Source organism: Nocardiopsis rhodophaea, assembly GCF_039530945.1.
Lineage (GTDB): Bacteria > Actinomycetota > Actinomycetes > Streptosporangiales > Streptosporangiaceae > Nocardiopsis_C > Nocardiopsis_C rhodophaea.
Genome location: NZ_BAAAPC010000007.1, coordinates 1 through 115,343 on the forward strand (window position 1 = coordinate 1; position 115,343 = coordinate 115,343).

99 protein-coding genes, 3 tRNA genes, 1 rRNA gene and 1 pseudogene (1 of these 104 running past the window's edge) are annotated in these 115,343 nt (G+C 69.7%); 16 read left to right on the forward strand and 88 right to left on the reverse strand.

Annotation, left to right across the window (positions count from 1 at the left end; genetic code table 11):
* Together ABD259_RS09260 and ABD259_RS09265 are read right to left on the reverse strand one after the other, a co-directional pair.
* Positions 1–110: ribosomal RNA gene (locus ABD259_RS09260) — 16S ribosomal RNA — on the reverse strand; the annotation flags it as partial.
* A 552-nt stretch (positions 111–662) separates the two neighbouring features.
* Positions 663–3,008 (reverse strand): UvrD-helicase domain-containing protein, encoded by a 2,346-nt coding sequence (locus ABD259_RS09265; RefSeq protein WP_344161522.1) that lies wholly within the window; start codon positions 3,006–3,008, stop codon positions 663–665.
* Between the two features lie 268 nt (positions 3,009–3,276).
* Here ABD259_RS09265 and ABD259_RS09270 point away from each other — a divergent pair, with 268 nt between their 5' ends.
* The gene (locus ABD259_RS09270) at positions 3,277–4,212 is read left to right on the forward strand and encodes a nucleoside hydrolase (protein WP_344100293.1); all 936 of its coding nucleotides are present in this window, start codon (positions 3,277–3,279) and stop codon (positions 4,210–4,212) included.
* A gap of 115 nt (positions 4,213–4,327) precedes the next feature.
* Here the strand turns inward: ABD259_RS09270 and ABD259_RS09275 are convergent, their stop codons facing one another.
* Both ABD259_RS09275 and ABD259_RS09280 read right to left on the reverse strand, forming a co-directional pair.
* Positions 4,328–4,999: a response regulator gene (locus ABD259_RS09275; RefSeq protein WP_344100295.1), complete on the reverse strand. Its 672-nt coding sequence runs from the start codon at positions 4,997–4,999 to the stop codon at positions 4,328–4,330.
* 84 nt (positions 5,000–5,083) lie between these two features.
* Complete coding sequence (locus ABD259_RS09280; RefSeq protein WP_344100297.1) at positions 5,084–6,310, reverse strand: ATP-binding protein; 1,227 nt, start codon at positions 6,308–6,310, stop codon at positions 5,084–5,086.
* A gap of 279 nt (positions 6,311–6,589) precedes the next feature.
* On the opposite strand from ABD259_RS09280, the gene ABD259_RS09285 reads away from it, so the two are divergent.
* Both ABD259_RS09285 and ABD259_RS09290 read left to right on the forward strand, forming a co-directional pair.
* Entirely contained in the window at positions 6,590–7,990 is a 1,401-nt protein-coding gene (locus ABD259_RS09285; protein WP_344161525.1) for a PspC domain-containing protein, read from the forward strand.
* Positions 7,977–8,195, forward strand: coding sequence for a hypothetical protein (locus tag ABD259_RS09290; RefSeq protein ID WP_344100301.1), 219 nt, complete (start codon positions 7,977–7,979; stop codon positions 8,193–8,195). Before ABD259_RS09285 ends, ABD259_RS09290 begins: the two co-directional genes overlap by 14 nt.
* Before the next feature lie 125 nt (positions 8,196–8,320).
* On the opposite strand, the gene guaA is transcribed toward ABD259_RS09290, so the two are convergent.
* The 4 genes from guaA to ABD259_RS09310 all read right to left on the reverse strand — a co-directional run bounded on the left by guaA (position 8,321) and on the right by ABD259_RS09310 (position 13,659).
* Positions 8,321–9,907 carry a glutamine-hydrolyzing GMP synthase gene (gene guaA, locus ABD259_RS09295; protein ID WP_344161529.1) on the reverse strand — a complete coding sequence of 529 codons (1,587 nt, stop codon included), beginning with the start codon at positions 9,905–9,907 and terminating at the stop codon, positions 8,321–8,323.
* A gap of 171 nt (positions 9,908–10,078) precedes the next feature.
* On the reverse strand, positions 10,079–11,203 hold the full coding sequence (locus ABD259_RS09300; protein ID WP_344161532.1) for a PP2C family protein-serine/threonine phosphatase: 1,125 nt from the start codon (positions 11,201–11,203) through the stop codon (positions 10,079–10,081).
* Positions 11,190–11,771, reverse strand: a complete 582-nt coding sequence (locus tag ABD259_RS09305; protein ID WP_344161535.1) for a methanogen output domain 1-containing protein — start codon at positions 11,769–11,771, stop codon at positions 11,190–11,192. Before ABD259_RS09305 ends, ABD259_RS09300 begins: the two co-directional genes overlap by 14 nt.
* Before the next feature lie 316 nt (positions 11,772–12,087).
* The gene (locus ABD259_RS09310; protein ID WP_344161538.1) at positions 12,088–13,659 is read right to left on the reverse strand and encodes a succinic semialdehyde dehydrogenase; all 1,572 of its coding nucleotides are present in this window, start codon (positions 13,657–13,659) and stop codon (positions 12,088–12,090) included.
* A gap of 240 nt (positions 13,660–13,899) precedes the next feature.
* Here ABD259_RS09310 and ABD259_RS09315 point away from each other — a divergent pair, with 240 nt between their 5' ends.
* Complete coding sequence (locus ABD259_RS09315; protein WP_344161541.1) at positions 13,900–15,168, forward strand: FAD-dependent oxidoreductase; 1,269 nt, start codon at positions 13,900–13,902, stop codon at positions 15,166–15,168.
* 124 nt (positions 15,169–15,292) lie between these two features.
* Here ABD259_RS09315 and galE read toward each other — a convergent pair whose 3' ends face one another.
* The 10 genes from galE to groES form a co-directional block, all read right to left on the reverse strand.
* Positions 15,293–16,309 carry a UDP-glucose 4-epimerase GalE gene (gene galE / locus ABD259_RS09320; protein WP_344100313.1) on the reverse strand — a complete coding sequence of 339 codons (1,017 nt, stop codon included), beginning with the start codon at positions 16,307–16,309 and terminating at the stop codon, positions 15,293–15,295.
* Between the two features lie 240 nt (positions 16,310–16,549).
* Positions 16,550–19,204 carry a polynucleotide kinase-phosphatase gene (locus ABD259_RS09325; RefSeq protein WP_344100315.1) on the reverse strand — a complete coding sequence of 885 codons (2,655 nt, stop codon included), beginning with the start codon at positions 19,202–19,204 and terminating at the stop codon, positions 16,550–16,552.
* Complete coding sequence (locus ABD259_RS09330; protein ID WP_344100317.1) at positions 19,201–20,676, reverse strand: 3' terminal RNA ribose 2'-O-methyltransferase Hen1; 1,476 nt, start codon at positions 20,674–20,676, stop codon at positions 19,201–19,203. The genes ABD259_RS09325 and ABD259_RS09330 overlap by 4 nt, the downstream gene beginning before the upstream one ends.
* Positions 20,677–20,969: 293 nt before the next feature.
* Positions 20,970–22,703: a glycerol-3-phosphate dehydrogenase/oxidase gene (locus ABD259_RS09335; protein ID WP_344100319.1), complete on the reverse strand. Its 1,734-nt coding sequence runs from the start codon at positions 22,701–22,703 to the stop codon at positions 20,970–20,972.
* Between the two features lie 215 nt (positions 22,704–22,918).
* Positions 22,919–23,791 (reverse strand): lytic transglycosylase domain-containing protein, encoded by an 873-nt coding sequence (locus ABD259_RS09340; protein ID WP_344100321.1) that lies wholly within the window; start codon positions 23,789–23,791, stop codon positions 22,919–22,921.
* 374 nt (positions 23,792–24,165) lie between these two features.
* Positions 24,166–25,281, reverse strand: coding sequence for a GuaB3 family IMP dehydrogenase-related protein (locus ABD259_RS09345; RefSeq protein WP_344100323.1), 1,116 nt, complete (start codon positions 25,279–25,281; stop codon positions 24,166–24,168).
* Between the two features lie 187 nt (positions 25,282–25,468).
* Positions 25,469–26,959, reverse strand: a complete 1,491-nt coding sequence (gene guaB, locus ABD259_RS09350) for an IMP dehydrogenase (protein WP_344100325.1) — start codon at positions 26,957–26,959, stop codon at positions 25,469–25,471.
* 284 nt (positions 26,960–27,243) lie between these two features.
* Complete coding sequence (locus tag ABD259_RS09355) at positions 27,244–27,831, reverse strand: sigma-70 family RNA polymerase sigma factor (protein ID WP_344100810.1); 588 nt, start codon at positions 27,829–27,831, stop codon at positions 27,244–27,246.
* A gap of 214 nt (positions 27,832–28,045) precedes the next feature.
* Positions 28,046–29,665: a chaperonin GroEL gene (gene groL, locus ABD259_RS09360; RefSeq protein WP_344100327.1), complete on the reverse strand. Its 1,620-nt coding sequence runs from the start codon at positions 29,663–29,665 to the stop codon at positions 28,046–28,048.
* Between the two features lie 114 nt (positions 29,666–29,779).
* The gene (groES, locus tag ABD259_RS09365) at positions 29,780–30,088 is read right to left on the reverse strand and encodes a co-chaperone GroES (protein WP_425573500.1); all 309 of its coding nucleotides are present in this window, start codon (positions 30,086–30,088) and stop codon (positions 29,780–29,782) included.
* A 192-nt stretch (positions 30,089–30,280) separates the two neighbouring features.
* Here groES and ABD259_RS09370 point away from each other — a divergent pair, with 192 nt between their 5' ends.
* From ABD259_RS09370 to ABD259_RS09380, 3 genes are all read left to right on the forward strand, one after another.
* The gene (locus tag ABD259_RS09370; RefSeq protein WP_344161543.1) at positions 30,281–31,534 is read left to right on the forward strand and encodes a class I SAM-dependent methyltransferase; all 1,254 of its coding nucleotides are present in this window, start codon (positions 30,281–30,283) and stop codon (positions 31,532–31,534) included.
* 391 nt (positions 31,535–31,925) lie between these two features.
* Positions 31,926–34,178 carry an apolipoprotein A-IV repeat region-like domain-containing protein gene (locus ABD259_RS09375; RefSeq protein WP_344161546.1) on the forward strand — a complete coding sequence of 751 codons (2,253 nt, stop codon included), beginning with the start codon at positions 31,926–31,928 and terminating at the stop codon, positions 34,176–34,178.
* 137 nt (positions 34,179–34,315) lie between these two features.
* Positions 34,316–34,894 (forward strand): Uma2 family endonuclease, encoded by a 579-nt coding sequence (locus ABD259_RS09380; RefSeq protein ID WP_344161549.1) that lies wholly within the window; start codon positions 34,316–34,318, stop codon positions 34,892–34,894.
* Between the two features lie 63 nt (positions 34,895–34,957).
* Here the strand turns inward: ABD259_RS09380 and tsaD are convergent, their stop codons facing one another.
* The 8 genes and pseudogenes from tsaD to ABD259_RS09420 all read right to left on the reverse strand — a co-directional run bounded on the left by tsaD (position 34,958) and on the right by ABD259_RS09420 (position 44,359).
* Complete coding sequence (gene tsaD / locus ABD259_RS09385) at positions 34,958–35,998, reverse strand: tRNA (adenosine(37)-N6)-threonylcarbamoyltransferase complex transferase subunit TsaD (RefSeq protein WP_344161552.1); 1,041 nt, start codon at positions 35,996–35,998, stop codon at positions 34,958–34,960.
* Positions 35,999–36,120: 122 nt separating this feature from the next.
* Positions 36,121–36,597 (reverse strand): annotated as a pseudogene (gene rimI / locus ABD259_RS09390) (ribosomal protein S18-alanine N-acetyltransferase); the annotation flags it as partial.
* Entirely contained in the window at positions 36,585–37,259 is a 675-nt protein-coding gene (gene tsaB / locus ABD259_RS09395) for a tRNA (adenosine(37)-N6)-threonylcarbamoyltransferase complex dimerization subunit type 1 TsaB (protein ID WP_344161555.1), read from the reverse strand. The pseudogene rimI and the gene tsaB, both read right to left, overlap by 13 nt.
* Positions 37,260–37,270: 11 nt before the next feature.
* The gene (tsaE, locus tag ABD259_RS09400; RefSeq protein WP_344161558.1) at positions 37,271–37,765 is read right to left on the reverse strand and encodes a tRNA (adenosine(37)-N6)-threonylcarbamoyltransferase complex ATPase subunit type 1 TsaE; all 495 of its coding nucleotides are present in this window, start codon (positions 37,763–37,765) and stop codon (positions 37,271–37,273) included.
* 161 nt (positions 37,766–37,926) lie between these two features.
* Positions 37,927–39,069, reverse strand: coding sequence for an alanine racemase (gene alr, locus ABD259_RS09405; RefSeq protein ID WP_344161561.1), 1,143 nt, complete (start codon positions 39,067–39,069; stop codon positions 37,927–37,929).
* Between the two features lie 486 nt (positions 39,070–39,555).
* Complete coding sequence (locus tag ABD259_RS09410; protein ID WP_344161564.1) at positions 39,556–41,739, reverse strand: PrsW family intramembrane metalloprotease; 2,184 nt, start codon at positions 41,737–41,739, stop codon at positions 39,556–39,558.
* Between the two features lie 170 nt (positions 41,740–41,909).
* The gene (locus ABD259_RS09415; protein ID WP_425573503.1) at positions 41,910–43,220 is read right to left on the reverse strand and encodes a methyltransferase family protein; all 1,311 of its coding nucleotides are present in this window, start codon (positions 43,218–43,220) and stop codon (positions 41,910–41,912) included.
* 32 nt (positions 43,221–43,252) lie between these two features.
* Positions 43,253–44,359 carry a hypothetical protein gene (locus ABD259_RS09420; protein ID WP_344100348.1) on the reverse strand — a complete coding sequence of 369 codons (1,107 nt, stop codon included), beginning with the start codon at positions 44,357–44,359 and terminating at the stop codon, positions 43,253–43,255.
* A gap of 80 nt (positions 44,360–44,439) precedes the next feature.
* On the opposite strand from ABD259_RS09420, the gene ABD259_RS09425 reads away from it, so the two are divergent.
* Together ABD259_RS09425 and ABD259_RS09430 are read left to right on the forward strand one after the other, a co-directional pair.
* Entirely contained in the window at positions 44,440–45,117 is a 678-nt protein-coding gene (locus ABD259_RS09425) for a TetR/AcrR family transcriptional regulator (protein WP_344161570.1), read from the forward strand.
* A gap of 79 nt (positions 45,118–45,196) precedes the next feature.
* Entirely contained in the window at positions 45,197–45,724 is a 528-nt protein-coding gene (locus ABD259_RS09430; RefSeq protein ID WP_412759347.1) for an NUDIX domain-containing protein, read from the forward strand.
* Here ABD259_RS09430 and ABD259_RS09435 read toward each other — a convergent pair.
* Positions 45,666–47,270 carry an NAD(P)H-hydrate dehydratase gene (locus ABD259_RS09435; RefSeq protein ID WP_344100352.1) on the reverse strand — a complete coding sequence of 535 codons (1,605 nt, stop codon included), beginning with the start codon at positions 47,268–47,270 and terminating at the stop codon, positions 45,666–45,668. The two genes, ABD259_RS09430 and ABD259_RS09435, sit on opposite strands and share 59 nt — an antisense overlap.
* A gap of 261 nt (positions 47,271–47,531) precedes the next feature.
* Between ABD259_RS09435 and ABD259_RS09440 the strand changes: the two genes are divergently transcribed.
* Positions 47,532–48,044, forward strand: coding sequence for a DUF4913 domain-containing protein (locus ABD259_RS09440; RefSeq protein ID WP_344100354.1), 513 nt, complete (start codon positions 47,532–47,534; stop codon positions 48,042–48,044).
* A 138-nt stretch (positions 48,045–48,182) separates the two neighbouring features.
* Here the strand turns inward: ABD259_RS09440 and ABD259_RS09445 are convergent, their stop codons facing one another.
* The 3 genes from ABD259_RS09445 to coaA all read right to left on the reverse strand — a co-directional run bounded on the left by ABD259_RS09445 (position 48,183) and on the right by coaA (position 50,885).
* Positions 48,183–49,349 (reverse strand): glutathionylspermidine synthase family protein, encoded by a 1,167-nt coding sequence (locus tag ABD259_RS09445; RefSeq protein ID WP_344100356.1) that lies wholly within the window; start codon positions 49,347–49,349, stop codon positions 48,183–48,185.
* A gap of 7 nt (positions 49,350–49,356) precedes the next feature.
* A complete protein-coding gene (locus tag ABD259_RS09450) occupies positions 49,357–49,770 on the reverse strand; it encodes a hypothetical protein (RefSeq protein WP_344100358.1) in 414 nt (137 codons plus the stop codon).
* Between the two features lie 170 nt (positions 49,771–49,940).
* The gene (gene coaA, locus ABD259_RS09455; RefSeq protein WP_344100360.1) at positions 49,941–50,885 is read right to left on the reverse strand and encodes a type I pantothenate kinase; all 945 of its coding nucleotides are present in this window, start codon (positions 50,883–50,885) and stop codon (positions 49,941–49,943) included.
* A gap of 297 nt (positions 50,886–51,182) precedes the next feature.
* Between coaA and glmS the strand changes: the two genes are divergently transcribed.
* Together glmS and ABD259_RS09465 are read left to right on the forward strand one after the other, a co-directional pair.
* Positions 51,183–53,036, forward strand: coding sequence for a glutamine--fructose-6-phosphate transaminase (isomerizing) (gene glmS / locus ABD259_RS09460; RefSeq protein WP_344100362.1), 1,854 nt, complete (start codon positions 51,183–51,185; stop codon positions 53,034–53,036).
* 424 nt (positions 53,037–53,460) lie between these two features.
* Positions 53,461–55,023, forward strand: coding sequence for a M1 family metallopeptidase (locus tag ABD259_RS09465; protein WP_344100364.1), 1,563 nt, complete (start codon positions 53,461–53,463; stop codon positions 55,021–55,023).
* Between the two features lie 206 nt (positions 55,024–55,229).
* Here the strand turns inward: ABD259_RS09465 and glmM are convergent, their stop codons facing one another.
* From glmM to rplM, 3 genes are all read right to left on the reverse strand, one after another.
* Positions 55,230–56,576, reverse strand: coding sequence for a phosphoglucosamine mutase (glmM, locus tag ABD259_RS09470; protein ID WP_344100366.1), 1,347 nt, complete (start codon positions 56,574–56,576; stop codon positions 55,230–55,232).
* 332 nt (positions 56,577–56,908) lie between these two features.
* Entirely contained in the window at positions 56,909–57,424 is a 516-nt protein-coding gene (gene rpsI / locus ABD259_RS09475) for a 30S ribosomal protein S9 (RefSeq protein WP_344100368.1), read from the reverse strand.
* Between the two features lie 35 nt (positions 57,425–57,459).
* A complete protein-coding gene (gene rplM / locus ABD259_RS09480) occupies positions 57,460–57,909 on the reverse strand; it encodes a 50S ribosomal protein L13 (protein ID WP_344100370.1) in 450 nt (149 codons plus the stop codon).
* A 1,752-nt stretch (positions 57,910–59,661) separates the two neighbouring features.
* Between rplM and ABD259_RS09485 the strand changes: the two genes are divergently transcribed.
* Positions 59,662–60,675: a hypothetical protein gene (locus tag ABD259_RS09485; RefSeq protein WP_344100372.1), complete on the forward strand. Its 1,014-nt coding sequence runs from the start codon at positions 59,662–59,664 to the stop codon at positions 60,673–60,675.
* Between the two features lie 579 nt (positions 60,676–61,254).
* On the opposite strand, the gene truA is transcribed toward ABD259_RS09485, so the two are convergent.
* The 41 genes from truA to rplJ all read right to left on the reverse strand — a co-directional run bounded on the left by truA (position 61,255) and on the right by rplJ (position 97,503).
* Entirely contained in the window at positions 61,255–62,109 is an 855-nt protein-coding gene (gene truA / locus ABD259_RS09490; protein ID WP_344100374.1) for a tRNA pseudouridine(38-40) synthase TruA, read from the reverse strand.
* A 235-nt stretch (positions 62,110–62,344) separates the two neighbouring features.
* Positions 62,345–62,848 carry a 50S ribosomal protein L17 gene (rplQ, locus tag ABD259_RS09495; RefSeq protein WP_344100376.1) on the reverse strand — a complete coding sequence of 168 codons (504 nt, stop codon included), beginning with the start codon at positions 62,846–62,848 and terminating at the stop codon, positions 62,345–62,347.
* A 67-nt stretch (positions 62,849–62,915) separates the two neighbouring features.
* Positions 62,916–63,935: a DNA-directed RNA polymerase subunit alpha gene (locus tag ABD259_RS09500; RefSeq protein WP_344100378.1), complete on the reverse strand. Its 1,020-nt coding sequence runs from the start codon at positions 63,933–63,935 to the stop codon at positions 62,916–62,918.
* A 140-nt stretch (positions 63,936–64,075) separates the two neighbouring features.
* Positions 64,076–64,483, reverse strand: coding sequence for a 30S ribosomal protein S11 (gene rpsK, locus ABD259_RS09505; RefSeq protein ID WP_017621562.1), 408 nt, complete (start codon positions 64,481–64,483; stop codon positions 64,076–64,078).
* Between the two features lie 73 nt (positions 64,484–64,556).
* Positions 64,557–64,937 carry a 30S ribosomal protein S13 gene (gene rpsM / locus ABD259_RS09510; RefSeq protein WP_344100381.1) on the reverse strand — a complete coding sequence of 127 codons (381 nt, stop codon included), beginning with the start codon at positions 64,935–64,937 and terminating at the stop codon, positions 64,557–64,559.
* A 220-nt stretch (positions 64,938–65,157) separates the two neighbouring features.
* The gene (rpmJ, locus tag ABD259_RS09515; RefSeq protein WP_344100383.1) at positions 65,158–65,271 is read right to left on the reverse strand and encodes a 50S ribosomal protein L36; all 114 of its coding nucleotides are present in this window, start codon (positions 65,269–65,271) and stop codon (positions 65,158–65,160) included.
* A gap of 68 nt (positions 65,272–65,339) precedes the next feature.
* Positions 65,340–65,561 (reverse strand): translation initiation factor IF-1, encoded by a 222-nt coding sequence (infA, locus tag ABD259_RS09520; protein WP_017593374.1) that lies wholly within the window; start codon positions 65,559–65,561, stop codon positions 65,340–65,342.
* A 318-nt stretch (positions 65,562–65,879) separates the two neighbouring features.
* Complete coding sequence (locus tag ABD259_RS09525) at positions 65,880–66,380, reverse strand: DUF1707 SHOCT-like domain-containing protein (RefSeq protein ID WP_344100385.1); 501 nt, start codon at positions 66,378–66,380, stop codon at positions 65,880–65,882.
* 88 nt (positions 66,381–66,468) lie between these two features.
* On the reverse strand, positions 66,469–67,293 hold the full coding sequence (gene map, locus ABD259_RS09530; protein WP_344100387.1) for a type I methionyl aminopeptidase: 825 nt from the start codon (positions 67,291–67,293) through the stop codon (positions 66,469–66,471).
* Positions 67,293–67,943, reverse strand: coding sequence for an adenylate kinase (locus ABD259_RS09535; RefSeq protein WP_344100389.1), 651 nt, complete (start codon positions 67,941–67,943; stop codon positions 67,293–67,295). The genes map and ABD259_RS09535 overlap by 1 nt, the downstream gene beginning before the upstream one ends.
* Positions 67,943–69,256 (reverse strand): preprotein translocase subunit SecY, encoded by a 1,314-nt coding sequence (gene secY / locus ABD259_RS09540; RefSeq protein ID WP_344100391.1) that lies wholly within the window; start codon positions 69,254–69,256, stop codon positions 67,943–67,945. Before secY ends, ABD259_RS09535 begins: the two co-directional genes overlap by 1 nt.
* A 396-nt stretch (positions 69,257–69,652) precedes the next feature.
* Complete coding sequence (gene rplO, locus ABD259_RS09545) at positions 69,653–70,111, reverse strand: 50S ribosomal protein L15 (protein WP_344100393.1); 459 nt, start codon at positions 70,109–70,111, stop codon at positions 69,653–69,655.
* Positions 70,108–70,293 carry a 50S ribosomal protein L30 gene (gene rpmD / locus ABD259_RS09550; protein ID WP_344100395.1) on the reverse strand — a complete coding sequence of 62 codons (186 nt, stop codon included), beginning with the start codon at positions 70,291–70,293 and terminating at the stop codon, positions 70,108–70,110. The genes rplO and rpmD overlap by 4 nt, the downstream gene beginning before the upstream one ends.
* Positions 70,294–70,295: 2 nt before the next feature.
* Positions 70,296–70,898 carry a 30S ribosomal protein S5 gene (gene rpsE, locus ABD259_RS09555; protein ID WP_017621554.1) on the reverse strand — a complete coding sequence of 201 codons (603 nt, stop codon included), beginning with the start codon at positions 70,896–70,898 and terminating at the stop codon, positions 70,296–70,298.
* Positions 70,899–70,946: 48 nt separating this feature from the next.
* The gene (rplR, locus tag ABD259_RS09560) at positions 70,947–71,333 is read right to left on the reverse strand and encodes a 50S ribosomal protein L18 (RefSeq protein WP_344100398.1); all 387 of its coding nucleotides are present in this window, start codon (positions 71,331–71,333) and stop codon (positions 70,947–70,949) included.
* 2 nt (positions 71,334–71,335) lie between these two features.
* Positions 71,336–71,872 (reverse strand): 50S ribosomal protein L6, encoded by a 537-nt coding sequence (gene rplF, locus ABD259_RS09565; RefSeq protein ID WP_344100400.1) that lies wholly within the window; start codon positions 71,870–71,872, stop codon positions 71,336–71,338.
* A gap of 16 nt (positions 71,873–71,888) precedes the next feature.
* Positions 71,889–72,287, reverse strand: a complete 399-nt coding sequence (gene rpsH / locus ABD259_RS09570) for a 30S ribosomal protein S8 (protein ID WP_344100402.1) — start codon at positions 72,285–72,287, stop codon at positions 71,889–71,891.
* A gap of 438 nt (positions 72,288–72,725) precedes the next feature.
* Complete coding sequence (locus ABD259_RS09575; RefSeq protein WP_344100404.1) at positions 72,726–72,911, reverse strand: type Z 30S ribosomal protein S14; 186 nt, start codon at positions 72,909–72,911, stop codon at positions 72,726–72,728.
* A gap of 11 nt (positions 72,912–72,922) precedes the next feature.
* Positions 72,923–73,513 (reverse strand): 50S ribosomal protein L5, encoded by a 591-nt coding sequence (rplE, locus tag ABD259_RS09580; protein ID WP_344100406.1) that lies wholly within the window; start codon positions 73,511–73,513, stop codon positions 72,923–72,925.
* On the reverse strand, positions 73,513–73,818 hold the full coding sequence (gene rplX / locus ABD259_RS09585) for a 50S ribosomal protein L24 (RefSeq protein ID WP_184079634.1): 306 nt from the start codon (positions 73,816–73,818) through the stop codon (positions 73,513–73,515). Before rplX ends, rplE begins: the two co-directional genes overlap by 1 nt.
* A gap of 3 nt (positions 73,819–73,821) precedes the next feature.
* Positions 73,822–74,190 carry a 50S ribosomal protein L14 gene (rplN, locus tag ABD259_RS09590; protein ID WP_344100409.1) on the reverse strand — a complete coding sequence of 123 codons (369 nt, stop codon included), beginning with the start codon at positions 74,188–74,190 and terminating at the stop codon, positions 73,822–73,824.
* A gap of 100 nt (positions 74,191–74,290) precedes the next feature.
* A complete protein-coding gene (rpsQ, locus tag ABD259_RS09595; protein WP_344100411.1) occupies positions 74,291–74,581 on the reverse strand; it encodes a 30S ribosomal protein S17 in 291 nt (96 codons plus the stop codon).
* On the reverse strand, positions 74,578–74,832 hold the full coding sequence (rpmC, locus tag ABD259_RS09600; RefSeq protein WP_017621545.1) for a 50S ribosomal protein L29: 255 nt from the start codon (positions 74,830–74,832) through the stop codon (positions 74,578–74,580). Before rpmC ends, rpsQ begins: the two co-directional genes overlap by 4 nt.
* Positions 74,832–75,248, reverse strand: a complete 417-nt coding sequence (rplP, locus tag ABD259_RS09605; protein ID WP_017621544.1) for a 50S ribosomal protein L16 — start codon at positions 75,246–75,248, stop codon at positions 74,832–74,834. The genes rpmC and rplP overlap by 1 nt, the downstream gene beginning before the upstream one ends.
* 3 nt (positions 75,249–75,251) lie before the next feature.
* Positions 75,252–76,082: a 30S ribosomal protein S3 gene (gene rpsC / locus ABD259_RS09610; protein ID WP_344100414.1), complete on the reverse strand. Its 831-nt coding sequence runs from the start codon at positions 76,080–76,082 to the stop codon at positions 75,252–75,254.
* Positions 76,082–76,456, reverse strand: a complete 375-nt coding sequence (rplV, locus tag ABD259_RS09615; protein ID WP_344100814.1) for a 50S ribosomal protein L22 — start codon at positions 76,454–76,456, stop codon at positions 76,082–76,084. The genes rpsC and rplV overlap by 1 nt, the downstream gene beginning before the upstream one ends.
* An 87-nt stretch (positions 76,457–76,543) precedes the next feature.
* Positions 76,544–76,822 (reverse strand): 30S ribosomal protein S19, encoded by a 279-nt coding sequence (gene rpsS, locus ABD259_RS09620; protein WP_344100416.1) that lies wholly within the window; start codon positions 76,820–76,822, stop codon positions 76,544–76,546.
* 12 nt (positions 76,823–76,834) lie between these two features.
* Positions 76,835–77,668, reverse strand: coding sequence for a 50S ribosomal protein L2 (rplB, locus tag ABD259_RS09625; protein WP_017621540.1), 834 nt, complete (start codon positions 77,666–77,668; stop codon positions 76,835–76,837).
* Between the two features lie 56 nt (positions 77,669–77,724).
* Positions 77,725–78,015 carry a 50S ribosomal protein L23 gene (rplW, locus tag ABD259_RS09630; RefSeq protein WP_344100419.1) on the reverse strand — a complete coding sequence of 97 codons (291 nt, stop codon included), beginning with the start codon at positions 78,013–78,015 and terminating at the stop codon, positions 77,725–77,727.
* Positions 78,012–78,683, reverse strand: a complete 672-nt coding sequence (rplD, locus tag ABD259_RS09635) for a 50S ribosomal protein L4 (protein WP_344100421.1) — start codon at positions 78,681–78,683, stop codon at positions 78,012–78,014. The genes rplW and rplD overlap by 4 nt, the downstream gene beginning before the upstream one ends.
* Before the next feature lie 3 nt (positions 78,684–78,686).
* Positions 78,687–79,337, reverse strand: a complete 651-nt coding sequence (rplC, locus tag ABD259_RS09640; protein WP_344100423.1) for a 50S ribosomal protein L3 — start codon at positions 79,335–79,337, stop codon at positions 78,687–78,689.
* Positions 79,338–79,350: 13 nt separating this feature from the next.
* A complete protein-coding gene (rpsJ, locus tag ABD259_RS09645) occupies positions 79,351–79,659 on the reverse strand; it encodes a 30S ribosomal protein S10 (protein ID WP_017621536.1) in 309 nt (102 codons plus the stop codon).
* Positions 79,660–79,934: 275 nt separating this feature from the next.
* A complete protein-coding gene (gene tuf / locus ABD259_RS09650) occupies positions 79,935–81,128 on the reverse strand; it encodes an elongation factor Tu (protein WP_344100425.1) in 1,194 nt (397 codons plus the stop codon).
* 53 nt (positions 81,129–81,181) lie between these two features.
* The gene (gene fusA, locus ABD259_RS09655) at positions 81,182–83,296 is read right to left on the reverse strand and encodes an elongation factor G (protein ID WP_344100427.1); all 2,115 of its coding nucleotides are present in this window, start codon (positions 83,294–83,296) and stop codon (positions 81,182–81,184) included.
* A gap of 46 nt (positions 83,297–83,342) precedes the next feature.
* Positions 83,343–83,813 carry a 30S ribosomal protein S7 gene (gene rpsG / locus ABD259_RS09660; RefSeq protein ID WP_344100429.1) on the reverse strand — a complete coding sequence of 157 codons (471 nt, stop codon included), beginning with the start codon at positions 83,811–83,813 and terminating at the stop codon, positions 83,343–83,345.
* 2 nt (positions 83,814–83,815) lie between these two features.
* Positions 83,816–84,187 carry a 30S ribosomal protein S12 gene (gene rpsL / locus ABD259_RS09665; RefSeq protein ID WP_017621532.1) on the reverse strand — a complete coding sequence of 124 codons (372 nt, stop codon included), beginning with the start codon at positions 84,185–84,187 and terminating at the stop codon, positions 83,816–83,818.
* A gap of 595 nt (positions 84,188–84,782) precedes the next feature.
* Positions 84,783–88,160 carry a hypothetical protein gene (locus ABD259_RS09670; RefSeq protein WP_344161573.1) on the reverse strand — a complete coding sequence of 1,126 codons (3,378 nt, stop codon included), beginning with the start codon at positions 88,158–88,160 and terminating at the stop codon, positions 84,783–84,785.
* A gap of 157 nt (positions 88,161–88,317) precedes the next feature.
* Positions 88,318–92,193, reverse strand: coding sequence for a DNA-directed RNA polymerase subunit beta' (locus ABD259_RS09675; protein WP_344100433.1), 3,876 nt, complete (start codon positions 92,191–92,193; stop codon positions 88,318–88,320).
* Positions 92,194–92,227: 34 nt separating this feature from the next.
* Positions 92,228–95,695 carry a DNA-directed RNA polymerase subunit beta gene (gene rpoB, locus ABD259_RS09680; protein ID WP_344161575.1) on the reverse strand — a complete coding sequence of 1,156 codons (3,468 nt, stop codon included), beginning with the start codon at positions 95,693–95,695 and terminating at the stop codon, positions 92,228–92,230.
* A gap of 794 nt (positions 95,696–96,489) precedes the next feature.
* The gene (gene rplL / locus ABD259_RS09685; protein ID WP_017621527.1) at positions 96,490–96,879 is read right to left on the reverse strand and encodes a 50S ribosomal protein L7/L12; all 390 of its coding nucleotides are present in this window, start codon (positions 96,877–96,879) and stop codon (positions 96,490–96,492) included.
* A gap of 99 nt (positions 96,880–96,978) precedes the next feature.
* A complete protein-coding gene (gene rplJ / locus ABD259_RS09690) occupies positions 96,979–97,503 on the reverse strand; it encodes a 50S ribosomal protein L10 (RefSeq protein WP_344100437.1) in 525 nt (174 codons plus the stop codon).
* 492 nt (positions 97,504–97,995) lie between these two features.
* On the opposite strand from rplJ, the gene ABD259_RS09695 reads away from it, so the two are divergent.
* Positions 97,996–98,844, forward strand: a complete 849-nt coding sequence (locus ABD259_RS09695; RefSeq protein WP_344100439.1) for an SCO4651 family lipoprotein — start codon at positions 97,996–97,998, stop codon at positions 98,842–98,844.
* A 163-nt stretch (positions 98,845–99,007) separates the two neighbouring features.
* Here ABD259_RS09695 and rplA read toward each other — a convergent pair whose 3' ends face one another.
* The 5 genes from rplA to ABD259_RS09720 all read right to left on the reverse strand — a co-directional run bounded on the left by rplA (position 99,008) and on the right by ABD259_RS09720 (position 101,918).
* Entirely contained in the window at positions 99,008–99,685 is a 678-nt protein-coding gene (gene rplA, locus ABD259_RS09700) for a 50S ribosomal protein L1 (protein WP_344100441.1), read from the reverse strand.
* A gap of 76 nt (positions 99,686–99,761) precedes the next feature.
* Complete coding sequence (rplK, locus tag ABD259_RS09705) at positions 99,762–100,190, reverse strand: 50S ribosomal protein L11 (RefSeq protein WP_344100442.1); 429 nt, start codon at positions 100,188–100,190, stop codon at positions 99,762–99,764.
* 308 nt (positions 100,191–100,498) lie between these two features.
* A complete protein-coding gene (gene nusG, locus ABD259_RS09710) occupies positions 100,499–101,314 on the reverse strand; it encodes a transcription termination/antitermination protein NusG (protein WP_017618629.1) in 816 nt (271 codons plus the stop codon).
* A gap of 164 nt (positions 101,315–101,478) precedes the next feature.
* Positions 101,479–101,730, reverse strand: a complete 252-nt coding sequence (gene secE / locus ABD259_RS09715; RefSeq protein WP_344100447.1) for a preprotein translocase subunit SecE — start codon at positions 101,728–101,730, stop codon at positions 101,479–101,481.
* 115 nt (positions 101,731–101,845) lie between these two features.
* Positions 101,846–101,918: transfer RNA gene (locus tag ABD259_RS09720), tRNA-Trp, on the reverse strand.
* 227 nt (positions 101,919–102,145) lie between these two features.
* On the opposite strand from ABD259_RS09720, the gene ABD259_RS09725 reads away from it, so the two are divergent.
* Together ABD259_RS09725 and ABD259_RS09730 are read left to right on the forward strand one after the other, a co-directional pair.
* A complete protein-coding gene (locus ABD259_RS09725; RefSeq protein ID WP_344161577.1) occupies positions 102,146–103,354 on the forward strand; it encodes a pyridoxal phosphate-dependent aminotransferase in 1,209 nt (402 codons plus the stop codon).
* Between the two features lie 165 nt (positions 103,355–103,519).
* Complete coding sequence (locus ABD259_RS09730) at positions 103,520–104,545, forward strand: adenosine deaminase (RefSeq protein ID WP_344161580.1); 1,026 nt, start codon at positions 103,520–103,522, stop codon at positions 104,543–104,545.
* A 78-nt stretch (positions 104,546–104,623) separates the two neighbouring features.
* Here the strand turns inward: ABD259_RS09730 and ABD259_RS09735 are convergent, their stop codons facing one another.
* From ABD259_RS09735 to ABD259_RS09775, 9 genes are all read right to left on the reverse strand, one after another.
* Positions 104,624–105,214 carry a TMEM165/GDT1 family protein gene (locus ABD259_RS09735; protein WP_344100453.1) on the reverse strand — a complete coding sequence of 197 codons (591 nt, stop codon included), beginning with the start codon at positions 105,212–105,214 and terminating at the stop codon, positions 104,624–104,626.
* Positions 105,215–105,524: 310 nt separating this feature from the next.
* Positions 105,525–106,598, reverse strand: a complete 1,074-nt coding sequence (locus ABD259_RS09740; RefSeq protein ID WP_344100455.1) for a UDP-N-acetylmuramate dehydrogenase — start codon at positions 106,596–106,598, stop codon at positions 105,525–105,527.
* A gap of 127 nt (positions 106,599–106,725) precedes the next feature.
* Complete coding sequence (locus ABD259_RS09745; protein ID WP_344100457.1) at positions 106,726–107,154, reverse strand: MaoC/PaaZ C-terminal domain-containing protein; 429 nt, start codon at positions 107,152–107,154, stop codon at positions 106,726–106,728.
* A gap of 18 nt (positions 107,155–107,172) precedes the next feature.
* The gene (locus ABD259_RS09750) at positions 107,173–107,634 is read right to left on the reverse strand and encodes a MaoC family dehydratase N-terminal domain-containing protein (protein ID WP_344100459.1); all 462 of its coding nucleotides are present in this window, start codon (positions 107,632–107,634) and stop codon (positions 107,173–107,175) included.
* Between the two features lie 241 nt (positions 107,635–107,875).
* On the reverse strand, positions 107,876–108,043 hold the full coding sequence (gene rpmG / locus ABD259_RS09755; RefSeq protein WP_017618621.1) for a 50S ribosomal protein L33: 168 nt from the start codon (positions 108,041–108,043) through the stop codon (positions 107,876–107,878).
* A 107-nt stretch (positions 108,044–108,150) separates the two neighbouring features.
* Positions 108,151–108,226, reverse strand: a tRNA-Met gene (locus ABD259_RS09760).
* A gap of 114 nt (positions 108,227–108,340) precedes the next feature.
* A tRNA-Thr gene (locus ABD259_RS09765) sits at positions 108,341–108,416 on the reverse strand.
* Positions 108,417–108,534: 118 nt separating this feature from the next.
* The gene (locus tag ABD259_RS09770; protein WP_344100461.1) at positions 108,535–110,631 is read right to left on the reverse strand and encodes an AAA family ATPase; all 2,097 of its coding nucleotides are present in this window, start codon (positions 110,629–110,631) and stop codon (positions 108,535–108,537) included.
* A 148-nt stretch (positions 110,632–110,779) separates the two neighbouring features.
* Positions 110,780–115,343: the 3' portion of a TIGR02680 family protein gene (locus tag ABD259_RS09775; protein ID WP_344161791.1), read on the reverse strand. 266 nt of this gene lie beyond the right edge of the window; only the last 4,564 of its 4,830 coding nucleotides appear in the window; the start codon falls outside the window, past its right edge; its stop codon occupies positions 110,780–110,782.

Genomic DNA, 115,343 nt, shown 5'->3' on the forward strand with positions numbered 1-115,343 from the left:
ACTCACCCGTTCGCCGCTCGTGTACCCCCGAAGGGGCCTTACCGCTCGACTTGCATGTGTTAAGCACGCCGCCAGCGTTCGTCCTGAGCCAGGATCAAACTCTCCATCAAAGGCCAAACACCCAACCCCACCCAGCGGGTGCGGCGGGTAAACCTGGAAGAGCAAACCCTGACCGACCGGGAACCCCGGTCAATCAAAGGAACCCCGAGCACCCCGCAACCCCCAAGGGTTCCGTGTGCTCACAAGGGGCCAAAACAAACTTGGCTGAAAGAAAAACAAACACGCGCTGTTGAGTTCTCAAGAAACAACCGCTCATCCCATACAAACCAACCCGGCCATCAGCCCGGTCCGGCTCTTCTGCAGAGGCGGTGCGTTCCGCTAAGTTATTGGGATTTTCCCACTCGGATCTTATCAGAAGACCCGGAGTGAGGCCAACCCTTGGATCTTACTCCCGAATTCGTCCCAGTCAAGAACTGCGGCGTTTCCCGGAGTGATTCCACTCTAGCGTGTCGGTCCGAGTGCTCGGACCAGTCCGTCAGAGTGGGGAGAACCGGCTCGCCCACGGGCTGGGCCCGTGTTCGGTTCGCTCGGTGCTCCCCAAGACTACAAGCCTTGCGACGGTGCTCTGGACGGTTTCACTGAGTTGTGAGCAACCGTCCAGGTCACAGCTTCTCGATCGGTGCGAACTTCACGAGGAAGTCCTTCTCCCCGATGTCCGCGCCGAAGTCGATGCGGGCCTTGGTCTTGTCCCCGACACCATCGACGAGCTGCACCGTCCCTAGGCCGAAGGAGTCGTGGTTCACCTTGTCACCGGGACTCAGCGTCGGCACGTTCTTCGCTGCCTTCCGCGAGGACGGCTCGCTGCGAAGACGTGTCGTTGGTGCGCTCGCCCCGAACGACGATTCGGCGCGCCGCCACTCGACGAGTTCCTTCGGGATCTCATCGATGAACCGCGACGGGGGGTTGTACGACGGGGTGCCCCAAGCGCTCCGTACCGCCGAACGGCTCAGGTACAGGCGCTTTTGGGCACGGGTGATCCCCACGTACGCCAGTCGCCGCTCCTCCTCCAGTTCGGCCTTCTCCCCCAGCGTGCGCATGTGCGGGAAGACGCCGTCCTCCATACCGGTGAGGAACACGACGGGGAACTCTAGGCCCTTGGCCGAGTGCAGGGTCATCAGTGTGACGACGCCACCGTGTTCGTCCGTGTCCGGGATCTGATCGGTGTCGGCCACGAGGGAGATCTGCTCCAGGAAGTCCACCAGCGTTGGCTCCGGGACGGATTCCTTACGGGACGGTTCCTCCTCACCGTCCGCGTGCTGCGGTCGCTCCGCGGGTTCTGTGCCCTGTGCCGCCGCATCGTCCGCTTCCTCCAGCTCGTCGTCCTCTGGGTAGAGCGACCCGGTGAACGACGCTTCGAATTCGCGGGCCACTCCCACGAACTCCTCAAGGTTCTCCACCCGGCTCTCGTCCTGGATGTCCTTGGAGTTGGTGAGCTCCGACAGGTACCCCGTTCGCTGTAGCACCGCCTCGACGATTTCCGCCGGGGAACTGTCGGGAACCAGGCCCTCCAGCTCCTCCAGCAGCGCCACGAACTCGCGGATGGCCTTCAGCGAGCGCGTGGCCAGCCCGGGCGCCTCCTCTGCCCTGCGCAGGGCCCGCGAGAACGAGATCCGCTCGCGCGCCGCGAAGAGCTCGATGGTCTCCTCTGCGCGGTCGCCGATCCCCCGCTTGGGAACGTTCAGGATCCGGCGCAGGCTGACGGTGTCCTCCGGGTTAGCCAGTACCCGCAGGTAGGCGAGGATGTCCCGGATCTCCTTGCGCTCGTAGAAGCGCACGGCGCCGACGATCTTGTACGGGAGGCCGGTCCGGATGAACACGTCCTCGAATACACGCGACTGCGCGTTGGTCCGGTAGAAGACCGCGACCTCGCCGGGGTTGCACGCGCCCTCGTCGGTGAGACGGTCGATCTCGCCGACGACGAACGAGGCCTCGTCGTGCTCGTTGTCGGCCACATAACCCGTGATCGACGGTCCGATGCCCTGCTCCGACCACAGCTTCTTGACCGGGCGCCCCGGGTTCCGGTCGATGAGCGCGTTGGCCGCGTTCAGGATGTTCTGTGTGGAGCGGTAGTTCTGCTCCAGCAGGATCGTGCGCGCCTCGGGATAGTCGCGCTCGAACTCCAGGATGTTGCGGATGGTCGCGCCACGGAACGCGTAGATCGACTGGTCGGCGTCACCCACCACGCACAGCTCGGACTGCGGCACGACAGCGTCCGCACCGCCCTCGCCCACCAGCAGGCGCACCAGCTCATACTGGGCGTGGTTGGTGTCCTGGTACTCGTCGACGAGTACGTGCCGGAACCGCCGCCGGTAGTGCTCAGCGACCTCCGGGAACATCTGCAGCAGGTTGACCGTGAGCATGATCAGGTCGTCGAAGTCCATGGCGCCGGCTTCGTGCAGCCGCCGCTGGTAGAGCGTGTAGGCCTCCGCGAGCTTCTTTTCCTGCTCGGTCTGTGCCTGCTCGGTGAAGGTGTCGTAGTCGATGAGCTCGTTCTTGAGGTTCGACACCTGCGCGGAGAACGACTTGGGCGGGAACCGCTTGGGGTCGAGGTCCATCTCCTTGCAGACCAGCTGCATGAGCCGTTTGGAGTCGGCCGCGTCGTAGATCGTGAAGCTGCTCGGGTACCCCAAGCGCCCGGCCTCGCGGCGGAGGATGCGCACACACGCGGAGTGGAACGTCATGATCCACATGGCGTTGGCGACGCGCCCGCCCAGGAGGTCCTCGATGCGCTCCCTCATCTCGGCGGCGGCCTTGTTGGTGAAGGTGATCGCGAGGACCTCGCCCGGGCGCACGCCCCGCTCGGCCAATAGGTAGGCGATGCGGTGGGTGAGCACCCGGGTCTTGCCGGACCCGGCGCCGGCCACGATCAGGAGCGGACCGCCGGAGTGTGTCACGGCGTCGCGCTGAGGAACGTTCAGACCTTCGAGAAGCTGCTCTTGGGAGGACACATGACCAAGACTACGAGCCTTCGCGAGGGGACATCTCCCTCTCCCGGCCCATCCCCCGCATCGTCGGCGATCCCTGCGGGGGAGCTGCGGTCTGATGTGGGATAAGGAGGTGCGATAAGGAGGTGGGAATGGAGGCGAGGAGGCCGGCGCTGTGCGCGGCGCTGAGGGACGGACCACGGACGGCGCTGACGAGTGACGGTCCGGCGCACTTACCCTGGATAGGCACTTCAGTGATCATCTTGAACAGATAAGACAACGTGGGGGAAACGTGCGGGTCTTTGTCGATTGCGACCCTGGTATCGACGACGCGCTGGCGCTGGCCTACCTGACCGCGCGGCCCAATGTGGAGATCGTCGGCATCGGCGCGGTGTTCGGTAACAACAGCGTCGACGTCACCACCGACAACGCGCTGCGGCTGATGGAGCTCTACGGTCGCTCCGGTGTCCCGGTGGCGCGCGGTGCGTCGCGGCCGCTGGTCCAGCCGCCGCATCTCGCCGAGTTGGTGCACGGCGCCAACGGCCTCGGGGACGTCGAGACCCCCGCTCCCGCGAGCGCTCCGGTTGAGGAGTCCGCCGCCGAGCTGCTGGTCCGGCTGGCGCGTTCGGCTCCCGGCGAGATCGACGTGCTGGCGGTCGGCCCGCTGACCAACCTTGCGGTGGCGCTGTCCCTGGAGCCGGAGCTGCCGAAGCTGGTCCGCCGGGTGGTGGTCATGGGCGGCGCGGTGCGGGCACCGGGCAACGTGACCCCGTGGGCCGAAGCCAACACATCCAACGACCCCGAGGCGGCTGAGGTGGTGTTCGCCGCCGGCTTCGACCTGACGCTGGTCGCGCTGGACATCACCATGAAGACCGTGGCCACCGGCGCGTGGCTGGACGAGCTGAAGACGGTCGAGGGCGAGCGCGCGCAGACGACCTCGGCGTTCTTGGACTTCTATGTCGGCTGGTACAGCAACGTCTTCGGGGTCCGCCAGTGTGCGATGCACGACCCGCTGGCCGCCGCGATTCTGCTCGACCCGGAGATCGTGACCACGTCCGTCGACGTACCGATCCGGGTGGAGCTGAAGGGCGAGCACACCCGCGGGTTGACCATCGCGGACATGCGCCCGGACGCCGCCAGCCACGCCGATGACCGTCCGAAGATCACGCTGGTCCAGGAGGTCGACGGCGAGGCGTTCCTCAAGCGGATGATGGACGCGCTGCGCTGATGGCCCCATGACCCATCGCGTGGCGATCCACCCGCGGTGAGGGGCGTGGCTTTGTGTGGACCCTCGAACGGCGGTGCCGGTCACGGCGCCGCCGTTGTCGCGTCCGCCCGAGGGGTCAGACCAGCTTGCGCGCCGTCGCCCAGCGGCTCAGCTCGTGGCGGTTGGACAGCTGGAGCTTGCGCAGCACCGAGGACACGTGGGTCTCCACCGTCTTCACCGAGATGAAGAGTTCCTTGGCCACTTCCTTGTAAGCGTAGCCGCGCGCGATGAGCCGCAGGACCTCGCGTTCGCGCTGGGTGAGCCGGTCGAGCTCGGGGTCCATTGGCGGTGCGTCGGTGGCCGCGAAAGCGTCCAGCACGAATCCGGCCAGGCGCGGGGAGAACACCGCGTCGCCGTCGGCGACCCGGACGATGGCGTTGGCGAGTTCCTTGCCGGAGATCGTCTTGGTCACGTACCCGCGTGCACCGCCGCGAACGACGCCGATCACGTCCTCGGCGGCGTCGGACACCGACAGCGCCAGGAACCGGATGTCGGGGTGCGAGCCGAGGACCTGCCGGAGCACCTCCACCCCGCCGCCTCCGGGCAGGTGGACATCGAGCAGGACGAGGTCGGGCCGCTGCTCACCGATGACACGCACGGCGCTGTCGACGTCCCCGGCCTCTCCGACGACCTCGACGGCGTCCCCGAGCTCCCCGCGGACGCCGCTGCGGAAGAGCCGGTGGTCGTCCACGATCACGACGCGCGGGACCGCGGCGCCGCTGGCAAAAGTGCTCTTGTCGTCTCCCACATGTCGGACTCTACCCAGAGCGTCCCCCTCAATGGGCATTCCTCGGGCGGAGGGGCCGACAGCGGCCAGCTGCCCGCCGCCCTCCTAGTCGGTCTCGGAGGCGCGCGGGACGCGCAGCTGCACCTCGGTTCCCTCGCCGGGGGCGGTGCGGATGCGGGCGCTGCCGCCGTGCCGCTCCATGCGCCCGACGATCGAGCCGCGCACGCCCATGCGGTCCTCGGGGATGGCGTCGAGGTCGAACCCCGCCCCCCGGTCGCGCACGAAGATCAGCACCTCGTCCGGGTCAACCTCGCCGAACACCGAGATGGAGTCGGCCCCGGCGTACTTGGAGGCGTTGACCATGGCTTCGCGGGCCGCGCGCAACGCGGCCTGGATGTTGTCGTCGATCTCGCAGTCACCGACGCACACCACCTCGATCGGCACCCCGTGGACCTCTTCGACCTCGGCCGCCACCCGTTCCAAGGCCGGGGTCACGGTGGCCTCGGCGTCGGCCGGCCGCTGGTAGAGCCAACTGCGCAGCGCCCGCTCCTGGACGCGGGCAAGGCGCTGCACCTCGCGCGGGTCGTCGGCGCGGCGTTGGATGAGGGTCAGGGTGTGCAGCACGGAATCGTGGATGTGCGCGGCCAGCTCGGCCCGTTCCTGGTTGCGGATGCGCTCGCGGCGTTCGCGGTCGCGTTCGCGCACCAGGCCGATGATCCACGGTGCCGCGATGAGCGAGATTCCGGCGAGCATGGTGATGGCGAACGTCAGCCCGGCGCGCGCGTCCTGCAGCTGCTGCTGGAATCCGAGGAAGCCGATGACACCGATGATGACGAGCAGCACGCCCAGCCCGCTGCGCACCCAGCTCTTCCGGCTGTGCAGAACGGTGGCCGACATCCACTCGTCGCGTACCGCCGGGTTGGCCTGCTGCCAGAGGATCGCGGCGCCGAGGGCCCCGAAGACGAGGAACCACAGCAGTGGGTCGAAGACGCCCCCGAAGATGAGGAACAGCACGCCCAAACCGCTGGCGAGGGCGAGGTAGGCCAGCAGCTGGCTGACGTCGCGCCCCTTCTGGCGCGCGCGTTCGTGTGTAGCCTTGCCCGGGCCGTCGCCCGCGTCCGCCGCCTCGGACACGGGTTCCAGCGGGACGAAGAAGAACAGGACCAGGTAGACGGCGATACCGATGCCGCCGATGCCCAGCGCGATGAAGGCGAGCCGCGTCACGGCGGGGTCGATACCGAGGTGCCGGGCGAGGCCCGCCGCGACGCCCCCGGCCAGCCGCCCGTCGCGGACCCGGTACAGCCGCGGGATCTCGGTCGCCGTCTCCGTCACTGTCGCGGTGTCCTCGTCTTCATCGTCGTCATCGTCTGGGTCGCCATGCCCGTCTTCGGCGGTGGTCGGTTGGTACCGGGCGATGGTTCCGGGTGTGCTCTACGTGTGCTCCGCGTGTCCTCAGTTCCAGGATGCCCCTTTCCCGGCTCTCCGGCATCAGGGGCCCGCCCCCACCCGCTCCGGAGGGGTTCAGGGTGTGGTCAGGGTCCTCCCCGATGGGAATCTGTGCACGTAACCGGCGACGATGGAGGGTGTGAGGGAGACGCGTGGTGACCGACCATGAGTGACGGGCGAGGTCCGACGAACGACGCCGGGGACCCGGCGCGGGCCGCCGGCGACTCCGCGTTCGCACCCGAGGAGCGGGAGCTGCGCCGCCACAGCGAGACCGGTGTCGTCACGGGGGTGTGCGCCGGGCTCGGCGAGTACACGCGGGTCGACCCGGTGGTCTGGCGGGTCGCGTTCTCGCTGACCGCGTTGAGCGGCCTGGTCGGCGTGCTGCTCTACATCCTGGCGTGGTTGGTGATGCGGGACCAGCAGGGCGGTCCCGCCATGGCCGAGCAGCTGCTGAACCGGCGGATCTGCGCGCGGGCGGTCCCGGCCCTGCTCGGCGCGGGGCTGGCGGTGGCGACCGCGCTCAGCCTCGTCGGCGGGTTCGGCTGGGGCACTCTGGTCCTGGCCACGCCCCTCATCCTGGGCGTTCTGGTGGCCCACAACCGCGGGGTCGATCTTCGCCGGGCCTACCGTGAGCTGCCATCCCTGCTTCGATCGGGGGAGCCGCCGCCGAGCGCTCCGGCCCCCGCTCCCGCACCCGCCTACTACAACCCGGCTCAGCCGTGGGCGCAGGCGCCGAGCGGACCGATCGACCTGGCGGTGGTCGCCGGGCGGAAGTCCGGGCAGCCCGAGCCGGGCGAGAACGATGGGGGCGGCCGTTCGGGTTGCGCGTCGGAGGCGCGCGAGCGGCACCGAGAGGCGCGCCGACGCCGGCGGGAGGCGCGCGAGCGTCGTCGGGAGGCCCTCGGGCATGGGGGCGTGCGCCTGTACACCCTCGTCTTCTGGATCCTCCTCGTGGCTACCGGCCTGACGCTCATGCTCACCGGGGGGTCCCCGTTGTCGGCCCTGGTGGGGCCCGAGACCGGTCCCGTCTATCTGGGAAGCGTCGTCGTGATCATCGGCTTGGCCCTCCTCGTGGGCGCCTGGGTCGGCGACCCGCGCGGGCTGATGGCACTGGGGCTCGTGGGGACGCTGCTCCTCGTGGCCGTGTCGACGGTGGACGTGACGTCGCTGCGGTTCGGGGCCGCGGAGTGGCGGCCGCAGACCGCGGCCGAGGCGGAGCACCCATTCGGCCTCACCCTCGGCGGGGCGTCGCTCGACCTGACAGGGCTCGATCTGGAGCCGGGTCAGCGCGTGGAGGTCTCCGCGAGCGTGGCGGCCGGGGAACTGGACGTGGCGGTCCCGGACACGGCGCGGGTGGACGTGCACGCTACCTCGAAACTCGGCAGGATCTCCGTGGACAACACGCAGCGCGCCGGGACCCGGTTGGACGTGCGCACGACGCTGGAGCCGTCGGCCGCGGAGGCGCGGGCGCCCGAGGGGAAGGAGGCGTCCGGCGAACCGCCCAGGGTGGTCCTGCACCTGGCGTCCTACGTGGCCGATGTGGAGGTGTGGCGTGCGACGCCGTAAGACTGATTGGGGCTCGCTGATCGCCGGGCTGCTGTTCGTGGGCCTGGGGGTCGCCTTTGTGGTGGGCCACCAGACGGATTGGGGGTTCGACCCGATCTGGGTGCTGCCGATTCTCACCATCGGCCTCGGGGTCGCCGGGCTCGCCCGTGCGCTATCGCGGCCCGGCGAGCCGGGCGAGGCGCGCGACGACCGCGCGGACACCTAGCCGGGGGCGCTGCCGGGAGCAAAATACGGGAGCACAGTACGGGGGAACAGCAGGGGGCGAACGACGACGGCCCCGGCGGGCGATGCTGCCCGTCCGGGGCCGTGCGGCGGTCAGGCGACCGCCGACTACTCCCACTCGATGGTGCCCGGCGGCTTGCTGGTGACGTCCAGGGTGACGCGGTTGATCTCCCGTACCTCGTTGGTGATGCGGTTGGAGATCGTGGCGAGCACGTCGTAGGGAAGCCGCGACCAGTCGGCGGTCATGGCGTCCTCACTGCTCACCGGGCGCAGCACCACAGGGTGGCCGTAGGTGCGGCCATCGCCCTGCACGCCCACCGAGCGCACGTTGGCGAGCAGCACGACGGGGCACTGCCAGATGTCGCGGTCCAGCCCCGCGCGGGTCAGCTCCTGGCGGGCGATGGCGTCGGCCTCGCGCAGCACGTCCAAGCGCTCGCGGGTGACCTCGCCGATGATCCGGATGCCCAGGCCGGGGCCGGGGAACGGCTGCCGCCACACCATCTCGGAGGGCAGGCCCAGCTCCTCGCCGACGCGCCGCACCTCGTCCTTGAACAGCTCGCGCAGCGGCTCGACCAGCGTGAACTGGAGGTCCTCGGGCAGCCCGCCGACATTGTGGTGCGACTTGATGTTGGCGGTGCCCGTCCCGCCGCCGGACTCGACCACGTCGGGGTAGAGCGTCCCCTGGACCAGGAACTCGACCTCGTCCCCGGCGGCTCCGCCTTCGGCGACGACCTCGCGGGCCGCCTGTTCGAAGACGCGGATGAACTCGCGCCCGATGATCTTGCGCTTCTCCTCCGGGTCGCTCACCCCCGCGAGCGCCGACAGGAAGCGCTCCTGGGCGTCGACGACCTTGAGGGAGACACCGGTCGCGGCCACGAAGTCCTTTTCGACCTGTTCGGCCTCGCCCTTGCGCAGCAGGCCGTGGTCGACGAAGACGCAGGTGAGCTGGTTTCCCACGGCGCGCTGGACGAGGGCGCCCGCGACGGCGGAGTCGACGCCGCCGCTCAGCCCGCAGATGACGCGCTTGGTGCCGACCTGGGCGCGGATCCGTTCGACCTGCTCGTCGACGATGTTCACCATCGTCCAGGTGGGGCGGCATCCGGCGCCTTCGTAGAGGAAGTGGCGCAGGACGGCCTGGCCGTGCTCGCTGTGCATGACCTCGGGGTGGAACTGCACACCGTAGAGCCCGCGCTCGGGGTTCTCGAATGCGGCGACGGGCGCGCCCGGGGTGGTGCCGGTGGCGCGGAATCCGTCGGGGGCCTTGCTCACGGAGTCGCCGTGCGACATCCACACCTGCTGTACGGCGGGCAGGCCGTCGAACAGCACGGTGTCGGTGCCGACCTCGATCTCGGTGCGGCCGAACTCACTGAGTCCGGTCTCTTCGACGGTGCCGCCCAGCGCCTGGGTCATCGCCTGGAAGCCGTAGCAGATGCCGAAGGTCGGCACGCCGGTCTCGAACAGCTCGACCGGTGCCTGCGGGGCACCCTCGGCGTAAACGGACGAGGGACCGCCGGAGAGGATGATGGCCTTGGGGTTCTTGGCGAGCATCTCCTCGACCGGCATGGTCGAGGGCACGATCTCGCTGTAGACGTGGCATTCGCGGACCCGTCGGGCGATCAGCTGTGCGTATTGCGCGCCGAAATCCACGACGAGAACGGTGTCGAACGTGCTATCGGAAGCACCGGCAAGGGACACGTAACGGCCTTCCCGCAGGTAGATATGGATTACGTCCAGTCTAAGGCGCCGCGCGGACCGGGTGGCGAGTCAGCGGGCGGGGTGTGCGTCACGGCGGATCCGTGATGTCCGCAATCCAGTAGTCAATCCAGTAGTCGGGCGGGAACGTGGGGCGGTGCTGCGCGCCCGCCCCTAAAACCCGGCGACGAGCACGGCGCGGTCGTCGGCGTGGCCGGTACCGGAGGACCACTCCATGATCGCGGAGCACGCCTCCGCGGGCCCGGCGTCGCTGAGACCGCCGAGGAGATCGGCGAGTTTCCCCAGGCCGATGTCGAGAGACTCGCCGCGTCGCTCGACCACCCCGTCGGTGTAGAGGACGAGCAGGTCGCCGGGGCCGACCGCGGTCTGGTCGCGGTTGCGTCGGGCGCCCAGCGAGCAGCCCAGAGGCGGGTCGACGACCGCGTCGAGCGGCGCGCAGCGCCCGTCGGCACGCAGCAGCAGCGGCGGGACGTGCCCGGCGTTGGCGTAGGTGAGGAGGCCCTCCTCCGGTTCGTAGACGAGGTAGCAGGCCGTGGCCATGCTGGTGGGGAGGTAGGTGTCGACGTAGTGGTCCACGCGGGACACAACGTGGTCGGCGCCGGCCCCTTCCTCCAGTGCGGCGGCGCGCAGCACGCTGCGGAGCTCCGCCATGATCATGGCCTCGGACAGCCGGTGCCCGGCGACGTCGCCAATGGCCAGGGCGACGCGCTCGGTGTGGGGCACGCCGAAGACGTCGTACCAGTCGCCGCCGACCTCGGCCCCGAAGACGGTGGGGCGGTAATCCACCGCGACCTTCAACGGCGTGCCGTCGATGCGGTCCGGAAGAAAGCTGCGCTGCACTTCGGCGGCGACTTCCTGCTCGCGTTCCAGGCGGGCGCGGAGGTGCCGTTCGCGCTCGGTCAGGACCGACCGGCGCGGGAGGTTCCCGCCGTGCGGCGAAGGCACGAGGCGGACCTGCACCACGGGCTCATCAGCGGCGTCGGCCACCCAGGCGGCCCGCGCACCCAAGCAGTGGCAGTGCCGGGATCCGCCGTCGGCGTCGCGCAGGGCGAGGGCGCCGACGAGCGGGGCGCCGCACCGGGCCCAGCGCCATAGCGTCTCGGCGGTGTCGTCGGCGTCGTCGGTGGTCAGGTCGTAGAGGTTCGAGCCGGTACCGGCCCCGGGGAAGGTGTGGTGCATGGCGGCGTTGGCCCCGAGGATTGTTCCGGAGATGCTCACGAGCAGCATCGGTTCGCTCACGGTGCGGGTGATCGCACCGAACAGCTCACCCGCGCTCACGGCTGTCTTCGGTGTCGCCGCGAACGGACGGTGGCAGGGTGCGGGGAAGCCCGGCGCATTCGCCGTAGTACTCATGGCCGGGCGCTTGGTCGGCGCCCGGGCCCGGGCGCAGGTGGATCACCACCGTGCAGCGCGGGTGGCGGCGCGCGATGGTCTCGGCCAGGTCGACCTTGGCATAACCGGGATAGCGCGCCGTGAGGTGGCCGGACACACTGGGCGTCATCATGCGCGGCGCCTCGTTGCCCCGGACCGGAGCGCCGAAGGGGCAGGCCCTGTTGGCGAGGACGGTGCGGTGCTCGTTGTCGGAAATGATGGAGAAGTCCCCCTGGATTCGCCGATAGAGGTCGACCAGTAGCTCCGCTATCTGGCGGCGGTCGAGGTTCCCCAGATCCAGCTCCCTTGTGTAGAGGTGGCCGAGCGCATCCCCCATGCGCTGTCCCGCCAGAGCGACGTAGCCAGACGCTTCTTCGAGTCCGACGACGGCTTCCAGCAAGGCACCGAGTCCGGTGAGGAGGCGGCGCATGAAGTCGTCTCGTTCCAGCGAGACAGCGGCATCTATTACTCGCAATAGTGCCTCCGTAAAACCCGTACGGGCCGCGTCCGCCGCGTGCGTGGGGAGCTGAGCGGTGGCGGCGCGGTCTCCGTACACGGAACGTTACGCCGGGACGGGAAGGGCACGCAGGGCTTTTCCTCTTTTTTGCCGGGGAGGGAGCGGAACGCGGAGATTCCGACGTGTCATCGGTCGCTGGGCCATCGGGCTACCCGTCACCGGGTCACCCGATCCGCGGCGCCGGGCGCCCCGCGCCGCCGTCGCGGCGGCGCGGAACCGCGACAGCGGGCGGGGCGGGAGCCGCGTCGGGCCGGGTCGTTCCGGTCGGGGCCGCTCAGCGGATGTGGAAGCGCTTCATCAGCCGGGCGCCGCGGGTGAGCAGCGCGGCGAACGTCGCGCCGTCCATGCCCGGGGTGCCACCGAAACCGACGAAGTGCTGGCTGGCGACGGTCTGCGCCTCGGTGTAGCGCAGCAGCCCCTCGGCGCCGTGGCGGCGCCCCAGCCCCGACCTCTTCATGCCGCCCATTGGGCCGCCGTAGCTGGCCCACGTGGCGCCGTACCCCTCGTTGATGTTGACGGTGCCCGCGCTGACGCGTTCGGCGATGCGGCGTCCGCGCGCGGTGTCGCGCGTCCACACGCTGGCGTTGAGCCCGTAGTCGGTCGCGTTGGCGAGGTCGATGGCCTCGCTCTCGTCGGTGAACCGGTACAGGGAGACGAGCGGGCCGAAGGTCTCCTCCGAACACGCCGTCATGGTCGGTTCGACGCCGGTCATGACGGTGGGCTCATAGAACAGCGGGCCGATGTCGGGGCGCGGCCGTCCCCCGGACAGGATCGTCGCCCCTTTCTCGCGCGCCTGGTCGACGTGCTCGGTGACACGGTCGAGCTGGCGCGGGTAGGTCAGCGACCCCATGTCGGCGGAGAAGTCGTAGCGGGTGTTGAGCTCCATGCCCCGCGCCGCCTCGGCGAAGCGCTCGGTGAACTCGTCGAAGATCGCGTCGTGGACGTAGACGCGCTCCATGGAGATGCACAGCTGCCCGGCGTTGCTGAAGCAGGCGCGCAGCGCGCCCTCGATGGTCCAGTCCAGGTCGGCGTCCTCGCAGATGATCGCCGGGTTCTTGCCTCCGAGTTCGGCGGAGCAGCCGACCAGCCGGCCCGCGGCGCGCTGGGCGATCTTCGCCCCGGCGGCCGACGAGCCGGTGAAGGCGACGTAGTCGGCGTGGTCGATCAGCGGGTCGCCGATCTCCGCGGGTTCGCCGAGAACGGGGATCCACAGGTCTTCGGGCAGGCCCGCCTCGATGAGCAGGTCGATCGCCCACAGGGCGCTGAGGGCGGTCTGGGTATCGGGCTTGGCGACGACGGCGTTGCCCGCTATCAGCGCCGGGACGGCGTCACCGACCGGGAGGGCCAGGGGGTAGTTCCACGGTGAGATGACGCTGACGGCGCCCTTGGCGTGCTGGTTCACATACGCCCGGGTCGCACCGGGCATCGCGCCGGGCACGCGCCTGCGACGTAGCAGCCGGGGCGCCTGGCGCGCGTAGTAGAGGGTGCCCGCCGCGGCGTCGTAGACCTCTTCGAAGGCGTGCCGCCGCGCCTTACCCGTCTCGGCCTGGAGGATGTCGAGGATCTCGTGCTGACGGTCCAGCACAAGGTCGTGGAAGCGGAGGAAGGGCGCGACCCGGTCGCGCGGTGACACCGCCGCCCAGGCCCGCTGGGCCGTGCGGGCGCGCTGGAACGCGTCGGCCACGTCGCCGGCCGTCGATTGCGGGAGCTCGGCCAGGGGCTTGCCGGTGAACGGTGCGGTGATCGTGCTGCTGCGCCCGGACGTGCTCGCGACGCGGCGCGTCAGGCGCTCGACCATCGCGGAGTCCACTGTCGGGGGCTCGGTGGAACCTGTGGCGATACCCATGTTGGGAGCGTAGTCCGCTGCTCGCGGCTTGACTACCTGTTGGTAACCACGGATGTGGCGCGGGCGCGCGGAATAGCGCGAAGCGGGCCGGGCGGGAGCGGGGGCTTGGGGGCGTAGCGCGCGTCACATTCCCCGCGCCGCTGGAGAATCCGGCGTCCGCGAGGTTTTATTTCATCATACGTTGAATTAGGATCGAATCTGATCGGCCAGCGAACCAGCACACTCCCCCCGGAGGTCGCGATGACGCGCACCGGAACCACCACCGTCGCCATCTCCGGCGGCGGCCCCGCCGGGATCATGCTCGGCCTACTCCTCGCACGCGCCGGGATCGACGTCACCGTCGTGGAAAAGCACGGCGACTTCCTGCGGGACTTCCGTGGCGACACGGTCCACCCCTCGACACTGCGGCTCCTCGACGAACTGGGCTTGGCCGGGGCGATCGAGCAGCTGCCCCACCGCAAGGTCCGCGCGTTCGAACTCGGCACCGCCGAGGGCCCCCTCGTCCAAGCCGACCTCGGCCACCTGCCGGGCCGGTACCAGTACGTCGCGATGGTCCCGCAGTGGGACTTCCTCACCCTGCTCGTCGACCACGCCAAGCGGTACCCCGGCTTCCAGCTGCTCATGAACGCCGAGGCGACCGAAACGATCGAGGAGAACGGGGCGGTACGCGGGATCCGCTACACCGACCAGGAGGGCGAACACGAGCTGCGCGCCGTGCTGACCGTCTCCGCTGACGGCCGCCACTCCCGGCTGCGCGAGGCCGCGGGAATGGTCCCCACCGAACGCCACGTGCCCATGGACGTCCTGTGGATGCGCGTCGAGCGCCACTCGGACGACGAGACCGGACTCTACGGGCGGGTCGGCAACGGCTCGATGCTCGTGGCGTTCGACCGCGGCTCCTACTGGCAGGTGGCCTACCTCATCCCCAAGGGCGGGTTGGAGGAGATCCGCTCCCAGCCCATCTCCGTGCTGCAGGACCGGATGCTCGCGCTCCTGCCCGAGCTCGGTGAAACGGCGGTCCGATCGCTCGACGGCTGGGACCGGGTCGCGTTCCTGCGGGTCGCGCTGAACCGGCTGGACCGCTGGTACCGGCCGGGCTACCTGTGCATCGGCGACGCCGCGCACGCGATGACGCCGGTCGGCGGGGTGGGCATCAACCTGGCGGTCCAGGACGCGGTGGCCACCGCGAACCTGCTGGCCGACGCGCTGTATCGGGCACAGGCCGACCCCGACCGGTTCGGCAAGACCCTCAACCCCGAGCTGCTGGCCCGGGTCCAGCGACGCCGGTGGATGCCGACGGTGGGAACACAGCGGCTGCAGCAGGTGCTGCAGGACCGGGTCATCAGCAGGGTGCTGGCCGCCTCGCCGGACACGCCGCTGGACCTCCCGCTCATGCTTCGAGTGGTCGCCGGTGCCCCGATCGTCCCACGCCTCGTCATCCGCACGCTGATGCTGGGGCTGCGCCCGGAGCACGTCCACACGCCGGAGCGCCCGACAGCCGCCCACTGAGCTCTTCGCGCGCGACATTGCTTTTCCACCCCCGCCCCTTCCCGAGACCATCGGGAGGGTGTGGCTAACAGCGGGTGACTGGCAGCGGGTCGCGGCAGAGGGCGGCGCCGGCGTTGGCGGGCGGTCAGCCGCCGGCGAACCCGCGGGGGTTAGCGGACTGCCAGCGCCAGGCGTCGGCGCAGGCCTCGTCGATGCTCCTGGTGGTCTGCCAGCCGAGGTCGCGCCGGGCCGCGCTGGGATCGGCGTAGCAGGTCGCGATGTCGCCGGGTCGGCGGCCCACGACCTCGTAGGGGATGCGCCGGCCGCAGGCCCGCTCGAACGCGGCGATCGACTCCAGCACCGAGGTGCCCGTTCCGGTCCCGAGGTTGTACACGCGGTGGCCCGGGGTCCCGGCAAGGTGCTCTAGGGCCGCGAGGTGGCCCAGGGCGAGGTCGGTGACGTGCAGGTAGTCGCGCACTCCGGTGCCGTCGGGGGTGTCGTAGTCGTCCCCGAAGACCCGCACCTTGTCGCGGCGTCCGGCCGCGACCTGCGCGATGTAGGGGAACAGGTTGTTGGGGACGCCGTGGGGGTCTTCGCCGATGAGGCCGCTCTCGTGCGCGCCGATGGGGTTGAAGTAGCGCAGAGAGATGATCTCCCAGCGCGCGTCGGCCGCCGCCAGGTCGCGCAGGATCTGCTCGATGAAAAGCTTGGTGGCGCCGTACGGATTGGACACCGACAGCGGCATGTCCTCGGTGATGGGAACGTGCGCGGGATCGCCGTACACGGTGGCCGAGGAGCTGAACACCATCCGCCGCACGCCGTGGGCCTGCATGGCCTCGCAGACGGTGAGCAGGGCGTCGAGGTTGTTGCGGTAGTAGCGCAGTGGCTGCTCGGTGGACTCCCCCACGGCCTTGAGCCCCGCGCAGTGGATGACGGCGTCGATGGGGTGGTCGGTGAGGATCTTCTCCATGACGACCGGGTCGGAGCAGTCCTCCGGGTAGAAGGGGACGGCGTGGCCGGTGATGCGCTCGACGCGGCGGATGGCCTCCGCGTTGCCGTTGCTGAGCGCGTCTACCACCACGACGTCGTGGCCGGCGCTGATGAGCTCGACCGCGGTGTGCGTGCCGATGTACCCGGCGCCACCGGTCAGCAATACGTTCATCAGCGTTCCTGCTTCCTGGGAGACGGCCGCACGGTTCCCCGGCCACCTGCGGCGCTCCACTCAGGATATGCAGGCCATGGACGCGGTGAACCGGCAGCCCGGATCATGACGCGAGGCCGACCGAAAACGCCTGTTCCGGTCACGGGGGCCGTCGCGGCCCACCAGGGACGATCCCGGCGCGGCGTCCGTGTCGCGGACGTGGGGGACCGGCCGCCCGTGCGGCCGGTCCCCCACGCGGCGTCACAGCCGCGGGTCCACCGGTTCGGACTCCAGGGCCAGCACACCGAACACCGCCTGGTGCACGCGCCACAGCGGCTCCCCGCGGGCGTGCCGTGCCAGGGCCTCCAGGCCGAGCTTGTGTTCGCGCATGGCCAGTCCGTTCTTGCGGCCCAGGCGGCGGTCGCGCAGCACCTCCATGCGGTCGGGCTCGGTGTAGTCCGGGCCGTAGATGATCCGGAGGTACTCCGGGCCGCGCACCTTCAGCCCCGGCTGGGCCAGGCCCTGCCGTCCGCGCGCGAGCGCCCCGGTGAGGGGCTTCACGACCATGCCCTCGCCCCCGGCATCGACCAGGTCGCGCCACCACGCGGCCGCGGCGGCGGTGGCGTCGGGGTCAGTGACGTCCACGACCAGGTAGCGCGTTGTGCGCACCAGGTCGCAGGCGTCGGCGAGCCGCTCGGCCACCGCCATGTGCCACAGATGGTCGGCGTCGGCGAACGCCCGGCCTTCGGCGGCCAGCACCATGAACGGGGCGTAGCGCAGCCCGGCCGCCCCCTCGGTGGGCCAGCTGTAGCGCCGGTAGACCCGGCTGAACGCCTCGATCTCCTCAGCCCGCCGGGTGACCCGGTCGGCGAGGCCGCCGACGTCCAGGCCGCGCTCGGCCGCGGCGGCGAGCGCGGCCTCGGCCGCCGGGAGCGCCGCGCGTGCCGCGGCCCCCACCGAGGCGTACTGGTCGCGGATGAGCCCCTCGGCCTTGGCCGACCACGGCAGCATCTCGCCGTCGAGTGCCACCCAGTCGGTGTCGAGCCGCTCCCACAGTCCGGCCGCCCCGATCCCGGCGCGCAGGTCGGCCAGCACCTCCGACTCCACCTTCGGGTCGGAGAAGAAGGGGCGCCCGGTGCGGGTGTACACCGCGCCGAGGGAGCCGGGCACGAAGCGGCGCTCGGCGGCGGCCGTGTCGCGGCACACGACCGCGACCGCCCGCGACCCCATGTGCTTCTCCTGGCAGATGACCGTGTCGACGCCGTTGCCCCGGTAGTGCGCGAACGCCTCGGCCGGGTGCTCCAGCAGCGCGGGGTCGGCCGCGGTCGGGGCGGGGGCCATGGTCGGCGGCAGGTAGAGCAGCCAGTGCGGGGCGACCGCGAAGCGGCTCATCACCTCCAGTGCGGCCAGGGCGTTCTCCCGGGCGATCCTGATCCGCCCGTGCGCGGTCTCGACGCCTCCCCCGGAGACGTCGTCGCCGGTGAGCACGTCGCCGATGTCGAGGGCACCGGACTCGCGGGACTCAGCCCCAGCTGCGGTCGCCGCGGCGGCGCTGTCGAGGAACGGCGTGGCCGACGCGTACCAGGTGCGATGCGCCGGGACGTCGGCGAGCTGGCGTTCCGGGTAGCGCAGCGCGGTCAGCCTGCCCCCGAAGACGCACCCGGAGTCCAGGCAGATGGTGTTATTCACCCACTGCGGCTCGGGCGTGGGCACGTGGCCGTAGACGACCGCGGCCTTGCCCCGGTAGTCGCGCGCCCACGGGAGGCGGACCGGCATACCGAACTCGTCGGTCTCACCGGTGGTGTCGCCGTACAGGGCGAAGGACCGCACGCGCCCCGAGGCACGGCCGTGGTACTCCTCCTTGAGCCCGGCGTGCGCGACCACGAGGTTGCCGCCGTCGAGCACGTAGTGGCTGATCAGGCCGTCGCAGAAGTCCCGCACCCGGGCACGGAAGTCCGCGTCCTCGGCGTCGAGCTGCTGCAGCGACTCGGCCAGCCCGTGCGAGGGGGTGACCTTGCGCCCCTTGAGCGCCCGCACCAGCTTGTTCTCGTGGTTCCCCGCGACGCACAGGGCGTCGCCGTCGGCGACCATGCCCATGGCCAGCCGCAGCACGCCGGGGGTGTCGGGTCCGCGGTCGACGAGGTCGCCGACGAACACGGCGGTGCGTCCCGCGGGGTGCCGCGCGCCGGTGGCGCGGCCCAGCTCGTCGCGGGTGATGGCGTAGCCGAGTTCCTCCAGCAGCTCCTCCAGCTCGGCGCGGCAGCCGTGGACGTCGCCGATGATGTCGAAGGGGCCGGTCAGCTCGCGCTTGTCGGTCCAGGACTTCTCGTAGGAGACGACGGCGGAGTCGATCTCCTCGACGCCGCGCAGGATGTGGACCTTGCGGAACCCCTCCGCGGACAGCCGATTGAGGCCGCGCCGCAGATCGCGCCGCTGCCGGGAGATCACGTGGTCGCCGAAGCCGCGGTCGGGCCGGTTCCGGTTGCGCTCCCGGGCGACCCCTTCGGGCACGTCGAGCACGATGGCCGTGCACAGCACGTCGTTGTCCTTGGCGACCCGGACCAGCTGCTGGCGGGCTTTCTGCTGCACGTTCGTGGCGTCGACGACGGTGAGCAGGCCGCGCCGCAGCCGCTTGTTCACGATGAAGTGGAGCAGGTCGAAGGCGTCGGAGGTGGCCGACTGGTCGTTCTCGTCGTCGCTGACCAGCGCACGGCAGTAGTCGGAGGTGATCACCTGGGTCGGGGCGAAGTGCCGACGGGCGAACGTGGATTTGCCTGAACCGGAGACCCCGACGAGCAGCACGAGCCCCACCTCGGGCACGCTGAGCACCCGGGATTCCGCAGGCGTGACCGGTGCGTCCGACGCGCCCGCCTCGGCGGGCTCGACCGGCTCGGGTTCCGGGCTGTTCTCGCTCATCTGGTGAAGACTCCCATCTGCGTCGGCGCCCCCACCTCGGGGTCGTCCCACCCCACGGGCAGGTACCGCACCCGGTAGCCGTGGGTGCGGGCGACGTTGTCCGCCCACGCGCGGAACTCGGCGCGGGTCCATTCGAATCTGTGGTCGGCGTGCCGGAAGCCGCCCTCGGCCAGGCCCGGGTAGCGGACGTTGTGCTCCGCGTTGGGCGTGGTCACGACGACGGCGCGCGGGGCCGCTCCGCCGAAGACGACCTGTTCCAGCGCGGGCAGCCGGGCGGCGTCGATGTGCTCGATGACCTCCATGAGCACGATCGCGTCGTGGCCGGAGAACCGCCGGTCGCGGTAGAGGGCCGAGCCGACGATCAGGTCCAGCCGCTCGCGCTGCCGCTCAGGCATGCGCTCGACGCGCAGCCTGCGCTGGGCGTAGCTGATGTTGTCGGCGCTCACGTCCACGCCGGTGACCGTGGTGAACGCGGGGTCGTTGAGCAGCCGCCCGACGAGCTTGCCGGTGCCGCAGCCGAGGTCGAGCACCCGTTGTGCCCCTTCGGCCTTGAGCACGGAGAGCACCGCTCCGGCCCGCTGGTCGGCGAGCGAGGGTTCCGGGGGTTCACCGCTCTCGGTCTCCGGCCGCCCGGACCGCGGTGCCGCGCCGGCCGGAGCGTCCACCTCGGCAGTGTCGGTTCCCGGCGCCTCCTCCTGGGCGGGATCGGCAGCCTCGTCCGGTCCGGTCAGGTCGTCGACCTCGGCCAGCCGCGCGATCGCCTGGCGGAACAGGTGCTGCTTGCGCGACAGGTATCGGCGGGTGATCCACGCCCGTTCAGGGTGTCCGGAAAGCCACCCCGCTCCCGCTCGCAGCAGCTTGTCGACCTCGTCGGCGGTGACCCAGTAGTGCTTGGTGCCGTCCAGGACGGGCAGCAGCACGTACAGGTGGCTGAGCGCGTCGGCCAGCCGCATCTCGCCGGTCAGCGTCAGGCTCACGTACCGGGAGTCGCCCCACCCGGGCAGGCCGGGGTCGAGGGGAACCGGGACGGCCGCCACCTGCCAGCCCAGCGGCTCGAACAGCGCCCGCGCCCGCTCGGCTCCGCCCCGGCAGGGCACCGCCGGAAGGGAGAGGGTGAGCGGGATGGGCGTCGCGGCCAGGTCGGGGCGGGCCGCGCAGCGCGCCTTGAGGGCGGAGGAGAATACGTCGCCGAGCGCCACGGCGAACAGCGACGACGCGGCATACGGCCGGTCGTTGACGTACTGCGCGAGCGCGAAGTCCGGACTCGCCACCGACGTGCGGGAGCGCAGCAGCTCCCGCGGGTCGACCTCCAGCATCAGCGCCGCCGTGCAGCGGTCCGGCTCGGCCTCCGGATAGAAGACGTGCGCCGCCCCGAAGGACTGGCTGAAGTGCTGCACGCGGTCGGGATGCTTGTGCAGCAGGTAGCCCAGGTCGGTGGCGGGCCGATGCGTGGTCGTGATCGTCAGTAGCACGCCCCTAGTGTGCGGGATGCCGACGCCCGGTATCGAGGGATTTTCCCGCTGGGCACCGCCCGCGGGCCGCCGGGATCCTTGCCTGGAGCGCGCCGAACCGGCTGCGGGGACGGCGCGGCAGTGCCAGGGAGCAGTGCCACGGAACAGTGCTAAGGGAAAGTCAGAAAGATGCGGGTGGAGCCGTCGGGCCCCACCCGGACACACCGATCGCCCGGGGCCGCTGAGCTGGGTGGGCCTTCCGCCGATCGTCGTCCCGGCAGGGCCGTGTCAGCCCGTTAGGGCCGCACGTGTGCTCAGGACTTCACCTGGGGAAGCTTGGGCGTGGCCTCCGGGACGATGTCCGGCGCGCCGTGCTGGACGGCGTCGGCCTCGTGGTCGTTCTCCTGCTCCTGCGCCGCGCGTTCCGCCTCGATGCGCTTGCGGTAGTACTCCACCTCTCGCTTGATCTGCTCCTCGTTCCAGCCCAGCGGCTCGGCGATGAGCTCGGCGGCCTCCTCGGCCGCGGCGATACCGCGGTCCCAGGTCTCGAAGGAGATACGGGTGCGCCGCGACAGCACGTCGTCGAGGTGGCGGGCGCCCTCGGAGGTGGCCGCGTACACGATCTCGGCGCGCAGGTAGTCGCCGGACCCAGTCACCGGCTCCTTGAGGTCGGGCCGCTCACGCATCAGCTCCAGCAGGTCGTCGATCAGCGACCCGTACCTGCGCAGCAGGTGGACGACGCGGGAAACGTGCAGTCCGGCGTCGCGGGCGATGGTGTGGCGCTGGTTCCACAGCGCCGCGAACCCGTCGGCCCCTACCAGCGGCACCCGGTCGGTGACCGACTCGGGGATCTTGCCGTCGAGGCCGTGGACGACCGCGTCCACCGCGTCCTTGGCCATGACGCGGTAGGTGGTGTACTTGCCCCCGGCGATCAGCACCAGGCCCGGTACCGGGTGGGCGACGGTGTGCTCCCGGGACAGCTTGGAGGTCTCGTCGGACTCGCCGGACAGCAGCGGGCGCAGACCGGCGTAGACGCCCTCGACGTCGTCCCGGGTCAGTGGGACGCGCAGGACGGCGTTGATGTGGTCGAGGACGTAGTCGATGTCGGCGCGGCTCGCCGCCGGGTGCGCCTTGTCCAGGTTCCACGGGGTGTCGGTGGTCCCGATGATCCAGTGGCGCCCCCAGGGGATCACGAAGAGCACACTTTTCTCGGTGCGCAGGATCATCCCCGACGACGCCTGGATCCGGTCCCTCGGGACGACGAGGTGGATGCCCTTGGACGCGCTGACGTGGATCTGCCCGCGGCCGCCCACCATCTCCTGAATGTCGTCGGTCCACACACCGGCGGCGTTGACCACCTGCTGGGCGCGGACGTCGATCTCGTGTCCGGTCTCCAGGTCCTGCACCCGGGCCCCGGTGACGTGCTCGCCCTCGCGCAGGAAGCCCACGGCCTGGGCGCGCGAGGCGATCCGCGCGCCGTAGGTGGCGGCGGTGCGCAGCACCATGAGGACATAGCGGGCGTCGTCGACCTGGGCGTCCCAGTACTGGATGGCACCGGCGAACGCGTCGCGGCGCAGCGCCGGGAAGACGCGCAGGGCGCCCGAGCGGCTGAGGTGCCGGTGCGCGGGCAGGCCGCGAGTGCTGCGGCCGGTCAGCGCCAGGATGTCGTAGAGCGTGACGCCGGCCCCGATGTAGCCGCGCTCCCAGTGCTTCTGGAACGGGAACAGGAACGGCACCGGCCGGACGAGGTGCGGGGCGAGGCGGCCGAGCAGCAGCCCGCGCTCGGTCAGCGCTTCGCGGACCAGCTCGAAGTCGAGCTGTTCGAGATAGCGCAGCCCGCCGTGGATCAGTTTGCTGGACCGGCTGGAGGTGCCGGCGGCGAAGTCGCGCGCCTCGATCAGGCCGACCGACAGGCCGCGGGACACCGCGTCCAGCGCCACGCCCGCGCCCACGATGCCACCCCCGACGACCAGAACATCGAGCTCGTTGTCGGCCATGTGCGCGAGCGCCTCGGCCCGCTCGTCCGGCCCCATGCGCGCTGCCGTCATGTCACGCCCTCCCGACACATGCCCACCTGGCACTACTCGGAACATCCGCGGACATCCAGGCTAACCCGCCACTCTCCGGGACGGCCGTCGGTGGGGTCGGCGCGTCGGGAGTCACCGGTGCCGTGGCTGGTACCGGAGACATCGACCGGATGTGCGCCATGGTGTGGTCGAAGGCTGCGAGACCACCGCCAGTTTCGGGAGGACGGGCGCGCGGGTCAGGTGGCGCGTGCGGCGTCGGCCGCGTAGCGGTTGGCGATGTCGAGGATGTCGCGGGCGTAGGACTCGGACTGGTTATAGGAGAGCACCGCCCGCCACCAGTCCTCCTGGTCGGTCAGGTCGCGTCCCTCCGCGCACAGGTAGCGGGCGGCGCTCAGCGCGGTGTCGTCGATGTCGTGCGGGTTGGCGCGGCCGTCGCCGTCGGCGTCGGCGCCCCACTGCTCCCAGGTGGTGGGGATGAACTGCATCGGCCCGACCGCGCGGTCCCATCGGGTGTCGCCGTCGAGGTCGCCGCCGTCGGTGTCGCCAATGGCCACGGTGTTGTTGGAGCCGTCGAGGGGGATTCCGATGATGTCGACGGTGGTGCGCCCGTCGGGCCCGACCTTCCCGCCCGCGTACGTCCCGTGCTTGGACTCCACCTCACCGATGGCGGCCAGAGTGGGCCAGGAGATCCGGCACCGCGGCTGCTCCTCCATCAGCCGCAGCTGCGCGTTGGCGTAGGCCAGCAGGGCGCGGCGCGGCACGCCGGATGCCGCGGAAATGTTGTCGAGCCACTCGGGGAGGGGGTCCGCCGACGCGGTCTCCCGGGAGGCGGGCGACGGGCGTTCGTCGGCGTGGAGGTCGGCCTGTTCCGCCGCTTCCGCGCCGTCGGCGGGGACGGTGTCGATCACGCCGCCGGCCTCCTGCGGGCCGGGTGGGGGCTGCGGGGGGACCGCTGAAGGGTGAAGACCGCCGACGACGGCCACGATCCCGGCGGTCAGTCCCGCCGCGGAGAGGACGGCCGCGGCGGCGACCACGGCGGGTTTCCGATGAGGGAGGGGTTTGGCTGTGGACGCTTCCGCGTCCTGCCCGACCGGGGGGGAAACTGTCACGGACTACCTCACTCGCTCACCGAGGGCACGCCGGGGCGAATCGGTCGCCCTCAGCACACCCTCATGTACGCAACGGCCTACGCCGAGAGAACAACCTACGCGACTTCGCGGATCACGGGCAGGGGCCGAACGAAAAAAGGAAGGACACCGCTCGATTGCGCGCGAGCGGCGCGCCGGTCGATGGTAATGCGGGACCGGCGTGACCCGCCCGCCCAGACGAGCGAGCGTGTCCTCGGCGGTTCGCGCCCGTTCGCGCCTGCGCCGGGGAGGGCTCCCCGCCAGGGGCGCCGGACGCGCGCCTCGCCCGCGTCCGGCGCTACCCGCGGATGTGCGCTACGGCGCGCCCCGAGGGGCGGGGCGCGCCCGAGCGTCGGTCAGCGGTGCGGGTTGACCACGACCTCGACCCGCTGGAACTCCTTGAGGTCGGTGTACCCGGCGGTGGCCATGGTCCGGCGGAGCGCACCCATCATGTTCATCGAGCCGTCGCTGGTCGACGCGGGGCCGTGCAGGATCGATTGGAGGTCGCCGATGGTGCCGACGTGCACCCGCTCGCCCCGCGGCAGCTCGCTGTGGTGGGCCTCGCTGCCCCAGTGGTAGCCGTGGCCGGGCGCCTCGGCGGCACGCGCCAGCGGCGATCCGACCATGACGGCGTCGGAGCCGCAGGCCAGCGCCTTGGCGATGTCGCCGCTGCTGGTCATCCCACCGTCGGCGATGACGTGCACGTAGCGGCCACCGGACTCGTCGAGGTAGTCGCGGCGGGCCGCGGCCACATCGCCGATGGCGCTCGCCATCGGCACGGCCACGCCCAGCACGGAGCGGGTGGTGTGCCCGGAGCCGCCGCCGAAGCCGACCAGCACACCGGCCGCACCGGTGCGCATCAGGTGCAGCGCCGCAGTGTAGGTGGCGCAGCCGCCGACGACGACCGGGACGTCCAGGTCGTAGATGAACTGCTTGAGGTTGAGCGGTTCGGCGCGCCCGGAGACGTGCTCGGCGGAGACCGTGGTTCCGCGGATGACGAAGATGTCGACACCGGCGTCGATCACGGCCTTGTGGTATTGGGCGGTGCGCTGCGGCGAAAGCCGGGCTGCGGTGACGACTCCGGACGCGCGGATCTCCTCGATGCGGCGGCCGATCAGCTCCTCCTTGATGGGGGCGGAGTAGATCTCCTGCAGCCGCAGGGTCGCGGCCTCGTCATCGAGTTCGTGGATCTCGGCCAGCAGCGGCTCGGGGTCTTCGTAGCGCGTCCACAGCCCTTCGAGGTCGAGAACGCCCAGCCCGCCGAGCTCGCCGACGGAGACGATCGTCTTCGGCGAGGCGACGCTGTCCATCGGGCTGACGACCAGCGGTGTTTCAAACCGGTACGCGTCGATCTGCCACGCGATGGACACTTCCTCGGGGTCGCGGGTCCGTCGGGCGGGAACGATCCCGATCTCGTCGAGCTCGTAGGCGCGGCGCCCGTTCTTGCCCAGCCCGATCTCAACCTGAGCCAACGCTTAGATCCCCTCTTGCGTGCTTCACCGGAACCATCCCCGGCGGATACTGCCGCCGCGAGTTTACCGCCGGGCCGGGTGGCGACGGCCCGCCTCGTCCCGGGACGCCCGTCCCGGGACGAGGCGAACGGCCTGGCCGACCGGGATCCTGGCGGACCCGCCGATTCCGCGACCCTTCGAAACGCTTCTAGCGCCGGGAGTAGTTCGGCGCCTCGACGGTCATCTGGATGTCGTGCGGGTGGCTCTCCTTGAGACCGGCCGAGGTGATCCGCATGAGCTGGCCCTTCTCCCGCAGCTCGGCGACGGTGCGTGTGCCCGCGTACCACATGGACTGCCGCAGGCCACCGGTGAGCTGGTGCGAGACCGCCCGCAGCGGTCCGCGGTAGGGCACCTGGCCCTCGACGCCCTCGGGGATGAGCTTCTCCTCGGAGGCGACATCGGCCTGGGAGTAGCGGTCCTTGGAGAAGGAGCGCCCGCGCATCGCGCCGAGCGACCCCATGCCGCGGTAGGTCTTGTACTGCTTGCCGTTGATGAAGATGAGCTCGCCCGGGCTCTCCTCCACGCCCGCCAGCAGGCTGCCGAGCATGACGGTGCTCGCACCGGCCACGAGGGCCTTGGCGATGTCGCCGGAGTACTGCAGGCCGCCGTCGGCGATCACCGGGACGTTGGCGGGTCCGGCCGCTTTGGAGGCCTCCAGGACGGCGGTGACCTGGGGTGCGCCCACACCGGCGACAACGCGGGTGGTGCAGATGGAGCCGGGGCCCACCCCGACCTTGACGGCGTCGGCACCGGCGTCGATGAGGGCCTGTGCGGCGGCGCGGGTGGAGATGTTGCCGCCGATGATGTCGGCGCGGGAATTGGCCTTGAGCTTGGCGATCATCTCCATCACCCCGGCGGAGTGGCCGTGGGCGGTGTCGACGACGATGAAGTCGGCGCCGGCGTCCATGAGGGCCTTGGCCCGCTGCTCGGCGTCCGGACCCACGCCCACGGCGGCGCCGACGACGAGGCGGCCGTCGGCGTCCTTGGTGGCGTCGGGGAACTGCTCGCTCTTGATGAAGTCCTTGACGGTGATCAGGCCGCGCAGCCGCCCGTCGCCGTCGACCAGCGGAAGCTTCTCGACCTTGTTCTCGCGCAGCAGCCGGTAGGCCTCGTCGCGGCTCACCCCGACGGGCGCGGTGACCAGCGGCATCGGGGTCATGACGTCGCGCACCCGGCGGCTGCGGTCGTCCTCGAAGCGCATGTCGCGGTTGGTGACGATGCCGACCAGGCGCCCGTCGTCGTCGGTGACCGGGGCGCCGGAGATTCGGTAGTGCGCGCTGAGCGCCTCGACGTCGGCGAGCGTGTCGTCGGGGCCGCAGGTCACCGGGTCGGTGACCATGCCCGCCTCCGACCGCTTCACCAGGTCGACCTGGGCGGCCTGGTCCTCGATCGACAGGTTGCGGTGCAGTACCCCGGCGCCGCCTTGGCGGGCCATGGCCACGGCCATGCGCGCCTCGGTCACGGTGTCCATGGCGGCCGACAGCAGCGGGATGCGCAGGCTGATGTTGCGGGAGAGCCGGGTGCCGGTGTCGGTCTCTCCCGGCTGCAGATCCGAGTAGCCCGGAACCAGCAGCACGTCGTCGTAGGTGAGTCCCGGCGGCAGAATCTTGTCGCCGTCCCCCGTGTTCATGTACGTCATGACGCCCTCCGCCCTCTTGCGACCACTCCCGCGTGTCTTTTTCATCCTAGGGCGCTGACCGGCGCGCATCTTGCGTCTGGGGTGACGACCCACGTCACACCGGGCACCCGGTGGGACGGATCACACCCGTGCGGGCGCGGCGTCGCGTGCGGCACGGGTGGTCACCGGAAGGACGCCCCTGTCAGCGGAGGCCGCGGCCGTAGGCGCAGTGGTCGCGGGTGCGGATCCGGGAGGGGCAGCGACGGCCGCGGGGACCGGGACGGAGCGGGGCGTGGTGGGTACGGCTAGATGAGGCGGTTCGCCACGGCCACCTTCCGAAGCCGAGCAAGAGCTCGGTGCTGGGCAACCCGAACCGCTCCGGCCGACATTCCCAGAACATGTCCCGTCTCATCAGCAGATAGACCCGCAATCACGCGCATGACCAGCAGCCGACGCTGCTGCTCGGGGAGTTCACTGAGCAGTGCCCGGGCCCGTTCCGCCTCGACGGTGCGCACCGCGGCCTCCTCCGGCCCCGGACCGTCGTCGGGACAGTCCGGTACCGCGTCGGTGGGAACATCGCGGGTGGAGCCGCGCAGGGCGTCGGCCACCTTGTGCGCGGCGATCCCGAACACGAACGACGCGAAGGGCCGACCCATGTCCTCGTAGCGGGGGAGCGCGGCCAGGAGTGCGATGCACACCTCTTGCGCGACGTCATCGGAATAGTGTACGTAACCCGAGACGCGGGCCAGGCGCGCCCGGCAGTACCGGACGACCATGGGGCGCACCTCCCGAATAAGGGAGTCGACCGCCCCATGATCACCTTGGACCGCCAGCGTGGTTAGCTGGCTCAATTCTGAGTCGTGCCGTCGGGCACCTGATCGTTCCGCGAGCATGCCCCCCGCACCGCGTGGATCCGTCACGTATCGAATGATGCCCCCGCCGGTGGACCCGCCAGTCACGAACCGCGGCTACAGAATGATCACATTTAAGGGAAATGCCGGGTAATGGCACGCGTGCCCCGAGTGGGAACCCAGGGCACGCGTGGTACGGCAGACGCCCGCGTCGGCGGGCCGCCTCACCGCCCCGAGGGGCGGAGATCAGCGGAGATCAGTGGCCGTGACCGTGGCCGTGACCGCCGGCCGCGTTCGCGTCCTCTTCCTCCGGCTTGTCGACGACCAGCGCCTCGGTCGTCAGCAGCATGCCGGCGATGGAGGCGGCGTTCTGCACCGCGGAGCGGGTCACCTTGACCGGGTCGATGATGCCCTGGGCCATGAGGTCACCGTACTCGCCGGTGGCGGCGTTGTAGCCGTGGCCGCTCTCCTGCTCGGCGATCTTGTAGGTGACCACGTAGCCCTCGGCGCCCGCGTTCTCGGCGATCCAGCGGGCCGGCTCGTTGAGCGCCCTGCGGACGATCGACACGCCGGTGGCCTCGTCGCCGCTCAGGTTGAGGCCGTCCAGGGCCGCGGCGGCGTGCACCAGGGAGGCGCCGCCGCCGGGGACGATGCCCTCCTCGATCGCGGCGCGGGTGGCCGAGATGGCGTCCTCCAGGCGGTGCTTCTTCTCCTTGAGCTCCACCTCGGTGGCCGCGCCGACACGCAGCACGGAGACGCCGCCGGCCAGCTTGGCCAGGCGCTCCTGCAGCTTCTCGCGGTCCCAGTCGGAGTCGCTGGCCTCGATCTCCTTGCGGATCTGCCGGACCCGGTCGTCGACCGCCGACTGCTCACCGCCACCGTCGACGATGGTGGTGGCGTCCTTGGTGATGGTGATGCGACGGGCGGAGCCCAGGACGTCGAGCTCGGCGTTCTCCAGGGTGAGGCCGACCTCCTCGGCGATGACCTGGCCGCCGGTGAGGGTGGCGATGTCCTGCAGCATCGCCTTGCGACGCTCGCCGAAGCCGGGGGCCTTGACCGCGGCGACGTTGAGCGCGCCCCGGATCTTGTTGAGGACCAGCGCGCCGAGCGCGTCGCCCTCGATGTCCTCGGCGATGATCAGCAGCGGCTTCTTGTTCTGGACAACTTTCTCCAGCAGCGGAAGCAGCTCGTTGAGGCTGGAGATCTTGCCCTGGTTGATCAGGATCTGCGCGTCCTCCAGCACCGCCTCCTGGCGGTCGCCGTCGGTCACGAAGTAGGGCGAGATGTACCCCTTGTCGAACTGCATGCCCTCGGTGAAGTCGAGGTCGAGGCCGAAGGTCGGGGCCTCCTCGACGGTGATGACACCGTCCTTGCCGACCTTGTCGAAGGCCTCGGCGATCATGTCGCCGATCTGCTCGTCCTGAGCGGAGTTGGTCGCGACGTAGGCGATGTCCTCGCGCTCGCCGACCTCGCGAGCGCGCTCCACGAGCGCTTCGGAGACGCGGGCCGCGGCGGCGTCGATGCCCTTCTTCAGCGACATCGGGGACGCACCGGCGGCCACGCTGCGCAGGCCCTCGCGCACGAGCGCCTGGGCGAGCACGGTGGCGGTGGTGGTGCCGTCGCCCGCGGTGTCGTTGGTCTTGGTGGCGACCTCCTTGACGAGCTGGGCGCCCAGGTCCTCGTAGGGGTCCTCCAGCTCGATCTCACGGGCGACGGTCACACCGTCGTTGGTGATGGTCGGAGCGCCGAACTTCTTGTCGATGACGACGTTGCGGCCACGCGGGCCCAGCGTCACCTTCACGGCGTTGGCGAGGCTGTCGACGCCCCGCTCGAGGGCGCGGCGAGCCTCGTCCTCGAACTCCAGGATCTTCGGCATGGTGAGCTTTCCTCAATCCGTGCAAGTACGTCGGAAAATAAGAGAACCGCCCCGCCCGGCTGCGAGCCGGCCGGGGCGGGATGTCACATGGGTGACCTCAGTGGATGCCGAGACCTACTTCTCGACGACCGCGAGCAGGTCGCGGGCGGAGAGAACGAGGTACTCCTCGTTGTTGTACTTGACCTCGGTGCCGCCGTACTTGCTGTACAGAACGACGTCGCCCACGTTGACGTCGAGGGCGACACGGTTGCCCTTCTCGTCGAGGCGGCCCGGGCCCACCGCGAGGACCTCGCCCTCCTGCGGCTTCTCCTTGGCGGTGTCCGGGATGACCAGGCCGGACGCCGTGGTCTGCTCGGCCTCCAGCGTCTTGACGACGACGCGGTCCTCAAGCGGCTTGAGCACGGTCTTGGTGGCGGTCGACACGGTTGTGACCTCCCCCTTCATTCGATGGTTCGAGACGTCATGCTTGGTAAAAGGGGCGACCACGGCGGCCTGCCGTCGCGGGTGCCAGACCGGCCTCGTCGCGATTAGCACTCTACCCTTGAGAGTGCCAGTATGGAACATTAGTCGTGCCCGTGAGGCTCGTCAAACAACAGGTCACAGGGGGAAAAGAGCGTGCAGGGCAACGGGCAGGTCACGGCTCATATCGCGGCTTTCGAAGCGCTGCTCACGCCCGCCGGACAGCGCCTACTGGAGGCGCTGGACCCTGCCGAGGTCGAGGCCGACCCGCTGGGTGTCGCCACGCGGCTGCGCCGCGCGCCGGTGGAGGGCACCGACGCCCTCGGGGTGGACCTGTCCGAACTGGTCGGCGCGGCCCTCACACAGGCGCGCCTCCGCGGGCGCGCGCGTGGGAAGTTCGGCGAGCTGGCCGAGCGCATGTACTTCACCCCCAACGGGCTGGAGCAGTCCACCCGGCGCCCGGTCGCCGCCCTCCGCGCCCGCCGTTTCGCCGCCGCCGTGCCGAGGGAAGCGCTCGTCGGCGACCTGGGCTGCGGGATCGGCGCCGATTTGCTGAGCCTGGCCGAGGCCGGGCTGCGTGTCGAGGGTGTCGACGCCGATCCGTTCACGGTGGCCGTCGCCAACGCCAACATCGCGGCCCGGGGGCTGGGCGAGCGCGCCCATGCGCGGGAGGGCGACGTCACCGCCACCCCGCCCGGCGCCTATGACGCGGTGTTCTGCGACCCGGCGCGGCGGGGCAGGCGCGGCCGTGTCTTCGACCCGGACGCCTACTCCCCGCCGTGGAGCCAGGTTATGGCGCTCGCCCAGGGCGTGTCGGCCGCGTGCGTGAAGGCGGCCCCGGGCATCCCGCACGATCTCGTCCCCGAGGGATGCGCGGCGGAGTGGATCTCGGTGGGCGGCGAGGTGAAGGAGGCCGCGCTGTGGTTCGGGGGGCTGAGCGACGGCGGCCGCCGGGCCACGCTCCTGCGCGAGGGCGCGGAACCGGCCATGCTGACCGCCGACCCTACGCTGGGCGCTCCGCCGGTGGCGGAGCCCGGCCGCTACCTGTACGAGCCGGACGGGGCGGTGATCCGCGCCCATCTGGTCGCCGAGGCGGCGGCGGAGATCGACGGCGCCCTGCTCGACCCGCACATCGCCTACATCACGTCCGACCGGCTCGCCGCCACGCCGTTCTCGCGCGCCTACGAAGTGAGAGACGTCCTGCCCTTTTCCCTGAAACGGCTGCGCTCCGCACTCCGAGAACGCCGCGTCGGCACCGTAACGATTAAGAAACGCGGGTCGGCCGTCGACGTCGAAAAGCTGCGACGGGATCTCCGGCCGTCCGGGCCGGAGTCGGCCGTGGTGGTGCTCACCAGGATCGGCGAGCGCCCCTTCGCCCTCCTGTGTTCCGAGGTCACGGCCTTCCCGTAAAGACAGTTTCCGACAACTCCACAAAAAGGGCGGGGGTGACTGACGGGACAGACGGTACTAATGTGACGAACGCCGGTGTTCCATCCGGAACCGATGTCTTTTCCACTCGATCACGGTGAACGCTGTCCATGTCGTTAGACTGAGCCCCACTGCATCCATTCCCCCTACTCCCGGATTCTCTGTCGGCCGTGCAGACGGAGAGTGAACCCCTAACGAACTCTGGTTCACCACGCCTCGCAGGCTTACGGCGAGTAGGCGTCGGACATCCGAATGTGAACGCAATACGTCGGCAGGTCCCGCCCCGTTACTTCCGTGCCGGCGATTCTCTCCACAACACCCCCGTCCTCCCGTCGGAGCAGGACTGGGGCGCCAGAGCCAAAGGAGCACCTCGGTGGAACAGTCGAATCACAACTTCCTCAATGGAGGAGGTCAGACCGGGATCTCCGACCGAATGCGGGACCTCCTCTCACGGGCCGCGCAGGACCAGGTCTCGGAACAGAAGACGCAGGGCGCGATCTCCGAGGAGATGCGCCAGCGCCTTGAGGGCATGGAGTGGCTGCTACGTGAGTTCCGTGAGCGGGAGTTCGCCACGCTGGCGGAGGGCCTCGCGACGGTGCAGAGCCGCGTCGACGAGCTCAGCACGCGCCCGCCGGAGTGGGCCGAGACCCTCGCCGAGCACATCGCGTTGGTCGGCGAACGGGTCAAGCCGCTGGCGGAAATGGCCACGCTGCGCACCGACGTCCGCCAGATCGGCGGCAACGTCGACACCGCGCTGACCCGCCTACAGGGAGTCATCGAGACGGGCTCCCGCACCGCCGCCCAGGTCGACGCGGTGAGCGAGCGCCTGGAGGAGCTGGCCTCCACCATCGAGGCGCGCTTCAGCCGCGCCGATGAGGCCATCGAGTCGCTGGCCACCCGCGCCGAGGCCCTGGAGGCCGCGATCGCGGGCGTCGGCGAGCGCGTGGACGGCCAGCACGAGGCCGCCATGAGCTCGGCGGCCGAGCAGCACGAGGCCCTGACCGCCGCCGTCGCCGAGGGCCGCGCCGCCCTGGAGCAGGCGGTCACCGAGGGGCGGGAGGCGCTGGCCGAGGCCTTCAGCGAGCGGCACGATGCCCTGCGAACCACGCTGCTCGAACAGCACGAGGCGGTCACCGCCAAGCTCGACGACAGTGTCCAGACCCTGACCGACACGTCCCAGGAGCACCACAGCACCGTCGCCACGAAGCTGGAGACCACCGCTGAGGACCTGGGCGGCAGGCTCGACGGCGCGACCGAGACCCTGAGCGGCAAGCTCGACAGCTCCACCGAGCAGCTGAGCGGCAAGCTGGACGGCGCCGCCGAGGAGCTGCGGACCAAGGTCGACGCCAGCACCGAGGAGCTGCGCGGCACCGCCGAGACGCACCACACCGCCCTCACCGCCAAGCTCGACGACGGTGTCCAGACGCTGACCGGCACCGCCCAGGAGCAGCACGAGGCGCTGACCACCGCCCTGCGCGAGAGCGTGGCCAACCTCAGCACGCAGGCCGACGAGAACCACGCCGAGGCCACCGCCGCGGTCGCCGATACCAACAGCGCGGTCGTGAAACTGGCCGAGGCGACCGACGAGAAGCTCGGTTCCTTCGGCACCCACCTGCGTGAGCGCCTCGGCGAGCTGAACGACCAGCTCGAACTGCAGCGCGCCGAACTTCGCGAGCGCGACGACCAGCAGCGCGAGAGCATCCTCGCCCGGCTCGCGGAGACCACCGAGACCCTCCGCGCCAAGGCCGAGGAGGACCTGGCGACAGCCACGTCCGCCCTGGCCGAGATGCGCGCCTCCCTGGACCGCAACGTCCGCGAACTCAACGAGAAGGTCGACGAGCGGCACACCGCCCTGACCGAGCTGAGCGAACAGCACCGGTCGGCTGTCGCCGAGCACTTGGAGCAGCACAGCGCCTCGGTGGACGAACGGCTGGAGGAGTACCGCGCGTCCGTCGACGAGCGCCTCGACCAGCAGCACCGGGAGCTGAGCGGCAAGGTCGAGACGCACCTCAGCACCATCACCGGCAAGTACGAACACGGGCTGGGCCGGCTCTCCGACCGCTTCGACACCTTCGAAGGCCACTTCGAGGGCAGCTTCGAAGGCATCGACGGCAAGATCGACGGTGTCGACGGTCGCCTCGACGGCCTCAACGGCCGCCTCGACGGAATCGAAGGCCGAGTCACCGGCGTGGAAGGCCAGTTCGAGGGCGTCAACGGCCACATCAGCGGGGTCGACGGCCGCCTGGAGGCCGTGGACGACCGCCTCGAAGCCCTCAACCAGCGCCTCGGCCAGCTGCCCGCCTCGATGGAGGTCAGCGAACTCCACCGCCGCCTCACCGAACTGGCCGACCGTCCGGTCATCGACCACTCCGACCGCTTCGACGCCGTCGACCGCGCCCTGATCGAGTCCCTGGAACCGATCCTCCGCGAACTCCAGAACCGCCCCGACCGGCACGAGTTCGAAGAGACCATCAACGAGGCCGTGGAGACGTCCCACGACGACGTCACCAAGCGCCTGGCGTCCCTCGAAGAGACCATGCTCGCCCTCGCCGAGGCGCTGCTGCGCCCCGGACGCGACGGCAAGAAGAAGCGCCGCCGCGACGAGGACGACGAAGACGACGAGTAACTCGGGCGTCGTCACCCGCGCGGCACCAAGGGCCGGTCCGTACGGGCCGGCCCTTTTTCCTCAGCCTGTGGAAGGTCTCGCCGCTCTGGAGATGCCCCGCCTATCATGCGGTCGCAGACGATGTCAGAGGAGTGACCATGGCGATCAGCCTGCCGGATCGACACACCACGGCCGGTTCGTTACGCCGACAGGTGGAGGAAGCTCCGACTCCCAGAGGCTTCCGTGTCGAGATCATCAAGGGACGCATCGTGATGTCACCGACTCCCTCGTTCAAACACGGGGGCATCGTCCGGCGGATCGAGCAGCAGCTCCTCGCCCAGCTCGACGAGGGTCGGATCGCACAGCAGATGTACTCCATCGCGTCCCCGATCGACGCGGACGACTACACCTCACCCGCCCTGGTCGTCGTTCCCGCCGCGGTGGAGGACGACGATGGCTGGCTGCTGGACTCCGATGTCGTGGATCTGACGGTCGAGGTCGCGTCCCCGGGCAACGCGAACTCCGATTTCACGGACAAGCTTGAGGAATACGCGTCCTGGCACATTCCCGTCTATCTCCTCGTGGATCCCCGCAAGGGTGACATCTTCGTCTACTCGGATCCGGGCAATGGCAGGTACCGCACCACGCACGAAGCGCGCTTCGGTGAAGCCATTGAACTCCCGTCGCCGCTTGACGGCATCCGGATCGAAACCACAGGCTTCCGGCGCTACAGGTAGGCGGCCCTCGGCCCGCATCGCTCCGCGCACCGCGCGATGGCGGAGCAGCGGTTCACCTCGCCGTTAGACCGCGAGAGGGCGGTTGATCGGCAGGGAGGTGTCGGTGGCCAGGTCCAGGGCGGACGGCGTCAGGCCCGCGGCGACGACCTCGGCGCCCAGGGCGGCGATCATGGCGCCGTTATCGGTGCACAGGCGCGGGCGGGGGACGCGGAGTTCCAGCCCGGCCTCGGCGCAGCGCTGTTCCGCCAGGGCGCGGATGCGGGAGTTGGCGGCCACGCCGCCGCTGATGACCAGGGTGCCCACGCCGTGTTCGACGCAGGCGTCCACCGCCTTGCGGGTGAGGACATCGGCCACGGACTCCTGGAAGGCCGCGGCGATGTCGGGGACCGACAGATCGCTCCCGTTGCGCTCACCGTCCTCCACCCACCGGGCGACCGCGGTCTTCAGGCCGGAGAAGGAGAAGTCGTAGGTGCCGTCGCCCCACTTGCCGCGCGGGAAGCGGATCGACGTGGGGTCGCCCTCACGGGCCGCGCGGTCGATGTGGGGGCCGCCCGGGTAGGGCAGGCCAAGCAGGCGGGCGACCTTGTCGTAGGCCTCTCCGGCGGCGTCGTCGACGGTGTCGCCGAGCGACTGGACGTCGGTGGCCACGTCGCGCACCAGCAGCAGGGAGGTGTGGCCGCCCGACACCAGCAGCGCGATGGCCGGCTTGGGCAGCGGGCCGTGCTCCAGCTGGTCCACCGCCACGTGGCCGACCAGGTGGTTGACACCGTAGAGCGGCTTGCCGAGCGCGAGAGCGTAGGCCTTGGCGGCCGAAACTCCGACGAGCAGCGCCCCGGCCAGGCCCGGCCCGGCCGTCACCGCGATCGCGTCGACGTCGGAGAGCTTGGCCCCGGCGCTGTCGAGCGCGCGGTGCACGGTCGGCAGCATCGCCTCCAGGTGGGCGCGGCTGGCCACCTCGGGAACGACGCCGCCGAAGCGGACGTGCTGCTCGACGCTGGACGCCACCTCGTCGCCGAGCAGCTCGCAGCCGCGGACGAGGCCGACGCCGGTCTCGTCGCACGAAGTCTCGATCCCCATGATGAGGGGCAGGTCACGGTTGCTCATCGCGTCTTCTCTTCATTCTCCGCCACGGTCGCGTCCGCGCCCGTGGAGGTGCTCAGGTCCGGACTCGTGGCGGCACCCGCGCCCGCGCGCGTGCCGTTGGCCGATGCCGACAGTCCGCCCGCGGCCCGCTCGGCGGCCGTGGCTGAGCGGCGCATCACGATCGCGTCGGCGTCCTGGTAGTAGCGGCGCCGGATGCCGATCTCGGTGAACCCGAAGCGGCGGTACAGCTCCCGGGCGCGCGGATTGTCGGAGCGCACCTCCAGGAAGAGGTCGGTGACCCCGCGTTCTCCGGCCTCGTTGACGAGTTCCGTCAGCAGCGCGGAGCCGATGCCTCTCCCCCAGTGGGACTCGGCAACGGCGATGGTCTGCACGTCGCCCTGCGGCGGCACGGCGCGCAACCCCGCGTAGCCCACCACCGTTTCCTCGTCGTTGTCATCGTGCGCGACAACATAGTGCCGGGAGGCCTCCGCCATCTCACCGCGGAGCATCCCCTCCGTCCAGGCGTCCTTGGGGAACAGCTCGCCCTCCAGCCGGATCACCTGGGCGACATCGGCGGCGGCCATCGGGCGCAGCGCGACACCGGGGGTCACGCCTGCCATTGCCGCACCTTCTTCGGCGTTCCCGGCACGACAGCGTCGGGGCGGCGCAGGTAAAGGGGGCGGGGCTCGGGCAGTTCCTCGCCCGAGGCCAGCCGGCGCAGCGCGACTTCGCCCAGGGCCGCGGCGGACGGGTACAGCGGCTCGGCCTCCGCCTCGTCCTGCCCGAAGACCTCGGCGTACATCTGCGCGCCGTGGCCGATCACCGGCAGCCCTCCGGTGTCGATGTCGCCGGGCCGGTCGACGGAGATCTCACCGGTCCGCGTGGTGGCGTCGGCGTAGTGCGCCCAGAACACCTCCTTGCGGCGCGCGTCGCTGGCCGCGATGAAGGGGGCGGTCCGGCCGGAGGCGAACGCGATGGCGTCCAGCGTGGCGACCCCGTGGCAGGGGATGCCCAGCGCGTCGGCGAGGGCGTGCCCGGTGGAGAGCCCGACCCGCAGGCCGGTGTAGGGGCCGGGGCCGATGCCGACCGCGATGTGGGTCAGCTCGCCGAGGGTCACGCCCGCCTGTTCCGCGACGTCGCGCACGCTCGGGGTGAGGAGTTCGCCGTGGCGGCGCGCGTCGACCGAGGACGCGCTCGCGCGCACCCGGACGCCGGAACCAGAGAACTCGCAGACCGCGGCGGTGACCGCCGGGGTCGCGGTGTCGAAAGCCAGTAGCAGCACGATGGTCCAGCCTATTCCGCGCTCAGTACCGCATCGGCCCACCGCGGGCCGACACCGGTCAGCCGGACGGTGCGGGTGTCGTTGGGGAGCCGGTCGATGGAGATCTCCAGCCGGTCGTCGGAGAGCTCCTCGGCGACACCCTCGCCCCACTCGACGATGGTGACCGAGTCGGCGAGCCCCGCGTCCAGGTCGAGGTCGTCGACCTCGGCGGCGCTGCCCAGCCGGTAGGCGTCGACGTGCAGCAGCGCCGGTCCGCCGTCGAGTGACGGGTGGACGCGCGCGATCACGAAGGTGGGCGAGGTGACCGGTCCGCGGACGTTCAGCCCCTCGGCGATGCCCTGGGTCAGGGTCGTCTTCCCCGCGCCGAGGGGACCGGACATGATCAGCAGGTCGCCGGGGCGCAGCAGCCCGGCGATGCGCTTGCCCAGGTTCCGCATGGACGCGTCGGTCTCGGCGGTGACGAGGGCGGTCGCGCCCAGCGTGGTGGTCTCGGTGGTATCGGTCATGAGCTCACAGCGGTGTCGAAGAAGATGTGGCCCGAGGTCGGTGCCTTTCACCAGGGTAGGCAAAACTCCGCACTCGCGTGTCCCCGCGACGGAAGCCGTTCCCTGCTGGTCGCGGATCGCGCGAGGGAAATCCGCTCCGCTCTGCCCTGGGGCGGGGCACTTCAGGGGAAAGACGGGGATCTCTCACCGCCGACGTAGACGCGCGGCACGCGCGGGCTGATGCGCGTGACGATCTCGTAGGGGATCGTGCCCAGTGCCGCCGCCCAGTCCTCGGCCGTGGGTTCGCCGTTGTCGCCGGGGCCGAAGAGGATGGCGTCGTCGCCGGCCTCGGCGTCGTCATCGCCGAGGTCGAGGACGAACTGGTCCATGCAGACGGTCCCCGCGACCGTGCGGCGGCGTCCGGCGGCCAGCACCGGCCCGAGGTTGGTCGCGGCGCGCGGGATGCCGTCGCCGTAGCCCAGGGGGATGAGGGCGAGGGTGCTCGGACGCGTGGTGGTGTAGCGGTGCCCATACGATATGCCGCTGCCCTCCGGAACCCTTTTGACCAGGGCGATCTTCGTGTGGAGGGTCATGGCCGGGCGCAGCTCGGGAAAGGTGAGCTCGGGGATGGGGTTGATCCCGTAGCTGGCGATGCCGGTGCGCACCATGTCGAAGTGGGTTTCGGGGAGGGTGAGGGTCGCCGGGGAGTTGGCCAGGTGGCGGACCTCCGGGCGCAGCCCGCCCTTCTCCGCCACCTCCAGGGCCTCGTGGAACACGTTGATCTGGGAGGCGATGGAGGGGTGTCCGGGCTCGTCGGCGCAGGCGAAGTGCGACCACACACCGGTGACCTGGAGCAGTCCGGCCGCTTCGGCGCGGGCGGCGGCGGTCACGACGTCCGGCCAGTCGGCGGCGGTCACGCCGCCGCGGGTGAGCCCGGTGTCGGCCTTCAGGTGGACGCGGGCCCGGCGTCCGGCCTCCCGCGCCGCTGTCGCGATCTCGTCGAGCAGCCAGAGCGCGCTCACGCCGAGGTCGATGTCGGCGGCGATCGCCGCCGACAGGGGGGCGCCGGGCGGAATGATCCACGCGACCGTGGGCGCCTGGATCCCCGCGCCCCGGAGTTCGAGGGCCTCCTCGATGAACGCCGTGCCCAGCCAGGTCGCGCCGCCGGCCAGCATCGCGCGGGCGGCCGGGATCATCCCGTGCCCGTAGCCATCCGCCTTCACGACGCCCATGACCTGCGCACCTTGCGCCCGACCGCGCAGAACCGCGACGTTCTCACTGATCACGCCCAGATCGACGCGGGCTTCGGCGAAAGAAGGAGGCATACCCCAAGTCTGGCACGCGTACGGAGCGACCTGCGCGGACTCGCCGCGGCACAGACAAGCGGCACAGACGAGGGGAAAAGTTGGCAGATTCCGTGCGGGGTGACGGGGAGGAGGGTTGGGGGTCTGCTGGGCGGCCTTGTCGGCGGGCACCTTCCCGCTGTTCGGTGGTGAAAAGCGGCACCGAGGCCGGAGGGAGTGGGGGCGCCGGGCCCCAACGGGTGGGGCGGAGCCGGGGCGCGGCGTGCGGGGCCTCCTCCGCCGATGATCATGGGGAGAGTCCCGATTCTGTCCGTTTCGCCGGAAGAATCACCATGATCATCGCGACAAGGCGCGGAGAGCGCTTTCTCACCCCTCGGGGGCCACCCGGCCCCACCCGGTGGGCGATAGGGAAGCCCCCACTCCCTCCGGCCTCGGTGCCGCTTTTCACCACCGAGCATCGGGAAGGTGCCCGCCGACAAGGCCGCCCAGCATGCCCCCGGCCCCCTCCTAGCGCCGAAGCAGCCGATCGGTGCTCCTGGGCAGTGCCGTGCCCGCCAACGCGGTCAGCGCGTAGGCGGCCTGGCCCGGAGCGCAGGCGCCGAGGACCAGGCCGATGTTGCGGCCCGGTATCCGCAGGAACTCGCGCACGGTCGGGTAAACGCGGGGCACGCTCCAGCCGCTGATCAGCAGGCTGAGCAGAGCGACCATCGCCGCCCCCACCCACACCGCCTCGGCGGTCGGCAGCGTTCGCAGCCACTTCTCGGCACCGCCCACGACCGTGAGGGCGTAGGCGGAGGTGGCGGAGCCCGGCGTGCCGCCGTCGCCCGCGGCCACTCCCACGTGCGGGTGGACGGCGATCAGGGCAGCGGCGGCGACCGCGACGGCCCCGGAGGCGGGAGCGGGTGCCAGTGCCCCGCGCAGTCGGCGCGCCGACGCCGTCAGCTCCTCCTGGCGGGGGAAGCGGCGCCAGGGCCGGTCTCCGGCGCGCGCCGCGCCCATCGCGTAGGCGCGGCGGTTCCGGAGAAAGTCCCAGGTCGCGGCGAGCGTGGCCGGCCCCCGGCTCGCCGCCGCGATCATCACCGCGAACTCGTGCAGGATCGTGGAGAGCGTCGTCGTGAGCGTTACCGGGAGGAGGGCCCAGGCGTAGGCCGCGCGCTGGAACACCGGGGCGATGTCGCCGGGGACGCGCACGCGCAGGCGCACTGATCTGCCGCGCGCCCAGCGCCGCAGCGCCGCGAGCGGCGGTTCGCCCGGCAGGGCGGGGGTGGTGTCGGCCGCCGAGAGGGTCAGCCGGTAGTCCATGAGCACCGCGGCCACGAGCAGGAGCAGCAGAACCCAGCGGGTCGCGGCGCCGCCGCCGGTGACGGCGGCGAGGAACGATGTGACGGGTGTCGGGTCGACCCCGGCCAGTGCCGCGTTGAAGTTCATGTGTTCCAGCGCGGCCATCCACAGGGCGATCGGCGGCAGGAACCAGAGCCGCGCCCCGTAGTGGCGGCGGCCCACGATCGCCAGGCCCAGCGCGGCGCCGACGAGCCCGGTGGTGACGGCGTGGCCGGAGAACTGCACACCGAGCCCGGGGAGTTCGACCCATCCCGGGAACAGGGTGAAGACGTCATAGACCGGGGCGGGCGCGGGGGCGGTACCGCCGGTGACGGCGCGCAGCGCCTGTTCGGCCAGGTGGAAGCCCGCCCCTGAAGCGGCGGCCAGCAGCAGGTAGTCGACGGCGGCGAAGCGCTTGAAGCGGCGTCCGGCGACCGTCCGGCAGAGGAGCAGGGGAAGGAGTTTGATCGGTTCCTCGACGAGGACGGCGATGTAGGTGGGGCCGACCCACGCTTCGACGCCGCCCAGCGTGCCGGACAGCAGCCGCTCGGCGAGGGCGGCGGGCCAGATCATCAGCGCGCCGAGCGCCAGCACGCGCATCAGCGTGGCGAAGCCGACGGTGCGGGAGCGGGCGAACCACGCGAACTGTGCCATCAGCCACAGCGTTCCGACCAGCACGGGAAGCGCCACCGAGACGCCCGGCACGATCAGCCCGGCGACCAGCAGAACCACCACCATCGCCCAGCCCCAGGCGCCGCGCGCGGCGCGCATCCATGTGACGGCCTGGTCGGCGCTCTCGCGGAGCTTGCGGCCGCGCACCGCGACCCGTTCGGCGAGGTCCGGACCTGGTGTCCGGGGCCCGGGTGGGTGTCCCTGGTCGATGCAGCCGTAGAGCTGGGCGGCGCGCAGCAGCGCGGGGTCGCGGTCCTTACGGGCCTCCTCGGCGAAGCCGGTGCGGGCGCCGGCGAGGTCGCGCCCGACGAAGGGGCACAGGAAGTCGTCGGATCCGGCGGCCACGGTGAGCTCGGACGAGGTGACCAGGACCGCGGCGGACAGGTCCTCCACGGCGATCAGCACATCGGTGGGTTGGTCTCCCCAGGCGCGGATGACGGCGACGATGCTGGTGGTATCCGCGGGCACCTCGGTCACCGGTTCGAAGGCGAACTCGTTGCGGGTGCGACAGATGAGGAGGCGGTCGACGCCCACGGCCCGCCCCGCGGCGACGATGGTGTCGATCAGGGAGGTGTCGCGGGGGGCCGTGAAGGGGACGACGATCTTGCGGTCGGACCGGAGCCAGTCCTCATCGAACTCGACGGGGTCGGCGCACAGGCGCAGGACGAGATCGCGGGTGAGCATGGCCTGTTCGTCCATGGGATCCCTTGTTGTCTAGGGCATTGTCTAGTGCCGAATCCGACAAACTTCGATAATTCCCCCGCCTTATCGTTCCGAGGTGAGTCCCCTCCCCCGGCGATCGCCTACGCTATCGCGCCGGTGGCAGCCCAGGGCAAGGCCTGGACGGTGGTTCACCCGCCGTCACCTGTTCACCGCGGATGATCCAGGGTGGTGCCCGCGCCCGTGTCGAGGGCGGTACCGGTACCCGTGCCCGGTCGGGGCTCCTTGGGCCCCGCACCCAGGGCATCGGCCACGAGCTGGGCGAACCAGCCGACGCCGGGCAGCACCAGCAGCCAGCCCAGGAGCGCCCACCCGAGGTGGAGGTGCTCCAGTGCCCGCGCGAGCGCGGCGATCCCGGCCGCGCGGGTGCCGTCGGCGCTCTCATAGGTCAGCCGCCGCAGGCCACCCGGATGGGACTCGGCAGGGCGCAGGAGCAGCGCCACCGGCCGGCGCGCGGCCACCCACCCGCCGAGCCCTGAGCACATGTCGCAGCCGCCCGCCACGTACAGCGTCGCCTCCGGGCGGCCCGGCCAGGGGCGGACATGGGGGACCCAGGGGCGGACCGCCGCCCGGTAGCGCGCCCAGGGCGCACCGAAGACGCGCTGGAGCTGGGCGCCCTCGTGCCAGGAGGCGATGCCGGCCCCGTAGGCGAACGCGACCAGCGCTCCGACGAGCAGCCGCGGCTCGGCGGCGAGTACCGCGCACCCGGTGAAGGCCACAACGATGGAGAGCTGCATGGGGTTGCGCACGTAGGCGTAGGGGCCGGTGGTGACCAGCCGCTTGGGCGGGTCGTAGGGCAGCGGGGTGCCCCCGCCGGCGCGGGCGAATTCGAGGGCCGCCGCCAGCCCGGGCAGGAGCAGGACCGCCAGAACCTGGGCCCCGGCCGCGGTCACCGGTAGCGGCCAGGCGGGCCCGGCTCCAAGCAGGTAGAGCGGGAGCCCGAGCATGATGGCCCCGGCCAGCCCCGCCTGCGCCCAGACACGGACGCTGAGGAAGCGGTCGTGGCGCGTCCAGCTCCCCAGCAGGACGGCGGGGAGGAGGCAGCCGGCCACGCCGACGGCCTCGCCGGCCATCCACCCCGGGGCCAGCCGGACGACCGGCGCGGTCAGCGGCATCAGGATCAGGTCCAGCCAGACGATCGCCCCGACGACGAGCGGCAGCGGCAGGTCGCGGGCGAGCAGCACGGGCAGCACGCCCCACAGCAGCGCCCACCCGATCCAGAGGTCCACCGGGACGCCCAGCGCCACCGCGCCCTGCGCGTGGAAGGACCACCAGCCCACGTGGAAGGCGAGCAGGTTCAGCCCGAAGACGGTGATCCCGCTCCAGGCCGTGGCGACGATCGCGGCGGCGGCATCGCGCGTCGATGGCCGGTGCACGGCGACCAGCGCCGCGACCACCAGCGCGGGTGCGAACAGGGCGACCGTCCGGATGACCGCCGGATCTCCGGTGACCGGCGGCATGCCCCAGACCAGCCGGGAGACCGCGACGGCGGTCACCGCGCCGGCCTTCCACCGGTGGGTGGACCGGCGGAGACGGCGCTCGCCGCAAAGGTGTCGGCGAGGTACCCGGCGGCCTCCCCCACCGCGTACTCCTGGACTGGGCCGAAGTACCAGGAGGGGTCATAGGTCCGCTCGTATGAGAGGGTCCAGCTCAGCCGGGTTCCCTCGCCCTCGGCCCGCCAGGCGGGCTCCGCCTGGCGGAGGTCCAGCCACCGGGCCAGGGTGGTGTCGTCGGTGACCCGGAAGACGACACGGCCGCTGTCGGCGTCGACGTCGCTCTCGACGACTTCCAGTGTCATGCCGCGTCGGGCGGGTGGCGAGCCGGGCCCGGACGCGTGGTGCGGGGTGAACTCGATGACGCGCTGGGCGCCCACCTCCAGCCCGGTGCCGCGCGCCGCGACCGGCGCCGGGAACGGCAGCATCGTCAGAAAGGCCGATTCGACCTCACCGTACTCGGGGGCGGCCGCGAGCGCGGCGGCCACCTGCTCCGGTGCGGCGTCCACCACCCGTTCAGCCGACCCCGAGCTGCCCCGGGGGAGGTAGCTGACCCCCGCGACACCTTCCAGGGCCAGCAGCGCGATCACGGGCGCCACCACCAGCGCGCTCGGCCCCGCCGACCAGGTGTTGATCGTTCGGTCGACGCACCATCCGATGAATCCCGCCACCGCGAAGAACAGGGGCGAGGCGATGACCAGGCAGATCAGCCCTTCGCCGAGCAGTGGTCCGGCGAGCAGCAGGCCGATGGCGGTGGCCCCCGTCGCCACGCCGACGGGGCTGCGCGGGCGGGCGAGCAGGACGACCATCACCGCGATCAGCGCCGGAAGGCCGACGTAGAACAGGGCCGTCTCCTCCAGTCGCCCCACGGTGAGTACCCGGTAGCCGAGCATCGCGGCGAACAGCGCGAGCAGCACGGCCGCCAGGGTCCAGCGCGCCCTGCGGCGCGCCCGGGGCTCCGGCTCGTCCGAGTAGTGGTATTCCGCCGACACCAGCCCGTCGTCCTGCCTCGGCCGGTCGGCGCCGTCCGCGCGCGGCCCGGAGGGGTGCCCGGGCGGTTCGTCCTCGTGCACGGCGTCCTCATCCCTTCGCGGTGGCTCGACCATCGCTTGATCGCTCGATTTAATCAGGCGATTAAAGCGTACGATGAAGGGGCCCCAGCGCGAAAGAGGAGAGGGAAGAAGCCGTGGCCAAGGGAGCTGCACAGGCCCGCAAGTCCAGCGAGGAGACGCGGGACCGGCTGATCACCGCCGCCGGGCGGGTTCTGCGCGAGGAGGGGTACACCGGGGCGTCGGCCCGGGTCATCGCCAAGGCCGCCGATGTCAACTCGGCGCTGATCTTCTACCACTTCGGGGGCGTCGACCAGCTCCTGCTCGCCCTGCTGGACCGGTCCGCCGAGGAGCGCATGGCGCTGCACCAGGCCACCGCGTCGCGCGCCGCCACGCTGGAGGAACTGATCGAGGCGGCGGTGGAGATCTACCACACCGACCTGGAGGGCGGGTATCTCTCCGAGTTCGCCGAACTAGTCGCCGCCGCGGTGACCCGGCCGGAGCTGCGCGCGGAGATCAACGCGCGCGCCGAGCCCTGGATCGCGTTCGTCGAGGAACACTACGAGCGCGTCGTCGGCGGGTCGCCCCTCGCCCGCCTCCTGCCCGCCCGCGAGGTCGCCTACGGAGCGATCACCTACTACATGGGCGCCAACTTCTTCTCCGTGCTCGATGAGGACCGCAGCCGCACCGAAGCGGTCTTCGACCTCGCCGCACGCGTGGCGCCGCGCGCCAAACTCCTCACCCTGCGGCTGCCCCGGCGCACGGGCCGTGCGGGCGCGGAGCCACAGGGAGCCGAGGAGGCCGGCGACGAGTAACAGGGGGCAGGGAGCTGGTCGGCGTGGCCGTGGCGGGCGGCCGACGCCGGTAGCGTCGGTGCCGCGGACGACGAACCAGGTGGACGAACAGCGAGGGGGCGGCAGGGTGTCGGCGGACGTGGAGATCGCGGAGGGGATCGTGTTCCCCGATACGGGGGACGGCGGCCTGTGGGTCGGCGGCGCGGTGATCATCGACGACGAGGGCCGCGCGTTCGCCCAGCGCCGCTCGCCAGACCGAAAGATCTTCCCGCACTGCTGGGACATCGTCGGCGGGCACGTCGAGACCGGGGAGACCATGGTTCAGGCCCTGCGGCGGGAGATCGCCGAGGAGACCGGCTGGGAGCTCGCGGCCGTCCTCGACGAGCTGTACCGGCTGGTCTGGACGCCGGACGACGGCATTGAGCGGCACGAGGTCGACTACCTCGTCCGCGTCGACGGCGACCTGGCCGCGCCGCGTCTGGAACCCGGCAAGCACACCGAGTTCATGTGGGTGGACGGTGATCACGTCCATCTGCTGCACGACCACCGCGACCCCGGCGACTACTTCATCACCGAGATCGTGTCCCGAGGGCTCGAAAGCGCCCGGAAGCTGCGCGGCCGGGGCTGACACCGCCCGCCGCGGCGACGTTCGGCCTCCGGACCGCCTGGATCGCGCGCGGCAGGGCTTCCAGCAGGTCCGACGCCGACACCGGAGCGCCGCTGTTGGCCAGCCGCGCAGCGAGGCCGTGGAGGTAGGCCCCGCACAGCGCCGCCTCGCGCGGGGCCAGCCCTCCGGCGAGATGGGAACCGATGAGGCCCGACAGGACATCGCCGCTGCCCGCCGTGGCCAGCAGCGGTGTTCCGGTCGGGTTGACGACGGCGGGGCGTCCGGGTTCGGCGATGACGGTGGTGGATCCCTTGAGGAGGACCGTGCAGCCGTACTCATCGGCCGCGCGGGTGGCGTACTCCAGGCGTCGGGCCTCCACATCGGCGCGGTCGGTTCCCGGGAGCAGGCGGGTGAGTTCCCCGGCGTGCGGGGTCAGCAGGGTGGGGGCCCGCCGTTCGCGCACGAGGTGGGGCTCCCTCCCCACCAGGGTGATGGCGTCGGCGTCGACCAGCACCGGCAGTTCCCTGGACAACACCCACGTCAGCTCCATCATGGCGGTCGGGTACAGGCCCCGGCCCGGACCGATCACCCAGGCGGCCACGCGGTTGGGGAGACCGTTCACCGGGTCGAGCGGGTCGAGCACCGAGGCGACCGTCTCCGGCCAGCTGCGCAGCACCTCGTCGACGGCCTCGCTCTGCCCGGCGTAGCGGACCATGCCGACCCCGCCGCGCAGGGCGCCGCCCACAGCCAGCACCCCGGCGCCCCGGTAGCGCGCCGAGCCCGCCGCTATGGCGAGCACACCGCGGCGGTACTTGTCGGAGTCGCCGCCCGGGGCCGGTAACAGGGTCGCGATGTCCTCGGTCTGCGGGCACTCCACGCGCGCGGCGGGCAGCTCGGGTCCGAGCCCGATGTCGACGAACTCCACGACCCCGGCCCGTTCCGCCCCGGGGTCGATGAACAGTCCCGGCTTGTGGGTACCGAAGGTGACGGTGACATCGGCGCGCACGGCCGTACCGTCCACGGCGCCGGTGTCGGCGTCGATCCCGCTGGGCAGGTCGACCGCGACGACCGGCGCGGCGGCCGCGCTCGCCAGGGCGGCCACCGCGGCGTGCGGTTCGCGCAGCCCGCCGCGTCCGCCGATGCCGACGAGGCCGTCGATGATCAGGTCGGCCGCGGCGATCTCGGCGGCGGCCTCGGAGATCGGCGCGGGGTCCGGGCGCGGGGCGCCGTCGGGGGCGCCGCCCTCCTGCCGGCGTACCGCGATCGTCCGGCCGCCCGCCGCACGCAGCGCCGCGAGCCCCGCCTCGTGCACCCGTGACCCTGTCAGCACAGCGCGCACCGCCGCTCCCCGGCGTGCCAGGTTGGTCCCCGTGTACAGGGCGTCGCCGCCGTTGTCACCGCTGCCGACCAGCAGCACGACCCGCGAGCCGTAGACGCGCGGCAGCATCCGGGCGCAGGTCGCCGACAGTCCTCGCGCCGCCCGCTGCATCAGCGTCCCGTCGGGGAGCCGCGCCATGAGCTCGCCCTCGGCCTTGCGCACCGCCTCGACCGTGTGTGCGTACCGCACAGCGCCTCCCGTCCGTCGTTCTCCGCAACCCCGGGCACCCAACGGGGCCCTCACCACCAGAGCATGCCCCACCGACAGCTGCCCGCGCACGCGGGCGACGGGCGGCCGGTCCCGGATCCGGGACCGGCCGAGGTCCCCGGTCGCGTACGGTCGATGAAACCCCCCGCTGCGCGCACCGGTGTGAAGCGGCGCGCGGACCACTGATTTACTGGCCCGAAAAACGATATTCCAGGCACGGACAGCAGCACAGGACGTTTCCGCATGACCTTTACCGACAACCGCATCGCGACCGATGACGGACTGTCCGAACGCGTCGCGCACCTGCAGAACGCCATGCACAAGCTCGGCGCGGACGTCATCAGGCTGCAGACCCAACTCACCGATCTCGCGACCGCCGCTCCCCCGCAGGCGGAGGAGGAGTCGGAGGAGGCGGCGCCGTTCATCTTCAACATGTCCCGGGACGCCTACAAGCGCGAACTGGCGGCTCTGGTGCGGTGGGTCGACGAATTCCTGGTGCCGGTCTATGTCGGCGACAGCGCCGCCTGGTGCCCGGCGTGGTGGGAACACCACGAGGCGGTGGGCCGCCTGCACGCGCTGCGGCTCGCCTACGGCGAGCTCGCCGACACCTCGGTCTCGGGGCCGGTCGGCCCGGCGGTGTGGCACCGCGACCACCTCGATCCGGTCCTGGACCGGTTGCGGTCGGAGACGGGGCCCTTCGCCGCCTGCCTGGCCGCCGCCGGCCACGTGGAGCGGCGCCGAACCGCTCCGGCGTGAGCCGACGGGGCCGAGCCGGATTCGGCCCGCGGGTGGTGCGTCGCCTTCATGCGGCGGCGTGCAATGGAGCGTCACCCGCCGGCGTCGGACGCGTTCCGCCCGCCGGTTCCTCCCGCCTTTTGGCGACGGCAGAGGATGTCACACGCGGATGAGGTGCGGCACGAAGGACGACGTGTCGTCGGTGATCAGGCTGGACGTCTCGCGGATGCCCACCCCTGCCGATGTGTCCCCGACAACCCACGTGCCCAGCACGGGGTGCCACCCCTCGATTTCGGGGAGCGGCTGGAATTGCTGGAAGACGTACCCCTCCGCGCCGTAGTCGCCCGCGGTGCGCTCCAGCTCCCCGTCGGGCGTCACGATCCGCATGCTCGCCCCTTCGCGTCCCAGCAGCGGTTTGGCGATGTAGGTGTCCAGCGGCCCGGGGTCGTCCAGGTAGGCCGGGAGCAGGTTCGGGTGGCCGGGGTACAGCTCCCACAGGACCGCCAGCAGCGCCTTGTTGGACAGCACCATCTTCCAGGCCGGCTCCACCCAGGGCACACCGTGCAGCCGCTGCAGGATGAGTGGGCCGAACCGGTCGTGGATCAGCCACTCCCACGGGTAGAGCTTGAAGGCGGCCGTGATGGCGCGCTCCTCAAGGTCGACGAATTCGCTCGCGGAGTAGTCCCAGCCGATGTCCTCCAGGGCGATCTCCTGGGTGGGCAGCCCCGCCTGCTGGGCCGCCTCCTGGAGATAGGCGGTGGTCAGCGCCTCCTCGCCGGTCTCGTCCTCGTTCGTCCAGGCGAAGTGCACCAGCCCGTCGGGGAGACGGCGGCGCAGCGCGGCCCACCGGTCGACGAGCCGCTCGTGCAGGGAGTTCCACTGGTCGGCACCGGGGTGGGTGTCCTGGAGCCAGTGCCACTGCACGATCGCCGCCTCCACCAGGCAGGTCGGGGTGTCGGCGTTGTACTCCAGCAGCGTGGGCGGGTTGACGCCGTCATAGCGGAGGTCGAACCGGCCGTACAGGTAGGGGTCGGTACGCCTCCAGGAGTCGCGGATCGCGGGTACCGCCCACGCGGGGATGCCGAAGTCGGCGAACCGGTTCTCCGCGACCACGTGCTCGACCGCTTCCAGGCACATCCGGTGGAGGGACTCCACCGCGGTTTCGAGGTGCAGCACCTCGTCCATCTCGAACTCGTAGTGCACCGACTCGTCCCAGTAGGTGCGCGACAGGTGCCCGGGGTGGACCGCGCGGTGGTAGCCGAGCCCCTGCGACTCGACGAGTTCCGGCCAGTTCGGACGGACGGCGTTGCCGCTTTTCCTGATCATCTCCGGCTCAGCCTCCTCGCCCGCTGCCACCGCGGCCGCCCGCGCCGCCGCGCTGGATGACGGTGCCGCGCTCGGTCACGATCCGCGCGTCCGAGGGCCGCGTGACGCTGCCGCCGCTGACCCGGCCGTTCCTAACGGTCCCGCCGTAGTAGTAGTGGTAACCGCCGCCTGCGCGACCGGAGTCGTCGCAGTACCGCTCGTCGACGACACGCTGACCCTTCTCGCTGCCGTCGAAGGACGTGGTCCGCGCCGTGGGCTTGTCCTCCACGCAGTGGGCGGTGACCTCCTTGGGGCTCGAACACCCGGCGACCACCAGCGACAGGGCGCCGATGGTGCCGATGAGCACCGTGGACGAGCTTTTCCTTCCCGGCTGCGCGTTCTCTCCGGTCCCGCGATGGGCGGTGGTGTTGCCTGGCGACATGGCGCTACTGCTTCTCCTCGGCTCGTCAGTGCTGGGGAATGGGGAGAGGGGAGGGGGTGGGGAGCTTCGTCAAGCCGTCCCGCTCCCCCATGCCTGATTCTGACCGGCCTACGGGCGCCGAGGTTCCCGACCAGAACGTGGAAAGTTCACGTGATCCTGACCGCTTCCGGTCAGGTCTTGCGCAGACGCACGCGGCGGATGCGGTGGTCCTCTCCCTTGTAGAGCACGAGGGTGGCCCGCCCGCGCGTCGGGCGGATGTTCTCCACGAGGTTGACCTCGTTGATGGTGCGCCAGGTGTCCAGCGCGAACTTCGTGGCCTCGTCCTCGGGGACGGTGGTCGCCATGGAGTGGAAGTAGGAGCGCGGGTCGGAGAACGCGGTGCGACGCAGCTCCAGGAACCGCTCCATGTACCAGGAGCGGATGTGGTCGACCTTCGCGTCGACGTAGATGGAGAAGTCGAAGAAGTCGGCGACGGCGAGGCGCCCCGGCAGCGGCGGCTGCAGCACGTTGATGCCCTCAAGGATGAGGATGTCGGGCCGGTACACCGTCTGCCGCTCGCCGGCCACGATGTCGTAGTGCAGGTGCGAGTAGACGGGGATCTCCATCTGCTCCGCGCCCGACTTCATCTCGGAGACGAACCGCACCAGCCGGCGCCGATCGTAGCTTTCCGGGAACCCCTTGCGGTTCATGATGCCCCGGCTCTTGAGCACCGCGTTCGGGTGGAGGAAGTTGTCGGTGCTCACCAGCTCGACGTTGGGGTGGTCCGGCCACTGCGCCAGCAGGGTCCGCAGCAGGCGGGCCGTGGTGGACTTCCCCACGGCCACGCTTCCGGCGACGCCGATGACGAACGGGGCCGGACGGTCGTCCTCGCCCAGAAACGCGCGCACCGCCCCGTGCCGCTCCCGCGTGGCCTTCACATACAGGTTGAGCAGCCGCGACATGGGCAAGTAGATGTCCCGCACATCCTCCAGCGACGTCGGGTCGCTGGTCCCGCGCAGGACTTCGAGCTCCGCCTCGGTCAGGGAGAGGGGGGTCGAGTCGCGCAGCGCCGCCCACGCCTGCCGGTCGAGCTCAACGTAGGGCGTTGAGAAGCCGTTCTTCGTCGCTTGAGACACGTTTGCCCACCTTAGATCAGCCCCCACCCCGGTCGGCGCACCGCCCCTGCGCCATGGCCGCATTGAGTTCTGGACTATCTCCCCCGATATGTGCGTCCGGATCGGCATGTGGGCGGATTTTTTTCGACACGAGACCAAGGACACGTCGCGGGGGCACTCGTCGTCCCCGCGCGCGCCTGACGTGCGCCGTCGGTTCGCGACACACCAACTGGTCTATACCGCCACCTGCGAAAATGGCCAATGGTCTGGTGTCGCAAGAGGCCCGTCGACCCCGTCTGATCGCTTACGCTGGCGCTCATGTGCGGAATCGTTGGCTACGTCGGGCCGCAACCGGCGCTCGGGGTCATTGTGGACGGCCTGGCCCGACTGGAGTACCGCGGGTACGACTCCGCGGGCGTCGCCGTCCTCACTGACGGCAAACTCGACACCGAAAAGCGGGCCGGGAAGCTCGCGAACCTCCGCGCCGCGTTGGAGCAGACCCCGCGCGACGCCGACGGCATCGGTATCGGGCACACCCGCTGGGCTACCCACGGCGCGCCGAACGACCTCAACGCCCACCCCCACGTCGACAACGACCGGCGGGTGGCGGTCATCCACAACGGCATTATCGAGAACTTCGCGTCGCTCCGCCTGGAGCTGGAGGAACGGGGCTGCAAGTTCAGCTCCGAGACCGACACCGAGGTCGCCGCGCACCTGCTCTCCCAGGAGCTCAAGGACCGGGGCGACGACGACCTGGCCGCCGCCATGCGCGCGGTCTGCCGCCGGCTGGAGGGCGCGTTCACCCTGGTCGCGATGTTCGTCGGCGACCCTGACCTGGTCGTGGCGGCCCGCCGCAACTCCCCCCTGGTCGTCGGCCGGGGCGACGGCGAGAACTTCCTCGCCAGCGACGTCGCCGCGTTCATCGCGCACACCCGCGACGCCATCGAGCTGGGCCAGGACCAGGTCGTCGAGCTGCGCCGCGACTCGGTGGCCGTGACCGACTACGACGGCAACCCGGTCGAGGTGCGCGAATACCACGTGAACTGGGACGCCTCCGCCGCCGAGAAGGGCGGCTACGACTACTTCATGCTGAAGGAGATCGTCGAGCAGCCGAAGTCGGTCGCCGACACCCTCCTCGGCCGCGTCGGCGTCGACGGCACCCTCACCCTCGACGAGATGCGCCTGGCCCCATCCGACCTGCGCGACATCGAGAAGATCGTCATCATCGCGTGCGGTACCTCCTACCACGCGGGGCTGATCGCCAAGTACGCGATCGAGCACTGGTGCCGCATCCCGTGCGAGGTGGAGGTCGCCAGCGAGTTCCGCTACCGCGACCCGATCCTCAACCGGCAGACGCTGGTCATCGCCATCTCGCAGTCCGGCGAGAGCATGGACACGCTCATGGCGGTGCGCTACGCCCGCGAGCAGCAGGCGCGTGTGCTGGCCATCTGCAATGTCAACGGCTCCACCATCCCGCGCGAGTCCGACGGCGTGCTCTACACCCACGCCGGCCCGGAGGTCGGCGTGGCGGCGACCAAGACCTTCCTCACCCAGCTCATCGCCTGCTACCTCATCGGCCTGTACCTGGCGCAGGTGCGCGGACTGAAGTTCGGCGACGAGATCAACGCCGTCATCGCGCAGCTCGCGAACATGCCCGAGCAGGTGGAGCGGGTCCTGGCCACGGTCGAGCCGGTGCGCAACCTGGCCCGCACCCTCTCCGACGCCAGCACCGTGCTGTTCCTCGGGCGCCACGTCGGGTACCCGGTGGCCCTGGAGGGCGCGCTCAAGCTCAAGGAGCTCGCCTACATGCACGCCGAGGCGTTCGCCGCCGGTGAGCTCAAGCACGGCCCGATCGCCCTGATCGAGAAGGACCTCCCGGTCGTCGTGGTGGTCCCGTCGCGCGAGGGGCGCAGCGTGCTGCACGACAAGATCGTCTCCAACATCCAGGAGATCCGCGCTCGCGGCGCCCGCACCATCGTGATCGCCGAGGAGGGCGACGAGACCGTGCGCCCGTTCTCCGACGAGCTCATCGAGGTGCCGGCGGTGCCGACGCTGCTGCAGCCGATCGTGGCCACCGTCCCGCTGCAGGTGTTCGCCTGCGAGCTGGCCCTGGCCAAGGGCAACGACGTCGACCAGCCGCGCAACCTGGCCAAGAGCGTCACCGTGGAGTAAGCCGCCCTCGGCTCCGGGCGCCAGCGCTGCTCCCCCTCTCGGCCCACGAACAGCGGGCGGATCTTTGTGAAGATCCGCCCGCTTTTCTCGTTTTTTCGCCATGGCCGCCAAAGCCATCCAGAATCGCGGCGATAACCAGGCGGAATTTTCCGGCGCCACGAAGGATCCGGACAATTCTGAATGCCTCGGGAGCGGCCTTGCGGCGACACCCAATTGTGACCATAAGCGGTCACTGGAATGTTCAGGGATCAATTGCCACGGGTAAAACCGGCTACCGCGTGGCGGTTCTCGGCGATCGGGTGGAGAAGCACCACGATGAACTTCTAGACGGCATCGCACCCATTGCGGCCAGGACGACTATCGACCGGGTCCGGTGCCCTGCCAGTGAATAGAGGCGATATTCCATGACGGAAAGGACCCACACATGGCACGCAGCCGGTTGAGACGAGCCGGCGCCGCGTCGGTGACGGCGGTGCTGCTCGCCGCGGGACCCGCCACGGTGGCGGACGCGGCGCCCGGTGACGGCATCGGCGACCCGTACTTTCCCACGTACGGCAACACCGGCTACGACGTCGAGCACTACGACCTCCGGCTGAATTACCAGCCCGACACCGACCGGCTCTCCGGAACCGCCACCCTGGTCACCGAGGCCACCGAGGACCTCGACAAATTCAGCCTCGACTTCCTGCTGGATGTCACGTCCATCCGGGTCAACGGCAAGAAGTCCGCGTTCGAATCCGACGGCGGCCACAAGGTCATCGTGACCCCCGGCGCGCCCGTGGACTCAGGCGACCAGATGACCGTCGTGGTCAAGTACTCCGACGTCCCCTCGTCGGTGGAGTGGAACCAGGGCCAGGTCACCGGCTGGCACCGCTCGGACGACGGCGCCATCGCCCTGGGCGAGCCCGAGGTCGCCTGGTGGTGGTTCCCGAGCAACGACCACCCGCTGGACAAGGCGACGTTCGACGTCCGGATCAGCGTCCCCGAGGACTACAAGGCGGTCAGCAACGGCATCCTCACCAGCCAGTTCACCAGGGCCGGACGGACCGTCTACTCCTGGCGCCAGGACGAACCCGCCGCCACCTACCTGGCCACGCTCGCGGTCGGCAAGTACGAGGTGAACACCGGCACCACGGCCGCCGGTCTCCCCGTGTACAACGCCTACGACCCGGGCCTCGACTCGCTGCTGGGCCCGGCCAAGGCCAGCATCGAACGCAGCGAGGAGATCCTGGAATTCCAGGAGCGGGACTTCGGCCCCTACCCCTTCAACGCCCTGGGCGGCATCGTCGCGGGCCCCGACACCGGCCTCGGCTACGCGTTGGAGACCCAGACCCGGCCGGTCTACAGCCACGCCTTCTTCGCCGCCGGATCCAACCCGTACGTGGTCGCCCACGAACTCGCTCACCAGTGGTGGGGCAATCACGTCTCCGTCGCGCGCTGGCAGGACATCTGGCTGAACGAGGGCTTCGCGAGCTACGCCGAGTGGATGCTGTCGGAGCACGAGGGCGAGGGCACCGCCCAGGAGATCGCGGACTACGTCTACGACTCCTACCCCGAGGACGACCCGTTCTGGAAGGTGAAGCCGGGCGACCCGGGGGCGGACAGCGTCTTCCACTCCGCCGTGTACGACCGGGGCGCGCTCGCGGTCCACGCGCTGCGTCTGGAGGTGGGCGAGGAGGCGTTCGGCGACATCCTCACCACCTGGCAGCAGGTGCACGCCAACGGCAACGCCACCGTTGAGGAGTTCGTCGAGCTGGCGGAGAAGGTCTCCGGGCAGGACCTCACCGAACTGTTCGACACGTGGCTCTACACCGAGGGCCGTCCCGCCGAGCCCCCGGCGCCGCGGGCCATGCCCCAGACCATGGCGGCCCCGGCGGCCGACGAACGGCCGAAGGAGCCCAAGTCCTGGAAGAAGATCAAGGCCAACCACGATCTGATGCACCGTGGGGGACACGCGCACTCACACGCGAACGCCCACGCGCACTAGCGACTCCGCGGTAGCCGTGCGCATCGGGGTGGTCGCCCGCGATGTACACGGCGCCACGACGACCGCCACCGCTCATCCCCGGCCCTACGACACGGGCGTGCCGGTGTGCTCGAACGCGAGCACACCGGCACATCGGCAGAGGAAAGGGCCCAGAGACAAAGAAGGGCCCGGAGACGGGAAAAGGGGCGCCTCAGCTGCCGTTGGAATCAGCCCAGATCGGATTTGACGACCCCGGCCAGGCGGCCGGCGATCTCCTCAGCCCGGTTCTCCGTGGTGGCCTCGACCATCACCCGAACCATCGGCTCGGTGCCGCTGGGCCGGATCAGCACCCGGCCGGACTCGCCCAGCTCGTCCTGGGCGAACTTGACCGCGTCGGCGACCGCGGCGGACGTCGCGGCCCGGCTCTTGTCGACACCGCGGACGTTCACCAGCACCTGCGGCAGCCGGGTCATGACCTTGGCCAGCTCGCCCAGGGGTGCTCCGCGCCGGGCCACCGCGCTGAGCAGGTGCAGGCCCGTCAGCAGTCCGTCACCCGTGGTCGCGTGGTCCAGCAGCACGACGTGCCCCGACTGCTCGCCGCCCAGCGAGTAGGACCCGGCATTCATGGCCTCCAGGACGTAGCGGTCCCCCACGGCCGTTTCCACGACCTTGATCCCGGCCTTGCGCATGGCCAGCTTCAGCCCCAGGTTGGACATCACCGTGACGACGAGCGTGTCCTCGGCCAGGCGCCCGGCCTCCTTGAGCTCCCGCGCGAGGATCCCCAGGATCTGGTCGCCGTCCACGACCGAGCCGTCGGCGGCCACGGCCAGGCAGCGGTCGGCGTCGCCGTCGTGGGCGATACCGGCGTCGGCGCCGTGCTCCACCACGGCCGCGCGCAGCGCGTCCAGGTGGGTCGACCCGCAGCCGGAGTTGATGTTGAGGCCGTCGGGCTGGTCGCCAATGGCGATGACCTCGGCCCCGGCCCGGCGCAGCGCCTCGGGGGCGACCTCGGAGGCGGCGCCGTGAGCGCAGTCCACCACGACCCGCAGACCGTCAAGCCGATGCGGCAGCGACGCGAGCACGTGCGCGATGTAGCGGTCCGCGCTATCGGGGGCCTCGGTGACCCGCCCCACGTCGGCACCGGTCACCCCCTCGGATGGCTGGGCGAGCTGGGCTTCGATGCGGTCCTCGACCTCGTCGGCGAGCTTCTGCCCGCCGCGCCCGAAGAATTTGATCCCGTTGTCGGGGGCCGGATTGTGGCTTGCGGAGAGCATGACACCGAAGTCGGCGTCCAGTTCGGCGGTGAGGTGCGCGACCGCCGGGGTGGGCAGCACGCCCAGGCGCACCACATCCACCCCGGCGCCCGCTAGCCCGGCCACGACCGCGGCCTCCAAAAACTCACCGGACGCGCGCGGGTCCCGCCCGACGACCGCGAGGGGGCGGGCGCTCGCGCCCGCGTCGCGCCCCTCGGTCAGTACCCGCGCCGCGGCGATGGACAGGTCCAGAGCCAGGGTCGCGGTGAGATCGCGCCCGGCGACCCCTCGTACTCCGTCAGTACCAAACAGCCGAGCCACGTATCTTTCGCCCCTTACACATCTCATGGAGGTTCGACGACAAGGCCGTCGGGGCGCGCATTGGCGTCCCAACTCCCGTCCGGCGTCCGACTGACGCCGTGGACGGCCCAGGGCCCGGCCCTGACGGCCCCGGATGGTGAACGTTCTCGGCGCGGCCACGCGCGGGAACCCCCGTGTGAGTATCCCCGGACGACGCGCCCCTGGGGAGAATTTCACCGCAACGGAGCCGAGAAACAGCTATGGCCCGCCCTGGCCCCCGGGGACCAGGGGACAAGGCGGGCCGTCGCGTGCGGCACCGACATGAACGGTGCTCGTGAGTCTCGACGGAGTGGTTACCGCTTGGAGAACTGCGGAGCCTTGCGGGCCTTCTTGAGACCGGCCTTCTTCCGCTCGACCTCGCGCGCGTCGCGGGTCAGGTAACCGGCCTTCTTCAGCGCCGGGCGGTTGTTCTCCGGGTCCAGTCCGGCCAGCGCACGGGCGATGCCGTGGCGCAGGGCACCGGCCTGGCCGCTGGGGCCGCCGCCGTTCAGGCGGGCGAAGACGTCATAGGAGTCTTCAAAGCCGAGGGCGACCAGCGGCTCCTTGATGACCTGCTGGTGGACCTTGTCCGGGAAGTAGTCCGCCAGCGGCTTGCCGTTGACCTTCCACTCGCCGGAACCCGGGGTGATCCGGACCCGGGCGATGGCCTGCTTGCGGCGGCCGGTGCCGGCGCCCGGGCCGGTGGCGGTGGGGACATAAGCCGCACCGGACGCCTCGGGCGTCTCGCTGGTGTACTCGCTCGGGAACTCGTCGGAGTTCTCGTCGAAGTCCTGGGTGGTGACGTCTTCGATACCGGTGGGCTCGACCACGGTTCTCCTCGTACTTCCTTCAGTCTCGCGAACGCCTAGGCGGGCTGGTCGATCTTGGTGATTTCGAACGGCACCGGCTTCTGGGCCTGGTGCGGGTGCTCCGGGCCGGCGTACACCTTGAGCTTCTTGGCCATCTGCCGACCAAGGGAGCCCTTCGGCAGCATGCCCTTGACCGCCTTCTCGATGGCCCGCTCAGGGCGCTTCTCGATCAGCTCGCTGTAGGCGACGGAACGCAGACCGCCGGGGTAACCGGAGTGCCGGTAGGCCCGCTTCTGCTCCAGCTTCTTACCGGTCAGCGCCACCTTGTCGGCATTCACGATGATCACGAAGTCACCGGTGTCGATGTGGGGCGCGTAGTAGGTCTTGTGCTTGCCTCGGAGCAGCGTGGCGACGTGGCTGGCCAGCCGCCCGAGCACGACATCGCTGGCGTCGATGACGTGCCACTGACGCTGGACATCGCTGGGCTTAGGGCTGAATGTGCGCACGATCGTAAGCCTTCTCAGTCGGCGTGGCCCACCCCCGCGAGCGGAGATGGGGAACTCGTAATGAACGGGACCGGCCGCCTCAACGTGTCTGAGGGCCCGGCCGGCGATGAGTGTGCAGACGATGATGCGTGACCGGCGCCCATCCAACAGATGTGGGAACCCACGGCAACTCAACGCACAACGACGAAGTATCTTACCGATCGGGTGCACCGCAAGTCAAAATGACCCATGATCATAGATTCTGCACTGACAGGGGTCGACAAGCACTGACACCACGATCCGCGATTACTCCACCTTCATTATGCCCTCCCTGTGGAGTGCTTGCGCCGGTTCCGCGGGGCAGCGTACCCGCGCGCCGCGACGATCGGCCGCCACAATGCCCACAGGCTGGGTGATCGAGCCGCTGAGGCCGGGCGAACCGCGGAGAGTCGGGAGATTACCGCCATACTCCCACCTCCCACCCCGAACCGGGCGCTAGAGTCGCGTGCGGAGCATCCGAGCATAGCGCCGACAGGCCGGGGCAGCGCCGCTTTCCGCGCCGCTCGGCCGGAGCGCCCCCGGCTCACCACCGGACGGCGGTCACCGCGCCCGGCCACCCGCCCGCGCGCGGCGCCGGTGGGCGCCCGCGTGGACGGAAGACGCCCTATCACGGCTCTCGACACCCATAACGGGTTATCCTCGGGCCGCACGCTCGATGCCCCACATCAAACGAGCCGCGGACGGATCCGTCGGCGCCTCGTCTCGGAACACAGCAGGTCACCCCGAACTCGGGCGGCATCCGACCGCTGTGGTCCGCAGACCCCGCACGACCACGGCCCCCGGCCCCCGGACCGGCCGCGTCATCGACCCCCAAGTGCCGCCCCAGGACAGTCTCCGGAGCCTCCCATCGCACCGCATCCGAACGAGCCAACCGACGGCCGCCCCGGCCCTGACGGCCGGCATCAGCGGCAGCCCGCCGCCATGAACAACGGACCTGCCGAGGAGCCCGCGCAGACCCAGCGACCGCCGCAGCCCGGCCCGCCCCCGCACAACGGGCCCGGCGCCGTGGGACCGCAGCACACCGGACCGCCCACGCCGCCCCCGACTGCGGGGCCGCGCCACGCGGGTCCCCCATCGGGACCGGCCACGCCTCAGGGCGCACCGGCTCCGGGCGCTCCAGGCGCGCAGCAGCCGCCGCCCAACGGACCCCAGCGGCCGCTCTCCCCGACACCCCCGCCCAGCGGAGGCCACCCGGCAGCGCAGCGCCCCACGGGCGGCCAGCCCCCGACACAGCCAACTCCGCCCGCGAGCGGCCCCCTCGGTTCACCCCAGCAACCGCAGACCGGAGCGCGGCCGCCGGGACCACAGCACCCCCCGAGGCCGAGCCCGCACGGGCCCTCGGCCCCCCAGCCGCACCAAGGCGACGCTCTGGGGGCACCTCCGCCACCGCCCGGACCGCCCCAGGCACAGCGTCCCGCGCTTCCGCCCGGGGCCGAGGGGGCACCGCGGCGCCCCGGCCCGGCCGCACCACCGCCCGTCCAGGGTGGTCCCAGTCCACAGCAGCCAGCACATCCGCATCAGCAACAGCCCGAGTCACCACCCCCGCACGGACTCCCCCCGCACCCGCCCACCGGAGCGCCGACGGGAGGCCAGCCCGGTGCGGGACCGTCGACCGGTGGCCAACAGCCCCCCATGGGCGGGCCGACCGGAGGGCAGCAGCCGTGGGGAGGGCCGCAGCAGTTCCCGGGCAGCGGTGCACCGCACCACCAGCCCATGGACGGGCAGCCCCGGCCGTCGCAGGCGACCAGCGGACCACACCACCCGCTGCAAGGGCGCGTCCTGCATCCCGGCGCACCCGCGCCCGACGCGGAGTCCGTCCCAGCGGACGATCCCGTCGTTCCTCCCGACGCCGGTGCGGCCACCCACACCATCAACTCCGTCACCGAAGACAACGCGACCCAGGCCATCCCCCCGGTCGACGACGACTTCGGCGGCCTGCCCATGTTCCGGGACGAGACCCGCCAGGGCGCCGCCACCTACGAGCGCACCGCCGAGATCGACCTGTCCGGCATGGACGTCGGCGACGTCCCCGCCTCCGCCCCCGCCCGCGAGCGGGGCCGCCGCCGCGGCGGCAAGAGCGGCAGGAAGCAGGGCATCCTGCTGGGCGCCGGGTTCGTCGCGCTCCTCCTGATCGGCGGCGGGGGCGCGTTCGTGATCGCCAGCCGCAGCGGCTCGGGCGGCTCGGACACCGGCCTGACCGGGGGTGGGGAGGCCGCCGCGCCCGACGCGCCCGCCTCCCTCGAAACCGGCGCGTTGTTCCCGGAGAACATCGAGGTCGAGGGCGTGAAGTTCGAACGGGTCATCACGGATGACACCGGCGACCAGTGCGAGACCGCCACCCACGGCGGCTATGGCGACGTCCTCAAGGACAACGGCTGCCAGCAGCTCATCCGCGCGACCTACGTCGACGCGGACGCCCGCCGCGCGGTCACCACCGGCGTCGCCGCGCTGCCGTCCCCGGACAACGCGGCAGCGGCCCAGGAGGCCCAGGACCTTGGCACAACCACATGGTTCGCCGGGCTGAAGGGCAAGGACGACACCGGCACCGAACGCATGGGCTTCGCCGGAGGCCACGCCTCCGGCGCCCAGTGGGGCCCCTACCTGGTCTTCACCCTCGCCGCCAACAGCGACGGCCGCGCCCCCGAGGGAGACGACCCCGAACTGGCCGAGCTGAGCGACGGGTTCACCAGCAGCTCCCTGGAGTCCCTCGCCGAGAACGTCGACTGACACCGCCACCCCGAGCCGCACACCCAACGGTGATCACGGGATCCGGTCACGGCAACGGACCTCGCCCGACGACGACCGCCGTGATCACCGCCAGAAGCGGGCAGGGACGGGGGTCCGCTGGGCGGCCTGGTCCGCTGCAATCCCTTCCGGTGCCCTGTGGTGAAAAGCGGCACCGAGGGCGGAGGGGGCTGGGGGGGGCAGCCTCTAGCGATGATCATGGGGATAGTCCCGGAAAAACGGACAGAACCGGGACCGTTCCCATGATCACCGCGGGGAACTTGTGACAATCCGGGCATACCAGGCGTCCGGCGGCCCGCAATCCGACTTCCGGGCCGCCCGGATGGCCCGCCCGGGCGTCGGTGAGGGGCGCGCCACCCCCGCCGCCGTCGCTGCCGCCTTTGCCGCTCCACCGGGAAGGTGCCCGGCGGTGCGGGCCGCCGCCGCGACCCCGCCCGGCCGCAGCCCTCACGCGACCGGTGCGACCAGCCCCTCTGCCCTGGGTGCCGCTTTTCACCCAAGAACATCAAAAGAGCCGAACGCCGACAAGGCCGCCCAGCGGGCCCCGGGACTCTCCGTGTCCTAGCTACCGGACAGGGTCCGCACTCTGCGGGTGGCGGTAGCGCGGGTGGCCAGGTCGGGGTCGGCGGGGTAGCGGATCTCCTCCAGGCAGAGGCCGTGGGGTGGGACGACGTGGACGGCCGAATCCCGGACCCCGGCGCTGAGGACGGTCCCGGGCCAGGATGTGTCGCGGCGGCCCTCGCCGACAGCGAGGAGGGCGCCGACCAGGGCGCGGACCATGTTGTGGCAGAAGGCGTCGGCCTGGACGGTGCCGGCGTAGAGGTGGTCGTCCTCGCGCACCCACTCCAGGCGCTGCAGTTCGCGGATGGTCGTGGCACCCTCGCGCTTGCGGCAGTAGGCGGCGAAGTCGTGTTCGCCGAGGAGTTCGGCGGCCGCCTGGTTCATGCGGTCCAGGTCGAGGGGGCGCTTGTGCCACAGGACGTCGCGCCGGCGCAGCGGGTCGACGCCGCCCGGGGCGTCACTGACCCGGTAGACGTAGCGGCGGTACAGCGGGGAGAAGCGCGCGTCGAATCCCGCGGGGGCCGGGGCCGCGGCGCGGACGCGGACGTCGGCGGGGAGGACGCCCGCCAGACGGCGCAGGAGACGATCGCCCTCAGCGGCCCACAGATCCACAGGGGCGTCCAGATGGGCCACCTGCCCACGCGCATGCACCCCGGCGTCCGTTCGCCCGGCCACGGTCAACTGAACGCCGTCCAGGCGCAACACGCGTGCCAGGGCGGACTGCAGTTCGCCCTGGACCGTTCGCCGTCCCGGCTGCTCGGCCCACCCGGAGAAGTCGGTGCCGTCGTAGGCGATGTCCAGCCGCAGGCGGAGGAGCTCGGGCGTGCTCGGTGCGGGCGACGCCGGGTCGTGCATCTGTCGTCTCCTGGATCGTCGAGGTCTCGTGTGGGAATCCGCCGTCGTGCCGACGGCGTCCGCGTTCCCGGTGCGGCTGTGCCCCTGCGGCCCCTCCGCGGTTCCCAACGCACGAAGTGCCCGGCCCCCGGCGCGGGGATCGGGCACTTCGTCGCGCAAGGCGATGAGTACGGCGCTCACGCCGACCGCGTCGGCGTGGGGCCGCTCGCCGATGAGGCGAGAACGCGGAGCGCTCCTACTTCTCCTCGGTGGCCTCGTCGGCCTTGGCCTCCGCCTCGGCCGGAGCCTCGGTGGTCTCGTCGGCCTTGGCTTCCTCGGCCTTGGCTTCGGTCGCCTTCTCCGCGGCCGGCTCGGCCGGGACGGTCGTGGCGGCCGGAGCGGACAGGGCCTCGACCAGCTCGATCACGGCCATCGGGGCGTTGTCGCCCTTGCGCGGACCGATCTTGGTGATCCGGGTGTACCCGCCGTTGCGGTTCTCGTAGCGCGGGCCGATCTCGGTGAACAGCTCGTGCACGACCGACTTGTCGCTGATCTTGGTCAGCACCTGGCGACGCGCGTGCAGGTCGCCCCGCTTGCCCAGGGTGATCAGCTTCTCGGCGTACGGACGCAGCCGCTTGGCCTTGGCCTCGGTGGTCTTGATGCGGCCATGCTGGAACAGCGCGGTCGCCAAGTTCGCCAGCATGAGCCGCTCGTGGGCCGGGCCGGCCCCCAGGCGAGGCCCCTTCGTTGGCGTGGGCATGGTGTCGTTCTCCTAATGATGCGGTCCTCGACCAGGCACTCGGCCGTGGACCATTGGGCGACGTCTTCTAGTACTGCTCGGTTTCGACGAAGGACTGGTCATCGTCGTCGGAACCGTAGGAGTCGGCCGCGCTGCTCGGGTCGAATCCGGGCGGGGAGTCCTTGAGCGAGAGGCCCATGTCGATGAGCTTCTGCTTGACCTCTTCGATGGACTTCGCGCCGAAATTCCTTATATCGAGAAGGTCCTGCTCGGAGCGTGCGACGAGCTCGCCGACGCTGTGGATGCCCTCGCGCTTGAGGCAGTTGTAGGAACGGACCGTGAGGTTGAGGTCCTCGATCGGCAGCGCCAGGTCGGCCGCCAGAGCGGCGTCCGTCGGCGAGGGGCCCATGTCGATGCCCTCGGCGTCGACGTTGAGCTCACGGGCCAGACCGAACAGCTCGACCAGGGTCTTTCCGGCGCTCGCGACGGCGTCGCGCGGCCGGATAGCCGGCTTGGTCTCGATGTCGACGATCAGCCGGTCGAAGTCGGTGCGCTGCTCGACACGGGTGGCCTCGACCTTGTAGGTGACCCGCAGGACCGGCGAGTAGATCGAGTCGATCGGGATGCGCCCGATCTCCTGGCCCAGCTGCTTGTTCTGCGCGGCCGAGACGTAACCGCGGCCACGCTCGACCGTCAGCTCCATCTCCAGCTTGCCCTTGCCGTTGAGCGTCGCGATGTGCAGGTCGGGGTTATGCACCTCGACACCCGCCGGCGGAGCGATGTCCGCGGCGGTGACGACACCCGGGCCCTGCTTGCGCAGGTACATCAGCACCGGCTCGTCGTGCTCGGAACTCACGACGAGGCCCTTGAGGTTCAGAATGATCTCGGTGACGTCTTCCTTGACACCGGGAACGGTGGTGAACTCGTGCTCCACGCCCTCGATGCGGATGCTGGTGACAGCGGCACCGGGGATGGACGAGAGCAGGGTCCGCCGAAGCGAGTTTCCGATGGTGTACCCGAAGCCCGGCTCCAGGGGTTCGATGACGAACTTGGAGCGGTACTCCGCGAGCGACTCCTCGGAGAGCGTCGGACGCTGAGCGATCAACATGGTCCGTGATTCCTTTCCCACGGCCGCCCGCTATATGACGGCCACTGGACGGCTCCGCGAACACGAAGCCTGATTACCTCATACCCGGACTCGCGGGCCCTGAGGCAGGGCCCGCGAGAACAGCGCGGTCGACGGGCGGGTCAGACCCGGCGGCGCTTCGGCGGACGGCAGCCGTTGTGCGGAACCGGCGTCACGTCCTGGATCGAGCCCACCTCCAGGCCGGTGGCCTGGAGCGAGCGGATCGCGGTCTCACGGCCGGAGCCGGGGCCCTTCACGAAGACGTCCACCTTGCGCACCCCGTGCTCCTGGGCGCGGCGCGCGGCGGCCTCGGCGGCCATCTGCGCGGCGAAGGGGGTGGACTTGCGCGAGCCCTTGAAGCCGACCTGTCCGGAGCTCGCCCACGAGATCACCGCACCCGTCGGGTCGGTGATGCTCACGATCGTGTTGTTGAACGTGCTCTTGATGTGAGCGTGCCCGTGGACAATATTCTTCTTTTCCTTGCGGCGCACCTTACGCGCGGCGCCCTGCTGACGGCCCTTAGGCGGCATACCTGACTACTCCCAAGATCATCGGTCCGTTGGCGTTTCCGGACTCGAAGCTGCTGGCTTACGTCCGGACGGACTACTTCTTGCCGGCCTTCTTCTTGCCGGCCACGGTCTTCTTCTTGCCCTTGCGGGTACGCGCGTTAGTCTGCGTCCGCTGGCCGTGGACCGGCAGGCCGCGACGGTGCCGGATGCCCTGGTAGCAGCCGATCTCCATCTTGCGCCGAATGTCGGCCTGGACCTCACGGCGGAGGTCACCTTCGACCTTGAAGTTGGCGTCGATGTAGTCGCGAATCTTCACCAGCTGGTCCTCGGTGAGCTGGTGGACGCGGGTGTGCGGGTCGACGCCCGTGTTCTTCAGGGTCTCGATCGCGCGGGTGCGCCCAACCCCGAAAACATAAGTGAGAGCGACCTCCACCCGCTTGTCGCGGGGGATGTCAACGCCGGCAACGCGTGCCATGTGGGCGAACTCCTTCGTACTAGTGCGGAGGTCTTTCCCGTTCCTCAACCCTCTCGTCGCCCAATCGACGAGGCCCCGGCCTCCGACCGGGGGTTATCTCCAGCGCCGCGGCGGTCCGCGGATCGAGGAGATGGAACGAGACTTCTACAGCTTCTTCTTCGCCGCCCAAGCGCGGACGTCCAACGCCCGCGTGGCGGACGAGCCTGTCAAGAAGCGGCCGTCAGCCCTGACGCTGCTTGTGGCGCGGGTCCGAGCAAATGACCATGACTCGGCCCTTGCGGCTGATGACACGGCACTTCGCGCAGATCTTCTTGACGCTCGGCTTGACCTTCATGGTGTCTCCGAACTCATGCCGTCACGCTACGCCGTCTCCCACCGGGAAGGCGGCCGCCGCGCGAGGGCCTACTTGTAGCGGTAAACGATGCGCCCGCGCGTGAGGTCGTACGGGCTCAGCTCCACCACGACGCGGTCGTCGGGGAGGATACGGATGTAGTGCATCCGCATCTTGCCGCTGATGTGGGCAAGCACCTTGTGCCCGTTGTCGAGCTCCACTCGGAACATAGCGTTGGGCAGGGACTCGATAACGGAGCCCTCGATCTCGATGGCGCCGTCTTTCTTAGCCATATCCTCCACGCTTCGGAATCAGCCCCGTGGCCACAGAGAGCACGAGGCGGGGCCGCTGCCGGCCCGGTACCATTTGCTGAATCGAACACTGAGAAATCAGGTCAACTGCGTCAGCATACGTCGAGGAACCGAGCGGATGCGATTTCAGGCAGCCTGACCCAACAGCCCGAGTGTGGGCACAGCTAGTCTAGCGTGCTCAGACGAGTGCTCTTGACAAGGGCACGTAACGTGCCGCGGAACGGCGGTGCCGTTCCGCTGTGCCGACGGTGCCGGCGCTGGCGCCGGCCTCCGCCGCCTCTGTCTCCGCCCGAAAGGCGGTCAGTCGCCGTCCGCCCGGCCGGACCCCGTCTGGGTGAAGAGCAGCGCCAGGGTGATCAGCAGCATAATCATCCCCCATGGCACGAGCACCCACAGGAACCACGGATAGCCCTCGGTGGTGCCGGTGAGGTACAGAATCGCCCAGACCGAGAAGCAGACGGCGTTGACCCCGGCCCACAGCCCCCAGGGGATCAGCAGGGCGGGATCCTTCAGCAGGTCGCCCGCCTGCGTGGAGCGCTCGGAGGCCGCTCCCCCGCCCCGTCGTCCCTTCCGGACCGCGCGTCCCTCGGCGGCATGGCGGTTCTCGGTGAGGTCGCGTTCCGGGAGGTCGCGCGTGAGCGGGTCGAGTTCACCGATGGTGCGCGCCCGGTAAGCGCTCTCCAGCCGGGTGCTGAACTCGTCGTTGTCCAGCCGCCCCTGGGCGAAGTGCTCCTGCAGAAGCTTGGCCACACGATCGCGATCGGTGTCGGAAGCCCTGATCTCCGGCGCTGACTCGGACACCACTCACACCATCCTCGACGACTGAACGGGGGCCGGATGGCCACGCGGCCATCCTAGCGACCGAACCGGGGCCCCTCAGTCCCGAGCATCAGAAGCCGGGGGCCGCAAAGCCCATTTCGGCGATCTTCGCGCGGTTCTCCTCGCGAGCGGTGAGGACGAGGGGGCCGTCGGCGGTGATTGCGACCGAGTGCTCGAAGTGGGCCGAGCGCTGGCCGTCGCGCGTGACGACCGTCCAGCCGTCCTCCAACTGCACGACGTGCCGGCTTCCGTGGTTGGTCATCGGCTCGATGGCCAGGCACATGCCCTCGGTCAGCCGCAGGCCCTTGCCCGGCCGCCCGTGGTTCAGCACATGCGGTTCCATGTGCATCTCGGTGCCGATGCCGTGCCCCCCGTACTCCTGCACGTTGCCGTACCGGCTCTGGGAGCGGATGTAGGAGTCGACGGCGTGCCCGATGTCACCGAGCCGCTTGCCGGGGCGCAGCTGGGCGATGCCCTGCCACATGGACTCCTCGCAGACCTCCAGCAGGCGCTGGTCGGCCTCGCTGATCTCCCCCACCGCGACCGTGATCGCCGAGTCCCCGTGCCACCCGTCGAGGATGGCACCGCAGTCGATGGAGATGATGTCCCCGGTCTCCAGCACCTTGGTGTCGCGCGGGATGCCGTGCACGACCTCCTCGTTCACCGAAGCGCAGATCGACCCCGGGAAGCCGTGGTAGCCCTTGAACGAGGGCACCGCCCCGGAATCGCGGATGCTGCGCTCCGCGATCGCGTCGAGGTCCAGCGTGGTCATGCCGGGTTCGACGGAGGAACGCAGCAGATCGAGCGTGCGGGCCACGACCCGGCCCGCCGCCCGCATCTTCGCGATCTCGGTCTCGCTCTTGAGCTGGACCGCGGGTTCACCCTTGCGGAACATCAGTCCTTGGCCCTCAGCGCTTCCTTGGCTCGCGCGGTGACGTCCTCGACCGCGCCGGTCGCCTGAATCGACACGAGAAGCCCCCCGCCCTCGTAGAACGAGACCAGCGGGGCGGTCTGCTCCCGGTAGACCTGCAGGCGGTGCCGGATGGTCTCCTCCTGGTCGTCGTCCCGCTGGAACAGCTCACCGCCGCAGACATCGCACACGCCCTCCCGCTTCGGCGGGTCGTACAGCACGTGCTGCACGTGACCGCAGTTCCGGCAGGACCGGCGCCCCGACAGCCGCTTGACGACCTCCTCCTCATCGACCTGGAGTTCGAGCACCGCGTCGAGGCGCTCGCCCATGTCGTCGAGGATCTTGTTCAGGGTCTCCGCCTGGGCGACATTGCGCGGGAATCCGTCCAGCAGGAAACCGCCCTGGGCGTCCTCCTGGCCGAGACGGTCGCGGACCATCGCGTTGGTGACCTCGTCGGGAACCAGGTCGCCCCGGTCCATGTACGCCTTGGCCTGCTTGCCAAGCTCGGTGCCGCCGCTCACGTTGGCACGGAAGATGTCACCCGTGGACACCTTCGGAATCGACAATTCTGACGCCAGGATCTGGGCCTGGGTACCCTTACCGGCACCCGGCGGTCCCACCAATACGGCACGCACTATCGCAGAAAACCTTCGTAGTTCCTCTGCTGGAGGTGACTCTCGATCTGTTTCACCGTGTCCAGCCCGACACCGACCATGATCAGGATGCTCGTACCACCGAAGGGGAAGTTCTGCGTGGCACCGGAGGCACCCATCGCGATCATCGGCAGCAGAGCGATCAGCCCGAGGTAGAGCGACCCGGGCGTCGTGAGCCGCGTGAGCACGTAGTCGAGGTACTCCGCGGTCGGACGCCCCGGACGGATCCCCGGGATGAACCCACCGTACTTCTTCATGTTGTCGGCCACTTCAGTGGGGTTGAAGGTAATCGCCACGTAGAAGAAGGCAAAACCAACGATCAGTACGAAGAATGTGGCCATGTAGACCGGATGGGCGCCGGTGACGAAGTACTCGGAGAGGAACCTCACAACGACGTTGTCCGAGTCCCGGCCCATGAGACCGATGGCCAGCTGGGGCAGGTACAGCAGCGAGGAGGCGAAGATGACCGGGATGATGCCGGCCTGGTTCACCTTCAGCGGGATGTAGGTGGAGCTGCCGCCGTACATCCGGCGCCCGACCATCCGCTTGGCGTACTGCACGGGGATGCGGCGCTGCGCCTGCTCGATGAAGACCACGCCCGCGATCAGAACGATGCCGGCGATGACGATCAGCGCGAAGATCCAGGTCTCCTGCTCCTGGAAAATCGTCATGATGGCGGACGGGAAGGTCGCGATCACCTGGGTGAAGATCAGCAGCGACATGCCGTTGCCGACGCCGCGCTCGGTGATCAGCTCACCGAACCACATGATGATGCCGGTTCCCGCGGTCATCACGAAGACGATGGTCACCAGGGTCAGCAGGTCCTGGTTGGGCATGTAGGAGTTCACCGGGATCTGCTGCTGGAACAGCTGCCCCGTCCGCGCCATCGCGATGATGCTGGTGGACTGCAGGACCGCCAGGGCCAGCGTCAGATAACGCGTGTACTGCGTGATCTTGGTCTGCCCGGCCTGGCCCTCCTTCTTCAGCGCCTCCAGCCGTGGGATGACCACCGTGAGCAGGTTGATGATGATGCTCGCGGTGATATAGGGCATGATGCCCAACGCGAACACCGCCAGCTGCAGCAACGCGCCACCGCTGAAGAGGTTGATCAGCGCGTAGACGCCAGCGGCGTCCGACTGCTGGACGGCCTCAAGCTGGTCTCTGATCGCCGCCGAGTTGATGCCTGGGGCCGGGATCACCGATCCAAGGCGGAAGATGGTCAGGATGAACAGTGTGAACAGCAGCTTGTTACGCAGGTCAGGCGTGCGGAACGCACGGACGAACGCACCTAGCACGTCTCCTCCTGCGAGGCTTCGGCGGCGGAACCGGTTCGAGACATCGCGGCCGATCCTGAATCGTCGTAGAGCGTCAGCCCCGAGCGTCTGCCCGGAACTCTTCAATTCCTCGATTAAATCGGTCGAGCAGTAGCGATCCACGCCATTTCGATCTTCTCTGTGTTCACGCGAGAAGATCTCTCACGGCGTGGATCGCAAGCAATGCAATAGGGAACTGTAACAGTCATCGCACGGTCAGGCGGGATCGGGATGCTAACGATCGGCCACGGCCAATCGTTCCGCCCCCGAGGTAGCCGCACATCACCGTGCAAATCCCCCGCAAAGCCAGCGAGGGCGCCCGCCGGTCCCATCGGGTGGGATGGCGGACGCCCTTTCGCACGCACGTGGGGATGATCCCTAGACCTCGGTGACAGTGCCACCGGCGGCGGTGATCTTCTCCTTGGCGGACGTGGAGAACGCGTTGGCGCTCACAGAGACGGCCACCGAGATCTCCCCCGTGCCCAGCACCTTGACGGGCTGGTTCTTGCGAACCGCGCCCTTGGCGACCAGGCTGTCGATGGTGACCTCGCCACCCTCCGGGTACAGCTCGCTGAGCTTGTCCAGGTTGACGACCTGGTAGGTCTTCTTGAACCTGGCGTTGCTGAAGCCCTTGAGCTTCGGCACCCGGCGGATGAGGGGCATCTGGCCGCCCTCGAAGCCGGCCGGGACGGTGGAACGAGCCTTGGTGCCCTTGGTACCACGACCGGCCGTCTTGCCCTTGGACGCCTCGCCGCGACCCTTGCGGATCTTGGCCTTGTTGGAGCCCGGAGCCGGACGGAGGTGGTGAAGCTTGAGCAGCTCGCCGGAGTCACTCATTCGCTGACCTCCTCAACAGAGATGAGGTGCGCCACGACGTTGATCTGCCCGCGAACCTCGGGACGGTCCTCACGGATAACGGCCTTGCCGATCCGGCCGAGACCGAGCGAACGCAGGCTGTCGTGCTGCTTCTGCTTGCCGCCGATCTTCGAGCGGACCTGCGTGATCTTCAACTTCGCCATGATTAGGCCCCCGCCTTCGCTTCCGCACGGGCGCGCAGCATAGCGGCCGGAGCGACGTCCTCGATGGGCAGACCGCGGCGGGCCGCGATCTCCTCGGGACGGCTCAGATCCTTGAGAGCCGCGACCGTGGCGTGGACGATGTTCAGCGGGTTCGACGAACCGAGCGACTTGCTCAGGACGTCGTGGATGCCGGCGCACTCCAGCACCGCGCGGACCGGGCCACCGGCGATAACACCGGTACCGGGAGCCGCGGGACGCAGGAGGACGACGCCGGCGGCGTCCTCGCCCTGGACCCGGTGCGTGATCGTGCCGGCGATGCGCGGGACGCGGAAGAAGTTCTTCTTCGCCTCCTCGACACCCTTGGCGATAGCGGCCGGAACTTCCTTCGCCTTGCCGTAACCCACACCGACCATGCCGTTACCGTCACCGACGACGACCAGGGCGGTGAAGCTGAAGCGCCGACCACCCTTGACGACCTTGGCGACCCGGTTGATGGTCACAACTTTTTCGATGTAGGAGACACCCTTGTCTGCGGCGCCGCCGCGGCGATCGTCACGGCGGTCACGCCGCTCGCCACCGGCGCCGCGCCGCGGAGCTGCAGCCATCAGTGGTTCCTCTTCCCGTCGATGTTTCCCAGCTGAGAGTTCGTCACCTTAGAACTCCAGCCCGCCGGAACGCGCGCTTTCGGCCAGCGCGGCGATCCTGCCCGTGTACTGGTTGCCGCCGCGGTCGAAGACGACCGCGGAAATACCGGCTTCCTTGGCGCGCTGCGCGATGAGCTCGCCGACCTTCTGCGACTTCTCGGTCTTCTTGCCCTCGACCGAGCGGATGCTCGGGTCCATCGTGGAGGCCGACACCAGGGTGTGGCCCACGGTGTCGTCCACGATCTGCGCGATCATGTGCTTCGAGGAGCGGGTCACGACCAGGCGCGGACGCGCCGGTGTGCCCGTGACCTTCTTGCGGATCCGCAGGTGCCGCCGCGCACGGGACGCCGCACGCTTGCTCGTGCCCTTGCGCACCAGCGTCATTGCCTTGCCCATGCTTACTTACCCGCCTTTCCGGCCTTGCGGCGGATGTGCTCACCCTTGTACCGCACGCCCTTGGCCTTGTACGGGTCAGGCTTGCGCAGGCTGCGAATGTTGGCAGCGACCTGGCCCACAAGCTGCTTGTCAATACCGTCGACGTGCAGCAGGGTCGGCTTCTCCACGCGGAAGCTGATGCCTTCCGGCGGCTCCACAACGACGGGGTGGCTGTAGCCCAGCGAGAACTCCAGGTTGGAGCCCTTCGCCTGGACGCGGTAACCGACCCCGTGGATCTCCAGCGTCTTGGTGAATCCCTGGGACACGCCCTCGACGAGGTTGGCGATCAGAGCACGGGTCAGCCCGTGCAGCGACCGGTTCTCGGGCTTGTCGTCGGGACGCACCACCGTGATCGCGCCGTCTTCTTGCGAGACGGTGATCGGAGCGGCGACAGTGTGCGACAGTTCGCCCTTCGGCCCCTTGACTTTGACGTCTTGCCCGTCAATCGTGACTTCGACGCCCTTCGGGACCGAGATCGGCAGTCGACCGATTCGCGACATGCTGAAATCTCTCCCTTTACCAGACGTAGGCGAGGACTTCGCCGCCCACGCCACGCTTCTTGGCCTGCTTGTCCGTCATCAGGCCGCCGGACGTCGAAATGATGGCAACGCCGAGGCCACCCAGGACACGCGGAAGGTTCTCCTTCTTCGCGTAGACCCGGAGACCCGGCTTGGAAACCCGGCGCACGCCGGCGATCGAACGCTCACGCGTGGGCCCGTACTTCAGGTCCACCACGAGGTTCTTGCCAACGGGGGCTTCCTCGGTACGCCAGCCCTGCACGTACCCCTCCTGCTGGAGGATCTCGGCGATGTGCGCCTTGATCTTGGAATACGGCATTGACACACTCTCGTGGTACGCCGAATTCGCGTTACGCAGACGCGTCAGCATGTCTGCGATCGGGTCGGTCATCGTCATGGCCGATAGGCCCTTCCTCACCGCGGTTTCCCCAAGGACAGGACTGTCCAGTGCAGCCTGTTCCAGCGCGCCCGAGAACGCGCCGGTTCCTCTAGGACCTACGGCGTGGTCGCGGGCACCGTGCCACCGGAGCGGTCACCGTGCCCTGTCGGTTCATTCCCTATATGATCTACCGCGCCCGGCCGCGTGCGCCGTCTCGACGGCGGCGGCTCAGGCCCGGCGTTCTTCACGGTGGTACTGCGTTCTCCCCGCGCTCGGGCTCCTCGTTCGCTTCGCCGCCGATCCCGTCCGGCCGTTTTCGGCCCTCGGAGATCGACGACTCCGCTCACTCGGTCGCCTATGCGCGGGGTGGTCGTGCCCTACCATCCGCTTCGTATGAGGCCCGGCTCTTCACCGGGCGGGTCCCCGGGCCGACCCGAAGGTCGGCCCGGTGGGGACTTACCAGCTCGACTTGCTGATGCCCGGGAGCTCGCCCCGGTGCGCCATCTCGCGGAAGCAGATACGGCACAGGCCGAACTTCCGGAAGACGGCACGCGGGCGACCGCACCGCGAGCAACGAGTATACGCGCGAACAGCGAACTTCGGCTTCCGGTTCGCCTTGGCGATCAACGCCTTCTTAGCCATCCCAGATCCCCCTAGGCTTCCTTGAAGGGGAACCCGAGCTGCTTGAGCAGGCTGCGCCCCTCTTCGTTGTTGGTCGCCGTGGTGACGACAGTGATGTCCATCCCACGCTGGCGGTCGACCTTGTCCGGGTCGACCTCGTGGAACATGACCTGCTCGGTCAGCCCGAAGGTGTAGTTACCGCGGCCGTCGAACTGCTTCGGGGAGAGCCCGCGGAAGTCCCGGATCCGGGGAAGCGCCAGCGAAAGCAGCCGGTCGAGGAACTCCCACATGCGGTCGCCGCGCAGCGTGACGCTGGCGCCGATCGGCATGCCCTCGCGCAGCTTGAACTGCGCGATCGAGTTCTTCGCACGGTTGACCTTGGGCTTCTGCCCGGTGATCGCCGTGAGGTCGGCGATCGCGCCCTGGATCAGCTTCGCGTCGCGAGCGGCCTCACCGACACCCATGTTGACCACGATCTTCGTCAGACCGGGGACCTGCATGATGTTGCCGATGCCGAACTCTTCGCGAAGAGCAGGGACGATCTCCGAGCGGTACTTCTCCTTGAGGCGGGGCATCGCCGGGGCGGCGGTGCCTGCGCTCGCCGTCTCATTGGTGACCGTCATCAGATGTCCTTACCGGTACGGCGGGAGATCCGAACCTTCGTGCCGTCGTCCTCGAAGCGGTACCCGACGCGGGTGGCCTTGCCGTCCTCGACGAGCGCGACGTTGCTCACGTGGATCGGCGCCTCCTTCGTCACGACCTCGCCCTGCTGGCCGGCCGCCGGGTTCGCCTTCTTGTGCTTCTTAATGAGGTTCACGCCCTCGACGACGACACGCTGCTCCTTGGGAAGAGCCTTGACGACCTTCCCGGTGGCACCCTTGTCCTTGCCGGCGATGACGATGACCTCGTCGCCAGATTTGATCTTCATCGCCTAGAGCACCTCCGGCGCCAGCGAAATGATGCGCATGAACTTCTTGTCCCGCAGCTCACGGCCGACCGGGCCGAAGATACGGGTACCTCGCGGGTCCCCACCGTCCTTGATGAGGACGGCGGCGTTCTCATCGAAGCGGATGTAGGAGCCGTCGGGCCGGCGGCGCTCCTTGGTGGTGCGCACGATAACGGCCTTGACGACATCGCCCTTCTTCACGCCGGCGCCGGGAAGGGCGTCCTTCACCGTCGCGACGATGGTGTCGCCGATGCCCGCGTAGCGCCGACCCGAGCCACCGAGGACACGGATGGTCAAGATCTCCTTGGCCCCCGTGTTGTCGGCGACCTTGAGTCGCGACTCCTGCTGAATCACGTCTGCTCCTGATATTGGCAGGCGGGTTCCGACCCGCGCTGCTAGGTGGTCTCACCCCTTGGGCGGCCGATCTCCACGAACCGGCCGCCGAGGCAGGGGTTTACTTGGCCTTCTCCAGGATCTCCACGACGCGCCAGCGCTTGGTCGCGGACAGCGGGCGGGTCTCCATCAAGCGGACCCGGTCACCGATGCCGCAGGAGTTCGCCTCGTCGTGGGCCTTGTACTTGGTGGTGCGGCGGATGATCTTGCCGTACAGCGCGTGCCTGACGCGGTCCTCGACCTCGACGACCACGGTCTTCTGCATCTTGTCGCTGACGACGTAGCCCTCGCGCACCTTGCGGTAGTTACGCTCGGAGCCCGTCGCGCTCACCTTCTCGGTGTTCTCGCTCATTCGGCTGCTTCCTTCGTCTTCTCAGCCGACTCACCGGCCAGCGGCACAATGCCGAGCTCGTGCTCCCGCATGACCGTGTAGATCCGAGCGATCTCACGCTTCACGGTGCGCAGCCGCCCGTGGTTGTCCAGCTGCCCGGTGGCGGCCTGGAAGCGGAGGTTGAACAGCTCTTCCTTCGCCTCCTTGAGCTTGGCGGCCAGGTCCTCCTGGGACTGGGTCCGAAGCTCCTGGGCGGTCAGGGACTTCGCCATCACGCCTCCACTTCGCGCTTCACGAACTTGCACTTCATCGGGAGCTTGTGCATCGCCCGACGCATGGCCTCCTTGGCCACGTCTTCCGGCACACCCGACAGCTCGAACATCACGCGCCCAGGCTTCACCGGGGCCACCCACCACTCGGGCGAGCCCTTACCGGAACCCATGCGGGTCTCGGCCGGCTTCTTCGTGAGCGGGCGGTCCGGGAAGATGTTGATCCAGACCTTGCCGCCACGCTTGATGTGACGCGTCATGGCGATACGAGCGGACTCGATCTGCCGGTTGGTGACGTAGGCGGCTTCCAGCGCCTGGATGCCGTACTCACCGAAGTGCACCTGCGTCCCACCCTTGGCGCGACCCTTGAGGTCCGGGTGGTGCTGCTTGCGGTACTTGACCTTGCGGGGAATGAGCATTGGTCAGCTCCCCTCGTTCCCGGACTTCTCGGCCGTGCCTGCGGCCGACTCGGCGGACGCGCCGGACTTGGCCTCGGCCTGCTGGCCCTGGCCGCCCTGCTGGCCGCCACGACGACGACGCTGCGGACGCTCACGGCGCTGACCGCCGCCGCCACCGCCGCCGCCCGGCGTGCGCTGCGCGGCCTGGGCCGCCTCGCGCTCGGCCCGGGTGGCCGGGGCGTCGCCCTTGTAGATCCACACCTTCACACCGATGCGACCGAACGTCGTACGGGCCTCGAAGAAGCCGTAGTCGATGTCGGCGCGCAGCGTGTGCAGCGGCACGCGGCCCTCGCGGTAGAACTCCGAGCGCGACATCTCGGCGCCGCCCAGACGGCCACCGCACTGGATGCGGATGCCCTTGGCGCCGCCCTTCATCGCGCTCTGGATCGCCTTACGCATGGCACGGCGGAACGCGACTCGGCTGGACAGCTGCTCCGCGACACCCTGAGCGACGAGCTGAGCGTCGGTTTCGGGGTTCTTGACCTCGAAGACGTTCAGCTGGACCTGCTTCTTGGTCAGCTTCTCAAGGTCGGCACGGATGCGGTCGGCCTCCGAACCGCGGCGGCCGATGACAATGCCCGGCCGGGCGGTGTAGACGTCGACGCGGACACGGTCACGGGTGCGCTCGATCTCGACCTTGGAGATCCCGGCACGCTCCATGCCGCGGGTCAGCATCCGGCGGATGGCCACGTCTTCCTTGACGTAGTCCTTGTACAGCTTGTCGGCGTACCACCGGCTCTTGAAGTCGGTGGTGATACCGAGTCGGAACCCGTGCGGGTTGACCTTCTGCCCCACTATCGGGTCCTTTCCTTCGTCTTCGACGAGGCGCCGGCGCTGTCGCGCGGCTCAACGACCACGGTGATGTGGCTCGTCCGCTTGGTGACCCGGAAGGCGCGGCCGAAGCCCCGCGGCCGGATGCGCTTCAGGGTCGGACCCTCGTCCACCCAGGCGCCCCCGACGACCAGCGTCTCGCGGTCCAGCTTGTCGTTGTGCTCGGCGTTGGCGATGGCGCTCGCGAGCACCTTGCCCACAGGTTCGCTAGCCGCCTGGGGCGCGAACTTGAGCACCGCCACTGCCTCGTCAGCGGGCAACCCGCGAATAAGGTCCACCACCCGGCGGGCCTTTCGGGGCGTAACACGGACGAACCGTGCCTGTGCCCTCGTTCCCATCGCTTTTCCCTCGCTCACGGAAATCACCCCCACGCACCGCTTTCTCTCTTGGCGCGGGGTATATGGCTTTTACTCCTACTGCAACCGCTAACGACGGCTGCGGCGGTCTTCCTTGACGTGGCTCCGGAAAGTGCGCGTGGGAGCGAACTCGCCGAGCTTGTGGCCGACCATCGACTCGGACACGAACACAGGGATGTGCTTGCGCCCGTCGTGGACGGCGATGGTGTGCCCGATCATCTCGGGGACGATCATGGAACGCCGGGACCACGTCTTGATGACGTTCTTGGTGCCCTTCTCGTTCTGGTCCTCCACCTTCTTGATCAGGTGGTGGTCGACGAAGGGACCCTTCTTAAGGCTACGTGGCATCAGACGTGCTCCTTACCGCTTCTTCTTGCTACGCCGACGCACGATGAGCCGGTCACTGGCCTTGTTCTTCGCCCGGGTCCGGCCTTCCTTCTTGCCCCACGGGCTGACCGGGTGGCGGCCACCGGAGCTCTTGCCCTCACCACCACCGTGCGGGTGGTCGATCGGGTTCATGACCACACCGCGGACGGTCGGGCGCTTGCCCTTCCACCGCGAGCGGCCGGCCTTGCCCCAGTTGATGTTGGACTGCTCGGCGTTGCCGACCTGTCCCACCGTGGCCCGGCAGGTGACCTCGACCTGGCGCATCTCACCGGACGGCATACGCAGCGTGGCGTAGGCGCCCTCCTTGGCGAGCAGCTGGATCTGCGTGCCAGCGGAACGGCCCAGCTTGGCACCGCCGCCCGGCTTCAGCTCGACCGCGTGCACGAACGTACCCGTGGGGATGTTGCGCAGCGGCAGGCAGTTGCCCGGCTTGATGTCCGAGGTGGGGCCGTTCTCCACCTTGTCGCCCTGCTTCAGGCCGGCCGGGGCGAGGATGTAGCGCTTCTCCCCGTCGACGTAGTGGAGCAGGGCGATGCGCGCGGTGCGGTTCGGGTCGTACTCGATGTGAGCGACCTTGGCCGGGACACCGTCCTTGTCGTGGCGACGGAAGTCGATGACGCGGTAGGCGCGCTTGTGTCCGCCACCCTGGTGGCGAGCGGTGATACGGCCGTGGCCGTTTCGCCCGCCCTTGGAGTGAAGCGGACGCACCAGGGACTTCTCCGGCTCCGAGCGCGTGATCTCGACGAAGTCGCTCACGCTGGAACCGCGACGACCCGGTGTCGTCGGCTTGTACTTACGAATGCCCATCTTCTTCGTGCATTCCTTTGCGTGTTACTCGGGATGAAGCGGTCAGGCGAACCTGATCAGACGCCGAAGATGTCGATCCGGTCGCCCTCACGCAGGCTCACGACCGCGCGCTTGGTGTCGGGACGCTTCCCGTAACCGAAGCGCGTACGCTTCCGCTTGCCCTGACGGTTGATCGTGTTCACGGAGGTGACCTTCACGTCGAAGATCTTCTCCACCGCGATCTTGATCTGCGTCTTGTTGGCGTCGGGCCGGACCAGGAACGTGTACTGGTTCTGGTCCATCAGGCCGTAGCTCTTCTCGGAAATCACCGGCTCGACGATGATGTCCCGAGGGTCGGGGATCCTCACTGGTCGTCCTCCTGAGACGTCGCTGCCTTCGCGGCACCGGACGCGTGAGCCAGGAACTCCTCGTAGCCCGCCTCGGTGAAGACGACGTCGTCCGCGTAGAGGACGTCGTAGGTGTTCACCTGGTCGGAGTCGAGGATGTGCACCTCGCGCAGGTTCCCCAGCGCCAGACGGTTGTGCTCGTCCTCGTGGGCCAGGACCACCAGCACCTTGTCGGAGTCGGTGAGCTGGCGCAGCGCCTTCAGAGCGGTCTGGGTGCGCTTGGTGGTGACGTCGGGAGCGACGAAGTCGCTGATGACGTGCACGCGCCCGTTGCGCGCCCGGTCGGAGAGGGCCCCGCGGACAGCGGCGGCCTTCATCTTCTTGGGCGTACGCTGGGCGTAGTCGCGCGGCTGCGGCCCGTGGACCGTGCCACCACCGGTGTACTGCGGAGCCCGGATGGAACCCTGGCGGGCCCGGCCGGTGCCCTTCTGGCGGTAGGGCTTCTTGCCACCGCCGCGGACGGCGCCGCGGGTCTTGGTGGCGTGGGTCCCCTGGCGCCCGGCGGCCAGCTGCGCGTTCACGACCTGGTGCATCAGCGGGATGTTCGCCTGCTGGTCGAAGATCGCGTCAGGGAGCTCGATGCTCCGGCCGGCCGCGCCGTCGGGGTTCTTGACCTCGATCGTCGCCATGTCTTACTTGTCCCCCTTCGCGGCGGTACGGACGAGCACCAGCCCGCCGTTGGGGCCGGGAACCGCGCCCTTGACCAGGATGATGCCCTTCTCCGCGTCCACCGACTGCACGGTCAGGCTCTGCACGGTCTTGCGCCGGTTGCCCATGCGCCCGGCCATCCGCACGCCCTTGAACACGCGGCCGGGCGTGGCGCAGCCGCCGATGGCGCCCGGCGAGCGGTGCTTGCGCTGGGTGCCGTGCGTCGCGCTCAGGCCGTGGAAGCCGTGGCGCTTCATGACACCGGCGAAGCCCTTGCCCTTGGTCTTGCCCGTGATGTCGACCTTCTGGCCGACCTCGAACACGTCGGCGGTGACCTCCTGGCCGAGCTGGTACTCGGTGGCGTCGGAGGTGCGAACCTCGACATAGTGGCGGCGAGGGGTGAGCTCGTGCTTGCGCAGGTAATCGCCGAGCGGCTTGTTCACCTTGCGCGGGTTGATCTTCCCGAAGCCGAGCTGGACGGCGGAGTAACCGTCGGTCTCCGGGGTACGGACGCGCGTCACGACGCACGGACCGGCCTTCACAACGGTGACGGGCACGATCTTGCCCGACTCGTCGAAGACCTGGGTCATGCCGAGCTTCTCGCCCAGAACTCCCTTGATCTGCTTGGTGGCCATGTCTGTGCGTCCCTTAAAGCTTGATCTCGATGTCGACGCCGGCCGGAAGGTCGAGCCGCATGAGCGAGTCGACGGTCTTCGGCGTCGGGTCGATGATGTCGATCAGCCGCTTGTGCGTGCGCATCTCGAAGTGCTCGCGCGAGTCCTTGTACTTGTGCGGCGAGCGGATGACACAGTAAACGTTCTTCTCCGTCGGCAACGGCACCGGGCCAGCGACGCTCGCGCCAGTCCGCGTCACGGTCTCGACGATCTTTCGAGCCGAGCTGTCGATGACCTCGTGGTCATAGGCCTTGAGCCGAATGCGGATCTTCTGTCCCGCCATGGTGGCCTTTTCGTCCTTCGCTTAGTGTCCGTAGAGGCGCGGTGCCAGTTGACCGGCCCTGTGCCCTGCAGAGGCTGCCCTTTAAGTCTTGAGGCTCTATTCACCTGAGAAACTGCTACAGGGCTGTCCCCTGGAGGTGCATCACCGCTACAGAGCCCGATGACGTCGTTCATGGTGTGGCGGCCGGGCCCGGGTTGCGCGGCGCCCCGGAAAAGGGCGCCGCAGGGCCCGGCCGCCACACAGGGGCGGACTCATGCCGCCCCTGCGCGTTGCTGCTACTTGATGATCTTGGTAACGCGGCCCGCGCCGACGGTCCGGCCACCCTCGCGGATGGCGAACTTCAGACCCTCTTCCATGGCGACCGGCTGGATCAGCTGGACCGTCATGGCGGTGTTGTCGCCCGGCATGACCATCTCGGTGCCCTCGGGCAGCGTGACGACGCCGGTGACGTCCGTGGTCCGGAAGTAGAACTGCGGGCGGTAGTTGTTGAAGAAGGGCGTGTGGCGGCCACCCTCGTCCTTGGAGAGGATGACGACCTGCGCCTCGAACTCCGTGTGCGGGGTGGTCGTGCCCGGCTTGATGACAACCTGGCCGCGCTCGACGTCCTCGCGCTTGGTGCCGCGCAGCAGCAGACCGACGTTGTCGCCCGCGTGGCCCTCGTCGAGGAGCTTGCGGAACATCTCGACACCGGTGACGGTGGTCGTCTGCTTCTCTTCCTTGATGCCGACAATGTCGACGGTCTCGTTGACCTTGATGATGCCGCGCTCGATGCGGCCGGTGACGACGGTGCCGCGACCGGTGATCGAGAAGACGTCCTCGATCGGCATCAGGAACGGCTTGTCGGTGGCACGCTGCGGCTCGGGGATGCTCTCGTCCACGGCCTTCATGAGCTCCAGGACACCGTTGGCGGCGTCGGAGTCGCCCTCCAGCGCCTTGAGCGCGGAGACCTTGACGACCGGGACGTCGTCGCCCGGGAACTCGTACTCGGTGAGCAGCTCACGGATCTCAAGCTCGACGAGCTCGAAGATCTCCTCGTCGTCCACCATGTCGGCCTTGTTCAGGGCGACGACGATGTACGGAACGCCGACCTGGCGGGCCAGGAGCACGTGCTCCTTGGTCTGCGGCATCGGGCCGTCGGTGGCGGCCACGACGAGGATGGCCCCGTCCATCTGGGCGGCACCGGTGATCATGTTCTTCACGTAGTCCGCGTGACCCGGGCAGTCAACGTGGGCGTAGTGACGCGCCTCGGTCTGGTACTCGACGTGAGCGACGGAGATGGTGATACCGCGCTCGCGCTCCTCCGGAGCGTTGTCGATGTCCTCGAACGGCGTGAACGGATTGAGGTCCGGGTACGCCTCGTGCAGAACCTTGGTGATAGCGGCGGTAAGCGTGGTCTTACCGTGGTCGATGTGACCGATGGTGCCGATGTTTACGTGCGGCTTGGTCCGCTCGAACTTGGCCTTCGCCACTGGACTTCTCCTAGACGTACAGGATTGCTAGCTGACTGGTTACGTGTCCGCGGTTATTCGCCGCGCGCCTTCGCAACGATCTCTTCTTGGACGTTGCTCGGCACCTCGACGTAGGAGTCGAACACCATCGTGTAGTTGGCTCGACCCTGGGTTCGGCTGCGCAGGTCACCCACGTAGCCGAACATCTCCGACAGAGGCACCAGGGCCTTGACGAGCCGGGTTCCGGCGCGCTCCTCCATCGACTGGATCTGACCGCGTCGGCTGTTCAGGTCACCGATCACGTCGCCCATGTAGTCCTCGGGCGTCGTGACCTCGACCGCCATGACCGGCTCGAGAATAACCGGCTTGGCCTTGCGCGCCGCCTCCTTGAACGCCATGGAGCCGGCGACCTTGAAGGCGAGTTCGGAGGAGTCGACGTCGTGGTAGGCGCCGTCCTGCAGGGAGACCTTGATCCCGACCAGGGGGTACCCCGCGAGGACACCGAACTCGGCAGCCTCCTGGCAGCCCGCGTCCACGGACGGGATGTACTCCCGCGGGATGCGGCCACCGGTGATGTTGTTGACGAACTCGTAACCGCCGCTGTCACCGTCGCCATCGGCCGCGAGGGGCTCGAGGTCGATGATGACGCGACCGAACTGGCCCGAACCACCCGTCTGCTTCTTGTGGGTGTATTCGACCTTCTCGACCTTCTTGCGAATGGTCTCGCGGTAGGCCACCTGGGGCTTACCGATGTTCGCCTCGACCTTGAACTCGTCGCGCATCCGGTTGACGAGCACCTCAAGGTGGAGCTCACCCATACCGGCGATGATGGTCTGGCCGGTCTCCTCGTCGGTGGAGACCTGGAAGGACGGGTCCTCGTCGGCCAGACGCTGGATCGCGACGCCCAGCTTCTCCTGGTCGCTCTTGGTCTTCGGCTCGACGGCGACTCGAATGACCGGGGCCGGGAAGCTCATCGACTCCAGGACGATCGGCTGCGCGGAGTCGCACAGCGTCTCACCCGTCGTGGTGTCCTTCAGGCCCATGACGGCGACGATGTCACCGGCACCGACACGCGCGATCTCCTCGCGCTTGTTGGAGTGCATCCGGTAGATCTTGCCGATGCGCTCCTTGCGCCCCTTGACACTGTTCAGCACCTGCGTGCCGGCCTCCAGAACGCCGGAGTAGACGCGCAGGTACGTCAGCTTGCCCAGGTGCGGGTCGCTCATGATCTTGAAGACCAGAGCAGCGAGGGGCTCTTCCTCGCTCGGCTTGCGGCTGAGGCTGGCCTCCTCGGACTCGTCCTTGGGGTCGTGACCGGTGACGGACTCGACGTCCAGGGGCGAGGGCAGGTAGGCGGTGACCGCGTCGAGCAGGGGCTGCACGCCCTTGTTCTTGAACGCGGTGCCGCACAGCACCGGAACCGCGGTCCCCGCGATGGTGGCGCGCCGGATGGCGGGCACGATCTGCTCCACCGTGGGCTCGACGCCCTCCAGGTAGAGCTCCATGATCTCGTCGTCGGCCTCGGCCAGCGTCTCGATCATCTTGTCGTGCGCCTCGCGGGCGGCCTCGGCGTGCGTCTCCGGGATGTCGACCGTGTCGTACATCTCGCCCAGCTTCGCCTCGGCGTTCCAGACGAGCGCCTTCATGTGGACAAGGTCGATGACGCCCTTGAAGTCGGACTCGGCACCGATCGGAAGCTGGATCGCCAGCGGGTTGGCCCCGAGGCGGTCGGCCAGCATGTCCACGCAGCGGTGGAACTCGGCGCCGATCTTGTCCATCTTGTTGACGAAGCAGATACGCGGGACGTTGTACCGGTCGGCCTGGCGCCACACCTGCTCGGACTGGGGCTCGACGCCTTCCTTGGCGTCGAACACCGCGACCGCACCGTCGAGCACACGCAGCGCCCGCTCGACCTCGACCGTGAAGTCCACGTGGCCGGGCGTGTCGATGATGTTGATGGTGTGGTCGTCCCAATGGGTGGTGGTAGCAGCCGAGGTGATCGTGATCCCTCGCTGCTGCTCCTCCTTCATCCAGTCCATGGTGGCCGCGCCATCGTGGACCTCACCGACCTTGTAGGTCACGCCGGTGTAGTAGAGGATCCGCTCGGTCGTCGTGGTCTTACCCGCGTCGATGTGCGCCATGATCCCGATGTTGCGGACCTTGGCTAGGTCAAGAGCAGTGGTAGCCATGTGGCTCGTCTTCTCTCGGTCTCTCGTATCGATTCGGCCGCGGGGATTACCAGCGGTAGTGGGCGAAAGCCTTGTTCGACTCCGCCATCTTGTGCGTGTCCTCGCGGCGCTTGACGCTCGCGCCAAGACCGTTGCTGGCGTCGACCAGCTCGTTCATCAGACGCTCGGTCATCGTCTTCTCACGGCGCTGGCGCGCGTAGGTGACGAGCCAGCGGAGAGCGAGCGTGGTGCTCCGCGACGCACGGACCTCAACCGGCACCTGGTAGGTGGCGCCACCAACGCGGCGGCTGCGCACCTCAAGGGAGGGCTTCACGTTGTCCAGAGCACGCTTCAGAACCACGAGCGGGTCCTGTCCCGTCTTCTCGCGGGAGCCCTCGAGGGCGTCGTAGACGATCCCCTGGGCGATGGAGCGCTTGCCGTCCAGCAGCACCTTGTTGATCAGTGCGGTAACCAGCGGCGACCCGTAGACGGGGTCAGTGATCAGCTGGCGCTTCGGCGCCGGGCCCTTGCGCGGCATGCTTACTTCTCCTTCTTAACGCCGTAACGGCTACGCGCTTGCTTGCGGTTACGGACGCCCTGAGTGTCCAGCGAACCGCGGATGACCTTGTACCGGACGCCCGGCAGGTCCTTCACGCGGCCACCGCGCACGAGCACGATGGAGTGCTCCTGCAGGTTGTGCCCGACACCGGGAATGTAGGCAGTGACCTCGATACCGCTGCTCAACTTCACACGGGCGACCTTGCGCAGCGCGGAGTTCGGCTTCCGGGGCGTGGTGGTGTAAACACGCGTGCACACACCACGACGCTGCGGACTCCCCTTCAGCGCCGGGGTCTGGCTCTTTGTGAGCTTGTCCTGTCGGCCCTTGCGGACCAGCTGCTGGATGGTGGGCACCGCGTCTCCGTCTTTCTCGTGACCTACGCCGGTTCTGTTAGCCGATATCGCTATTGACCTGCTGAATTTCCCGTTCCTCCCGACCCCCGAATCCGGGCGTGTCGCGCTCTACCCCAAGCATGGCGAATATCGATACGCCCGACCTGGTGGTCGAATCACGTGGGAGGAGGTGTCACGTGGCACTCTTCCTCGCCGCCCGCATGCGGGACCGGCGAAAAAGCACACACGTGTGACCCGTTGACTCACGGGCACGAAGTTAGAGAGTACCGAATCGGTTCTGCCTGGTCAAAACGTAAAGACCAGCGCCCCGCGGTACCCGTACTCCGGAGCCGCATGCTGCCGTAGGCCACTACCAGTGTACGCCGTCAGAGCAGTGGTCGGGTTGGCCGACGGCCGCACCCGGTACGGAATCTCTATACCACAGGGAAACACGACGCGCCCCCGATCCCATGGCCTCGGCATGTCGCCCGGAAACGGAGCGGTGATCAGGGCCGCATGCGTGGTGACGATCACGACGACGGCGCCCCGCCCGGCCCCGTGTCGCTCGGGGTGGGCGGGGCGCCGTCGCTCGAACGCGGGGTCCGGGCCCCTCCGCTCAAATGAACATCATGACGACCGTCGCGGCCTCGACGAGGAACAGCACGATGCCGATCGCCGCGAGGATAGTGCCGGTGGTCACCAGGTTCAGCCCTTCGAGCTCACCGTCGGAGGCCTGGATGTTGCGCTTGGCCTTCGGCCCGGTGACGAACGCCGCGAGCGCCGTGAACAGGCCGATCACCGGCACGAGCCCGAGAATGCCGAGCCACAGCGTGGTGGTGGCCCCGGAGTCGGTCTCCGGCCAGTAGTCGATGTTGTCGTACCCCGGGTAGGGATCGCCGCCGCTGACCGGGCCGTCGCTGAAACCGGGGAAGTCCTCGGCGATGGGGTCGCGGCCGCCGCGGCCCCGCCCCCCGCGCGGGGACGGTTCCCCGCGTGCGGGCTCGGCGTAGGCGTCGTATCCCTCGTCGTCGTAGTACCCGGCGCCAACCTCGCCGTCGTAGCCCTCGGCCCCGTGCGCGTCGTGGTCGCCGTCGTACCGGTCCCCGTGCCCCGGCTCCGGAGCGTAGGGGGCACCGCCGTCGGGGCCGAAGCGGCCATCGTGGTCGGGAGCGTCGTGGCCGTAGGCGTCCGGTTCGCGATCGTCGGCATAGCCCTGGTCGGGGCCGGGCCTGTGGTCGTCACCGTCGTGACCGGGCCAGCCGCCGCGCCCGTCCTCGGCATAGGGGTCGCCGTATCCGTAGCGGTCGTCGGGGCCGCCGTCGTCACCGTACTCCGCGGGGCGGTCCCCCGCGGGGCGGCTGGTGTAGGCGCCGAGCTCGTCGGAGATCGCGGGCATCGCCTGCGTTCCCTGCATCGCGTCCGCGTAGCTCGTCTTCTCCGCCCAGTTCTCCGAGGCGTGCTGTGCCGACGGTGCAGGAGCGGACCACGCGTCGTCGGGCCGCGGTGCCCACGGCTCGGCGGCGTAGGACCGCGCGTCGGGGGCGTAGGCCTGCGGGTCGTCGGCGCCGGAGCCGCGACCGAACGCGTCGCCGCGCGGGTCGTACTCGGCCTCGCCGCGCCGGTCCGGGCCGAGTTCGTCCTCGACCGCCCGCTGCGGCGACGACATCGGGCTCAGCCGCGCGCCCCAGTCGTCCAAGCGCGCCCCTTCGTCGGAGCCGGGCGCCCCGGTCTCCTGCGCGCGTGCCTGCGCCTGCTGGGCGGCGATGGCCGCCAGCGGGTCGTCGCCCGCCGGTGCACCCTCCGCACTCGGGTCGGAGTCCGCGGGCGGTGGACCGGCGTACTCGGCCGCGAAGAACTGCGTGGTGTGCTGGGGCGAACCGTCCCGCCGCCTCTGCTCGGCCTGGAGCGCGGCGTCGCGCACGGAATCGGGCAGGCGGGGATCGTCCCTGCTGAACGCCCAGGTGTTTCCGCTGCCCGTGCCCAGGTCGCCGCCCAGCTCCGACGACGATCCGCCGGGCGCGGGGGTCCCGCCCCCGGGAGCCTCCGCGCCCTGCGGCGGCTCCGCTCCGTCGCGCGCGGTCTCGCTCTCGGCGGGCGGCGGAGCGAGCGGGTCGATCCGCGCGAACGGGCCGGTAGTCGGTGGGGGAACGTCGGTGGCGGCCCACGGGCTCTCCCACTGACCGGTGGAGGTGCCGGCGGGAGGCTCCTTCGCGGCCTTCCGCCCCATATAGGGCCGGGACAGCTCGTCGGTGTACTCGCCGGTGGGCAGCGGCGCGTCCGCCGATCCGGCGGACCGCTCCCGGCCGCCCCCCGGGGCGGCACCGTCCGACGGCGTCCAGGAGCCGCCTGCGCTCAGGGGGTCGTCCCACCGGGCGTCGCGGCGGCCGTGGTCCGTGCCATCGCCCGGGTAGCCCCCGACGGACGGTGCGGCCGGTTCCGGCGGCACCGCCGGGAACCCGCCGGTCGTCGCCGCCCGCGGGGCGCCGAAGGGTTCACCGAAGGCGGGGCGGCCGAGCTCGTCGCGCGGGGACGCGAATGTGTCCTGCGGGCCGCTTCCGGGGATGCTCGGCGTGCCGCCGTCGGGGAGTCCGTCATACCCGTAGCCGGGCTGGGGCCCGGACGTGTCAATGCGGTACCACCGCTCAGGCTGGTCCGCGTACGGGGGCACGGCCGTGGGGGCCGAGGAGGGGGCGAAGTCCGTTTCGTCGGCGGGGGTCGCGGGGGGTGCGGGGGTCGGGTCGCTCGCGTGGTCCGCCTGCTCCGGTTCGTAGCGGACGTCGCTGTCGGCGCCGAGGGCGGGGGTGCCGAACGGTGGGGCGGAGGAAGCGTCCGGCTGGGCCGGCTCCGGGACAGGTGCCCGCGGAACCGATCCCGACCAGGCGGTCTCCGCCGCGTGGCCGGGCTCCCGGCCGAAGGCAGCGCGGTCCGCCCCTCGGTCGTCCTGCTGATCGGGGGTGGAGGCGGGATGCGCCTCCTCCTCGCCGGCCGGCTCGAACGGAGTGTCGGCACGCTCACGGCGCACGCTCGATCCGAACCCGGGGTAGCCGCCCGAGCCGCCGGGAACGTTGAACGGCAGGTCCGGCAGGTCGCCCTGGGGCGTCCACGCCGGCTGCGCACCGGTGGGCACCCGGTAGACGCCACCGACGGGGGCCTCCTCGGTACTCTCCCCGGTGGAGGGGGCCGATGGGGCAGCGTGGTCAGGGGCGCCCGGCGTGGGGCGGTCCGGCGTCTCCCCGGCAGTGTCGTCCCCGGTGGGGGCCGCTGACGGCACGGAACCGGTCGCCGGTTCCCCCGGCCCGGCGTAGGGGGCGGGGGTGCCGGGCGCGTAGGGCGGAAGACCGGGTGCGGTGCGGGGGTCGTAGGCCGGGGCCGACCCGGTGCCCAGATCGTACTGGGGGGTGGTCGGCATCGGCCCGGTATCCGGTTCCCGCGTGCCGGGCCGATCGTCGCCGTAGGTCGGCGCGCCCGCGGGCGGCTGGCCGCCCAGCGGCTGCTGCTCTCCCGTCGCCGGGGTGCCGCCGGTGGACGACGGCCCGTCAGCGGACGTTGGTCCGCTGACGGGCGGCTGCCCGCCGGTGGCTCCGGGGTAGCGAGGCGTACCGGGAAGCGGCGGCAGGCCCCCCGGGAGGTCCTGCCCGGGCACCGGCCGCGGTTCGCTCTGCGGCGTCTGGGCGCCCGCGGGCTCACGCGTGTCCGCCCCCAGGCCGCCGAGAGCCGCGGGGTACGGCTCCGCCATCCCGGGGCGCGTTCCGCTCAGCCCCGGGTAGCCGCCGGTGTTCGGGAACCCACCGAAGGAGCCGGGCGTGCTGTCCGCGTCGCGTGCCGGTGCGGTGTCGCCCGCCGCACCGTCGACTTCGTCGTTCCCCGCGTAGGGGTCCTGGTAATGCGCCTGTGTGCGGTACCGGTCGCCAGTCGGGGTGAACCAGGAGCCCGGCTTCTGCCGCTCCTGCTCCTTATCCGATGACCCGTACCGCCCTCCCCCGTTGTCCGTCACTGTGTTCGTTCTCCAGACCGCGCCTGCGCGCTTGAGTCCCCATCCGAATCCGAGTATGCCGACCGGGAACGACGAACGGCGGTAGTTCCACCCCTTCCGGAGTGGACTACCGCCGCTGCCAGATCAATCAATCGATCTCACCGGTCGTCCCTCGACGTCACCTGTTGTAGGGGCCGAAGTCGTACTCCTCCAGCGGAACCGCCTCACCGGATCCCTGACCGAAGGTGTACTCGCTGGGCTCGTCGTAGCCCGAGACAGAGTACATCGACGCCTTCGCCTCCTCGGTCGGCTCCACCCGGATATTGCGGTACTTCGGAAGTCCGGTACCCGCCGGGATGAGCTTACCGATGATGACGTTCTCCTTGAGACCGACCAGCGGGTCGCTCTTGCCGTGAATCGCGTTCTCGGTGAGCACCCGAGTGGTCTCCTGGAAGGAGGCCGCCGACAGCCACGACTCCGTGGCCAGCGATGCCTTGGTGATGCCCAGAAGAACCGGTCGACCGGCCGCGGGCTGGCCGCCTTCGGCCACGACCTCGCGGTTGATCGCCTCGAACTTCGGACGCTCCACCATCTCGCCGGGCAGCAGCGAGGTGTCGCCCGACTCCAGGATGTTCACCCGCTTGAGCATCTGCCGCACGATGATCTCGATGTGCTTGTCGTGAATCGAGACACCCTGCGACTTGTAGACCTCCTGGACCTCCGACACGAGGTGCTGCTGCACCGCGCGCGGACCCTGGATGCGGAGCACCTCGTGCGGGTTGATCGCACCCGCGATCAGCTGCTGGCCGACGGTGACCTGGTCGCCGTCGCTCACCATCAGCTGGGCCCGCATGGGCACCGGGTAGGCGATCTCGTCGGAGCCGTCGTCCGGGATCAGGACGATCTTCCGGCTCTTCTCGGTGTCGTCGATCCGGATCCGGCCCGGCAGCTCGGCGATCGGGGCCACACCCTTGGGGATACGGGCCTCGAAGAGCTCCTGGACACGGGGCAGACCGTGGGTGATGTCCGCACCGGCGGAACCACCCATGTGGAAGGTCCGCATGGTCAGCTGGGTACCCGGCTCACCAATGGACTGCGCGGCGATGATGCCGATGGCCTCACCGACGTCGACGGCCTTGCCGGTCGCCATGGAGCGGCCGTAGCAGGTCGAGCAGACGCCGATCTTGGCCTCACAGGTCAGCGAGCTGCGGACGCGCACCCGCTCGACACCGGCCGCGACCAGCTTGTCGATGTTGGACTCGGAGGTATCGCCACCCGCGGGCACGATGATCTCGCCGTTGACCACGACGTCCTCGGCGAGCGTGCGGCCGAAACCGGTGTTCTCGACGTTGTGCTTGCGCACGACGACGCCGGCGGCGTTCTTCTCACCGATCTCCTGCCACAGCGAGCGATCCGTGCCGCAGTCGACCTCGCGGACGATGACGTCCTGGGCGACGTCCACCAAACGCCGGGTGAGGTACCCGGAGTCAGCGGTCCGGAGCGCGGTGTCGGCCAGACCCTTCCGCTGACCGTGCGTGGAGATGAAGTACTCCAGCACGGACAGGCCCTCGCGGTAGGAGGACTTGATCGGACGCGGGATGGTCTCACCCCTGGTGTTGGACACCAGGCCACGGATACCGGCGATCTGCCGGACCTGCATCGGGTTACCACGGGCCCCGGACTGGACCATCATCCACACCGGGTTGTCGACGGGGAAGTTGTCCTCCATGACCTGGGCGACCTCGTTGGTGGCCTTGGTCCAGATCTCGGTGAGCTCCTGACGGCGCTCATCGTCGGTGATCAGACCGCGGTCGTACTCCCGCTGGATCTTGTCGGCCTGGTTCTCGTAGCCGTCCAGGATCTCCTGCTTGCCGGGAGGCGCCAGGACGTCGCCGATACCGATGGTCAGGCCCGAGCGTGTCGCCCAGTGGTACCCGGCGTCCTTCAGGGCGTCGAGCGTCGTGGCGACCTGGACCTTGTCGTAGCCCTCGGCCAGGTCGTTGACCAGGACCGAGATCTGCTTCTTGCCCATCTGGTGGTTGACGTACGGGTAGTCGAGCGGCGTGGTCTCGTTGAAGAGGTACCGCCCGAGCGTGGTCTCCAGCAGGTAGGACTCTCCGGGCTCGCGGCCCTCCGGCTCCTCCCAGTCGCGCGGCGGCGGGACGTCGCCGTCGATCCGGAGCACGATCTTGGCCTGCAGGTCGAGCTCGCCGTTGTCGTAGGCCATGATCGCCTCGGCCGGCGTGCGGAACGAGCGGCCCTCGCCCTTCGCATTCTCCTTGAGAGTGGTCAGGTAGTAGAGGCCGATGATCATGTCCTGCGTCGGCATGGTGACCGGCTTGCCGTCGGACGGCTTGAGGATGTTGTTGGTCGCCAGCATGAGCAGGCGCGCCTCAGCCTGGGCCTCCGCAGACAGAGGCAGGTGCACGGCCATCTGGTCACCGTCGAAGTCCGCGTTGAACGCGGTGCAGACGAGCGGGTGGATCTGGATGGCCTTGCCCTCGACCAGCTGCGGTTCGAAGGCCTGAATGCCCAGGCGGTGCAGGGTGGGCGCACGGTTGAGCAGCACCGGGTGCTCGGTGATGACCTCTTCGAGGACGTCCCACACCACGGGGCGGGAGCGCTCGACCATCCGCTTGGCGCTCTTGATGTTCTGCGCGTGGTTCAGGTCGACCAGGCGCTTCATCACGAACGGCTTGAACAGCTCCAGGGCCATCTGCTTGGGCAGACCGCACTGGTGCAGCTTCAGGGTCGGGCCGACGACGATGACCGACCGGCCCGAGTAGTCGACGCGCTTGCCGAGCAGGTTCTGGCGGAACCGGCCCTGCTTGCCCTTGAGCATGTCGGACAGCGACTTCAGCGGACGGTTGCCCGGACCGGTGACCGGTCGGCCGCGGCGGCCGTTGTCGAACAGCGCGTCGACGGCCTCCTGCAGCATCCGCTTCTCGTTGTTGACGATGATCTCGGGCGCACCGAGGTCGAGCAGCCGCTTGAGGCGGTTGTTCCGGTTGATCACCCGGCGGTACAGGTCGTTGAGGTCGGAGGTCGCGAAGCGGCCACCGTCGAGCTGCACCATCGGACGCAGGTCCGGCGGGATGACCGGGACGCAGTCCAGGACCATGCCCATCGGGCTGTTCCGGGTGTTGAGGAACGCCGCGACGACCTTGAGCCGCTTCAGGGCGCGGGCCTTCTTCTGGCCCTTGCCGCTGCGGATGGTCTCGCGCAGCTTCTCGGCCTCGGCGTCGAGGTCGAAGTTGGCCAGGCGCTCCTGGATGGCCTGGGCGCCCATGCCGCCGCGGAAGTACTTCCCGAAGCGGTCCCGCATCTCGCGGTAGAGCATCTCGTCGCCCTCAAGGTCCTGGACCTTGAGGTTCTTGAAGCGGTTCCAGACCTCTTCGAGGCGGTCGATCTCGCGCTGCACGCGCTCGCGGATCTGCCGCATCTCGCGCTCGGCGGACTCGCGCACCTTGCGGCGCGCGTCGCCCTTGGCGCCCTGCTCCTCCAGCTCGGCGAGGTCGGCCTCAAGCTTGCGGTGGCGCTCCTCGACCGAGGAGTCCCGCCGCTGTTCGAGGTGCTGGCGCTCCACCGAGATGTGCGCTTCGAGCGACTGCATGTCGCGCTCACGCGCCTCGGTGTCGACCCAGGTGACCATGTAGGCCGCGAAGTAGATGATCTTTTCGAGATCCTTCGGGGCAAGGTCGAGCAGGTACCCCAGGCGGCTGGGCACGCCCTTGAAGTACCAGATGTGGGTCACCGGAGCGGCGAGCTCGATGTGGCCCATGCGCTCACGACGGACCTTCGCCCGGGTGACCTCGACCCCGCAGCGCTCACAGATGATGCCCTTGAAGCGGACCCGCTTGTACTTACCGCAGTAGCACTCCCAGTCGCGAGTGGGACCGAAGATCTTCTCGCAGAAGAGTCCGTCCTTCTCCGGCTTCAGGGTTCGGTAGTTGATGGTTTCCGGCTTCTTGACCTCGCCGTGCGACCACTGGCGGATGTCGTCGGCGGTCGCGAGGCCAATGCGCAGCTCGTCGAAGAAATTGACGTCGAGCACTTATTTCGTCCCCTGCTCTTGAAGATCGCGGAAGTTAGACCTCTTCGACACTGCTCGGCTCGCGCCGACCAAGGTCGATCCCCAGTTCTTCCGCTGCACGGAAGACGTCCTCATCTGTGTCCCGCATCTCGATGGACATACCGTCACTGGACAGCACCTCCACGTTCAGACAGAGCGACTGCATCTCCTTGATGAGCACCTTGAAGGATTCAGGGATGCCCGGTTCGGGGATGTTCTCGCCCTTGACGATCGCCTCGTAGACCTTCACGCGGCCCAGGACGTCGTCCGACTTGATCGTGAGCAGCTCCTGCAGGGCGTAGGCGGCGCCGTAGGCCTCCAGCGCCCAGACCTCCATCTCGCCGAAGCGCTGGCCACCGAACTGCGCCTTACCGCCCAGCGGCTGCTGGGTGATCATGGAGTACGGGCCGGTGGAGCGCGCGTGGATCTTGTCGTCGACCAGGTGGTGCAGCTTGAGGATGTACTTGTAGCCGACGGAGATCGGCTGGGCGAACGGCTCGCCGGTACGCCCGTCGTACAGCGTGGTCTTGCCGTCCGGGCCGATCAGGCGCTCACCGTCCGCGTTGGGGAGGGTGGAGGCCAGCATGCCGCCGATCTCGTCCTCGCGCACACCGTCGAACACCGGTGTGGCGACCTTGGTGCCGGGCACGGCGGACTCGACGCCGATCTCGCGAAGCGCGCGCTTCCACGGTTCGTCCTCGCCGTCGACCTCCCAGCCGTTCTTGGCCAGCCAGCCGAGGTGGACCTCCAGCACCTGCCCGACGTTCATACGACCGGGAACGCCCAGCGGGTTGAGGATGATGTCGACCGGCGTCCCGTCGGCCATGAACGGCATGTCCTCCTGCGGGAGGATCTTGGCGATGACGCCCTTGTTGCCGTGGCGGCCGGCGAGCTTGTCGCCGTCGGTGATCTTGCGCTTCTGCGCGACGTAGACGCGCACCAGCTCGTTGACGCCGGGCGGCAGCTCGTCGCCCTCGTCGCGGCTGAAGACGCGCACGCCGATGACCTTGCCGGACTCACCGTGCGGAACCTTCAGGGAGGTGTCGCGCACCTCGCGCGCCTTCTCACCGAAGATGGCGCGCAGCAGCCGCTCCTCCGGGGTCAGCTCGGTCTCACCCTTGGGCGTGACCTTGCCGACGAGGATGTCGCCGTCAACGACCTCGGCACCGATGCGGATGATGCCGCGGTCGTCGAGGTCGGCCAGGACCTCGTCGCTGACGTTGGGGATCTCGCGGGTGATCTCCTCCGGGCCCAGCTTGGTGTCGCGGGCGTCGACCTCGTGCTCCTCGATGTGGATCGAGGACAGGACGTCGTCCTGCACCAGGCGCTGGGAGAGGATGATCGCGTCCTCGTAGTTGTGGCCCTCCCAGGACATGTAGGCCACGAGCAGGTTCTTACCGAGCGACATCTCCCCCTGGTCGGTGGAGGGGCCGTCGGCGAGCACCTGGCGCTCCTCGACCCGCTGCCCCTCGATGACGATGGGGCGCTGGTTGAAGCAGGTGCCCTGGTTGCTGCGGCGGAACTTGCCCAGGCGGTAGGTCTTGCGCGAGCCGTCATCGGCCATGACGGTGACGTAGTCGGCGGTGACGTCCTCGACGACACCGGCGCTCTCCGCCAGGACGACCTCGCCGGCGTCGGTGGCGGCACGGTACTCCATGCCGGTACCCACGACCGGGGCCTCGGCGCGCAGCAGCGGCACCGCCTGGCGCTGCATGTTGGAGCCCATGAGCGCGCGGTTGGCGTCGTCGTGCTCCAGGAACGGGATCATGGAGGTCGCGACCGACACCATCTGGCGCGGCGAGACGTCCATGTAGTCGACCTCGTCCACGGAGGCGAGCTCGAACTCCCCGCCCTTACGGCGGACCAGGACACGGTTGGTCTCGAAGTTGCCGTCGGCGCTGACCGGGGTGTTGGCCTGCGCGATGACGAAACGGTCCTCTTCGTCGGCGGTCAGGTAGACGACCTCGTCGGTCAGGCGGCCGTCGACCACCTTGCGGTACGGGGTCTCCACGAAGCCGAAGGAGTTGACCCGGCCGTACCCGGCCAGCGAGCCGATCAGACCGATGTTCGGGCCTTCCGGCGTCTCGATCGGGCACATGCGGCCGTAGTGCGACGGGTGGACGTCGCGCACCTCGAAGCCGGCGCGTTCGCGGGACAGACCGCCCGGACCCAGCGCCGACAGGCGGCGCTTGTGGGTCAGACCCGCCAGCGGGTTGGTCTGGTCCATGAACTGCGACAGCTGGCTGGTGCCGAAGAACTCCTTGATGGAGGCGACGACCGGCCGGATGTTGATCAGGGTCTGCGGCGTGATGGCCTCGACGTCCTGGGTGGTCATGCGCTCCCGGACGACGCGCTCCATGCGGGCCAGGCCCAGCCGGACCTGGTTCTGGATGAGCTCGCCGACGGTGCGCAGGCGGCGGTTGCCGAAGTGGTCGATGTCGTCGGTCTCGATCGGGAGGGAGCCGTTGGCGGTCTCCAGCTCCTCCTCACCGGCGTGCAGCCGGACGAGGTAGTCGATGGTGGCGACGATGTCGTCTTCGGTCAGCGTGCCCTGGGTGTACTCGGCATCGACCCCGAGCTTCTTGTTGATCTTGTACCGGCCGACCTTGGCGAGGTCGTAGCGCTTGGGGTTGAAGTACAGGTTCTCCAGCAGCGCCTGGGCCGACTCCTTCGTGGGCGGCTCACCCGGACGCAGCTTGCGGTAGATGTCCAGCAGCGCGTCGTCGGTACCCGCGGTGGGGTCCTTCTCCAGCGTGTTGCGGATGGACTCGTAGTGGCCGAAGCGCTCCAGGATCTGGTCGGTGGTCCACCCCAGCGCCTTGAGCAGGACGGTGACGCCCTGCTTGCGCTTGCGGTCGATGCGGACACCGACGAAGTCGCGCTTGTCGACCTCGAACTCCAGCCAGGCGCCCCGCGACGGGATGACCTTGCATCCGTACAGGTCCTTGTCGGAGGACTTGTCGATCTGGCGATCGAAGTACACGCCCGGCGAACGGACCAGCTGCGACACGACGACACGCTCGGTGCCGTTGATGATGAAGGTGCCCTTGACGGTCATGAGCGGGAAGTCGCCCATGAACACCGTCTGGCTCTTGATCTCACCGGTGTCGTTGTTGATGAACTCCGCCGTGACGAACATCGGGGCGGAGTAGGTCATGTCCTTGTCCTTGCACTCCTCTTCGGAGTACTTGGGCGGCTCGAACCGATGGTCGCGGAACGAGAGCGACATCGTGCCCGAGAAGTCCTCGATGGGACTGATCTCCTCGAAGATCTCTTCGAGACCGGACTGCTCCGGAACGTCCTTACGGCCGACGTTACGGGCCGCCTCCACTCGGGCACGCCACTTCTCGTTGCCGAGCAGCCAGTCGAACGAGTCGGTCTGCAGGGCGAGAAGGTTCGGGACCTCGAGTGGTTCCTGAATGCGAGCGAAAGAAACGCGGTTCGGACCAAGGGCGTTAGCGGAGGCGTTGCGCGAGGCTGCCAACAGGGGTCCTTCCGAAGGCTTGTGGCGGTTGATGCGCGCGCACGCCGGACGACCCTAGGTGTCGGAGTACCGTCGAAGTCGGAGGCTCCGGTCTGGAGCACGTACGAGCAACGCCGAGATCACGAAGAATCGGACACAACGCACGGACACCGGCACACGGATCGTCAAAGGGCAGCGCAAAAGGGCAGTGTAGCCGAATACTACACCGCTGTCCAACCGTGGCCCCCGGAGTCATTCACGACACCACGCAGCATCGCCCCAACCGACGAATCCGTCAAGCCCGGAGGCCGCTTGGAGGGGCCTGTCGGCGCCGTGAGAGGTCCCACAGGCCACCGGGGGTGTGAACGACCGGACAACCGGGAAGGACCTGTAGGTCCAGGTGCCATCCGGTCGCCACCGTTCCCAGTATCCCGGACATCGGAGACACGGGCCAAACGCGATCAGTCGGTCATGGCGGAGTCACGCGGAGACACGAAACGGCGCAGGACCTTTCCCCACGCCCCATCGGCTCCACCCGCACGGCGACGCGGCACGCCCGGAACCCAACCGCTTCGGTGGCATTCGGTCCGGCCCGACCGGATCCGGACACCGGGGTGCCCGGCTCGGAGGCGCCGGCGCCAAGCTGGACGTACAGGTCGTACACGGGGCGCCGCCCAAAAAGGGCGGGCGCCCACCGCGCGGATGGATGTCGGGGACGTCACGGAGGACAGCGGGATACAGCGAAGGGCGGTCACCCCGCGGAGGGGGACCGCCCTGGAGGATGCTGTGCGAAACAGCGGCGCAGTCCTGCTGGACTACTTGAGGGTGACCGTGGCGCCGGCGCCCTCAAGGGCGGCCTTGGCCTTCTCGGCGTTCTCCTTGTTGACGCCCTCAAGCAGCGGCTTCGGGGCGTTGTCGACCAGGTCCTTGGCCTCCTTCAGGCCGAGGCTCGTGAGGCCACGGACCTCCTTGATGACCTGGATCTTCTTGTCGCCAGCGGACTCAAGGACGACGTCGAACTCGTCCTTCTCCTCCTCAGCGGCGGCCTCGCCACCACCGGCGGCGGGGGCGGCGACAACGGCCGCGGCCGGGGCGGCGGCGGTGACGTCGAACTTCTCCTCGAACTGCTTCACGAAGTCGGCCAGCTCGAGAAGGGTCATCCCCTCGAACTGCTCCAGCAGCTCTTCGGTGCTGAGCTTCGCCATGATTGCGATCTCTCTTTCTCTAGCAACACGCGCGTCCGGCGACGCCGTGCCGAGCCTTGCCGTATCGGCGCGGACGCGCCGACAAGGGTCGTGGGTTTCTTAGGCCTCGTCCGTACGCTTGTCGTGCAGCGCCTGAGCGAGCCGCACGGTCTTCGACGGCAGAGCCTGGAACACGGCGGCGGCCTGGCCCTGCTTGGCCTTGAGCGCGCCGGCCAGCTTCGCGAGGATGACCTCGCGGGACTCAAGATCGGCCAGCTTGTTGATCTCGTCGGGCGACATCGCCTTACCGTCGATGACGGCGCCCTTGATCACCAGCGGCTTGTTCGCCTTCGCGAAGTCACGCAGTCCCTTGGCGGCCTCGACCACGTCACCGTGGACGAAGGCGATGGCGGAGGGACCCTCGAACAGGTCGCCGACCTGCTCGCCAAGACCAGCCTCATTGGCGGCGATCTTGGTCAGCGTGTTCTTCACGACGCGGAAGCGCGCGTTCTGGCCGAGGCTACGACGCAGCTCGCTGAGCTGCGCCACAGTGAGCCCCCGGTACTCGGCAAGCACAGCGCCCTGCGAGTCACGGAACTCCTCCGTGAGCTCGGCGACCGCGGCTGCCTTATCCGGCCTCGCCATGGGACTCCTTCCAACAGTGAACGCCGGTGGTTCCCAAGGGACCAGGTGATAGCGGGCGAGGGCATGAAAAAAGCCCCGGCGCAGGCGCACGGGGCGGGGGAATCCTCGACGGCCCGCGGACGGACACAGCCGTCCGCATGGGACAGGGATCACCACAGCTCTCAGCACACCTGCGCAGGCCGCCCACTTCACGTGGGACCTTAGGTCACCCGTTGGGTGACGACCGGCGGTCTTCGGCAGTTCCCCATGCTAACCGATGACCGGCGGTGCGGCGAACGGAGCCGGGGCCGGTGGCGCGGCGGACGCCGACTCCGCGCCGCAGGACGATTCGACAGCGGCTCGGTCGCACTCCGGTCTCAGCTCGCGGACAAGCCGGGCTATGCGTCCGTTTCGACACACTTAGGTGGAATCATGGGGTATGCCGCGTCCCTGCGGCCCCATGTTCCCCGCTCATGGGTTTCCCCTACATCCGAGAGAAAGCCGAACAACGCAGTGCGATCCCGTATCCCCGCTCTGGTCGCCGCTGGCGGCCTCGCCCTTGTCACCTCCGCATGCGGCGGCGGTGCCGCCGAGGACACCCCCGAGAAGACGCACGAGGCCGAACCGCAGCAGGAGTCCGCGGCGGACAAGAAACCCGGCGACATCTTCTCGCTGTTCGGCGAGAAGACGGCCGAACTCGACAACTACCGGGTCGACGTCGAGATGACCATGGAGGACGAGGACATCGGCACCTTCCACCCGTCCTTCTCGTACCAGGTCATGGACGATCCGGAGGCGACACGCATGGAGGTCGACCTCGGCGAGGAGTTCGCCGCCGCCATGGTGGAGGCCATGGGCGGGCAGGAGCCCCCGGGCGGCCTCGACGCCCTGACCCGCACCACCCTGGTCTACGTGGGCGACGACATCTACGTGAAGAACGACCACGGGCTCCACGGGGACGCCCCCTGGGTGCGCTCGACCACCGAGTCCCGGGAGGACATGCCGGACTTCGAAATCGACGACTTCGTCGAGCTCACCGAGGCCCTGGCCGGTGTCGAGGACGTGAAGGACTCCGGGACCGAGGAGGTCAACGGACAGGAGACCACCAAGTTCACCGGCTCGCTGACCCAGGAGTCCATCGACGCCACCGAGGACGCCGACCAGCGCGAGACCCTCAAGGAGCTCTTCGACGGGGACATCGAGGGCGAACTCGTGTTCAACGTGTGGGCCGACGAGGACAGCGTCCCGCACCGCATCACCCTGAAGGACGACGAGGTCGACATGGAGATGGAGTTCTCCGAGATCGGCGAGGTCTCCTTCGACATCCCCGCCGATGACCAGATCGGTGAGATGCAGGCCTGACCCGCTTCTTCCGCCCCTTCGGTGGCGCGCGAGACCGGAGGGGCGGGCGGGGCAGACGGAGTGCGGTCCGGTCGGCACGGACATGACCGCGCCCCTCGACACAGCAGCGGCGGCCGGGGAAAACCCCGCCCGCCGCTGTTCGCTGTGCGTGCCCCTGACGCGATCAGACCTCGAGCGGGATGCCCGGGCCCATGGTGGTGGTCAGGGTGGCCTTCTTGATGTAACGGCCCTTCGCGGCGGACGGCTTGAGGCGCTGCACCTCGTCGAGCGCCGCGTTGTAGTTCTCGACCAGCTTCTGGTCGTCGAACGAGAGCTTGCCGACGATGAAGTGCAGGTTCCCGTGGCGGTCCACGCGGAACTCGATCTTGCCGCCCTTGATGTCGGTCACGGCCTTGGCCACGTCCGGGGTGACGGTGCCGGTCTTCGGGTTCGGCATCAGGCCCCGCGGACCGAGCACGCGGCCGAGGCGGCCGACCTTGCCCATGAGGTCCGGGGTGGCGACGACCGCGTCGAAGTCGAGGAAGCCGTTCTGGATCTCCTGGACGAGGTCGTCGTCGCCGACGTAGTCGGCGCCCGCGGCGCGCGCCGCCTCCGCCCGATCACCGGTGGCGAAGACCAGGACCCGAGCGGTCTTGCCGGTGCCGTGCGGCAGGTTGACGGTGCCGCGGACCATCTGGTCCGCCTTGCGCGGGTCGACACCCAGGCGCAGGGCGACCTCGACGGTCGCGTCGAACTTGACGGTGCTGGTCTCCTTGGCCAGCTTCACCGCGTCGGCCGGAGCGTAGACCTTGTTGCGGTCGATCAGCTCACTGCTCTTGCGGTGGTTCTTGCTGCGCTTCACGAAAATCTCCTGTGAGACGTGTGGTCCTGGGCCAGCGCCTGACCCTGCCACGGATGTATGAGGGACGCCGGACGGGCTACTTGATCACGATGCCCATGGAGCGGGCCGTGCCCGACACGATCTTCTCGGCCTTGTCCAGGTCGTCGGTGTTGAGGTCGGGCAGCTTGGTCTGCGCGATCTCCCGGACCTGGTCCTGGCTGATGGAACCGGCCGTGGTGCGGCTCGGGTCCGTGGCGCCCTTGTCGATACCGGCGGCCTTGAGGATCAGCTTCGGAGCCGGCGGCGTCTTGGTGATGAAGGTGAAGGAGCGGTCCTCGAAGATGGTGATCTCAACGGGGATGACGCTGCCGCGCTGGGCTTCCGTCGCAGCGTTGTACTGCTTGCAGAAGTCCATGATGTTGACGCCGTGCGGACCGAGAGCGGTACCGACGGGCGGAGCCGGCGTGGCCTGGCCAGCGGGAAGCTGAACCTTGACGAGGGCCGCAACCTTTTTCTTCGGAGGCATTTCGGGTCCTTTGCCTAATCTGCTGTGTTTGCCTGGGCCGATCCGCGCCGCTTACGCGAAGCAGCGGGGTGCGCGGATGGTGGGCCGGGCGGTCGCACGAACCGCGCCGGACGAACACCATCACCCGCGTGGAGTAGCGCGCCCCTGCCAGGCCCAGGGCGGAGCGCGAATAATGCCCCGCGTGAGCGGGGCACGACGGGCCCACCCCAGCAGGGCGGACCCATCAAGTCTACGCGCCATCGGACGATGGCCGCGCCGCGGGAGGTCTCCAGCGGGCTATCGGAAGCCCCGCGGCGCGCGGAGACGGGTCAGATCTTGGAGACCTGGTTGAAGGCGAGCTCGACCGGGGTCTCGCGACCGAAGATCGACACCAGCACCTTGAGCTTCTGGGTGTCGGGGTTGATCTCGCTCACAGTCGCCGGAAGCGTGGCGAAGGGGCCCTCCATGACGGTGACCGACTCGCCGACCTCGTAGGCGACGTCCGAGCGGACCTCGGGCTTCTCCTTCTTGGTCTCCTCCGGCTCCTCCTCTGGCTCGGGCGCGAGGAGGTCGGCGACCTCCTGCAGGCTCAGCGGGGCCGGCTTGTTGGACAGGCCAACGAAGCCCGTAACGCCCGGGGTGTTGCGGATCGCCGACCAGGATTCGTCGGTGAGCTCCATCCGGACCAGGACGTAGCCGGGCAGCACCTTCTCGGTGACCTGCTGCCGCTTGCCGCTCTTGACCTCGGTGACCTCCTGGGTGGGCACCTCGACCTGGAAGATGTAGTCCTCCATGTTGAGCGACTGGGTGCGGCTCTCGACGTTGGCCTTCACCCGGTTCTCGTAACCGGCATAGGTGTGCACGACGTACCAGTCGCCAGGAAGCAGCCGGAGTTCCATCTTGAACTCCTCGACGGGGTCGAGCTTGGGCAGCTCGGGCGCAGCGGCCTCCCCCGCCTCACCGTCGACGGCCTCGTCACCGTCGTCGGCGGCGTCGCCCTCGATGGTGTCGGCGGCGTCGCCGGTCGCACCGGCGTCGGACGCCTCGGGCTCCACCTGCTCGGCGTGCTGACCGGTCGCTTCCTCCGACGACTGATCAGTTTCCTCAGCGGGGAGGTCGTCAGAGGTCAGTGGGGACTCGGACACGGCTGCTCTTTCTCTCGTCGGTTAGGCGCTCGCGGATCGGCGCATCCATCGGTAGCGCCGGTGCCGGTTTCTGCCAGCTTACGGTCTCATCGGCCGGGATGGGACCAGGCCGGACACAGCGAGCGCGCCGTGCCGCGTATCAGCCCCGGATTGTGGGGCCCGGATCAGGCCTCCGGGCTGCCGAACGTGCTGTAGAGCCAGGTGACGGCTTCACCGAAACCGAAGTCGAGCAGAGAGACGTACCCGACCAGGATGAGGACGAACACGATGACGACGATCGTGTAGGTGATGAGCTCGCGGCGTGTAGGCCAGCGAACCTTGCGAAGTTCGCCGACGACCTGCTTGCTGAAGGTCAACGGACCCGTACGACGCTTGCGCTCCTTTTCGGGCTTCGCGTCGGCGTCAGTCTGTGTCACCTGAAGTCCTTAGGAGTCGTCGGTCCGTCCGGCACCATTCTCGGCGTGAATCTCCCGCTTGTGGCGGAGATCCCGGCGCGCTCGCCCGCGAGACGCCGCCGTGAGGAGCTATTTGCAGGGCAGGAGGGACTCGAACCCCCAACCGCCGGTTTTGGAGACCGGTGCTCTTCCAATTGAGCCACTGCCCTTCGGGTACCGCATTTCTCGGCTGCCTGGCCAAGATAGCCGCGTTCCCACGATAGCCGCAACAACGAGGACGGGGCACAGTGAATCGCACGACGCGTCCCGCCTCCGTGGCGACCATCGGTTGCCAGAGTCTATGCCCATCGGCGACCCAAGACCAACCCGGCGCTCGGGGGCCGGTAGTCCCCACCTTCCGGGAAACCACCCGGCACCTCATGCAAGCATGGGATACATGACTGACCGACCTCGTATTTCCGAACGCATCGGCGGCATCTCCGAGTCGGCGACCCTGGCCGTTGACGCCAAGGCCAAGGCCATGAAGGCGGCCGGGCGCCCCGTCATCGGATTCGGCGCCGGGGAGCCCGACTTCCCCACCCCCGACTACATCGTGGAGGCGGCCGCCAAGGCGTGCCGCGAACCGCGGTTCCACCGCTACACCCCGGCGGGGGGCCTGCCGGAGCTCAAGGAGGCGCTGGCCGCCAAGACCCTGCGTGATTCCGGTCTCAAGGTCGACCCGGCGCAGGTCCTGGTGACCAACGGCGGCAAGCAGGCCATCTACGAGGCGTTCGCCACACTGCTCGATCCGGGCGACGAGGTCATCGTCATCGCTCCGTACTGGACGACCTACCCGGAGTCGATCAAGCTGGCCGGGGGCGTGCCGCGCTATGTGGTCACCGACGAGTCCACCGGCTACCTGGCCACCGTCGAGCAGCTGGAGGCCGCGCGCACCGAGCGCACCAAGGTGCTGGTGTTCGTCTCCCCGTCCAACCCGACCGGCGCGGTCTACACGCCGGACCAGGTCCGGGAGATCGGCCAGTGGGCGGCCCACAACGGGCTGTGGGTGCTGACCGACGAGATCTACGAGCACCTCGTCTACGGCGACGCGAAGTTCAGCTCCATGCCGGTCGAGGTTCCCGAGCTGCTCGACCGCACCATCATCGTCAACGGCGTCGCCAAGACCTACGCGATGACCGGCTGGCGGGTCGGCTGGGTCATCGGCCCCAAGGACGTCGTGAAGGCCGCGAGCAACCTGCAGTCGCACGCCACCTCCAACGTCGCCAACGTCTCGCAGGCCGCCGCGCTGGCCGCCGTCTCCGGCCCGCTGGACGCGGTCGCCGAGATGCGCGCCGCGTTCGACCGGCGCCGCCGCACCATCGTCCGGATGCTCAACGAGATCCCGGGCGTGCTGTGCCCTGAGCCGCAGGGCGCGTTCTACGCCTACCCGTCGGTCAAGGGGGCGCTCGGCAAGGAGATCCGCGGTAAGCGCCCGCAGACCTCCACCGAGCTCGCCGAGCTGATCCTTGAGCAGGCCGAGGTGGCCGTCGTTCCGGGTGAAGCGTTCGGCACCCCGGGCTACCTGCGACTGTCCTACGCGCTCGGCGACAGCGACCTGGCCGAGGGCGTCGGCCGCATCCAGAAGCTGCTGAGCGAAGCGGAGTAGCGGCAACCGCGGCCTGCTCCTCCCCTCTTCCCGGGCCCTGGAACCCGCGGGTTCCAGGGCCCGCGTGCGTCCGCCCGCCGCCCCGGCGGTCGGTCCCGCTGGCGAGCGATCCTTTTCCTGGGGGACCTTGTGACGGCGCCGGCCGTCGTGCGGCACCCTGGTTGCATGGCACGCCCGATCACCCAGCTACCCAAGGCCCACCTGCACCTCCACTTCACCGGCTCCATGCGCCATTCGACGCTGGTGGACATGGCCCCGGAGCGCGGGGTCCATCTCCCGCAGGCGCTGGTCGAGGAGTGGCCGCCGCGGCTGCGGGCGACCGATGAGCGCGGCTGGTTCCGGTTTCAGCGCCTCTACGACATCGCCCGGTCGGTGCTGCGCCGACCCGACGACATGTACCGGCTTCTGCGCGAGGCCGCCGAGGACGAGCGTGCGGCCGGTTCGGGGTGGCTGGAGATCCAGGTGGACCCCAGCGGGTACGCGGCCCGCTTCGACGGCCTCACCGCCACCCTGGAGCTGATCCTGGACGCCGCGCGCGTGGCGGAACGGGAGACGGGCGTCGGCATCGGGATCATGGTGGCGGCCAACCGCACCAAGCACCCCCTGGACGCGAAGGCGCTCGCGCGGCTGGCCGCCCAGTACAGCGGCCGGGGTGTGGTGTCGTTCGGGCTCAACAACGACGAGCGGCGCGGCCGGGCCCTGGAGTTCGAGGGCGCGTTCCGGATCGCCCGGCGCGCCGGTCTGCTGTCCGCCCCGCACGGCGGGGAGCTGGCCGGGGCGCGCAGCGTCCGAGAGTGCCTGGACGAGCTCGCCGCCGACAGGATCGGCCACGGCGTCCGCGCGGTCGAGGACCCCTACCTTGTGGAGCGGATCGCCACCCAGGAGGTCACGTTGGAGGTCTGCCCGACCTCCAACGACGCCCTGGGGGTGTTCGAGGAGATCGAGCACGTGCCGCTGCGGTGGCTGTTCGACGCGGGTGCCCCGATCGCGCTCGGTGCCGACGACCCCCTCCTGTTCGGCCCCCGGCTCGCCGAGCAGTACGAGATCGCGCGCACCGTGTTCGGCTTCTCCGACCCCGAGCTGGCCGAGTTGGCGCGGATGTCCATCCGGGGCTCGGCCGCGCCCGACGCCCTGAAGAAGGAGCTGCTGGACGGCGTGGACGCCTGGCTGGCGACGCCTCCGCCCCAGTAACCCCGTTGTTCTCGGCGATATCGACCGAATTTTAGCGGGAATCCCGTCGATATCGCCGAGATCATCGGAGGTCGGGAGTCAGAGGGCGAGCGTGCGCAGCGCTTCCAGCAGCATGCCGCCTCCGGCGAGGAAGAACAGCACCGCGGCGCCCACCTGGATGGCGCGTTCGGGGAGTTTCTTGCCGAGCACCGCGCCGAGTCCGATCGCGATGGCGTCGGCGGCGACCATGCCGAGTGTGGAGCCGATCCACACGGGGAGCCAGTGGTACTGGGTGCCGACGGCGATCGTGGCGAGCATCGTCTTGTCGCCGAGTTCGGCGGCGAAGAACACCACGACGACGGTGATGAGCGCTGAGGGGATGCGCCGCGATGCCGCGCGCTCCTCGTCCTTGGGGGTGAGGTCGTCGCCGCGCAGCGTCCACAGGCCGAAGAGGATGAAGGAGGCTCCGGCGATCAGCGTGACCCAGTGGGTGGGGATGGCCAGGCCGAGCACTTCCCCGATGAGGACGCTGAGACCGTGGACCGCGACGGTCGCGACGGTGATGCCGAGCAGCACGGTCCACGCCCGGTAGCGCGTGGCGAGGGACATCGCGACGAGCTGGGTCTTGTCCCCCATTTCCGCGATGAAAATCGCCCCGGTTCCAACCGCCAGTGCGGTGGCGAACTCCATGATCGTCCCGCTTCCCTTTCCACGTCGCGCTGCGGCGCACCGGGCGGAAGCGGAAAACGGACGGCTCGCTTCGACCCGGAACGCAGTTCCGGACCGAAGGTCTCGTCCGCCTGTGGAGGTGGAGGCTCATGCGACCGGGCCGATGTCGTCGGCCAGTGTGTCGATCGCATGGATTAGGGACTACTCCCCTTCGACGAATCGGACTTTATACGCCAATAAAGGGAATTGCAATTTCTGGGAATGGCCAATCCATTCCTGAAGAAGGCCGAATTTCCGAGTTCGGCGCCCCGAAAACACAGGCTCCTGGCGCCTAAAGCCGGACTCCGATCAGCACGGGCTCGTTGACCAGCGCCACACCGAACGCCTCGGCCACCCCGCCGCGCACCTCGCGGGCCAGCCGCAGCAGGTCCTCGGTGGTGGCGCCGCCGGGGTTGGTCAGCGCGAGCGTGTGCTTGGAGGAGATCCGGGCGGGGCCCAAGCCGTAGCCCTTGTGGAAGCCGGACCGGTCGATCAGCCAGGCCGCGGAGAGCTTCATTCTGCCGTCGCCAGCGGGGTGGGCCGGCGCCGCGGTGTCCGGGCCGAGCCGCTCGGCGACGCGCTTGGTGAACTCGGTGAACGCCTGGGCGTCGAGGATGGGGTTGGTGAAGAAGGACCCGGCGCTGCGCGTGTCGGGGTCGGCGGGGTCGATCACCATGCCCTTGCCCTTGCGGAGCGCCAGGACCGTGCTCCGCGCCTCGGCCAGCGGCACCTGGTCTCCCGCTTCGACACCCATGGTGCGGGCAACCTCGGCGTAGCGGATGGGGCGGCTCAGGTCGGAGCGGGTGAGTTCGAACACGACCTCGCACACGACGTAGCGGTCGCTGCCCTTGAAGACGCTGTCGCGATAGGTGAAGCCGCAGGCGGTGTTGTCCATCACGCGACGCTCGCCGGTGTGCCGGTCCCACACCAGCACCTCGGTGATGGTCTGGCTGACGTCCTGGCCGTAGGCGCCGACGTTCTGGATGGGGGTGGAGCCGACCCGCCCGGGGATACCGGAAAGGCACTCGATCCCGCTGAGCCCTTCGGCGACGGTCTGTTCGACGAGGGGATCCCACTCCACCCCGGCGTCGGCGCGCAGTCGCACGGTGTCGTCCCGGCTGCCCGGCTCCACCGTGACGCCCTGCGAGTCCACGTGGATCACCGTCCCGGCGAACCCGGCGTCGGCGATGACGAGGTTGCTGCCGCCGCCCAGGACGAGCAGCGGCTCACCGGCGGCGTCGGCGGCGGTCACGGCGTCCACCAGCTCGGCGGTGTCGCGGGCGGTGACGAACCGCCCGGCGGGGCCGCCGAGGCCGAGGGTGGTGTAGTCGGCCAGCCGAACGTCGGACTCGGTGTGAACGGACACGTGCTACCTCTGTGGGACGGGGAACGGTTGCGGCTCCGCGGCCGCGGCCGCGGGTGTGCGGCCGCGTGCGCCGGGAGCGGGGGCGGACGATGGCATCGGGCTCGGCCCGCGGTCGAGGAGGGCCGCCTCAGGCGAGCCGGACGACGGCGTTGGCGCGGACCAGCACCTTGGCGCCGCCGGAGCGGGCGGTAAGGGCGATCACGACCTGGTTGTCGTCGCGTTTCTCCTTGACGACGCCGCTGACGGTCAGCTCGGCGCCCTCGTCGTCATCGGGCACCACGACGGGCGCGGAGAACTTCACACCGTACTCGACGAGGGCGCCGGGGTCGCCGACCCAGTCGGTGACCAGCCGACCGGCCTCGGCCATCGTGAACATGCCGTGCGCGATGACGTTAGGCAGGCCCACGGACTTGGCGACGCGCTCGTTCCAGTGGATCGGGTTGAAGTCGCCGGAGGCCCCGGCGTAGCGGACCAGGTCGAGGCGGCGGACCGGGTAGACCTGCTCGGGCAGCTCGGTACCGACCTCGACATCGGCGTAGCGGACGTTGGCGGCCATGGTGTGCTCCCTGCTGTGCTACTTCTGGTCCGTGGCGGCCTCGCCGCGCACCACGAGCATGTTCACGGACGTCACGACGTGCTCGCCCTCGATGCTGGAGATCTCGCTCTCCAGTGTGACCATCTCGGTGGCACCGAGGTTCTTGATCTCGGCGATCCGCGTCACGGTGTCGACGACGTCGCCGGCCAGCAGGGGACGGCTGTAGCGGAAGGTCTGCTGCCCGTGGACGACCAGGGAGAAGTCGAGGCCCAGCTCGGGATCGACGGCGGCCTGGGAGGCGGCGTCCATGCCGAGGATGATGGGAAAGGTCGGCGGGGCGATGACGTCGGGATAACCGGCGGCCTTGGCCGCCTCGATGTCCGTGTAGAGGGGGTTCGTGTCCTGGATGGCGTCGGCGAACTCCCGGATCTTGCCGCGGGTGACCTCGTAGCTCTGTGCCGCCCGGTACTCCCGTCCCACACAGTCGCGGTTGATCGCCAATGGACTCCCTCTCAAAGCCGATGATGGGCCGCGTCCGGCTATGCGGGCCCCCTTAACACTAATAGCCCAGTGAGCTGCGACGCTCACTGGGCTATCTGCGCGTATATCGCCGTAGAACCGCCGCTGATCCGGCCATCGCGCCCGGGCGGACCGTCACTGGCGGACGCGGCCGGGGCGGGAGAGGCGATCCCGCGGGGCAGTTGGGTCCGGGGCGCGCGGCGCTTCCGCTGCGCGGGCGGGACTAGCGGGTCTCGCGGTGCTCGGAGTGCTGCCGGCAGTTCGGGCAGAACTTCTTCAGCGAAAGACGGTCGGGGTTGTTCCGACGGTTCTTGCGCGTGATGTAGTTACGGTGCTTGCACTCCTGGCAGGCCAGGGTGATCTTCGGCCTCACATCGGCGGTGGCAGCCACGTCGGAGTGCCTTTCTCGCTGGAATCCAAACTGACAACTAACTGCTAACGCAGCACACTGCAAAAGACCCGCGCTGACCCCTGACACGGGGACAGGGGTCTCGCAGGTGGTAGCGGAGGCCGGACTTGAACCGACGACACAGCGATTATGAGCCGCTTGCTCTACCGACTGAGCTACTCCGCCTGGATACCCGGGCGCCCCGGATCCGCAGTGAAAGGATACCGGAGGCTCGGCTCGACCGGCGAATGAGATTCCGCCGGCCACCCACCTGAGTGGACCGGAAGCTCAAACAAGTGGTGGAGCCCCTTTACGGAATCGAACCGTAGACCTTCTCCTTACCATGGAGACGCTCTGCCGACTGAGCTAAAGGGGCACGCTCCCGCGGCTTTCCCCCGGGTTTCCGGGGTTCCGCCCTTCGCGTTGGTGATGACTATACAGGGGTTTCGGGGTGCTCTGCCAAATCGAACGCCGAGGACCCCCGCCACCGGCCCTCACCCACCGTACTGACCTGGGGCGTCGACCCAAACGTTGGACGTCGCGTCGCGGTGGATCGTGCGGATCGTGGCGGGCAGGCCCAGCCGGATCAGGGCGTCGGGCAGCCGGGTGTCGTGCGTGAACACGATGATTTGGCGGTGGCGGCCGACTTCCGCGAGCACCGCGGACAGCCCCTCCACGGTCTCGGTGTCCATGGCCTGCACCGGATCATCCAGTACCAGGAAGCCGAACGGGTTGCCCGGGATCAGGGTCCGCGGCAGGCACACCGACAGCGCCAGCGCCTGGAACTCGCCCTGGCTCAGCAACCCGGGCGCGTTGCCGTCGTTCTCCACGCCGTCCACGGCGACCTCCACGGCCATCCGCCGCTGCATTCCACGGCCAACCAGGCGCAGCCGCTCCAGGTCGATGTGGCGCTCCTGACGCAGCCGCTGCCAGACGTGTTCGGCCTGGGCCGCGAGCGGGCGCAGGCGTTCGGCCCGGATCTCGCCAGCCAGGCCGGTGAGCCAGTGCAGCGCCTGCTCGGCGGGGATCAGCGTCTCGTGCGCACGGGAGGCCGCGCGAGCGTCGTCGATCCAAGCGGAGAGCTGCTCGGCCAGGTCGGCCCAGCCGTCGGTGGGGTCGTCCAAGCGTTCACCGGCGGCCCGCCGGGCGCTGGTGGCCGCGGCGCGGAAGCGGCGCCCCACGGTCTCGATGTGGTCGGCCAGCTCACCCAGGTCGGTGATCTTCGTGCCCGCCTCCCACTGCGCCCAGACCTGCCCGAGCTCGCTGTCGGCGGGCAGCCAGGAGGGCATCGGCGCCAGCAGGAACCGGGCCTTGTCACGCGCCTCCTCGGCGCGCTCGTAGGCGGCCGCGGCGCTCGCCGCGATGGGTTCCAGCTTCGCGATCTCCGCTCGGGCCTGCCGGGCCCACTCCGGGCCGAGGACGCCCTCGGCGTGGCACGTCGGGCAGCCGGACTCTTGGGGGTGGCGCTGGTGGTGCTCCAGAGCCTGGCTGAGCAGCGTCACGACGCCGCGCGCGCGGTCGCCCTTGGTGCCGGCCGCCATGGCCAGTTCCATCGCCGCTCCGCGCAGCTCGTTGACGACGTCGCTCATCAGGGACCGCTCCGGTACCGACATCCGGCGCAGCCGTCGCAGGACGAGCTGCTGGCCGGGGTCGGCCGGACCGTCGTCGGCAGCGATGGACGCGAGCCGGTCGAGGTCGATGGACGCGGACGCAGGCGTGAGCAACTCCACAGCGCGCGTGGCGCGGGGGTCCCTGCCGCTCTTGAGCCGGGAGATCAGGTACGGCAGGTCGCGGCTGGGGCGATCCTGCACCTTGGCCAGGCGGTCGCAGGCCTTGGCGAGGCGGCGCTCGGCCTCGGCGAGCTCGGTGAGGCCGAGGAGCGTCGTGATGGTGTCGTACAGCTCCACGGCGCGTCCGGTGACGGTACGGCCGAGCTCGTCGTAGGAGAGGAACGGCCGGTACCGGGCGAGCTCCGGGTCCAGGCCGAGGCTGCGCAACGGGGCGGTCATACCGGAGTGCGTCACCACCTCGCCCCGGGCGGAGCGGACGCTGTCGCCGGTCCAGTGGCGGGTGACGCGGGTAGGGCCGGGATCGCCGTCCATGTGCAGCTCGACGCTGACCTCGGTGCTGTCGTCGAAGTGCAGGTTGCGCCAGCCGTCGCGCCAGGCCGTGGGCATGGCGTCCCAGCGGGGGTTCCGCCCGGTCAGCGCCGCCTGGGCGGCCTCGGCGAAGCTGGACTTCCCCGATCCGTTGCGACCGACGATGACGGTCAGGCCGGGGCCGGGCGGGAATTCCAGCTGGGCCGGGCGGCCGATACCGCGGAACCCCTGGACTTCGATCCGTCCCAGATAGCTCCGGCGCAGCTGCGGCCGGGGCGGCGGGGTCCGCACCTCGTCCGCGAGCCCATCGACCGTCTCGCCTCGGGCAAGGGCCGCCACAGCGTCGTCCCCGTGCAGGGCGGCAGCCACCCACTGCCGCGCCGTGGCACCCAGAGAGGACTCGGCCAGGCGCTCCAGAACCTCCAGAGCCGACTCGCCGCCGTCGTCCTGACCAGCGTCCTCATCGGAGAACGTCGCAGGGATTGTCGCCACCGCCGATCACCCCACCCGCCCCATCGCTTTACTGTTCCTTTGCAGGTTAGGACTTCACGGGATGAAAGCAATAGCCGGATGCGCACACCTGGCGACGCCACCCTCGGGGCCGAGCTTTCCTCCCGCCACCCTCATCGGGTGGGAGGGGTCACACCCCGATGAGACGCCTGCGCCGACCGTCCCAGCTGAAGTGCAGGGTGGCGATGCCCGGCACGGAGGGATCGCGCAGGCACTCGTAGATGTGCAGGCTCGGCACGTTCGGGAAGCAGCCCCACACCCGTTCCGAGGTGAGCACGAAGTCCAGGTCGAGCTCGACGAGCAGACCGAGGAGGCGCCCGTGGGTGGGTTCGTCGACCTTGGCGAACGCGTCGTCGAGCAGGATGAGCCGCGGCGCGGTCGGGGCGTGCTCGGCCAGCGCGTCGAACTGCGCCGCGGCAGCGGCGAACAGCACCAGGTAGGCGATGACGCGCTGCTCGCCCTGGCTCAGGGCGGTGCGGTGGCTGAGCCGGCGTTCGTGCTCGGGGTGGGCGGCGTTGGTCACATACACGGTGAACGCGAACCAGGAGCGGTAGTCCAGTGCCGCCCTGAGCTGCGCGCCACCGGTCGCCGTGGGGTCCAGTCGGCGGATCGCCTCGATACAGCGGCGCAGAGCGTCGCGCAGCCGGGTGCTCTCCACCCGCGTGCGCTGCGCGGCGGGTCGGGCCAGCAGCGGCACGACGGCCTGGATGTCCTCGTCGGCGTCGGGGGCGAGGTCCCACTCCAGCCGCACGCCCAGGCCCTGGGACGTGGTGACGTCGCCCAGCACCTCGTTCATCGAGGAGATGAGCGCCCGGGCGGCATCGATCTGCTGGGAGAGGTGTCCGGCGAGCTCACCGAGCAGATGCCGCTCGAACGCCTCCTCCTCACGGATCAGCACCGCCTCTTCGGCCTGGGCGATGGCCCGGTCCAAGCGGTCGGCGTAGTCGGTGATGTCGTAGGAGCCGCCGTCGTCGTGCACCGTGACGCGCTTGAGCCCCGCCGGTTCGGTCAGCTCGGTACGCGCGCCCACAGCCCCGCTGGAGGCGAGAAGCCGGTGCAGCTCCTCACGGCGCCGCAGGATGCCGCTGTCGTCGATCGGCGGGTCGTCGGCGCCCTCGCCGAGACCGGCCTCGATGGCGGCCACGAGGGCGTCCAGCTCCCGCACGCGCTCGGCCAGGGCGTCGGGATCCTCCGCGTCCTCGGCCCCGGCGTCGTCGGTGGCCTCCTCGGCGGCCGGATCCGCGCTGTCCTCAGCGTCGTCCGGGCTCTCGGTCTGGCTCCGCCCGGCGAGGGGAGCGACGTCGGCGAGGCCGGCCGCCACCAGCAGGGTGGTGTCGGGCCGTCCGTCGGCATCCTCGATCATGCGGTGCAGCCCGGCGCCCGCCGCGCAGGCGCGCCGGGCCTGCCCGGCGCGTTCGAACACGGCGGTGTCGAGACGGGTCTCGGCGGCCACGCGATCGTCGCGTGCCTGCTGGGCCGCGCGCTCCACTTCGGGGAGGTGCTTCTCGGCCTCCTCCATGCGCCCGCGGACCTCGCCCACCGCCGTCTCGATCTGTTCGGGTGCGGCCACGCGGGCGCGGTCGGTCAGCTCGATCTGGCGGCGCACAGTGATCATGTCGCCGATGGCGGCGGTGCGCGCGTCCTCCGCGATGATGCGGTCGGAACGTGTGCGCTCCCAGTCGGCGGTGTGCCGCTGGTACTCCTCCAGCTGGACGGCGAGCGCCTCCAGGTCGCGGTAGGCGGCGGCGACCTGCACGCGCAGCCGGTCGAGCACGGTGAGGACGCCGGTGAGCTGCTCGGGCGCGGTCGGCAGGGCGTGCTCGGACGCCGGTTCGGCCATCTCCGAGCGCAGCGCCAGGGCATCGCGCCGGGCGGTCTCGGCGGCGTCGGTCGCGGTGGTGTGGTCCCGCTTGGCGTCGGCGAGCCAGGAGCGGGCGTTGTCCAGCGCCGCCCACGCCGCGGCGAGACCGCCGGCGTCCGGCAGGTCCCGGACGGTCGCCACGAGAGCGGCGTGCTTTTGCTCGATGTCGCTGCGCCGCTCGCCCGCCTCGGCCAGCAGCGCCTCGGCGATGTCGATGCGCCGGTCGATGTTGGCGACGTGGCGCTCGTAGGTCTCGGCGCGGACGTCCGCGCCTATGTACTCGGGGGCCGACTTGAAGTGGGCGCCGGAAGTGACGCCGAGCCGCCACCGCCCGTCGAGGGAGACCGCGCTCGCCGGTGGGGAGGCGCTGTCCCGCCGGTGCCGGGGCTGGGGGTCGACGACCTCCTCCCCGGGCGCGGGCAGCAGCCCGATGGAGCACAGCAGCGCCTCGACGGTCCTGGGCGCGACACCGGAGTCGCCCATGTCGGCGGGGGTCAGCGCGTCGAGGAGGGTGCGGCCGTTGGCCTGGCGCGAAGGGGTCAGCACCAGGTCGCGGGTGCCCGGGTCGACGACCGCGCCGTCCGCGGTGATCCACCCCGACAGCAGGCCGCTCGCTTCGAGGGCGGCCTCCAGCCCGGCGCGCTCCGAGGTCGTGAGTTCGGGGGTGAAGTCGACGGCCAGGTAGAAGGGGATGCCGACGTTGGACCTGCGGGGAGCCGTCGCCCACTGCGGTCGGGCCGCGGGGATGTGCTCTTCCCCCTTGTCCTTTCGGTCAGCGAGTTCGTCGAGTTCCGCGGCGAGCTCGCGCTCCTCACCGACGGCGGTGTCGCGGCGGGTGCGGAGGTCGCGAAGGAGGGGGTCGACCATCTCGTGCGCGGCGCGGGCGACGTTCGCGGGGACGTCGGCGTCGAGGACGCGGCGCGCGTCGTCGAGCGGCAGCTCGACGTGTTCTTCGAGCGCGGCGATGGCCTCGTTCAGGTCGGCGTCGGGGGCGACCTCGCGCAGCCGGGTGGTCCACGCGCGGACCCGGCCGGCGTAGTCGGCGCTGGCGGTGCGGAGTGCGTCGATGGCCGACCGCTCCCGTTCGGCGGCGCGTTCGAGGGCGGATTCGGCGGCCTCGGCCTCGCTTTCGAGCGCGGCCTCGCGACGCTCGGCCGCCGCCCGTTCGATGGCGCGATCGCGCAACGCGGCGGCGGTCTCGGCGCGCGCCGCGGCCGCACCATCGGCGTAGCCGAGCATGTCGTGCAGCTCGGCGAGCCTGCCACGCAGCTCGACGAGGTCGATACCGGCCACCGGATCGCGCTCGACGGCCTGCTCCAGGCCTTCCAGGTCCACGTGGGTGACGCTCTCGCGGGGGGCGAGGATGGTCGGCACCGGCTCCGGCACCTGCCCGAGCGTTCCGGGATCAATGCCCCCGGCGCGGGCGGTCTCCTCCATCTCGGAATGCAGGCGCTGCAGGCCGGACAGGGCGCGTTCGATCGAGGCGATGTCGCCGGCCAACCGCTCCTTGGCGCGCTCCTCCGACATCAGGGCGTAGCCCGCGGCCGTCCAGGCGGCCTCGGCCGCGCGGATGTAGGCGCCGACGGCGGCCTGGCGCGCCTCGTGCTCCTGGACGCTGACCCCGGCTTCGGCCATGGCACCGGAGGTGAGGGTGTCGGCGTCGGAGGCGGCGGTGTCGCGCGTGCGGCGGAGGCGGTCGCGCTCCTCTTGGACCGCGCTCTCGGCGGCGACGAGCTCATCGAGTTCGTCGGTGAGGCGGGCGACTTCGGCGTCGCGGCGCTGGTACTCGACGATCTGCTCGCGAACGGTGTGCGCCTCGGTGCGCAGGGTCCCGCGAAGGTAGCTCCGGTAGTCGGCGAGGAAGGCGGAGACCTGCTCGCGGGCGGTGCCGAGGGAGGTTAGCCGGTCGCGTGCCTCCTCCAGGTCGGCGATGTTGCGCGCGACCTCGTCCAGGACGGTCTCGTCCATGGGGGGCAGCGCCTCGGCCAGGACCGACACGAGTTCACCGGCCTCCAGCCGCTCACCAATGGTGGGGCGCCGCAGCCGGTACAGGAGGTGGATGAGGTTGCGGTAGCGGACGGGGTCGTCCATGCCGAACAGGTCGCGCATGACCCGGGCGCGGTAGGTGACCGCAGTGTCGTAGCAGTTGTCCTGGCCGACCTCGGCCCGGAGCCGGTCGATGGGCACCGGGCGGTCGTCGACGACGAGGCTGAGGTCCGTGCCGACGCGGCGGTCGGTGACGAAGAAGACGCTGCGGGCACCGGTGTCGGCGGACGCGGTGATGGCGGCGCCGAGCGTCAGGTAGGCGGACGCGTCGGTGTCGCTGTCGCAGGCGAACTCCACCCACAGGTAGCCGAGGAGGGACGTGGTGGGGGCGGTGTCGCCGTCCTCGTCGCCGCGGCCCGCGCCGTCACCGCCGTCGTGGCCCTCGGCTGTGGTGCGGCCGTCCAGCATGAGCCAGCGCAGGCTGGTGCGGCTGGTGCCGGTCGTGTCGAGGCGGCGGGCGTCGCCGTCGAGGAGGAACGGCAGCAGCATCTCCAGGGCCTTGGACTTGCCGGTGCCGTTGCGCCCGCGCAGCAGGAGGCGGCCGTCCGCGAAGTCGAAGGTGTGGTCGTCGTACTGCCACACGTTGCAGATGCCGGCGCGGTTGAGCCGATACCGGCGGGCGCGGTCCGGTCCTCCGTCCTTCGGCGAGGGACGGTCCGCGGACGCGCCCGCTGGCCCGTCCGGCGCGGCAGTGGCCTCGGTGTCAGATGCGGCGGTGTCCCCGACGTCGGCGCGCTCCTCCACCGCGGTCCCGGCCAGGGCGGGATCGTGGCCGTTCGACGACGGG

Bases quoted from the DNA above. Each gene is read 5' to 3' on its own strand.
- ABD259_RS09285 (WP_344161525.1), top strand. From the start codon at position 6,590: ATGAGTGACGGGCGAGGTCCGACGAACGACGCCGGGGACCCGGCGCGG.
- ABD259_RS09310 (WP_344161538.1), bottom strand. From the start codon at position 13,659: ATGGGTATCGCCACAGGTTCCACCGAGCCCCCGACAGTGGACTCCGCG.
- ABD259_RS09315 (WP_344161541.1), top strand. From the start codon at position 13,900: ATGACGCGCACCGGAACCACCACCGTCGCCATCTCCGGCGGCGGCCCC.
- galE (WP_344100313.1), bottom strand. From the start codon at position 16,309: ATGAACGTATTGCTGACCGGTGGCGCCGGGTACATCGGCACGCACACC.
- ABD259_RS09325 (WP_344100315.1), bottom strand. From the start codon at position 19,204: ATGAGCGAGAACAGCCCGGAACCCGAGCCGGTCGAGCCCGCCGAGGCG.
- ABD259_RS09335 (WP_344100319.1), bottom strand. From the start codon at position 22,703: ATGACGGCAGCGCGCATGGGGCCGGACGAGCGGGCCGAGGCGCTCGCG.
- guaB (WP_344100325.1), bottom strand. From the start codon at position 26,959: ATGACGTACATGAACACGGGGGACGGCGACAAGATTCTGCCGCCGGGA.
- ABD259_RS09355 (WP_344100810.1), bottom strand. From the start codon at position 27,831: ATGCTCGCGGAACGATCAGGTGCCCGACGGCACGACTCAGAATTGAGC.
- groL (WP_344100327.1), bottom strand. From the start codon at position 29,665: ATGCCGAAGATCCTGGAGTTCGAGGACGAGGCTCGCCGCGCCCTCGAG.
- ABD259_RS09380 (WP_344161549.1), top strand. From the start codon at position 34,316: ATGGCGATCAGCCTGCCGGATCGACACACCACGGCCGGTTCGTTACGC.
- tsaD (WP_344161552.1), bottom strand. From the start codon at position 35,998: ATGAGCAACCGTGACCTGCCCCTCATCATGGGGATCGAGACTTCGTGC.
- tsaE (WP_344161558.1), bottom strand. From the start codon at position 37,765: ATGACCGATACCACCGAGACCACCACGCTGGGCGCGACCGCCCTCGTC.
- alr (WP_344161561.1), bottom strand. From the start codon at position 39,069: ATGCCTCCTTCTTTCGCCGAAGCCCGCGTCGATCTGGGCGTGATCAGT.
- ABD259_RS09410 (WP_344161564.1), bottom strand. From the start codon at position 41,739: ATGGACGAACAGGCCATGCTCACCCGCGATCTCGTCCTGCGCCTGTGC.
- ABD259_RS09415 (WP_425573503.1), bottom strand. From the start codon at position 43,220: ATGCCGCCGGTCACCGGAGATCCGGCGGTCATCCGGACGGTCGCCCTG.
- ABD259_RS09420 (WP_344100348.1), bottom strand. From the start codon at position 44,359: ATGGTCGAGCCACCGCGAAGGGATGAGGACGCCGTGCACGAGGACGAA.
- ABD259_RS09440 (WP_344100354.1), top strand. From the start codon at position 47,532: ATGACCTTTACCGACAACCGCATCGCGACCGATGACGGACTGTCCGAA.
- ABD259_RS09445 (WP_344100356.1), bottom strand. From the start codon at position 49,349: ATGATCAGGAAAAGCGGCAACGCCGTCCGTCCGAACTGGCCGGAACTC.
- ABD259_RS09450 (WP_344100358.1), bottom strand. From the start codon at position 49,770: ATGTCGCCAGGCAACACCACCGCCCATCGCGGGACCGGAGAGAACGCG.
- glmS (WP_344100362.1), top strand. From the start codon at position 51,183: ATGTGCGGAATCGTTGGCTACGTCGGGCCGCAACCGGCGCTCGGGGTC.
- ABD259_RS09465 (WP_344100364.1), top strand. From the start codon at position 53,461: ATGGCACGCAGCCGGTTGAGACGAGCCGGCGCCGCGTCGGTGACGGCG.
- ABD259_RS09485 (WP_344100372.1), top strand. From the start codon at position 59,662: ATGGACGGGCAGCCCCGGCCGTCGCAGGCGACCAGCGGACCACACCAC.
- truA (WP_344100374.1), bottom strand. From the start codon at position 62,109: ATGCACGACCCGGCGTCGCCCGCACCGAGCACGCCCGAGCTCCTCCGC.
- rplQ (WP_344100376.1), bottom strand. From the start codon at position 62,848: ATGCCCACGCCAACGAAGGGGCCTCGCCTGGGGGCCGGCCCGGCCCAC.
- ABD259_RS09500 (WP_344100378.1), bottom strand. From the start codon at position 63,935: ATGTTGATCGCTCAGCGTCCGACGCTCTCCGAGGAGTCGCTCGCGGAG.
- rpsK (WP_017621562.1), bottom strand. From the start codon at position 64,483: ATGCCGCCTAAGGGCCGTCAGCAGGGCGCCGCGCGTAAGGTGCGCCGC.
- rpsM (WP_344100381.1), bottom strand. From the start codon at position 64,937: ATGGCACGCGTTGCCGGCGTTGACATCCCCCGCGACAAGCGGGTGGAG.
- rpmJ (WP_344100383.1), bottom strand. From the start codon at position 65,271: ATGAAGGTCAAGCCGAGCGTCAAGAAGATCTGCGCGAAGTGCCGTGTC.
- infA (WP_017593374.1), bottom strand. From the start codon at position 65,561: ATGGCTAAGAAAGACGGCGCCATCGAGATCGAGGGCTCCGTTATCGAG.
- map (WP_344100387.1), bottom strand. From the start codon at position 67,293: ATGTTCCGCAAGGGTGAACCCGCGGTCCAGCTCAAGAGCGAGACCGAG.
- rplO (WP_344100393.1), bottom strand. From the start codon at position 70,111: ATGAGTGACTCCGGCGAGCTGCTCAAGCTTCACCACCTCCGTCCGGCT.
- rpmD (WP_344100395.1), bottom strand. From the start codon at position 70,293: ATGGCGAAGTTGAAGATCACGCAGGTCCGCTCGAAGATCGGCGGCAAG.
- rpsE (WP_017621554.1), bottom strand. From the start codon at position 70,898: ATGGCTGCAGCTCCGCGGCGCGGCGCCGGTGGCGAGCGGCGTGACCGC.
- rplR (WP_344100398.1), bottom strand. From the start codon at position 71,333: ATGGGCAAGGCAATGACGCTGGTGCGCAAGGGCACGAGCAAGCGTGCG.
- rplF (WP_344100400.1), bottom strand. From the start codon at position 71,872: ATGTCGCGAATCGGTCGACTGCCGATCTCGGTCCCGAAGGGCGTCGAA.
- rpsH (WP_344100402.1), bottom strand. From the start codon at position 72,287: ATGACGATGACCGACCCGATCGCAGACATGCTGACGCGTCTGCGTAAC.
- ABD259_RS09575 (WP_344100404.1), bottom strand. From the start codon at position 72,911: ATGGCTAAGAAGGCGTTGATCGCCAAGGCGAACCGGAAGCCGAAGTTC.
- rplE (WP_344100406.1), bottom strand. From the start codon at position 73,513: ATGACGGTCACCAATGAGACGGCGAGCGCAGGCACCGCCGCCCCGGCG.
- rplX (WP_184079634.1), bottom strand. From the start codon at position 73,818: ATGAAGATCAAATCTGGCGACGAGGTCATCGTCATCGCCGGCAAGGAC.
- rpsQ (WP_344100411.1), bottom strand. From the start codon at position 74,581: ATGAGCGAGAACACCGAGAAGGTGAGCGCGACGGGCTCCGAGCGTAAC.
- rpmC (WP_017621545.1), bottom strand. From the start codon at position 74,832: ATGGCGAAGTCCCTGACCGCCCAGGAGCTTCGGACCCAGTCCCAGGAG.
- rplP (WP_017621544.1), bottom strand. From the start codon at position 75,248: ATGCTCATTCCCCGCAAGGTCAAGTACCGCAAGCAGCACCACCCGGAC.
- rplV (WP_344100814.1), bottom strand. From the start codon at position 76,456: ATGGGAACGAGGGCACAGGCACGGTTCGTCCGTGTTACGCCCCGAAAG.
- rpsS (WP_344100416.1), bottom strand. From the start codon at position 76,822: ATGCCACGTAGCCTTAAGAAGGGTCCCTTCGTCGACCACCACCTGATC.
- rplB (WP_017621540.1), bottom strand. From the start codon at position 77,668: ATGGGCATTCGTAAGTACAAGCCGACGACACCGGGTCGTCGCGGTTCC.
- rplD (WP_344100421.1), bottom strand. From the start codon at position 78,683: ATGGCGACGATCGAGGTCAAGAACCCCGACGGCGCGGCCGGCCGGAGC.
- rplC (WP_344100423.1), bottom strand. From the start codon at position 79,337: ATGGCCACCAAGCAGATCAAGGGAGTTCTGGGCGAGAAGCTCGGCATG.
- rpsJ (WP_017621536.1), bottom strand. From the start codon at position 79,659: ATGGCGGGACAGAAGATCCGCATTCGGCTCAAGGCCTATGACCACGAG.
- fusA (WP_344100427.1), bottom strand. From the start codon at position 83,296: ATGGCTACCACTGCTCTTGACCTAGCCAAGGTCCGCAACATCGGGATC.
- rpsG (WP_344100429.1), bottom strand. From the start codon at position 83,813: ATGCCGCGCAAGGGCCCGGCGCCGAAGCGCCAGCTGATCACTGACCCC.
- rplL (WP_017621527.1), bottom strand. From the start codon at position 96,879: ATGGCGAAGCTCAGCACCGAAGAGCTGCTGGAGCAGTTCGAGGGGATG.
- rplJ (WP_344100437.1), bottom strand. From the start codon at position 97,503: ATGGCGAGGCCGGATAAGGCAGCCGCGGTCGCCGAGCTCACGGAGGAG.
- rplK (WP_344100442.1), bottom strand. From the start codon at position 100,190: ATGCCTCCGAAGAAAAAGGTTGCGGCCCTCGTCAAGGTTCAGCTTCCC.
- ABD259_RS09725 (WP_344161577.1), top strand. From the start codon at position 102,146: ATGACTGACCGACCTCGTATTTCCGAACGCATCGGCGGCATCTCCGAG.
- ABD259_RS09730 (WP_344161580.1), top strand. From the start codon at position 103,520: ATGGCACGCCCGATCACCCAGCTACCCAAGGCCCACCTGCACCTCCAC.
- ABD259_RS09735 (WP_344100453.1), bottom strand. From the start codon at position 105,214: ATGGAGTTCGCCACCGCACTGGCGGTTGGAACCGGGGCGATTTTCATC.
- ABD259_RS09745 (WP_344100457.1), bottom strand. From the start codon at position 107,154: ATGGCCGCCAACGTCCGCTACGCCGATGTCGAGGTCGGTACCGAGCTG.